We start from the raw sequence: 115,343 nt of genomic DNA, 5'->3' as shown, positions 1-115,343 counted from the left end.
CTCAGCGCCGTGCCGGCCGGGTCGACCCCGACCGTGGGCGCACCGCCCCAGCCGGCCGCCGAGGACCTGGCGACCGTCCGCCGCCGGGCGGTACGTCCCGACGCGCCGACCGCGCTGGCCCGCGCCGCCGCGGCCGACCGGGACGAACGCCGGCTGGCCCGACTGGTCCGCCGGGCCCTCTGGCCGGCCGGACCGGGCAGCATGCTGCGGCACCTGCTGCCGGTGGCCACCCCGGCCGAGCAGCGCAAGCTGCGCGCCCACTTCGTCGAGCACCTGCACCCGGAGGGGCCGTTGCCCACCCTGCGGATCGGCGCGCAGCCCTACGGACTGCTGCCGGTGGCGGCACTGCGCGGCTGGCAGCCGGCCAGCCCCGCCGAGGCACGCGCGGTCACCGTGCTGCGCAACCTCTGGCAGCAGGTCTGGCTGGCCACCCCGGCGCCCCGGATCCGGCCCGGGCTGGCCGACCCCGAGCAGACCATGGTGGAGATCCTGGCCACCGACGCCCGGGTGCTGGAGGTCCGGGCCCGCAGCATGCTCGGCAACGAGTACGTGAGCTGGCTGTGGCGCTTCGCCCGGCTCGACCTCGGCCCGGGCTGGCGGCAGCAGGTCGTCGAACCCGGCCGGGCGCTGCTGGCCGCGCTCGGCCTGGGCGGGCCGGTCGACCCCCGGTTGTCCCTGGCGGTCTTCGCCAAGGGCGCCTTCGCGCTGGGCACCCCGCTGGTGGCCGCACCCGGTCAGGACCGCGCCGCCCGGATCCGCGCCTACCTCGACGCGCTCGCCGCCGTGGGCCTGCGCGGCGACCAGATCCCGGCGGCACCCGCCTCGGCGGGGCCGGTGCCGCTGTTCCACCGGCTGCTGCGGGCAGCGCTGATCGCCGAACACTCGGCCGCCGCGGACCTGCTCGCCGGGGCTGCCGGGCTGCCGGCCGCCGCCGAGATCCCCGAGCCGGAACTGATCGACATCCGGCCGGGCGAGGTCACCCGGACGCTGCGCCGACGGCTGGCGGTCACCGTGCCCGGCACCGGCGGCAGGAGCGTGGGCGAGTACCTCGCCGCCGCGGCCGGGGACGACACCCGGCACCGGCTGGCAACCGCCGACCTGCGCGAACTACGCGACGCGCTGTCCGACCTGGCGACCGGGCTGGCCCCCACCGGAGACGACCCGGCCGCCCTCGACCCGGACGACCTGGACCGGTACGTCGCCGGGACGCTCGGGCTCACCGCCCACCGGCTGGACGCCTGGATCACCTCGCTGGCCAGCACCCGGCTGGACCGGCTGGCCGCCACCCGGCCGGCCGGGACGCCCGACGGGGTGCACGTCGGCGCGTACGGCTGGCTCACCGACCTGCACCCGGCGCCGCCGCCCACGCTGGTCGACCGCCCCGCACACGTGCCCGACACCGCCGCGCCCCCGCAGCTCGTGGCGGCCCCGGCCGGCGCCGGCCACGTACACGCCCCGTCGCCTGCGCAGGCGGTCACCGCCGCGGTGCTGCGCAGCGCGTGGCGCTCGCACGGCGGCGGCGACGACAACCCCGTCGCGGTCGACCTCTCCTCGCGCCGGGTCCGGCTGGCCGGGCAGCTCCTCGCCGGTATGCGCGACGGGCAGGCGCTGGGCGAACTGCTCGGCTACCGCTTCGAGCGCGGCCTGCATGATCACCCGGGCGGCCCGCTCGACCAGTACATCCCGCTGTTCCGCCGGCTGGCCCCGGTCCGCGCGCACCGGGTCGACCCGAACGGGGACGGCCCGCCGGACATCATCGGCACCGTCGCGTCCACCGCCGTGGCCGACGGGTTGGAGCTGCACCGGCTGCACCGGGCCGGCGCGCTCGCCACCGAGCTGGCGAAGCTGCCCGGCAGCGCCCGGATCGCCGTCGGTGAGGTGCTCGCGGAGCTGGCCGACCACGCCGACGCGGTGGCCGACGCCCTGCTCGCCGAGGGCGTGCACCAGCTCGCCGTGGGCGACATGGACCGCGCCGCCGCGGCGGTGGACGTCGCCTCCGGCGCGGCCGGCAGCCCGCCCGAGCTGCACTTCACCCGCACCCCGGCCAGCGGGGTGAGCGTCACCCACCGGGTCGCCGTGCTGTTCAACCTCGACGGCCGGTTCGCCGACCGGCGCTCGGACTGGCCGGCCGGCCAGTCCGCGCAGCCCCGGATCATCGGCGCCGCGGTCGACGCGCTGACCGCCGCGCTGCTGCCCCCCGCCAACCGGGTGTGCTGGCGGATGCGCTGGCACGCGCCGGACGGCGTCGTCGTCACCGACCACGTCGAGGGCAGCCTGGACCGCCTCCAGACGGCGGCGGTGGACCACCTCGCCGCGCCGCCGCATCCGGGGGCCCCGGCCGGCACCGACCTGGACCGACGGATCGAAATGGTCGCCTGGAGCCGCCTCGCGCCGTCCCAGGTGACCCCCGAGTGGCGGTTGGAGCTGGACTACGACCGGGCACCCGGCTGGCCGGCCTCCCGGGTCAGCCTGGCCGAGTTCCTCGCCGCGGTCGCGGCGCTGCGCGACCTGTTCGGCCGGGGCCGGCAACTGCTCGCCGCCGACCTGGGCACCGACTCCGACGCGCCGGCGCAGGTCGACGACGCCACCCGGAACCAGGCCACCGAGCTGTGGCAGATCGCCCTCGACACCGCCACCGGGCTGCGTGCCGCCGGCAGCCCGGACGACCCGGGCTGGAACGAGACCACCGTGCACACCCTGCTGCGGACGGCCGCCGGCTTCGGGATCGTCGGGGTGCTCCCGCCGCTGCCGGGGCCCGGCGCCGCCGCCACCGCGGCGGAGGCCGCCCGGTCCGCCGGGGACGAGCTGGCCCGCCGGGTCGCCGCGCACTGCCGGCTGGTGGCCGAGGCGCGCGGACGCACCCCGTGCCCGGTGGGCGGCTGCGTCTGCGACCCGGAGACCGACTTCGACGACCCGTCCGCGCCGCCGGCGGACCGGCGCGAGCTGCACGTTGCCCGGATCCGGGCGCTGCTCGGCGCCGACATGCCGGTGCTGTCGGCCAGCCGGGCCCCGGACCCGGCCGCGCTGACCACCGCGCTCGCCGCCAGCGACGCCCTCCAGGGCGGCTCGCCACACCCGGTACGGCGCTGGCTGGCCCGCTACGGCCGGGTCCGCCCGGCGGTGGGCCGGTTGCAGGAGGTGCTGACCTACGCCGACGCGCTCGGCGCGGGCGGGGTGGTGCGGGTGCCGGCGCGGGTCCGCGTCGCCCAGCTGCCGTACCAGGCCGGTGACCGGTGGGTGGGTGAGGCCGCGCCGCGGCCGGACAGCCAGCCGACCTCACTGGTCCTGGTCAGCCTCGGCGACCTCGACCTCACCCGGCCGGTGCACGGCCTGCTCGTCGACGAGTGGACCGAGGTGGTGCCGGCGGCCACGACGCGGACCGGGCTGACCTTCGAGTACGACGCGCCGGCCGCCGCCGCCGGCCAGGCGGTGCTGCTGGCGGTCAGCGCCGACGGTGCCGCGACCTGGCAGCCGGCGGGGCTCGCCCAGGCCGTCGAGGAGACCCTCGACCTGGCCGTCGCCCGGGTCACCGACCTCGACTCGCTCGGCGCCGGCGGGCAGTACCTGCCCGCGTTCTACCTGCCGACCAACGTCGCCGAGGCGGCGACCACCACCGACTTCGTACCGGACGCGGCACCCGTCGCACCGGGTGAGCAGGAGGGCCGATGAGCCACCTCGTGCACGACAACCAGGTGGCGCCGGGCGCCGGGCCGCCGGCCGCCGGCCCGAACGCGCCGCAGGACCCGCCGGCGTCGGTGACCACCTGGACCCGGCTGGAGCCGCGTACCCGGCGCGGCGACCTGAGCCCGGCGCTGGAGGCGCGCATCGCAGACCCGCTGTGGCTGCTCGCCCGGCAGTGGCAGCTCGGCGAGTTCACCGGCGAGGACGCCGGCTCGCCGGTGGTCGCCCGGGTGCACGCCGAGGTGACCCCGTTCACCCGGTACCGCCCGGGAGTCGCCTCGGGCAGCACCATCGGGCTGCCGTCCGGCATCCCGCTGGAGGCGCTCGTCGAGCGGGAAAGCGCGGCCACCGCCGACGACCTGCGCCTCTCGGCGGAGACCGGTCAGCAGTTCCTGCGGCTGCTGGCCGAGGCCGGCGCCGGTGAGCTGGGCCCGGCGCTCGCCGGCCGCTACCGGATCCCCGCGGCGCCTCCGGACGCCCCGTCGGCGGCCGACGCCGGCACGGTGGGCTACCTGCGAGTGGTCTCCGGTCGGGTGCCGCACGGCGACCTGCTGCTGCGCGCCTGCGCGGCCGGGACGGTCGAGGACGACCTGCCGGTGCCGCCGGCGCTGGCCGGCGCGCTGCGTGCCGCGATCACCGCCTGGCTGGCCTGGCTCGGGGTGCCGCCGCGCCCGCCCGGCCCGCCCGGGGGGTACCTGTTGCAGCTACCGGCGGTCATCGCGCCGGGGGTCGACCCCCGGCCGGACACGCCGCCGTGGCCACCGGCCGACTTCCACCCGCTGATCAGCGCGGCCGGGCTGGAGGGCACCGCCTGGCAGCGGGAGCGGATGGAGTACGAGTTCGCCGTCGGCGCCGCCGGATCGGCCGGTGAGCTGGTGCTCACCGCCCGGGAGTACGACGGTGACCGGCTGGACTGGTACCACTTCGACCACGCGCCGGTCGACACCCTGCAGGCGCAACCGGCCAGCCAGGAACTGGTCCGGATCACCCTGCCCACCCCGGTCGGCTACGCCGGGATGCCGGCCACCCGGTTCTGGGAGATGGAGGACTCCCGGATCAACCTGGGCCAGGTCGGGGCGGGTGCCGGGGACCTGGCCCGGATGTTCCTGCTCGAGTACGGCCTGGTCTACGCCAACGACCACTTCATCGTCCCGTTGGAGCTGCCGGTCGGCTCGGCCACCCGGATCCGGTCGCTGATCGTCACGGACACGTTCGGCACCCGGACCCTGGTGCCGGCCGCTCCCGACGGGCGGGGCTGGGCGTTGTTCCGGCCGTCCGGCGCCGTCACCGACGGGCCCGCCGACGTGCTCGTCCTGCCCGCGACGGCAGCCGCCACCCTGGACTCGGAGCCGGTCGAGGAGGTCCGGTTCGGCCGGGACGAGATGGCGAACCTGGTCTGGGCGATCGAGCGTACGGTGACCGGCGCGACCGGCCGGGCGATCGACCGGAGCGCGCAGGTCGCCCGGTCCGCCGTACCGGCCCGCCCGCCGGTGCCCGACCCGCCGCCGGTCGACCCGGCGACCGGCCGCCCCGTGGTCGTGCCCGAGCTGTCCTACGCCTTCGCCACCACCGTGCCGGAGAACTGGGTGCCGCTCGTGCCCACCCCGCTGGCCGGCGACCCGACCGCGGTGCGGCTGCGGCGGGTGCCGATCCAGCAGCCGACCCGCGACGGGCCGCCGGTCCCGGTGCTCGGGCACAGCCGGGTGCTCGACTGGCGGCCCGGCCCCGGCGGTGCCGGGGTGGTCGAACTGGCCGTGCCCGAGGAGGAGATCGGCCGCGCCGGGGTCCGGGTGCTGCGCCGGTGGCAGTTGGCCCGTGGCGTGGACGGTTCGGTGCACCTGTGGCTCGGCCGCTCCCGGCACGCCACCGGCGGTGACGTCTCCAGCGGCCTGCGCTACGACGCCGTGGAGCCCCGATGAGCCCTGCCGCCCAGCCCGTATCCACCGATCTCGAAACCGCGCGGAGAAACCGATGACGATCAACTGGAAGAACGACGTGCCGCTGCCGATGGCCCGGCCCCGGTACTACGACCACCAGTACCTGCGGGCCGCCGACCTGGCCCAGGCGGTGGACTACCTGCTGTCCCGCCAGCACCTCGCCGCCCGGCTGCGGCAGCCGGTCGGGGTGGTCAGCGGGCTGGAGCTCACCGCGACCGGGGGCGACGTCACGGTCACCGAGGGGGCGGCGGTCGACGCCGACGGGCTGCTCATCGTGGTGCCCGCCAGCCGCCGGGTGAGCCCGCCCGGCGACGGCACGTTCCACGTCACCCTGCGTTACCTGGAGACGCTGACCGACCGGCGTGACGAGGGCGGGGTGGCCGCCGAGACCCGGTGGACCGAGGAGGGTCGGGTGGAACTGACCAGTGCCCCGCCGGCCGACCCGGGGCGCGCGATCGTGCTCGGCCGGGTGGTCCGCAGCCAGGGCGTGGTGACCGTGCAGGCCACCGGTCGGCTGGTCGCCGGCCTGCGGGTGCCGGCCGGGGCGATCGTGCCGTCCGTCGGCAACTCGCCGCAGGCCGGCATCCAGTTCCCCGCCAACCCGGGGGGCGGGGTCGGCGACGAGGCGTTCATCCGCTACTGGGCGGCGGCCGGCGAGAACACCGTCCTGCGGATCGGCAACAACAACGACCCCGACGACGCGATCACCTTCCACCAGGCCGGCGCGGACCGGCTGCGGATCAGCCAGAGCATGCTGCACCTGGGCAGCCTCGACGGCACCGCCGTGCAGGCCGACCAGGTGGTTGGCAGCCTCGGCTTCTGGGGGCCCGGCGTCCAGCACGGGCAGCTCTCCTTCCGGGCCGGCCGTGGCTTCGAACTGGTCGACTCCAGCACGGTCACCCCCTCGTTGGGCTACCCGTTGCACAGCCGCGAGTACGCGGACCTGGAGGTGCGCGAACTGCGGGCCGCCCGGGTGCGCGGACGCGGCGGGCTGAACCTGCTCAGCGACGGCCAGGTGGCGGTCAGGGCCGGCGCCGGGCTGTTCGTGGTCAAGGAGGCCGGTTCCAGCGGGAACCTGACCGTGCAGGGGGCGCTCGGGGTGGGCGGGAACGTCAACCTACCCGCCTCGGGATATCTCGCCGGGGCCGGCCGGCTGCACCTGACCGGCCCGGAGCGGCTGTACCTGCTCAACACCCAGGGCGTGTACGTCGGGCACGGCGGCAGCTCCGAGCCGGACGCGGGCTGCCTGTGGGTGGAGAAGCGGGGCCTGTTCGGCGGTGACCTGCAGGTCAACGGCCGGCTCGGGGTGAAGACGAGCCCGAACTCGATTCCCGACTGGAGCGGCGGGGGCGTCAGCACCTTCGACCTGTTCGTCTCCGGGGCGATGTACGCCGGGCCGGCCGGCGGCCCGTACCCGATCTCGCTGGAGGCCGCCACCGGCAAGATCGTGGGCCGGACCAAGCAGTTCGTCATCGACCACCCGCTCGACGACCCGGCCGATCCGGACCGCCGGCTGCTGGTGCACGCCGCGCTGGAGGGCCCCGAGAACGGCGTCTACTACCGGGGCGAGGGTCGGCTCGTCGACGGGACCGCCACCGTCGACCTGCCCGAGTACTTCGAGGCGCTGACCCGGCTGGAGGGCCGCACCGTCCAACTCACCCCGGTCTTCGACGACGACGAGCCGGTGTCGCCGCTGGCGGCGTCCCGGGTCACCGCCGGCGAGTTCCGGGTCCGCACCGTCGACGGGTCGAAGGCGTCGCACGCCTTCTACTGGCAGGTCTCGGCGATCCGCGCGGACCTCGACCCGTTGGTGGCCGAGGTTCCCGCCGCCGCGCCGCACACCGTCCGGCCCGCCCCGGCCGCCACCGATCCGACGCCCGAGCAGGCGTCGGCGACCCCCACCGCCGCGTGACAACCCCACCGGCGATCAGCAGAGAGGAGCACGAGGTGGACGCGGTGATCGATCAGGTCGACGTCGATCGGACCCCGGAGGACGACGATCCGGGCAGCCGGATCGGGGAGGCGGTCGAGTACGACCTCTTCGCCGCCGAGGAGGAGCCGTCGCCGGAGCCACCCGGGCTCGTGGCGTACCACCTGGCGCCGACGCTGCGGCTGTTGCGCGACGAGATCGACCGGCGCTGGCCGCACCGGGACCGCGCCTCGGACGGCTGGATCGGCGACGCCGCCCACCAGGCCGGCACCTCCGACCACAACCCGGACGCGGACGACCGCTCGGTCAACGCGCTCGACGTCGACCGGGACGGCATCGACCCGCCGCTGGTGATCCGAAAGTGCATCGCGCACCCGTCCACCCAGTACGTGATCTTCAACCGGACGATCTGGAGCCGGACGCGGGGCTTCACCCCCGCCCGGTACACCGGCAGCAACCCGCACGACAAGCACCTGCACGTCAGCGTCGGCCACACCCCGTCGGCGGAGCGGAGCGACCGGAGCTGGGGGATCGTCACCGCGCCCGTGCCGAAGCTCGGCGACCGGGTGCTGCGGCGCGGCAGCCGGGGCAGCGACGTGCGCGAGTTGCAGACCGTCGCCGGCCGGCTGGGCGCCAAGCTGGCCGTCGACGGTGACTTCGGGGTCGCCACCGAGGCGTGGGTGCGTACCTTCCAGCAGGCCCGGAAGCTGGCGGTGGACGGCGTCGTCGGCCCGTGGACGGTCGCCGCGCTGCGCGAGGCCACCACGCCGCCCGCGCCGACGCCGACCGGGCGGGTGCCCGGCTCGCGCAGCCTGCGCCGGGGGACGAACGGCGACGACGTGGCCTTCGTCCAGCGGTTCGTGGGGGAGCGGCGGTGCGGCCGGGCGACCGGCGCCTTCGACGCGCGGACGGAGGCCGGCGTGCGCTGGTACCAGGGGATGCGCGGGATCACGGTCGACGGGGTCGTCGGCCCGCAGACCTGGCGGCAGATGCAGGTCAAGGTCGGCTACTGACCCTCGGACGGGTACGGCGGCCACCCGGGACCGCCGTACCCGTTCCCGCTGCCCCGGCAACGGTCACTTCCCCGTGCTTTCGTCGTTTGCCAGAACGGCAAATTTACTTGTCGGATCGGCGGGGCCCGCGGAACGGTTGGCCCAGACGAGCGGAGGGGACGCACATGGCGGACGAGACGTACGACGTGGTGGTGGTCGGTGGGGGCGCAGCCGGGCTGAGCGGGGCGCTGGCGCTGGCGCGGGCGCGACGGTCGGTGCTGGTGGTGGACGCCGGACAGCCGCGCAACGCGCCGGCCGGGCACGTGCACAACTACCTGGCCCGGGAAGGCACGCCGCCGGCCGATCTGGTGGCCGCCGGGCGTGCCGAGGTGACCCGGTACGGCGGCGAGGTCGTCGCCGGGCGGGTCGAGACCGCGTCGCGGGAGGGTGCCGGGTTCGTCGTGACGCTGGACGGCGGGCGCGGCGTGCGGGCGCGGCGGCTGCTGGTGACGACCGGGCTCGTCGACGAGCTGCCCGACGTGCCGGGGGTGGCCGAGCGGTGGGGGCGTGACGTGCTGCACTGCCCGTACTGCCACGGGTGGGAGGTCCGGGACCGGCGCCTCGGCGTCCTGGCCACCGGCCCGACGGCCGTGCACCAGGCGGACCTGTGGCGGCAGTGGAGCCCGCACGTGATGCTGCTGCTGCACGGCGCGACGCCCGGCGCCGAGGAGACCGAGCGGCTCGCGGCGCGCGGGATCACCGTCGTGGACGGCCCGGTCGCGGGGCTGGAGGTGGCTGGCGACACCCTGACCGGGGTACGGCTGGCCTCGGGCGAGGTGGTCGCGCTCGACGCGCTGGTCGTCGCGCCGCGGTTCACCGCCCGCGCGGGCGTGCTGGAGTCGCTCGGCCTGAAGCCGGCCGACGTGGAGCTCGGTGGTCAGGTGATCGGCAGCCAGGTCTCCGCCGACCCGACCGGGGCCACCGCCGTGCCCGGCGTGTGGGTGGCGGGCAACGTGGCCGACGTACGCGCCCAGGTGATCACGGCCGCCGCGGCGGGTCTGGCCGCCGGCGCGGCGATCAACGCGGACCTCGTCGCCGAGGAGACCCGTGACGCCGTGGCCGCCTACCGGCACCAGGCGGACACGATGTTCGAGGAGGCCGCCTGGGAGGAGCGTTACCGAGCCCGAGCGGCGGTGTGGAGCGGACGCCCGAACCCGCAGCTCGTCGCGGACGCCACCGGGCTGCCCCCGGGCCGGGCGCTCGACGTCGGCTGCGGCGAGGGCGCCGACGCCGTCTGGCTGGCCGAACGGGGCTGGCGGGTCACGGCGGTCGACATCTCCACCACCGCCCTGGAGCGGGCCGCCGCCCACGCCGCGGCCGTTGGTCCGCAGGTCGCCGGCCGCATCGAGTGGACACACGCGGACCTGCGTGACCAGCCGCCCGCCGAGGGCGCGTACGACCTGGTGTCGTCTCAGTTCATGCACCTGCCGGGCGAGGCGCGGCGGGAGCTGTTCGCCCGGCTGGCCGCCGCGGTGGCCCCCGGCGGAACCCTGCTGATCGTCGGGCACCACCCGCTCGACCTGCGTACCACCGCCCGCCGGATGCACTTCCCGGAGATGATGTTCACCGGTGAGGAGGTCGCGTCCTCGCTCGACCCGACCGCGTGGCAGGTGCTGGCCGCCGAGGCCCGACCACGCGTGGCGGTCGACCCCGAGGGGCGCGAGATCTCCATCCACGACGCCGTCCTGGTCGCGCGCCGCCGAGCCTGACCGGCCCCGACGGTCGATGGCCGAGCCGGTGCCCGTGGTCGCCGGTCCGCCGGTCGACCTGAGCCGGCGTGCCGGTCGGTGCCCGCAGCCGCCTCCCGACCCCGGGGGGTCTCCCACTGCGGGTGCGGGGAGGAGAATCGGTCTCGGCCCATCGGAAGGACCTCCACGCGCGTGGGGTGGGCCGGGTCCCTTCGGGTGGTGCGTGCCGGCTCCACGGCTCGACCCCCGCGCGTGGAGTCGAGTCGTGGGATCCGCAGGGAGGCGATCGGTATGTCGGGTGGGATGGTCGCGGCGGTGGCGATCGGCATACCCGTGCTCTTCGCCGCGGTGCTGCTGTCGATCATCAAGGTGCTGGGGCGCCGTGCGAGGGCGGGGTTGCGGGCGGGCCGGTACACGTCACGGCGGGGCAACTCGTCGGACAACAGCTCGTCGAGCATGGGCGGTGGCTGAGATCGGGGCGCTGCCGCCCTGTGGCTGGTCGGCGAACGGTCCTTCGGCCGGGCCGCACGGACGTTCCAGCCCGTCTTGACCGCCCGAAATAGCATCGAAGCTCGTGATGTCGCGAGGAGGGGTGTCGATGGGGCGGACGCTACGGGTGGGTATCCCGATTCTCCTGCTGGCCGCCGTCGGCTGGTACGCCTCGTACGTCACCACCATCCTCGTGTGGGAGGCGCGCAAACTGGTGCCCTGGCTGGTGGCGCCGGCCCTGGTGGCCCTGCTCGCCGGGGTGCCGTTCCTGGTGCGACTGCTCACCCACCGGCTCCGTCGCCGCCGGACCACGCCCGCGGCGGCCGGCGGGATCGTGGTCCTCGGCTGGCTGGGCGCCGCCGTCGGGCTGGCCCTGGGGGCGTTCTGGCTGGCCTACGGCGAGTACCTCCAGGACCGGGCGTACGTGACCACCATGCGGGTCGTGACCGATCCGGTCCCGGAGCTGACCGCACGCGCGCCGTACGTGGTCGGCGAGGCACAGGCCGCGCCCAACCTGGGTGACGTCACCGGCGAGATCACCGACGTCAGCTACCTGCCCGACTCCGACCGGTTCGCCGTCCTGGTCGAGCGGCGCGGCTGGTTGACCGGTTACGAGGTCGGCCTGGTGCAGGAGGTGCCGCTCGGCGGCAACAGCCGGGCGCAGCAGCGGTGCCAGTTCGACGTGTCGACCGCCGACGCGCGGATCGGCGGCTGGTTCACCCACAACCTGGGCCGGAAGATCTCCGCCGAGCGGCGCGGGGTCCGGTTCTCCGCCGACGACGCGTACGTCCACTGCCGGGGCGACACCCCGGTCGTGGTGGTGCCGCTGAAGCGCCAGACCGGAGTCCTGGTGGTGACCGAGCGGCCGGCCGGCGTGGCGCTGTACGACGGCCGGACCGGGAAGGTCACGATCACCGACGACACGACGAAGGTGCCCGGACCGTCCTATCCGATCAGCCTGGCCGCCGAGCAGCGGGAGGGCACCGCCGCCGTCGGCGGCTTCGCCGACTGGTGGTTCGAGCGCAGCGGCTGGGACGCCTCCGAGGACGGCGCGAACGAGGGAAACGAGTCGGAGTTCACCCTGCGCCACCGCGACGGCAGCGGAGGCAGCGCGTACGTCACCCCGCTAACCCCGCAGGGCGAGGCCAGTTCGGTGGTGGCGGTGTCGACGGTGCCGACCCGGCACGCCGGCGGCGGGCTCGCCCCGTTGACCGTGCACCGGCTCAGCCCGACCTGGTCGTCGCCCCAGGCGATCGTCGCCCTGATCAAGGCGGAGTACCGGGACGTCTGCTGCTGGAACGACGACGAGGTGTTCGAGGTGGTGCCGACCGGCGGCAGCACCTGGACCGCCACGCTCGGCAGCGCGCAGAGCATCCGGTACCGGGTGGAGGGGCGGGGTCAGGTCGACGGACGGGAGGCGACCTGCCTGAAGAACGCCGACGGTGTCCTGGTCCGGTGCGCGTACGCCGCCCCCGGCTCGCCGGAGGAGCAGGAACTGCAACGCCGGGAGCGGCAGAAGCAGCAGGAGGAGGCGGCGAACGGCAGCCCCGACCTGAAGGACCTGGCCACGTACACCGACGAGCGGTTGGCCGAGCTGAACCGACGGATCTCCGAGGAGGTCAACCGCCGCCTCAAGGAGCGGTAGCGGTGGTTCCCGGCCCGGCGGCACGGGCCGGGGCATTGATATTTTCATGCGTGCACATGTAGGAATACCTCTGCCGTGGTTGATCAACCGCGCTCGGGAGAGGAAGCACATGGGAGTCGCGAGGAGAAGTCTCATCCGTGGCGTGGCGGCCCTGACCGGCCTGTCCGCCGGTGGGCTCCTGGTGCCAGGTCGGGCCTACGCCGGCCCGGCGATCCACAACCCCTTCGGGGGGTACCCGATCACCAACGGGTGGCAGGATCACCTCAACCGGGGCTCCCGGGGCGGCATCGACTTCGGGATGCGCGTGGGCACACCACTGCCCGCGTGCGGGGCGGGCACGGTCACCAACACGCCGTTCAACGGCGGCGGCGGACACACGGTCACCATCAGTCATTCCGAGGGCTATCGCAGCCAGTATCTCCACCTGTCCCAGTTCGCACTGGCCAACGGGACGTACGTTCCGGCCGGTGCGGTCGTCGGGTTGTCCGGCGGCGCCGCGGGCGCACCCGGATCGGGCAGCTCGACCGGGCCGCACCTGCACTGGCACATGATCAACCCCGCCGGGGCCTATCTCAATCCGCTGGCCTACATCGCGCAGAACCCGCCAGCGGGCGCCGGCGGCCCGATGTTCCACCAGATCCGCGCCGCGAGCGGGGCCTGGACCGGATTCCAGCCGCTCAACGGCTACCAGACCCCCGCGCACGGCAGCGCCAAGGACATGGCGGTGGCCGGCCTCCCCGACGGCACGGCGCAGATGCTGATCGTCGGCCTGGACGATGGCGTCTACCACCGCATCCGCAACACCAACGGCACCTGGAGCGAGTTCCAGCCGCTCAACGGCGTCGGCACCACCGGCACCGCGCGGGGAAAGCGGGTGGCCATCGCCGGCCTGCCCGACGGCTCGGCCCAGGTCGTGATCGTCGGCGTCGACGACACGGTCTACCACCGCATCCGCTACGCCGACGGGAACTGGACCGCATTCGGCAGGCTCAACGGTTTCGGCACCCCGAGCCCGGCCGGTGCCAGGGACGTCGCCATCTCGGGGCAGCCCGACGGCACCGCGCAGGTGGTCATCGTCGGCATGGACAGCGGCATCTACCACCGGATCCGCAGCGCCGGCGGGACGTGGAGCGAGTTCCAGCCGCTCGACGGCAACGGCACCGGCACGACGGCGATCGGCAGCGCCGTGGCCGTCGCCGGCCTGCCCGACGGGTCGTCGCAGGTCGTCATCGCGGGCGTCAACGGCTACCTGCACCACCGCATCCGGTCCGCCAACGGCGCCTGGAGCCCGTTCCAGCCGCTCAACGGCAGCGGCACCAGCAGCCCGGCGGTGGCCAAGGACGTCACCGTCGCCGGGCTGCCCGACGGCACCTCGCAGGTGGTCATCGTCGGCGCGGACGACGCCATCTACCACCGGGTGCGTGGCGCCGGCGGTTCCTGGACAGCGTTCAACAGCCTGCCGGGCGTCGGAACCCCGACGCCGGCCAGGGGCAGCCGGGTCTCGCTCGCCGGCCTCCCCGACAACTCCACCCAGTTGGGGCTCGTGGGTCGATGACCAGGGGTCCGGTGCCGGACGCGTTCGCCGGTGCCGGGCGGCGGGCGGTCCGCGCTCGGGCACCCACGGCGTGCGGCGTTCCGCCGACCGAGCCCGTGGTCAGCGCCCCTTGCGCACGTGGCGGGTGATCTCGGCGCCCTCGGACAGGCTGAGCGGCCCGGCGCTCTCCAGCGGTGCGACGCCGAGCGCGACGGCCAGCGTGCGGCCGTGGACGTCGAGCACGGCCTCGCTGAGATCGGCGAGGTCGGCCACGGCTGCCCTGGCCCGGACCCAACCGGTCAACCCCACCGCCAGCGCGATCAGCAGCGCCGGCCACCACACGATTCCCAGCACGACGTACGGCAGCGCCCACGCGGTGGTGACCACCGTGGCGGCGAACTGGCCGTTGGCCGTGCCGAGATCGGCCCGCACGGTGTCGGGCAGCACGAGCCACAGGCGCGACCAGCCGAAACGCAGGTCCAGCCCGTACCGGTCGAGGGCGACCTGTTCCACCGTCGCGATCCGGTCGCCCATCCAGGTCGGTCGCGTCGGTGCGGCCAGGGCGAGCCGATTGACCCGGGCTGCCGCGTCGTCGATCTCGGCCTGCTGAGCGGGTGTCCGGCTGGCCGCCGGATACCCGTTCTGCAGTTTCCACCGGTTCGCCACCAACCGGTGCCAGCGGCTGCTCCGCGCGCCGGCCAGCCGCTTCCGTGCCCAGTGCAGCCCTGGCGGCCACAGCCCCAGCAGCCAGGCCCGGACCGGCGCGGCAAGTGCCTGCACGGTCAGTCCGACACCGCTGGCGGCGAGGAGCAGCCCGATCGCGACCAGCGCCTGGGCTGGCCCGGGGGCCCTCCCCAGGGTGGATCCGAGTTCGGTCGCCCCCGCCGCCAGCAGCGGCAGGTCGACGGCGTGCGACCAGCCGAGCCGGAGGCCGGCCCAGGCGGTGGCGACGAAGAGCAGACCGGGTACCGCGAGCAGCCCGACCCAGCGCTCCGCGAGCTGCTTGGCCAGTTCCCCGAAGAAGTTGTTCACCGGTCATCGCCTGCTCATCGGCAGGCCGGTGAGCAGGCATCGCGGTGCCGGCCCGGCCGGTACGGCGGCGAGCACCCGGTCACACGCGTGGTCGGGGCAGCCGAACGACTCCTCGTCGGCCCGTCCGGGGCCGGAGCCCGGTAGGCCGGCGCCCAGGTTACGCGAGGTTCCGGTGGCTCCCGCGCCCAGCAGCCGGGTGACCAGCCCGGCGACCGGTCGGCGTGCCCGGGCCTCGGTCTCGATGCTGGCGAGCAGCAGCCGTTGCTGCTCGGATCCCGCGGCGAAGTACGCCCGTAGCGCCGGCAGGTCGTCACAGAGTCCGGCCAACGTGCACCGCTCGACCAGCCTGACCCGCTCGTCATCCACGGCCGGGAATGTATCGGTAGGCGGCGCACCGCGCCAAAACCGGTGCACGGGACGCGGGTGTGTCCCTTGTGGCCGGTAGTGGTGACGCGGCTAGCATCACCTGGGTGGCCAGTGATCCCATCGCGGAATTTCCCGTGGACGACACGCGCCGGGTCGCCGTCATGCAGTGGGCGGTCGACGAGTCGGCCGTGGTGGGCGGCACCGTGCACCTCCAGGTCGGGACCGTCGCGGGCGGCGGATGGTACGTCCGGCACCGGGGGTTCGGCCTTCGCGAGTTCGGCGACCGGCATGCGGCCTGGCGGGCCGTCCGTGGGCTGATGGGCCACCACGACGGGCAATGGAAGCAGATCGACATCGATCATGCGCCCTTCTCGGCGGTGTGCCGGCCCGATGGTTCACGGGTGCTCTACGCCACCCACGAGGATTCGCTCTACGCGTGCTGGGGCCGCGAACGGGAGCGGATCTGGGGCGGGTTCCTCCGGGCGATCAACGAGGGCACCACGCTGCGCCGCACCGAGACGCATGCGCTTCTCGACGGCGCCATCGAGCTGGTGAGGTATCGGGACCCCTACCACGGGCGGGACCGCTATGCCGCGTCGACGGCCCGGGAGTCGGGGGTGGACTGGCTGGTCGTCGACCACGCCGATCAGGCGATGGCGGACGCCGACTACGAGGAGTCGGTCCGCGACAACGCAGACGAGGACCTCCCGTACCGGTCCAGCGACGTGCCCGACGCACCGGTCAGCCGCAGGTCCAAGCCGCCGGCGGGGCTCCACGTCCTGGATGACGGCGTCATTCTCGCCGCGGACGACCTCGACGAGTACAACAGCCTCTACGGCCTGCCGTACCGGTCCCGGTGGCCGGTAAGCACAGACCCCGCGCCGGTACCGCCGGGCGCGGTGGGCCCGATGACTGCCGAGCCCCGGGACTGGGGGCCGACCTCGACCGATGTCCGGGAGGTCACCCCCGCCGCGTGGCGGAACGAGGACTGGCCGTCGTCCGTGAACGCCCTGGCCCTGGCTGTGCTCCCCGACGGTCGGCAACTCCTCGCCGCCGGCCACGACGACGGCGCGACGCTGTGGAACGTCCGCACCGGCCGGCGAGTCGTCGACGTCTCCGGCCACAGCGAATGGGTCCTGTCGGTCGGGACGGCCGTGCTCTCCGACGGCACCTCGGTGCTGGCGACCGGAGGAAAGGACGGGCTGGCGCGAGCCTGGTCCACGAGGGACGGGTCACCCCTGGTGGAGATCGAGGCGCACCGTCGTCCCGTCAACGCGCTCTTCTGGGCCCTCCCGCAGGGGCGGGTGCCGCTGCTGGTCACCGGGGGCGACGACGCCACGATCCGGGTCTGGAACGTCGAGAACAGGGCGCTGCTGACGGAGCTGACGGTGGGGGAGCCAGGCGTCAATCTGGTGTGGTCGACAGCCGGCGCGCTGCTCGCCGACGGGCACCTGTGCGTGGTGGCGGGGGTGGACCCGCTGGGCGTCGCTCCGGCCCAGGTCTGGGATGCCACCACCGGGCGCCGGTTGCACGAGCTGACGATGGGTCACGACGGTTTTGGCCAGCACCGGCCGGCGGTCGCGGTGGCGACGCTGGCCGACCGGTCGTTCCGGGTGGCGGCCGTCGCCGGTGCCGAGGTGCGGGTCTGGGACGGGCACACCGGCCGGGAGATACGGACGTTGACCATGCCCGAGCCCGGCATCGGTGACGTCGCCCTCGCGGTGCTGCCCGACCTGCGGGTGGTCGTCGCGGCCACCGTCGGCCGACACACCAGGGCCTGGGAGGTCGAGTCGGGGGCACTGCTCGCCGGCCTGGACCACGGCGACACGAGGCCCAACCCGGCCGTCGACCTCGCCGTTGCGCCGGACGGTCGACTGCTGCTGGCGGTCGGCGGCGCGACCGTCCCACCCCGCGTCGTCCAACTGGACGTGCGCTGGTGACGGCGTACGCGGCATAGGGCACCCACGTGCTCATCGACGAACTCACCTGGCTGGTGGCCGACCGGGTCACCGGCTACCACCAGGGCAGTGGCCCGGAGCAGCTCTTCTCCGTCACTGCGGAACGGGACGCGACAGCCCTGTGGCGGCTGCTGCGGACGAACGACCCGGGGACCGCCTGCGCCGCCGTCGAGGCACGGGTCGCCACGGCGAGCCTCAGGCTGGGCTGGTTCCACTACCACCGCTGGCGTCATGCGCCGCAAGGCGGTGGTCACGTCGATCTGGCCCGGTCCCTGCTCTGCGTGGACGAGGTCGCGGACGACGTCCGGGCCGTCCCGGCGCAGCTGCGGCCGATGGTCGGCCGGTTCACCGAGCCCGGCGAGCAGGCGGACGCGGCGGTGACGTTGCTGGACGCGTCAGCCGTCGACCACGAACCGGCCCTGCTCGACGCGGCCATCCTCCTGCTGGAGCCCGCGGCCCGACGGATGCCACAGCGGGATCCGCGCCTCGCCGGCCTGCTGGCCCGGCTCTGCCTGGCGCTGCGCCGCCGCCACGAGCGCGACGGCTCCGCGAACGACCTCGACCAGGCCATCACCTGGGGCGAACAGGCGGCAGCGGTCGCACGCCGCGACGGTGGCCCACCCGCCGCGCTGGAAGCCGATCTCGCCCGGGCCTACCGGTGCCGGCACCGGTTGCGGGCGGAACCCGCCGATCTGCGTCAGGTCGTCGACCTGCTCACCGCGGCGACGGCCCGGGACGGCCGGGACGCCGCCCTGTTGACGGAGCTGAGCGCGGCCCACCGGCAACGCTACGGCCAGGACGACGAGCCGGCAGACATCGAACAGGCGGTGACCCTGGCGGAACGGGCCGCCGCGCTGTCGGGCGGTCGGGAGAGCACCCCGGTTCTGGTGAATCTCGCCGAGGCGTTGCTGTGCCGCTACGAGCGGTCCGGGAACCGGGCGGACCTGTGGCGGGCGGCCGACCTGGCCGAGCAGGTCGTGACCCAGGCACCGGACGACGATCCGCAGCGGGCCGTCCAGTTGGCGGACGCCGCCGCGATCCTGCTGAAGCGGTACGAGCGCAGTCACGAAGTGCTCGACCTACGGCGGGCCGTGGAACTCAACGAGGACGCGCTGGCGCTGCTGGAGGACGAGCATCCCCGCCGGCCCGACGTACTGCGTTGCCTCGCCGCGGCTCTGCACCAGCGCTACCGCCGTCTCGGCGCGGACACCGACCTGAACCGCGCCCTGACCCTCCTCGGGTGGGCCCTCGCCGCGATTCCGGCCGGCCGTCCCGAACGGGCGCAGGTCTCGATGGACCTCGTGGCCGTGCGGCTGACCCGTCACCTGGAGACGGGGGTGCTCGTCGAGTTGGCCGCGGCGATCGAGCTGGGCGAGCAGGTGACTGCCGGCGCGCCGGCCTGCCGGCCGGAATGGGCGTCCGTCCTGGGACAGGCATACCAGCTACGCAGCCGCGTCAGCCACGAGCTGGCCGATCTGGACCGGGCGGTCGACCTCGGCGAGCGGTCGATCGCCGCCACCGGTGACGACGACTTCGCCCTCGCCGCCCGGCAGGCCCGGACCGCGGCCGCCTACCTGAGCCGGCACGTCCAGCGGCCGGGCCGGGAGGACCTGGGACGGGCGATCGACCTCGGGGGCCGGGCGGTGGCCCGCACCCCGGACGACCACCTCGACCTGCCGGAGCGGCTGGCGGACCTCGCCGCGGCCCGGTTGACCCGCTACCGGTTCGCCCGGTCACCGGCGGATGTCGAGGCCGCCGTCGCCCTCGCCGAGCGGGCGCTGGCGGTCACGCCGAGCGGCCATCCGGGTCGGTCCCGGTTGGTGGCCCTGCTCTGTGCCGCCGGGGAGGAGCGCGCCGGTGGCGAGGGTCGCGGCCTGGACGGGGCGCGGCTCCGGGAACTGGCGGGGGAGGTACGCGAGGCGGCATCGGCCGCACCGGTCGACCGGGTGGCGGCCCACCACGCGGTCGGTGCCCTCGCCCAGACCGTCGGCGATCCACAGCTCGCCGTGCGGATGCTGGACGCGGCGGCGGCGTTCCTGCCGTCCGTCGCGCCCCGGGAGGCCGGGTGGGCGGACCAGCAGCATCGGCTCGGCGAACACTTCGGTCTGGTCGGGGCCGGGGTGGCCGCGCACTGCGTGATCGGCGACCCCGCCGGGGCGGTGGAGTTCGCCGAGCGCGGCCGGGGGGTCCTGCTGGCCGGTCAGGCGAGCACCCGCGTCGACCTCGACGGGCTCCGTCAGCAGGATCCACGGCTCGCCGCCAGGTTCCGATGGGTGTGCGAGCGGCTCAACACCCCGGGCTTCCCCGCCGGGGAGCGGAAGCGATGGTGGTCGGACTACGACGGCCTGCTGGCCGAGATCGGCGCCCTGCCCGGGCTGGACGGATTCCTGGCCGCGCCACGGCTGGTCGACCTGCGACCGGCTGTGGAGGGCGGGTACGGCGTACTGATCAACGCCAGCCGGCACCGCAGCGACGCCGTCATCGTGCCGGCGGACGCCGACCCGATCCTGGTGGAACTGCCCGACCTGCGGATGGTCGACGTGGTGGCCAGGGTCGACACGCTGCTGGCCGCCGTCACCGCCGCGCCGAGCCTGGCGTCCTCGCTGCGCAGGCGTCAGGTCGTGAGCGACGTGCTGGGCTGGCTGTGGGACGCCGCCGTCGCCCCGGTGGTGCGGGCCCTGCCGGACCGGCCGGCCGGTGGGCATCGGGTGTGGTGGTTGCCGACCGGCCTGCTGGGGCTGCTGCCGCTGCACGCCGCCGGGCGTCCCGGCCGGCCGGGCGCGCTCGACGCCCTCGTGTCGTCGTACGTGCCCTCCCTACGGACGCTGCGCGAGGCCCGCGCGCGTCCGCCCGCCGGGAGCCGACGCCCCCTCACCGTCGCGATGCAGCAGACGCCCGGGCAGGCCGAGCTGCCCGGTGCCCTGGACGAGGCGACGGTGCTGGGTGGGCCGACGTTGCTCAATGAGGACGCCACCACCGACCGGGTCCTCCACGCGATGACCGAGGCCACCTGGACGCACTTCGCCTGCCACGCTGTCGTCGAAGCGTCCTCCCAGGCCGACAGCGGACTGCTGCTGCACGATGCGACGCTCCGGCTTCCCGACATCGGCGCCCTGCGGTTGCCCCGGGCGGAGCTGGCCTACCTGTCCGCCTGCTCCACCGCGAACCACGGCAGCAGGTACGCCGACGAGGTGCTCCACCTCGCGTCCGCGTTCCATCTCGCCGGTTTCCGGCACGTGGTGGCGAGTCTGTGGCCGCTCGTCGACCAGGTGGCCGTCCAGGCGGCCCGCTCGTTCTACCGCAGGTTGCCCGACACCCCGACTGCGGACACCGCCGCGCACGCGCTGCGTCAGGTGACGCTCGAACTGCGCGACGAGCACCCGGACTCCCCGGAACTCTGGGCCCTGCTGGTGCACAGCGGCCCATAGTGCCCCGGGGCGGGACGCCGAAGCGTCCGGGCCAGCGCCAGCACGATCGGCGCGGCGGCCAGGGCCAGCAGGCCCCAGGGACAGCGGGCCGCCTCGACGGTGAAGGCCAGCGGCCGGTCGGGCGGTTCGATCCGGCCCTGCAGCTCGTGCCGGCCGACGGTGGCGATGTCCATCGGGACCCGGATCCGGTACTGCCGGGTCTGCCCGGCGGCGATCGTGCCGAGCGCCGGGGCGTCGACCACCCCGTGCACCCGCTCGGGGCGGCCGAACAGCAAACTGAACGGGGGGTCGACCACGTCGACGGGGCCGGTGTTGCGCAGGGTGAGGTCCACGGTCAGGTCACCGGGGAGGCCGAACCAGCCGGCAATCCCGGAGCCGTCGGCGGCGCGCAGGCTGACGACGACCAGCTCCGGGGTGCCGGCCGGGGCCGGGGCGGGGCGCGCGGTCACGCCGGTCAGCGGCAGGGCGACGGTGGCGCGGGCGGAGCCGGTGGGTGTGCGGGCCGTCAGCACGCAGGGGCAGGCGACCGGCGGGGCGGCGAGCACCACCGGCAGGGTCGCCGCCCCCGAGGGCGGTACGTGCCCGTCGCTGGCGTGGCTGGCCGCGCAGTCGAGCGCGCCGCGCCGGCCGGCGTTGCCGCAGACCTCGATCTGCACGGTGCCGGCCGGCCAGCCGCGCAGGGCCACCAGGACCTGCTGACCGGCCCGGAGCGTGCCGGCCGGAACAGTGATCCCCGGTACCGCCGACGGCGTGCCGGTCGACGCGGGCGCGGGGGTGGGCGCGGCGGCGGCCAGCGCCAGCAACGCGACGCCGATCGGCGTGAGCGGGGTCACGGCGTTCCGGTCGCGGGGCCGGTGGCGGGCCGGGCCGCTGCGGGCGGGCCGCAGGCCGGCAGACCCGGGTCCGTCCCCGTGGCCACGGCCGGTCCGCCGGCGGGGGAGGCCCGCGCGGCGGCGACGCGGCGGCGCCAGCGGGCGGCGAGCCAGCCGGCCAGCACGGCCAGACCGGCGAGCAGCAGCCACGGCGGGGCCCAGGTGGTCGCGGTGCGCAGCACCGGCGGCAGCGCGGTGTCCACGGTGGTCGGCGCGAGGTCCACCTCAGCGGTCAGCCGCAGCGCCGGCGGCACGCCGGTGACCCGCTCGGTGACGGTGAAGACCGCGCCGGGCAGCAGCTCGGGCAGGTCGACCGGGGCGGTGCGGGCCAGGCGCCAGCCGAGCGGACCGTCGAGGGTCACCGTGCCGGTGCCGCCGAGGCGTACGTTGCCGGTGTTGCGCAGCCGGTAGGTGACGACGGCGTCGCCCCCGTTGGCCGGGTTGACCGGGTTGTCGTAGCTGACGCGTACCGACTCGATCGTGGCGGCGGGGCGGAGGTCGCCGGCGACCCGGAGGTAGACCCGCGCGGCCAGCCGCTGGTCCACCCGGACCTGCTGCCCGTCGGCGGTGGTGCGGGCCTGGGCGATGGCGGCGATCACCCCGCCCGCGTGGTCGCCGGGGGTGGCGTTGGCGGGCACGCTCAGCCGGAACGGGAGGTCGGCCCGCTGGCCGGGCTGCACCGTCCAGCTCCGCCGGTCGAAGCTGATCCAGGAGCCGACGTCGGTGGCCGCCCGGTCCGCCGGCAGCAGGGCGAACGCGCCGTCGGCGGTGGTATACGCGTCGGTGCCGTACACCTGGAAGGTCAGCGGCCGGTTGCTGAGGTTGCTGACGCCGACGTGGTCGGTGAGGGTGCTGCCGGGGGTCAGGTCGTGGACGAAGTAGTTGCGTCCGGTCGGGCCCTTCGGCCCGGACGGCTGGACCGCCCACCGGGTGGCGGCGGGGCTGGGAGCCGGCGACGCCGGCCCGGCTCGGCCCGGCGCGGGCATGGTGCCAGCTGGCGACGGCGTGGGCGCGATGGCCGGCGCTGCGGCGGCGGCCGGTGGCGCGAGCGCCGCCGTGAGCAGCGCGGCGGCGAGTGCGGCGCCGGTCCGGGACAGGAGGGTGACGAGGGACATGCCGGGCTCCGGAGGGGTGGACGCGGTGGGCCGGACGGCCGGTGGGGCGGGACGGGGAAACGACCAGCCCCACCGGTGACTCGGTCCCGACCTAGGAGAGGGTCAGGGTGAGGGTCGTCGTGTAGTCGCCCGCCGCGGCGGACGCCGGCACGCCCAGGTTGAGCTGGGCGCCGCAGGCGAAGGTGCCGCCGCTGGCCCCGGTGGGCGAGGTGCACAGTGCCCGGGCCGCCCCGAGGCCGGCGCCCGGCGCCGCGACCGCGCCCGGCGTGACGGTGCCGACGGTGCCCCCGAGTGGGTCGTCGACCGTGACCGCGCTCGGCGTCCAGCCGAGGTTGTCCGCGGCGATGACTGCGCCGGTGGCGGAGGTGAAGTCGGACACCTCACCGACCAGGCTCCATCCGGCGTTGGTGCCCCGCAGGTCCGCCACAGTGGCGTCGTGCAGGGCACCGCTGGCCACCTGACCGTTGGTCACGGCCGGCAGCGCGACGGCGGAACCGGCCACGCTCAGGGTCAGCGGACCGCCCGTCACGGTGGCGGTGATCCGCTGCTGGGCGTCGTCGCCGCCGCCGGTACCGGCCCGGGTGAAGGTGACCGGGGCGAAGGTGTCCTGGCTGCGGTCGGTCGAGCCGTGTGCGGCGAAGGTGACCACGTAGCACTGCACCGCCAGGCAGTCGACCTGCTTGCCGGTGCTGTCGGTGTAGGCCGCGCTGATCGGCAACGTGGTGCGGAAGGTGCCGTCGGCGTTGAGCTTGTCCCGTGACTCGGTGGGCTGGTTCGTCGGGCTCACCCACTTGGTCACCTGGAACACGCCGGCGTTCAGCCAGTGCTGGTCGACCTTCGGACCGAACGAGACGTAGAAGCCGGCCCCCCGGTTGGCCGCCGGATCGAAGCCGGAGCCCTCGACCGTGATCGTCGCCCCGGCCGGGTCGAGCCCGCTGGACGGGGTGACCGACACCGCAGGACCCGCCGGCCCGGTGCCACCGGTGGTGGCGGTGAACGACACCGGGTCGAGCGCGTCGCCGGCGGCGTAGAAGCCGTTGAACGCCGAGGCGCCCGCGCTGGTCAGCGTCGCCGCGAGGCTGGTGCCGGTCACCGTGCCCGCGCCGCCGCCGGGGTTGCCGCCGTTCACGGCGAGGGTGGCGATGGTCGCCTGCCGCACCGAGACCGGTTCGGCTGCCGTCGTGACCAGGTCCACGTCCGCCTTCAGGGCGGCGGTGCCGCCGGAGACGTCGACGGTCGGGTTGGCCAGGGTGATTTTGAAGAAGTGCCCGGGGTACGAGAAGACCACGGTGCCGCCGTACCGGGCGCTGGTGGCGCCGGTGGCGGAGTCGTGGGTGCCCCCCGTCGACGGGAAGGTGAACGTCCCGTCGGCGTTGACGGTGGCCCCGTTGCTCACCGCGATCGGCGGGCTGCCGTTGCCGCCCGAGACGTAGGTGCGGAACGTCTGCTTGAAGCCCCAGGTCAGGCTGCCGCCGGTGATGTCGGCCTCGGCTGCCGAGGCGGGGCCGGCACCCGCGAGTGCGGCCGACAGGCCCAGGGTGGCGACCGCCGCCCAACGCATCGACCGCCGCCAGGCGTGACCGGCTCTGGATCGGACCATGCTGATTTCCTCTCTCGATCCGTTACGGACGGTGATTGAGGTTAGGCAACCCTAACTTCTGCCGCCATCCGCAATTGAGTCAAGATCCGAAACCGAACAACCCCTTGTGAGCAGCGGGTTCGTGACTTAGGTTAGGCAAACCTAATTTCGGGTCGGCCGCCGATGCCGTCCCCTGTCGCGTGAGGAGTCCGATGCGAGCACGGCGCCACGCCATCCTGGCCACCGCCCTGATCACTCTGGGTGTCGTCGCCGCTCCGGCTCCCGCGCAGGCGGGCACCGGCCGCGGCGCGGGCGGTCAGACGCTCACCGTCACCCCGAGCACCGGGCTGGGCAGCTCGGGCGCGACCGTGACCGTCTCCGGCCGTGGGTACGACGTCACCAAGGGCATCTACGTGGCGTTCTGTGTGGACAACGGGGCGGGCGCGGTGCCCAGCCCGTGCGGCGGGGGCGCCGACACCACCGGCGAGCTCGGGGCGTCCCACTGGATCTCGTCGAACCCGCCCTCCTACGGTGAGGGGCTGGCCGTGCCCTACGGCGCGGGCGGAACGTTCCGGGCCACCCTCCGGGTCACCCCCACCATCGGCGCCGTCGACTGCGCCACCCGCCGGTGCGCGGTCATCACCCGCGCCGACCACACCCGCGCCGCCGACCGGTCCCAGGACGTCCGGGTGCCGGTGACCTTCGCCCGCGCCGTCGCCTCCAAGCCGGCCACCCCGCGCCCGGCGCCGCCCGGCGCCGCAGCCCCGGGCCGGACCGCGTCGGGCGCCACCGGTGCCCCCACCGCCCCGCCGGCCACCGCGGCCGGTCGGACCGGTCCCGCCACCCCCGCCGGTGCCCCGGTGGCCGGAACTCCCGCCGCCGACGGCGCCCCCGGGGCAGGCGCCGGCGCGACCGAGCTGGCGGTCAGCCGGGTCAGCGCGGCCTCGGGTGTCGGCCGGGGGTGGACCCTCGCGCTGCTGCTCCTCGTGGTGGCGGCCACGGCGCTGCTGGTCCTGCGCCGGTGGCGCCGCCGGAAAGCGGCCCGGTGACCGCCCCCGCCGGCCGCCGCCGGACCGCCCCGACAGCCGCCCGCCGTCCCTGCCTGCCCGCTGTGCTGGCGCTGCTCGTCGGAGCCGTCGCCGCCTGCTCCACGCCCATCGCCGGCGTCGCTCCGGCGGACCCGACCGCCTGCGGGCCGGTCACCGCCACCATCGGCAGCACCGACGTCACCGCGCTGCGGCCCGCGCCGACGCCCGTCCTCCCGGCCACCGTCACCTCCGCCGACGGCGTCACCGCCACCGTCACCGACGCCGGCCGGATCCTGCCGGTGAACCTCTCCGGGTCGATCGCCGAGACCGTGTTCGCCCTCGGCCTCGGCGGCGACGTCATCGGGCGCGACACCTCGACCACCTTCCCGTCCGCCGCGCACCTGCCGGTGGTGACCCCGGCCGGGCACGACCTGTCCGCCGAGGCGGTGCTCGCCCTCAACCCGAGCGTGGTGCTCGCCGACGACACCATCGGGCCGCCGGAGGCGCTGCGCCAGCTCCGCGCCTCCGGCATCCCCGTCGTCATGGTCGAGGCCGAGCAGACCCTCGCCGCCGTACCGGGGCACATCCGCGCGGTGGCGGCGGCCCTCGGCGTCGCGGCGGCCGGCGAGCAGCTCGTGGCCCGTGTCGAGGGCGAGATCGCCGCCGCCCGCCGCGCCGCGCCGCAGCGCAGTGCCCCCCGGATCGCCTTCCTCTACCTGCGCGGCACCGCCGGTGTCTACCTGATCGGCGGCCGGGGAGCCGGCTCGGACGCGATGATCGAGGCGATCGGCGGGGTGGACGCCGGCAGCGCCGCCGGCCTGACCAAGTTCCGCCCGCTGACCAGCGAGGGCCTGATCAACGCGGCACCGGACGTGATCCTGGTGATGAGCGCCGGCCTCGCCTCCGTCGGTGGCGTCGAGGGCCTGCTGAAGCTCCCCGGGGTCGCGCAGACCCCGGCCGGCGCGGCCCGCCGGATCGTCGACATGGATGACGGGGTCCTGCTCACCTTCGGCACCCGATCCGGGCCGGCCGTGCAGGCCCTGGCCTCGGCCGTGTACTCCTGCGGAAAGCCGTCGTGACCGGCGTCGACACCACCGCCCGACGCCCGGCGGACCCCGTCGCGGGCCGCCGGGGCGGCCGCGGGCCGGCGCTCCTCGCCGGGCTCGGTGCCGCCCTGGTGCTGGTCGTCCTCGTCGCGGCGGGCCGGGGGCAGGTCCAGGTCTCCCCGGCCGAGGTGCTCGGCTCCGTCCTGCACCGGCTCGGCCTGGACATCGGCACCCCGCCGGCCAACCCCCAGGGCGAGAACGCGCTGTGGATCGTCCGCTTTCCCCGGGTGGTGCTGGCCGCCGTGGTCGGTGCCGCGCTCGGCTGCGCGGGCGCCGTCATGCAGGGCGTGTTCGGAAACCCGCTGGCCGAACCCGGCGTGATCGGGGTGTCCGCCGGGGCGGCGGTCGGGGCGGCCCTGGCCATCGTCACCGGCGTCACCGTCCTGGGCGGCTGGACGGTGCCCGCCGCCGCCTTCGCCGGCGGGCTGGCCACCACGTACGCCGTCTACCTGCTGGCCCGCTCCGGCGGCCGGACCGAGGTGGTGACCCTGGTGCTGACCGGCGTGGCGGTCAACGCGGTGGCCGGCGCGGTGATCGGCCTGCTCATGTTCGTCGGCGACGAGGCCGGGGTGCAGGCCATCGCCTTCTGGAACCTGGGCAGCCTCGCCCCGGCGAACTGGTCGGCGGTGGCCCTGGCCACGCCCTGCCTGGTGGTCGGGCTCGGCGTCGCGTGCGCCGACGCCCGCAGGCTCGACCTGCTCGCCCTCGGCGAGTCCGCCGCCCGGCACCTCGGGGTCGACGTCGAGCGGCTGCGGATCCGGATGATCGTGGTGACCGCGCTGCTCGGCGCGGCGGCCGTGGCCTTCACCGGCATCATCAGCTTCATCGGCCTGGTGGTGCCGCACCTGGTCCGCATGGTCGCCGGCCCGGGACACCGGGTGCTGCTGCCGGCCAGCGCGCTCGGCGGGGCGATCGTGGTGATCGCGGCCGACCTCGCCGCCCGCACCCTGGTCGACCACCAGGAACTCCCGCTCGGGGTGCTCACCGCGGTCGTCGGCGGGCCGGCGTTCTTCTGGCTGCTGCGCCGCACCCGGGGCCGGGCCGGAGGCTGGGGATGAGCCCGCTCGCGGGCGGGGCGACGCGCCGCTGGCCGCGCGGCCAGCGCCGCTGGTCGGCGCCCCGGGTGCCGGTCCCGGTGCCAGCCGGCGACCCCCGCGTCCAGGTAGCCGGCCTGCGCGTAACCCGCGCCGGGCGGCCGGTGCTCGACGGGGTCGACCTGCGGGTCCGTGCCGGGGAGGTGCACGCCCTGGTCGGGCCGAACGGCGCGGGCAAATCCACTCTGCTGGCCGCCGTCAGTGGCGATCTGCCGGCCGCAGCGGGCACCATCGAGATCGACAGGGTGCCGCTGGCCGGCTGGTCCCCGGTGGAGCTGGCGATGCGCCGGGCCGTGCTGCCCCAGCGCAGCACGCTGAGCTTTCCGTTCACGGTCGACGAGGTGGTGCGGATGGGACGGGCGCCCTGGGCGGGCAGGCCCGAACAGCGGCGGGACGACGAGATCGTCGCCGAAGCCCTGCGACGGTGCGACGTGGCCGGGTTCGCCGCCCGGCCATACCCGTCGCTGTCCGGCGGCGAGCAGGCGCGCGTCGCGCTGGCCCGGACGCTGGCGCAGCAGGCCGTCGTGCTGCTGCTCGACGAACCGACCGCCGCCCTCGACCTGCGCCACCAGGAGTTGGTCATGCGGATCGCCCGCGACCGGGCGCGAGCCGGCGACGCCGTGGTGGCCGTGCTGCACGACCTGGCCCTGGCCGGCGCGTACGCGGACACCGTTACCCTGCTCGCCGACGGCCGGGTGCGGGCCGTGGGCCCGCCGGCCGAGGTGTTCACCGCCCCGCTGCTCAGCGAGGTCTACCGGCACGATGTCGAGGTCGTGCCGCACCCGCGTACCCGACTGCCGCTGATCGTCCCCCGACGCCGGCCAGCGGTGCGACCCCCCGTCACCCTGGAGGAGAGATGACGATGACCAGCATCCCGTTCTCGGCGCAACTGCGTGCCACCGGCCGGGAGGCCCACCAGGCCGCCGAGTCCCAGCGGTACGTCACCGCCCTGGTGGCCGGCGACCTGGACCGCGCCGGCTACACCGCGATGGTGGTCCAGCACCACGTGATCTACGAGGCGCTGGAGCACGCCGCCGAGGCGATGCGCCACCACCCGCTCGCCGGCCCGTTCGTCGACGACGCGCTGACCCGGCTGCCCGCTCTCGCCGCGGACCTGGAGTTCCTGCTCGGGCCCGACTGGCGCGGACGGGTCGATCCGGACCCGGCGACCGTCTCCTACGCCGAGCGCATCGGCGAGGTCTGCGCCGGGTCGCCGGAACGGTTCATCGCCCACCACTACACCCGCTACCTCGGCGACCTCTCCGGCGGGCTGCACATCGGTCGGTCGCTCGCCCGGCACCACGGCCTGACGGGGGAGGCCGGCGCGGCGTTCTACCGGTTCGACCGGATCCCCGACCCCAGGGCGTACAAGGACGCCTACCGGGCCAGGCTGGACGCCCTCCCGTTCGACGAGGCGGGGCGGGCCACCCTGCTGGCGGAGGTGCTCGTGGCGTACCGGCACAACACCGAGGTCCTCGCCGGCCTGTCCCGGCTCGTGCCGGGTGACGGCGCGGAGGCGGCAGCGTGAGCGCCCCGTTCTCCCCGGAGGTGGTCGCCGCCGTCAGCCGGCACATGAACGACGACCACGGCGGGGACTCGCTGCTCATCTGTCGGGCGCTCGGCGGGCAGCCGGCTGCCACCCGGGCCCGGGTCACCGGGCTGGACGTCGACGGGATGGAGTTCGCCGTCACCGTGCACGACATCGAGGTTCCGGTGCGCGTCCCGTTCGCCCACCGGCTGACCGAACGGGTCCAGATCCGGCAGGAGGTGGTGCGGATGTACCAGGAGGCGTGCCAGCGGCTCGGGCTCCCGCCACGTCCGGCCGGCTGACCCCGCCGTGGCGGGCCACCTGGTCCGCCCGGTGGTTCCGCTGCCGGTGACGATGTTGAGGGTGCCGCCATCGGTGTCGGTGGCGGGAACGTCGACCACCACGGCGGCGCCGCCGTGGTGGTCGCGGCGACGGGTGGGCCGCTGGCCGGGGCCCCGGTGACGGCACCCGTGGCACGTGCCGCGCCGGCACGGCCGTGCCCTTACGGCACCGGCGGCGTCGGCGTCTCGGTCAACGGGTTCCTGCTCCCCGCCTGGCTGATGGGGGCGAGCAGCATCCCGGTGATGGCGTCGGACAGGAAGTCGCCCACCGAGTGCCAGCGCGGGTCCTGCCCGCCCCGTTCGGCGCGTGCCTCGACCTCCGAGCAGGCCGTCGCGACGATCAGGGCGATCAGGCTCGCCCGGGCGGTCACCACCCCCTGATCCAGGTGGGCGAGGCGGGACGCCACCGAACGGGCGATCAGGGTCGCGGTCGGGACGGACTCCGTGGACTCGCGCATCAGCGTGGCCGTGGCCGGGTCGTTGATGGCCTGGTTGAGGAAGCGGGCCCGCCAGCTCGGCCGGGGCAGTGCGGCCAGGGCGTCCATCGACGGCATCACGAGGCTCCGCACGTCGTCGAGGACCGAGTCGGAGCGGGCGAACATCGCCCGGCGGGGCTCCTCCAGCGCGATCCCGTGCCGCGTGACCAGCGCCCGCAGCAGGCCCTCGCGGCCGCCGAAGTAGTAGTGCACGGCCGAGTGGTTGGTGTTGCCGGCCTCCTCGGCCACCCTGCGGTCGGAGACCTGCGCTATGCCCGCCTCGGCGAACAGGCGTTCCGCCGCGTCGAGCAGCGCGGTCCGGGCCGCCTCTGAGCGGGCCATCGGGGGCACCTCCTCGCACGTCGGGGCGGGTGTGACGGACATCAAGGTACCCGACCGCGACTTTGTAAGCCACGTGACTTACATTTGTTCGGTGGGTCAGTACGCGTGACGAAATCCGCGACGGCCCTCGTCCCTTCGGTGCTCGTCCGACCACACCCCAGGAGCCACGCCTATGGAGTCCCCGCCGGACCCCTCGTCCACCACCGCCCCCGGAAAGGCTCCGGCCGCGGAGGACCGAAAGACCCGGATCGCGCGCTACATCGCACTCTTCGCCATGCCGTTCATCATGGTCACGATGATGTTCGCCACCTACATGGGCACCATGCACTCACCGCACCCGCGGGAGATGCCGGTGGCCGTCGTGGGAACGGGGCCCGGGGCGGAGGCGATCGTCAACGCGCTGAACTCCGCGCCGGGACAGGCCGTGGACGCGCGGCTGGTCCCGGCGGGCGGCGACGCGGTGGAACTGCTGAAGGACCGCGAGATCGCGGGCGCGCTGCAGGTTCCCGCCGAGGGGTCGGACCGGGCGACGATCTACACCGCGATGGCGGCCGGAGCCTCCCAGGCCACCACCGTCCAGCAGTTGCTCGCCCCGGTCGCCGTGGGGCAGAACTGGACGACGGCGGCCGAGGACGTCGTTCCCCTGCCGGAAGGCGACAGTTCGGGCACCGCGGTCCTGTTCGCCGCCATGGGCATGATGCTCGCCGGGTACGTGCCGCTGAGCATGCTGCTGATGGCGGTTCCCCACCTGCTGTCCGTGCGCCGGTTCCTGCCGCTGCTGGCCGGCTGGTCGGCGCTCACCAGCACCATCATCTGGTTGATCCTCGGGCCGATCGTGGGCGCCGTCGACGGTCACTACCTCCAGTTCCTCGGCGTCGGAATGCTGGCGACCGGGGCCGTCGGCCTCACCCAGTTGTTCCTCACCAAGCTGATGGGGCCGCTCGCGGTCATCATCGGCATGCTGCTCTACGTCGTACTCGGCATGCCGGCGTCGAACCTGGCGCTGTCGGTCGACGTGATGCCCGGATTCTTCTCGTTCCTGCACGGGGTGCTCCCGCTCCCGGCGGCGGGCGAGACGCTCCGCGCGCTCCTCTACTTCGACGGCCGTGGTGCCGGGGCGTACCTGCTGACGCTGGCCGCCTGGCTCGTCGGCGCGCTGCTGCTGGGTCTGCTCAAGGAGCGCACGGGCGGATCCACGATCCCCGGCGCCCCGGTGGTCAGCCACCCCGACGCGCCGCTGCCGGCGCTCGCCGGCGGCCCGCCGAGGTCCAAGCGGTTCCGTTACGTGGCGGTGGCGGCGTTCCCGCTCTCCATCCTGGTGATGGTGGTGGGGCTGATGAGTTTCTCCATGCACAAGCCGGAGGTCCATGACCTACCCGTCGTCGTGGTCGGCACCGTGACCGAGCAGGCCGAGCAGGTGGCCGCCGGCCTGGAGTCGAAACTGGGCGGGATGCTCGACATCCAGGTCGCCGCGTCGGTGACCGAGGCCACCGACCGCATTCTCGACCAGGACGTCGTGGCCGCCTACGTGCTGCCGCAGGCGCCCGGCGGCGAGGCGACGCTCTACACCTCCTCGGGCGCCGGAGTCAGCCAGCAGAGCGTGGCGAAGGCGATGTTCCAGCAGGTCGCCGCCCAACAGCAGAGTCCGTTGAAGCTGACCGACGTGGCACCGCTCACCGACACCGACACGATGGGCAGCAACAGCCTGTACATGGGCATGTCGTGGATCATGGCCGGGTTCCTGATGCTGGCCGTGCTGCGCGGCGGGGCACCGGAGCTGAAGCGGCTGCGCCAGTTCCTGCCTCTGCTCGGCGGCTGGTCGATCGGGATGGCCGTGTGGCTGTGGCTGCTCTTCGACGTCATCATCGGCGCGGTCGGTGGGCACGCCTGGGAGATGATCGGCTTCGGCGCCGTCACCATCTTCGCCGTGTCCCTGGTGACCGGGGTGTTCACCCGGACCTTCGGCCTCGCCGCGATCGTCCCGGTGATGGTGGTGATGATGCTGGCGGGTGTGCCCGCCTCCGGCGGTGGACTCTCGGTGTACATGGTGCCCGAGTTGTTCCGTGCCCTGCAGGACATCCTGCCGCTGCCGGCCGCAGTCGACACGGCCCGATCGCTGATCTACTTCGGCGGCGACGGAGTCGGCAGGAACCTCCTGGTCATCGGGATCTGGGGGGCGATCGGCCTCGTGCTGAACCTCGTCGTCGACCAGTGGCAGCGGCGCAGGGACGGCCGGGTCGGGACCGCCGGCCCGGACGGTCATCCGTCGGCCGCCGGGACGGCCGACGTCGGTGTCCGCTTCGGCGGCATCGGTGAGCTTGAGCAGGCCGCAACGCGCTGAGCCCGAGTCGGCCGGGCCGGCGCCGCCGCTCGATCCGTCGAGGCAGCCGCGGTGCCGGCCCGGCCGCGCGGCTGCACGTGCCCCGAGCGTGCGCCACGTCGGCGTTATCATCGCCCTTCCACATGGAGGGCTGATGTTCGCTCCGCTGCGGTACGCCGCGTTCCGTCACCTGGCTGCCGGCCGGCTGGTCAACACGCTGGGCAACGCGATGGCGCCCGTCGCGCTGGCCTTCGCCGTGCTCGATCTGACCGGCTCGGTGCGCGACCTGGGCCTGGTGGTCGGCGCCAGGTCGCTGATGAACGTGCTGTTCGTGCTCTTCGGCGGGGTGCTCGCCGACCGGATTCCGCGCCGGCTGGTGCTGGTCGGCTCCAATGTGCTCGGTGCGCTCACCCAGGCGGTGGTGGCCGCCCTGGTGCTGACCGGCACGGCGACGATCACGTTGCTGCTGGTGCTCGGCGCGGCCAACGGCGTCGTGAGCGCGCTGGCTCAGCCGGCGTCGGCCGCCGCGACGCCGCAGACCGTGCCACCGGAGCTGATCCAGCCGGCGAACGCGATCATCCGGCTCGGCATGAACGCCGGCATGATCGGCGGGGCGGCCCTCGGCGGCCTGCTGGTCGCCGCTACCGGGCCCGGCTGGGGCCTCGCCGTCGACGCGCTCACCTTCGCCCTCGCGGCGGTGGCCTTCGCCGGTGTCCGGGTGGCCGCCACCCCGTCGGCGAGCACCGGCACGGGCATCCTGGCCGACCTGCGGGAGGGCTGGAGCGAGTTCACCGCGCGGACCTGGGTCTGGGTGGTGGTGCTCGGCTTCATGGTCCTCAACGCGGCGCTGGCCGGCGGGGTGAACGTGCTCGGCCCGGCCATCGCCGACGAGACGATCGGGCGCGGTGCCTGGGGTGTGGTGTTGGCGGCGGAGACCGTCGGGATGGTCGTCGGTGGGCTGATCGCCCTACGGATCCGGGTGCGCCGGCTGCTGCTGCTCGGGGTGGCCTGCATGTTCGCCGAGTCGTTCCTGCTGTTGGGGCTGGCCCTGGCGCCGACCGTCGTCGTGCTGGTGGTGGCCGGGGTGGCGGTCGGGATCGCCGTCGAGCAGTTCGCGGTGGCCTGGGAGACCTCGATCGCGCAGCACATTCCCGCCGAGCGGCTGGCCCGGGTCTACTCGTACGACATGTTGGGGTCCTGGGTCGCCATTCCACTGGGTCAGGTGGCGGTGGGGCCGGTCGCCGGGGCGATCGGCACCCGCGAGACGCTGCTGATCCTCGCGGCGCTGGTGGTGGTTTCCGTCGTCGGTATGTTGGCCAGCCGGGACGTCCGCCGGCTGCGGACGGTGGCCCCCGTGCCCGTGTCCGACGCGGGGCCGGCCGGGCACGCCGACGGCGGACCGGGGGACCGGCCTGTCACCGCGCCCGCCGAACCGGCCGACCGCGCCTGACCCGGCTCGGGTGGCGCCGGCAACGACGCCGGAAGAGGCGCCCTGCCCCGCGTCCGGCGGGCGTCCCGCCGACCGCCGCCACCGGAAGCCGGCTCACGGCAGGCGGCGGGGGGACTGGCCGGGCGCACGATGATCCTCCGCCACGAGTGACTGCACCCGGCGGATGGTCGCGCCTGGTGTCATGATCACTTCCCGCCACCGCTCCAGCGTCCTGGTCAGGTCCCACACCGTGCTCCGAAGCTCCTGCAGTTCACGCTGGGATGCGGTCAGCTGGTCCCGGACGGTCAGCGCCTCGGCCTCCAGTTCGGCGACCCGGGCCCGCAGCGGCTGGACCAGGGCAAGCGCCGCATCGGTCAGTGCTCCGGCCGTCTCGGCCTTCAGCTTTCGCCGCTGCACGGTCACCGTGGCCAGCACGGCAAGCCCGCCGGCGCCCCCGAGCATCCCGAGCATGGAGATCATCAACTGCGCCCAGTACGGGGTGTCCGGGTTCGACGCGGCGATCATGTCTGCACCTTCGAGCACGGATCAGACTGCGGATGGTGCATCCGGATCAGCCAGCGCAGTGATCCCACGATCTCGGCCGAACGCAGCCACGATCCGAGCGCCACCGCCCCGACGAACGACGCGGCCACCACCGCCTGGTCTCCGGCGACCACCAGGACGGCGATCACGTACATCGCGGCGATCGCGCCCAGCGCCAGCACCGCGGAGAGCTCGATGCCGAGCCCGGTGCTGAGCTGCCCCGGCCAGAACATGCCGAGCAGGCCCGCGGCGCCGACCACGATCAGGCCGAACTCCCACAGGACCCTGACCGGGTCGGGCATAGCCACCTCCAGCGAGTGCGGCCGAATGCCACCAATGGCCATCAGGAGGCCACACACGGGCGTGGTGGCGAGGACCGCGAACTCGTACACCCGGTTGCTCGTCCGATCCCGCAAGCTCCCCATTGCGCACTCCCTTCCCCAGGTGCGGCCCCGTCGACGCACGGACAACCGATGAACTTCGAACGTGGCACCGCGCCGACGTTGCCGCCGCGGTGTCGGGACATGCCGCCGGGAAACGCCCGGCGGCCTGCCTGCGGTCCCAAGCCGCATGAATCAACCATATGCACAGGTCAGGCGCCCATTTGCGGCCTGGACGGGGGACTGGATCACCGCAGCGCTCAGGGGGATGCGTGTCAGAATATCGACAGTTGTTTGTGTTGTCCGCAGTGCCCACTTTCGCCCGTGTTTCCACTGGTGGGGTCGTCGGCGGCGCCGGCTGCCTCCGGGGCCGTCGGCCCCGGACTCGGCCGGTGCCGCTACACCGGGTCGCGCACCTCTGCCCGGTGGACCGCCGTCACCGCAGGACCGGTCGGAGGGCTGAGGACATCTGCCTCTGTGGATATAGTGTCCGTCCGGGGTGACCTCCACCGAGGTCCTCGATGGACACGCGTGCCACCCGGGGCCAGGAGGGACGGCAGTCATGGCGAGCGAGCCGCAGTCTCACCGCGGCGACGGCGGTGGGTTGCCGGCCGTGGGCCGCAGGGAACTGCTGCGGGGTACGGCGGTGGTGGCGGGTGGTGTGGTGCTCGGAGGTCTGTTCCAGCCGGCGCCCGCGCTGGCGGCACCGGTGATCTACAACCCGTTCAGCGGCTACCGGATCACCGACGGGTGGCAGGAGCACATCGACCGTGGTTCCGCCGGGGGAGTCGACTTCGCGATGTCGGTCGGCACGAATCTCCCCGCGTGCGGCGCTGGGACGATCTCGAACCTCCCGAACAATGGCACGGCCGGTCACACCGTGACCATCAACCACTCCGACGGGTACCGCAGCCAGTACCTGCACCTGTCCCAGTTCCTGCTGGCGAACGGGACCTCAGTGGCGTCGGGAGCCATCGTCGGCAGGTCCGGCGGCGCGGCCGGCGCTCCCGGCTCCGGCTCCTCGACCGGGCCGCACCTGCACTGGCACATGATCGACCCCGCGGGCCGCCGGATCAACCCGTTGACCTACGTCAGCCCCACCCCGCCGCTCGACCTGTGGAAGGACGACATGAGGCTGATCCAGTCCACCAACCGGGGCATCGCCCTGGTCGGTCCCGGCTACTTCCGCCAGCTCCGCAGCGACGAGGAGGTGCACGCCGCCGTCGCGCTGGTCGGCAACCCCCTGGTCGGCAACGACCGCCAGTTCGACCTGTGGCGCAGCATCGCCTTCGACGGTCAGGTCAAGGCCCCGTCGGCCTGACAGTCGCCCCGGCGAACCGCCCCGGGGAACCGCCCCGGGGAACCGCCCCGGGGAACCGCCCCGGGGAACCGCCCCGGGGAACCGCCCCGGGGAACCGCCCCGGGGAACCGCCCCGGGGAACCGCCCCGGGGAACCGCCCCGGGGAACCGCCCCGGCGGCGCCGGCAAGCTCTTCGACTGCCCGCCGCTGCGCGCGTCCCGGAGTCGGCACCGGCGGATGACGGCGCAGGCAGGGTGAGGAAGCGCTTCCCGGCCCCGCGCCGGTGGCGCACGCCCGCGCCGCCGGTCGTGCCGGGGCACTGGCGGTGGAGGCCGTCGCCGTCGTCCGCACCGTCGAGCTGGTGGCCCGAGGTCGCCTGCGACCGAGGTCGGCCCGCCCGTCGCTGCGCGTTGCCAGGGTGCCGGAATCCGGTTCGGGCTAATTGTCGGGCGTAATGGTCGGACCACTGGGCCGTGTGTCCTGTCATGAGGGGGACCGACGCTCCGCCGTTCGGCGGATCGCAGGGGCTGATGTCCCGGGTTCTGGCTGACCCGCGTCAACCGCCGCGACTCACCAAGTCCGTCCTGACCTGCGGGAACATTGGCGGATTGAGGTAACGGTCAGGTCACGAGGTATTCCGGATGCGTTCTTGCTCGGCTAGCGTCCGGTGAGGCATGAGGTCAGACCTCATGCCTCATACCTCTAACCCGACGAGGTGAGTTGACGAGTGCAGGAACCCGCCCCCCGCTATGCCGGATACCGGTCCTTCGACTACTTGACGCCGCAGGCCGACTACAAGGTCTTCGAACTCGCGCCGCAGCTCGGCCGGGTGCCCGAGCATGACCTCGGCCTGAGCGACGACCAGCGCGGCCGGGTCGCCCGGCTGCTCCACGAGCACATGGCCATCTCGCTGCACGAGCACCCGAAGATCCTGCCGGCCGACGTGTCGCAGCTGCGCGACTACAACCGCACCGGCCGCAACTCCTTCGGCTTCGAGGGCCTGGCCCGGTCCGGCATGACCGCGGTCTTCGACAACTTCATGAACGGCACCGGCTGCGTGACCAGTGAGCACGCCTGGAAGTGGGACGACGTCATCTACGACATCGGCCTGCGCTTCGCCGATGTCGCCAAGCAGGACCACGTGGTTGTGGCGACCACGCTGGAACAGATCTTCGAGGCCAAGCGCAACGGCCAGATCGCCCTGGTGGCGGGTCTGGAGGCGGCCACGATGATCGAGAACGAGCTGGACCGGATCGACATCCTCTACGGCTTCGGCGTCCGCCAGATGGGCATCGCCTACAGCCAGGCCAACATGCTCGGATCCGGGCTCTCCGAGGACCGCGACGGCGGGCTGACCCACTTCGGTCGGCGCGCGGTGGACCGGATGAACAAGCTCGGCATCGCCATCGACATCTCGCACTCCGGCGATCAGACCTCGCTGGACGTGATCGAGGCCAGTCGGGTCCCGGTGTTCATCACACACGCCGGCGCCCGCTCGGTCTGGAACACCCCTCGGATGAAGCCGGACGAGGTGATCCGGGCCTGCTCCGAGCGCGGTGGCGTGATCGGCATCGAGGCCGCTCCGCACACCACCCTCTCGGCGGACCACCCGCACCACTCGATCGAGTCGGTGATGGACCACTTCACGTACTGCGTGGAGCTGGTCGGCATCGACTACGTGGCGTTCGGCCCGGACACCAACTTCGGTGACCACGTCGGGCTGCACGACAGCTTCACCCAGCACCTGGCGATCGGGAAGGCCCACGGAGTGGTGGACCACCCCCGGGTCACGCACGTGAGCGGCATGGAGAACCCGGCGGAGTGCTTCAGCAACATCGTCGGGTGGTTGGTCACGCACGGTTACTCCGACGACGAGATCGCCAAGGTCATCGGCGGCAACATCATCCGGGTTCTTGAGGAGGTCTGGTGAAAAGCATGGTCAAGGGTCGGTGGCGGCTCGCCGTCGCGCTCGGCGTGGTGGCCACGCTCGGCGTTTCCGGCTGCGGCATCAACGAGGACAACGCGTCCTCCAGCAGCTCGACGGGCGATTCGGTGCTGCGGATCGGTACCACCACCGACGTGAGCAACTTCAATCCGTTGCAGTCGCTGAGCAAGACCGACTCGTGGATCCTCAACGCGATGTACCCGCACCTGCTGCGGATCGACGAGAACGCGAAGAAGGCACCGGAGCTGGCCAAGGAGTACCGCTACGAGGACGACGGCAAGACCGCCGTGTTCGTGCTGCGGGACGACTTCAAGTGGACCGACGGCAAGCCGGTGGTCGCGGAAGACGTCAAGTTCAGCGCCGAGATGATCATGAAGTACAAGCTCGGCAACGTCGCCGCGAAGCTGACCTGGGTCGAGTCGATCGAGGCGCCGGACGCGACCACGGTCAAGTTCAAGCTCTCCCAGCCGTACGCGCCGTTCGCCGAGGGTGTCGGGTTCTGGATGTCGGTCGTGCCGAAGCACGTCTTCGAGCCGGCGGGCGACCTGTCCAAGTTCCCCAACGACTCGAACTGGGTCGGCGCCGGGCCGTTCGTGCTGGACAGCATGACCAAGGGCCAGCGCTACGTCATGAAGCGCAACGAGAGCTACCCGCTCGCCCCGGGTGGCAAGGCCGCGGTCAGTCAGGTCGAGTACCGGGTCTACCCGGACGTGAACACGATGATGCTGGCGCTGCGCAACGGCGACATCGACCTGATGGGCACCCCGGTGCCGGTGTCGGCGGCGAAGACCTTCGAGGGTGACTCGAAGATCAAGATGGAGAAGGTCGGCGCGCTGGGCTTCGCGCACCTGACCTACAACATGAAGAACAAGTTCCTGGCCGACCAGGAGGTCCGGCAGGCGCTGTCGATGTCGGTCGACACCAAGTCGATCATCTCGGCCGTGCTCCAGGGCGACGCCCAGGAGATGGCCGGCCCGATCTCGCCGGTCTTCTCGGACTACGACAACTCCGAGGTCAAGCCGTACGCGTTCGACCCCGCCGGGGCGAAGGCCAAGCTGACCGCGGCCGGCTACAAGGACGCCAACAACGACGGGTTCTTCGACGAGCTGGCCTTCGGCGTGGCGTGCGACCAGTCCAACGCGAACATGACCCGAGTGGTGCAGCTCTTCCGGGAGAGCGCGGCCAAGGCCGGCATCAAGCTGAAGAACGAGTGCGTCGAGCGGAACACCTTCCTGTCCCGCACGAAGAGTGGCGAGTACGACATCGACGCCTCGCAGTGGGGCGTGTTCGACAACCCGATGGACCAGCTGCGCAGCACCTACCTGTCCAGCAACCCGGGTGGCATCAACTACAACCTGCTCGAGTCGGCCGAGATCGACAAGCTGATCAACGACGCGGCCGGCACCACCGACCCCGAGGCGTTCAAGACCAAGATCAAGAACCTCGACAAGGTCGTGCACGACCAGGCGTACCTGACCCCGCTGTACGTGGAGAACTTCCGCTTCGCCTACAACGCCAGCAAGTTCACCGGCTTCAACCCGTCGCCGTCGGACCTGCTCGGCATGGTCACCGCGTACTCGCTCGCCCAGGTCACCCCGGTCAAGTAACCGACAACCAGAGGGAAAGGAGGGGTCCCCCGTGGCGCGTTTCATGCTCAGCCGGGCATTGAAGGCCGTCCTGACCGTGTGGATTGCGATCACCTCGACGTTCTTCCTGCTCCGGATGCTGCCGGGGGACCCCACGGCCCTGATGGTCGAGGGGGACATGACGCCGGAGATGCAGGCGGCGCTGCTCAAGACGTACGGCCTGGACCGTCCGTTGTGGGAGCAGTACGTGTCGTACCTGCGTGAGCTGCTCCAGGGCAACCTGGGCATCTCGTTCCGGCAGATCCAGCCGGTCGCCGACATCATCGTCGACCGGCTGCCCTGGACGCTGCTGCTCGCCGGCAGCGCGTTCGTGATCACCATCGCCGTCGGCATTCCGATCGGCGTCTCCGCCGCCGTGCACCGGGGCCGGTGGCTGGACCGTACGCTGCAGGCGCTCGGCATCGGCGGGCACGCGCTCTTCGTGCCCAGCGTCGCCATGCTGCTGCTGGTCTTCCTCGGCGCCCAGCTCGGCTGGTTCCCGATCGGTGGGGCGATCGACCCGGACACCCGGGGCGCGGCGGCCTACCTGAGCCTGGCCCACCACCTGGTGCTGCCGGTGCTGTCGCTGGTGCTGGTGCAACTCGGCCCGTACGCGCTGACCCTGCGCACCAACATGATCGAGGTCCTCGGCGAGGACTACATCCGGGCCGCCCAGGCCCGGGGACTGTCGGCCCGGCGCCGGGTCTGGAAGCACGGCCTGCGCAACGCGATCCTGCCGGCGCTGACCCTGATGGGCCTGCAACTGGGCACCCTGGTCGGCGGCGCGGTGCTCACCGAGACGGTCTTCGCCTATCCCGGAGTCGGCCGGCTGATCTTCGAGGCGGTCGGGCAGCAGGACTACCCGGTGCTCCAGGGGGCGTTCATCATGCTCGCCGTCACGGTGGTGGCCGCCAACGCGCTGACCGACATGCTCTACGCCGTCCTCAACCCCCGGATCCGACTGTGACCGCCACCTTCGAAGGGAGAACGCCGTGAGCGCCCCCGTGCTGACCGAGCAGACGGTGCCGCCGGTCGCCCCGGTCCCCGTCAAGCGGTCCTGGTACGGCTACCTGCGCCAGCCCTCCGCGGCGCTGTCGGTACTCGTGCTGCTCGTGATGGTGGTGATGGCGGTCTTCGCGCCGCTGATCGCCGACGAGCCGGTCGGCGCCGGCTCGGACGTGCTCCAGTCGCCGTCCGGTGGGCACTGGTTCGGCACCGACGACCTCGGGCAGGACATCTTCGCCCAGGTGGTCTGGGGCACCCGGACCAGCCTGGTGATCGGCCTGGCCGCCTCGGTGATCGCGATCGTGCTGGGCACCGCGATCGGGCTGGCCTCGGCCTACTTCCGCCCGATCGACGCGGTCGCCACGGTGGTCACCGACGTGATGCTGGCGCTGCCCACCCTGCCGCTGATGATCATGCTGGCCGCGGTGGTCAGCCCCAGCGTCTGGACGTTGACCATGATCATCGGCTTCTTCGCCTGGCCCGAGGTGGCCCGGCTGATCCGGTCGCAGGGCCTGGTCGTCAGCGCGATGCCCTACATCGACGGGGCCCGGGTGCTCGGCGCCACCGGCTGGCGGATCGTCACCCGGGAGATCCTGCCCGCGGTCGTCTCGCTGGTGATCGTCAGCGTCCTGCTCACCGCCTCCCGGGCGGTCATCTCCGAGGCCGGGCTCAGCTTCCTCGGCCTCGGCGACCCGGACGCCTGGTCCTGGGGACGGATCCTGCTCAACGCCCAGCGCAGCGGCGTGATCGCCATCGCCTGGTGGCAGACGCTCTTCCCGTCCCTGGCGATCCTGCTGCTGGTGCTCTCGGCGACCGTCGCCGGCATGAGGTTCAACGACACCCGCGACCCCCGCCGCAACGGAGGCTGACCATGCGACTGCCCGACAGCTTCTACACCAGCGTCCGGACCCGGCTCGCCGAGGCGCTCGACGAGCGTGGCCTGGACGGCTTCCTGGCCACCTCACCGGCCGACGTCGCCTTCCTCAGCGGCTTCTTCTACATCGCCACCGAACGCCCCGTCTACCTCTGGATGCCGCGGGCGGGGGATCCGCTGCTGGTCATCCCCCGGCTCGACGAGGAGTACGCCGCCCAGCAGGGCGTCCAGGTGGCCACGGCCAGCTACTTCGAGTACCCGGGCGTGGTCACCGCCGAGCAGACCCTCGCCGCGGCGCTGTCCCGCCCCAACGGCCCGATCCGCCGGATCGGGGTGAGCGCCGGCATCACGGTCGGCGCGTTCCGGGCACTGTCCCTGGCCATCGCCGGGGCCACCCTGGAGACCACCGACGCGGTGTCCCGGCTGCGGCTGCGCAAGTTCCCCGAGGAGATCCCGTTCCACGAGGCCGCCGCGCGGATCTGCGACGAGATGCTCGGCGCGGGCCGGGCGCTGATCGAGGAGGCGCTGGTCGGCGGGGGGCCGCTGCCCCGCGAGGACGAGATCGCCCGGCACGTGATCGGGTACGGCACCGACCGGATGTACGCCCAGTACGACCTGGTCGTCTACACCACCAAGCTGGCCGGCGGGCTGGTCTACGCCGGCCCGAACTCCGCCCTGCCGCACGGCCTGCCGACCCGCCGGCGGCTCCAGCCGGGGGACACGCTGATCCTGTCCCTCGGCGCGGCGGTCGCCAGCCGGTTCGTGGAGAGCGAACGCACCTTCGTCATCGGTGAACCCACCGCCGAGCAGGCGCGCTACTACGAGGCCGACCGGGAGGCGCAGGAGGTCGGCACCGAGGCGATGATCGCCGGCCGGACCTGCGCCGAGGTCAACCGGATCTGCCTCGACGTGCTGCGCGGGCACGGGCTGGGCGACTACATCCGGCACCGGCAGGGGCACGGCATCGGGTTGCAGAACCACGAGGCGCCGTGGGTCGAGGACGGCGACGACACCGTGCTCGCCCCCGGCATGCTGCTCTCCAGCGAGCCGGGCGTCTACGTCCCCGGCCACGCCGGCTACCGCATCTCCGACACCGTCCTGGTGCGGGAGGCCGGCCCACGCCGGCTCACCAGCTACCCGCGTGACCTGGCATCCAACGTCATCGAGGGGGTCCGATGAAGATCAACGGCGCGGAACTTGTCGTAGAGGCGTTCGGCCCGACCGACGCACCGGCGATGATCGTGCACCACGGCGCGCCCGGCCTGGGGTCGCGCAACGAGCCGAAGCGCTCCTTCGGCCCGTTCGCCGACCGGATGCGGGTCATCGTCTTCGACGCCCGGGGGTCCGGCGAGTCGAGCGACGACGAGCCGTTCACCCACGAGCAGTGGGTGGCCGACGTGGACGCCATCCGGGAGCACTTCGGCTACGAGAAGATCGTGATGGCCGGCGGTTCGTACGGCGGGTTCATCGCCCTGGAGTACGCCGTCGCCCACCCGGACCGGGTCTCCGCGCTGGTGCTGCGGGACACCGCCGCGGACACCGCCCACGACCACCTCGCGGTCGAGCGGGCCCGCAACACCGACCGATCCGTGATCCCGGAGTGGGTCATCGAGCGGATCGGCACCGGCCGGTTCGCGAGCAACGAGCAGTTGCGGGAGTACTGGCGGGCGATCCTGCCGCTGTACGACCACCAGCACGACCCGGCCAAGGACGAGGCGAAGCTGGCCGCCACCCGGTTCCACTACCGGACCCACAACGCGGCCTTCGGGCAGAACATGCCCCACTACGACCTCAAGCCGAAGCTGCCCTCGATCACCTGCCCGACCCTGGTCACCGTGGGCCGGCACGACTGGCGTACCCCGGTGGCGGCCTCGCAGGTCATCGCGGACCTGGTCCCCGACGGCCGGCTGGTGGTCTTCGAGAAGTCCGGGCACTCGCCGCAGCTGGAGGAGCCCGAGCTGTTCCAGCGGGTGGTGCGCGACTTCCTCGCCGAAGCCGGGGTGCTGCGATGACCCTGTTGGAGATCGACGACCTGCGGGTCGCGTTCCCCGGCCCGACCGGGCCGATCAACGCGGTGAACGGGGTGACGCTCAGGGTCGATGCCGGGCAGACCCTGGCGATCCTCGGCGAGTCCGGCTCCGGCAAGAGCGTCACCGCGCAGGCGGTGATGGGCATCCTCGACACTCCGCCGGCCCGGATCAGCGGCGCGGTGCGGCTGCACGGCCGGGAGCTGCTGACCCTGCCGCGCAAGCAGCGCGACCGGGTCAGCGGCGAAGAGATCGGCATGGTCTTCCAGGACGCGATGGCCGCGCTCAACCCGGTCTTCACGGTCGGGCACCAGATCATGGAGGTGCTACGGGTCCGCCGCGGCATGTCCAGGGCCGACGCCCGCCGCCGGGCCGTCGAACTGGTCGACCGGGTCCGGATTCCGGCCGCCAAGGACCGGATCCGGGACTATCCGCACCAGTTCTCCGGCGGGATGCGGCAGCGCATCATGATCGCGCTGGCCATCTCCCTGGAACCGGACCTGCTGATCGCCGACGAGCCCACCACCGCCCTGGACGTGACCGTGCAGGCCCAGGTGATGGAGCTGCTCGCGGAGATCCAGCGGGACAGCGGGATGGGCCTGCTGCTGATCACCCACGACCTCGGGGTGGTGGCCGAGGTCGCCGACGACGTGGCGGTGATGTACGCCGGCCGGCTCGTCGAGCAGGGCACGGTCGAGCAGATCTTCGCCGGCCCCGCGCACCCGTACACCGAGGGGCTGCTCGCCTCGATGCCCCGGGTAGACCGGCGCGACGACGTCCTCTACGCGATCCCGGGCGCCCCGCCCAATCCGGCCCGGCTGCCCGCCGGCTGCCCGTTCCACCTGCGCTGTCCCCGGGCCACCGACGAGTGTCGGACGTCCCTGCCGCTGCTGGAGGTGCTGCCCGCCAACCGGGCCAGCGCCTGCCACCACCATGAGGAGGTGCTCAGTGCCACCCGCCGATGACGTGGTGCTGCGGGTCGAGAACCTGGTCAAGCACTTCCCGCTCAAGGGGCGGATACCGTTCACCTCCGGCGGCGTGGTCAAGGCCGTCGACGGAGTCTCCTTCGACCTGCGCCGGGGCGAGACGCTCGGCGTGGTGGGCGAGTCCGGCTGCGGCAAGACCACCCTGGCCCGGATGCTGGTCGGGCTGGAACACCCCACCTCCGGCGCGGTGCGCTTCGGCGAGTCGGTGGTGCACGCCGCCAAGGGGCGGGAACTGCGCGCCCTGCGTCGGCGGATCCAGATCGTGCTCCAGGACCCGTACACGTCGCTGAACCCCCGGCGCACCATCCGGGAGATCCTGCTCCAGCCCTTCGAGATCCACCCCGACGTGCTGGACCGGCGGCGCCGGCTCGACCGGATCCGGGACCTGCTGGACCTGGTCGGCCTCGACGCCGACCTGCACCTCGACCGCTACCCGCACCAGTTCTCCGGCGGGCAGCGCCAGCGCATCGGCATCGCCCGGGCGCTGGCCCTGCAGCCCGACGTGATCGTCTGCGACGAGCCGGTCTCCGCGCTGGACGTGTCGGTCCAGGCCCAGGTGGTCAACCTGCTGGAACGGCTCCAGGAGGAGCTGGGAGTGGCGTACGTCTTCATCGCCCACGACCTGTCCGTGGTGCGGCACATCTCCGACCGGGTGGCGGTGATGTACCTCGGCAAGCTGGTGGAGACCGGCCCCGAGGCGAGCCTGTACGACACGCCCCGGCACCCGTACACCAGCGCGTTGCTCTCGGCCGTGCCGGTGCCCGACCCGGCCGGACGCGGGCAACGGGAACGGGTCCTGCTGGCCGGTGACCCGCCCAGCCCGGTCAACCCGCCCTCGGGCTGCCGGTTCCGGACCCGCTGCTGGCAGGCGACCGAGACCTGCGCCACCACCGAACCGCCGTTGGCCGCCGGAGTGCACCCGGTTGCCTGCCACTACCCGCTGGCCGCGTAACCGACCGGCGACCGTCCCGAAGGAGAGAGTGTCTTGCTGCAAGAACCCGCCCCCCGGTACCGGGGGCACAGGTCCTACTCGTACCTGGAGCCGCACTCGGACTACCGGGTGTTCGAGCTGGCGCGGGAAGTCGGCCGGGTGCCGGAGCACGACCTCGGCCTGACCGACGCCCAGCGCGAGCGGGTGACCCGGCTGCTGACCGAGCACGTCGCGATCTCCCTGCACGAGCACCCGGTGGTCCTGCCCGAGGACGTCCGCGAGCTGCGCACGTACAACCGCACCGCGCGCCAGCGCACCGGCTACGAGGGGCTGGCCCGCTCCGGCCTGACCGCGGTGTTCGACAACTTCATGGCCGGGGCCTCCTGCGTGACCAGCGAGAACGGCTGGAAGTGGAACGACCTCATCTACGCCCTCGGGATGCGGATGAGTGACCTCTACAAGCAGGACCACGTCTTCCTGGCCACCTCGCTGGCCGACATCCACGCCGCCAAGCGGGACGGCCGGCTGGCGCTCGTCGCCGGCCTGGAGTGCGCCAGCCCGATCGAGAACGAGCTGGACCGGATCGACATCCTCTACGGCTTCGGCGTGCGCCAGCTCGGCATCGCCTACAGCCAGGCCAACATGCTCGGTGGTGGCCTCTCGGAGCGGCACGACGGCGGGCTGACCCACTTCGGTCGGCGCGCGGTGGACCGGATGAACAAGCTGGGCATCGCCATCGACATCTCGCACTCCGGCGACCAGACCTCGTTGGACGTGGTCGAGGCCAGCCGGGTGCCGGTGTTCATCACCCACGCCGGCGCCCGCTCGGTGTGGGACACCTCGCGGATGAAGCCGGACGAGGTGATCCGGGCCTGCGCCGAGCGCGGTGGCGTGATCGGCATCGAGGCGGCCCCGCACACCACCCTGTCGGCCGAGCACCCGCACCACTCGATCGAGTCGGTGATGGACCACTTCGCGTACTGCGTGGAGCTGGTCGGCATCGACCATGTCACGTTCGGCCCGGACACCATGTTCGGTGACCACGTGGGGGTGCACAACACCTACGCCGGCAACTACGCGCACGACGCCGGCAACCGGCCGGAGCACCCCCGGGTGGAGTACGTGTCCGGGGTGGAGAACCCGGGCGAGGCGTTCGGCAGCATCGTCGGGTGGCTGGTCACCCACGGTTACTCCGACGACGAGATCGCCAAGGTGATCGGCGGCAACACCGTCCGGGTGCTCGAACAGGTCTGGTAGCGCCCCGCCGGCCGATTCATCGGGCGGGCGCAGACGAACTAAACTCCGTAGGCCGCGGCCGGCGGCGGGGAGCGAAGAGGTGGAGCGGATGGTTCGGCGCGAGACCGCGCTACAGGCCGCGCACGGTCGGCTACGTGAGCTGATCGGCAGCGAGTTCCGATCGGGCGACAAGCTGCCCAACGAGCGGGAACTGGCCGACCGGTTGGAGGTCAGCCGGGCCACCGTGCGTGAGGCGCTGGGTCAACTCGCCGGCGAGGGGGTGGTGACCCGCACCTGGGGGATCGGCACCTTCGTGCACGACGGCGGCGAGCGGGTGCCCGTGTCGATCGGTGACGTGACCGCGCTGCGGGACCGGATCACCGCCTCGGGCCACCGGCCGACGCTTCAGGACGCGGCGGTCAGCCGGGCGAAGTGCCCGGCTGACTGCGCCCGGGTGCTCGGGTTGGAGCCGGGCTCGCCGGTGTGGCGGGTCGACCGGCTCTTCGCCGTGGACGGGGTCGCGGCGGCCTGGATCCGGGATCATCTGCCGCTGCGCTTCGCCGGCCGGGACCTCGACCCGTCCGGGCTGGTCAGCATCGACCTGGACATGTTCGAGTTCCTGGCCAGCGCGACCGGCATGCCGGTGCGGCGGGCGGAGATCGAACTCGCCGCCGTGCTCGCCGACGAGGAATCCACCGCCCGGCTGGGCGTGGCGCTCGGGCATCCGCTGGTCACCGCGACCCAGATCGGCTACGGGGTGGACGACGCGGCGCTCTTCCACGGCCACATCACGGTTCGCACCGACGTGCTGACCCTGCGCATCAGTCGGGGCGGGGAGCCCCAGCCCGCGTAGGTACCGCTGTCGCCCACTCCCGTGCGTCGTCCGCCGGGATCCGGCCGCAGCGGGGCCCACGTCAGGGTTCCCGTCGGCCTACCATGGCCGGGTGCGGATGCGGGTGCGGATCGCGTTGGGTCTGGCCGTGGCCGGCGTCCTCGCCGGCCCGGTCGCCGTGCTCGGCGTCCACGTCCTCCATCCCCGGGACGAGGACGGGTACCTGGCCTACCTCAAGCAGTACGGCGACCCGAGCAGCGACGCCCCGGTGCCGGTGCTGCCGCCCGCGGGCGACCTGATCGCCGAGGGCGACGCCGCCTGCTCCTGGATGCGTGAGCAACCGCACGCGCTCTGGCGGGCCGACTCGCAGTACCACTTCCACCCCGTCCTCGAACGCTATCTGCGGCACGTCGCCGACCGCCCGCTGAGCTGGGGCGACGCCGTCCCCAAGCACAGGTCGGTGACGGCCGCCGCGTGGGCGTACCTCTGTCCGGCCGATTGGGAGCTGCGTCAGCCCCGCCGCCGCCCTTTCGCGCCACCGTCGGACTGACCGGGCGGTCGGGGCCCGGCGTGGCATCCACGCCGGGCCCCGACAAACGGTTACCTGAAGCTGACAGTCGGCTCCAGCGTGACTTCGAACAGTCGGTCCCAGGGCAGGTCGATGCGGACGCTGTCCAGTGCGGACAGCTTGGCGGTGAAGGTTCGTGCGCCACGCCGGCCAAGAATGATCGGGTGGCCGGCGAAGTGCTCGGCGAAGTATCGCCGGGTGATCGGTTCGAGCCGTTCCCGTACCCAGCCGTCGAAGTAGGATTTCTGTTCCGCGGTGAGGCTCAGGGGGTTCCAGCCCTGGGCGCGGGCGTGCGCGTACGCCTCGGTCTGCACGATGTTCTTCCACGGGTCGTCCTTGACGAACCGGTAGAGCAGGTACGCCGCGTGCGCCCGGCCCGGCGCTGCCATCGCCGGCACGCCGAAGCCGGACGTCGAGCGGCGCAGGTATGCCCAACGCGCGGTGCCGTGCCCCAGCGCCAGCCCGAGCGCGTTGCCGCCGGTGTTCCAGCCGGAGTAGGACAGCAGCGCGGCCAGGTCGAGACCGGCTTCCATCCGCGCGACCAGTTCGTGGTCGGCCTTGTTGACGATCACGGGGTCTACGACGATGACCTGCGCGTCTGACGACACGAGCGCGTCGATCCGGGACACGAAGGCGTCGAGGTCGGCACCGCGCTTTGCAGCTGTCGCCGACGGTGTGTTGACCGCGAGCACGATGTCGGCCCTGCCATTGACCACGGTGCCGCCGACCGAGCGCACGTGTCGCCGGATGTTCTCGGCGAACGGGATACCCTCCAGCGCCGCGGTCCAGGTTTCGCCGGAGATGCCGGCGTACTCGATCCGGTAGGTGGGTGCCGTGCCGGCGGCGATCACCCGGGCTACCAGCAGAGCATCGACCTCGTCGGCACCAGGGAAGATCTCCACACGGTCGGTGACGCCGAGTTCGGCGGCGAGCTGTTCCAGCGCCACCCGTTCGGCACGAGCCAGGCCGACCGGCGCAGTGTCGTCCTCGGACAACACGAGGTGGCTGATGGTGCCGTCGGCCACCCACTCGACCATCAGGCGGTTGATCTCGTGATTGCGGGCGCGTGCGGCCAGGTAGTCCGCGACGATCCCGTCCGGGATTGCGGCGCGAGCCTTGTCCAGCTGCGTCCGCAGCTGCTCCTGACCCAGGTTCTCCACCTGGTCGTACAGCTTGGCCCAGGTGACCAGCGCGGTGATGTAGGCGTCGAGTGGTGTGCCGGTCGAGGTGAGGGCCAGTCGCTGGATGGTGTCGTGGACCTCGATCACAGCGTTGGGCTGCGCGGCACGCAGGGCCCTGATCGCGGCGACGTTGGCGCGCGCCTGTTCCGGCGTCGGGGTGGCCGTCCGCGAGGCGACCAGGCCGCCGTACGCGAGCATGCTCACCGATATCACGTAGGCGTCGACGTGGAGGGTGCCGAGCCAGTCGGCGATGGCGGCGCCGTCGCCGGGTACGAAGAACCGGCCGAGCAGCTCGGCCGGAGGCAGCTGCAGCGTCACTCCGGCGCTGGCCGCGGTCATCAATGAGCAGTACGTGTTGACGGGCCGGTCGTCCAGGGGCACCAGGGCGATTCGGGCGGCACTGGCCTGCTGCTTGCCGGTGGTGGCGCGGGCGGGCGCACCGAGGGCCACGGCGGCGAGACCGCCGACACCGGTGGCGAGGAGGGTACGTCTTCTCACAGGGCTTTCCTTTCCAGGGCGATGACCGTCCCGGCGAGGGTGGCCGGGAAGGGCCGTTGGGTGATCCACGGGAGCGAGGTGACGGCGTTGCCGATGACCAGCGCCCCGGGTCCGTGCTACTTGCTTCCTCTCGTTCTCGTGCGTCGAACGGCTGGCGTGGCCGTTCGGTTCGTCGGGCGGATCAGATCTGACGTGGACCGAGCGTCTGCCCTGGGACCATGGCGCAGGGCAGCAGTCGCTGGTGGTCGTCGCTGGTGCCGTGCAGAACGTCGACCAGCACCTCGACCGCCTGCCAGCCCATCTCGCGGCGGGGGATCCGCAGGCAGGTGAGGGCCGGTTCGAGCCTGCCCGGCCCGTCCTCCTCGCCGAGCCCGACCAGCGACAGGTCCTCTGGCACCCGCAGCCCACACGCCAGCGCTGCCCCGTGCAGGGCCACCGCGTCCGCCGGAAGCTCACAGAACACGGCGGTGACGCCGGCCGCGAGGAGCGCCGCGAGGAGGTCCGCCGGGTCCCGGCCGGCGCTGCGCTCGTGCAGCACATCCGGCACCACCGCCCGTAGCCCGCCGAGCCGGTCGACTGCGGACTCGACGCCCTCGCCCGAGCCGGCGTACGCGATTCGGCGGTGCCCCAACGCGACGGCACGACGGGCAAGCTCGCTGGTGGCGCCGGCGTAGTCGGCGCCGACGCATGGCACCCGGCCCGGCGCGGTCCCGTCGATGTCGACGTCGTCGCGCCGGCCGACCGAGACGAAGGCGTGCCCTTCCCGGACCAGCCGGGTCAGCTCCTCCCGCGGGGTCTCGCGTCCCAGCAGGACACAGCCGTCGGCCAGGCGGAGCCGGTTGTTCTCGTGGAAGATGCGTCGGGCGCCGTCGGTGACCGGCGCGCTGGTGAACAGCAGCAGGTCGCAGCCGAGGCTTTCGGCGCATGCCTCGATGCCCTGTAGGAACGGGTGGTAGAAGTCGGCGCTGCCGGCCGGGAAGACCAGCTCGTAGGTGAAGATTCCGAGGATCTGGTTGTGCTGCCGCAGCAGGCTGCGTGCCAGCGGGTCGGCGACGTAGCCCGTCTCCCGGATCACTTGGAGCACCCGCTCGCGCGTCGCCGGCGCGATGCGCGATGCCGCCTCGGAGTTGTTGGTCAGAACGAGCGACACGGTCGTCTGGCTCACTCCCGCACGGCGGGCAATGTCACGCTGAGTGATCCTTCCGCCGTGATTCGTCGGCGCTCCCGCCATGCCGGGTCCCATCGCTAATTCGTATTGCCGGGATGCACTTGGCGAGGAGTTTGCCGAGGTGGGCCGCAGTCCGTCAAGAGGTTGTGCGCCAGTAATTCGTATTGCTGACGCTCGGAGCGGAGGCTGTTGGCGCTCCGTCACCGTTCGACAACCCGGTGCTCGAGACTCGAAGCCTCGTCGCCGTGTGTGACGACAGTCGGTCTGGCACCGTCGGCATTACCTCCTGGGGCACAGCCGTGCCCGGTGGGGGCCGCGCAGATCCGGTCTCGATGGTCTGGCCGAAGTTCAACAACGTGTCCGCCGACAAGGTGCACGGTGAGGGCGCGACGCTGGGCGTCGGCGCGGGATTCAGCGTCGGCAGCTATCGGCAGGCGGCTGTCGCGGAAAACAGCGGCTACATCATGCGGGTACGCCGCGGCAAGTATCTCAACGGCATTGAGTGCCGCTGCTGACCGGCTCATCGGTCCTGACTGTTGCGGTGTCCACGCGAGGTGGACACCGCAACGGTCCGTCCGCCCACAAGCCGCCGGTGAGCTGCCGGTGCGGTGGGCGGCGGCCCGCACCACCGTCCCGTGGCCGCAATATAGCCGCATCTGAATGCAGCAATGTTAGGGTTTCGGAAGGCTGCTGAGTGGCAATCTCTCAACCCGCCGCCGAACGACGTTCTCGGGGGTGGGACGGCGAGGTCGGGCAGGATGGATGGGACGGTGTTCATGACCGCAGACGAGTGCGGCAGAGCGGTGCTGGTATTCACGTACAACAGCGCCGGTCTGTTCAACCCGTTACTCAGTATCGTGGGTGAGCTGAAGGCCCGAGGTGTCAAGAAGGTCTGGTTCGCGTCGACCGAGGACCGCCGGGCGGACGTCGAAGCGCTCTCCGGCCCGGGTGAGGTTACTTTCGTCTCGCTCGGCGAGGCCCTCCCGCAGTCGTCACCGGAGACCTGGGACGACACGACATATCAGGCCCTGACCAGCGGCGACCGGGCGGTCAGGTTCGTCCGGTACATCGACGTCTGCACCGATTACGACCACATACAGCGGCTCTACCTGCGCTGCCTGGAGGTCATCGACGACGTCGGGCCTGCGGTGGCCGTGGTGGACAGCCAGGCGAGTTGGGCGATGGACGCGGCGCAGACCCGGCAGGTGCCCTTCCTGGTGAGCATCTCGACGCCGCCGTCCAATTTCCTCCAGGAGATGTTGCCACCCCGCTATCCCGCCCCGTTCTCCGGGCTGCCGCAGCGGATGACGCCCCAGCAGCAGGCGGCCAACGCCAGCTTCCGGAGCAGGATGGTGCGGGCGTTCGTGGAGCCGGACCGGCTGCGGCGGAACATCGTCGCCATGGCCCGTCGCAAGGAAGCCGGTCTGCGTAATCCGGAGATGCGACCGGCGCACTATCTCGGGGATGCCGTGGCGCTCATGTCGTACACGGTCTTCGGCTTCGAGTACCCGTTCGAGACCGCTCCGGCGACCCTGCGGATGCTCGGTCCGGTGGTGCCCAGGGAGTTGCCGCCGGTCGAGCAGGACGACGGACTGAACCGCTGGCTGGACGACCATCCCTCAGTGGTCTACGTCGGGTTCGGTACCATCATGCGACCGTCCGAGGCGCAGGTGCGGGCGGTCGTCGAGGTCGCGGAGCGGCTCGGGCCGGAGCACGCCGTGCTCTGGAAGCTGTCCGCGGACCACCAGCGCCTCCTCCCGTCCGCGGCACGGTTGCCGGGCAACCTTCGGGTGGAGGAGTGGCTGCCCTCCCAGCTTCGGGTGCTGGCCCACCCGCACGTGCGGGTCTTCTTCAACCACGGTGCCGCCAACGCCATCCACGAGGCCATCTACTTCGCCACCCCACAGCTGATGATGCCGTTCTGGCTGGACTGTCCCGACGGCGCGGTGCGCGCGGTCGACAGCGGGTTCGCGCTGGCCGTCGAGCTGACCGACCCCCTGGACGTCGAGGACATCCTCGCCAAGCTCAGGAGACTGCTGAGCGAGGACTCGTTCCGGGAACGGGCGGAGCTGTTCAGCCAGCGGATGCGGCAGGCCGGTGGGGTCACCGTCGCCGCCGACCTCGTGCTGCGGCACCGCGACGAGGCGGCGGCCCACCGTACCGCCCCGGCGGCGGTCGGCTGAGCCTCGGCTCGTACCCGCACCGGAGCCGCCTCTCGGCGGCCGTCGGCTGTACATCGCCCGGTCCCGGTCACCCGGGGCTCGGGCGAGCACGCCCCTGCGGCAGCCGCGGAGGGTGGCATCGGGATGTCCCTTCCGCGGTCGGCGACTCGCGTCGGTCGCCGGTCAGTCCTCCCGGTAGGTGGCCAGGTCGAAGTCGGCGTAGCCGCCGTCGCCGCCGAGGTCCTGCACCCACAGGCCGAGGAACGCCCCGGTGAAACCCCAGGCCGCCGGCTCCCCGTCGATGATCAGCGCGGCGTGTTCGTCGGACAGGATCGTCGCGTCGAGGTCCACCGGTAGCTGCCGCCAGCCGGTGCCGAGGTCGTAGCAGAAGCGCACGGCGGGCCCGTCGAACACCGCCCGCAGCCCGACCCGGGCGACGCCGGTGGCATCGACCGTCAGCCCGGGGTACGGGGTGCGCCGCCCGCTGTCGGAGCTGAGCAGCTCCAGCACGGTCCGGCCGTCGTCGGCGCGGGTCAGGTAGAGGTGGTGCCAGTTGAGGGTGTTGTAGTAGGCGGTGATCCCGGCCAACTGGAGATGGTCGAGCGGGTCGAACTCGACCACGGTCTCCAGGGAGCACCGCGCCGCGCCGACGCGCCGCGCGACCAGGCTGGGGGTCTGCCGGCCCACCGGCGACTGCCCGCCGTGGATCCGCAGGTGGGACGGTCGGGTCCGCAGGTCCACCCAGTCCGCGGTGGCGGGCCGGCGCAACGTCGACCACCCCGGGTGGAGCTGCGCGGCGTCGAAGTGGTCGGTGGCGGGATCGGCCGGCCACGGGTGCGTGGGAAGGTCGGGCGCCGGGACCTCGTCCGCCGGCACGCCCCCGGGTACGCGGGGCCAGCCCTCCGGGGCCCACTCGACCCGCTGGATCGCGGTCTCCCGGCCCAGCACGCAGTTGCCCAGCGGGGTGTAGGGGCGACCGATCAGGTGGGCCAGGTACCAGTCGCCGTGCGGGGTGCGGACCAGGCTGCCGTGGCCGGCCTTCTGCAACCGCAGGTCGGGCCGGCCCACGGAGGTCAGCAGCGGCCCGGCCGGGTCCACCTCGTACGGCCCGAACAGCTCACGGGACCGGGCCACTGTGACCTGGTGCTCCCAGCTCGTGCCCCCCTCGGCGGTGACCAGCCAGTACCAGCCGTCGTGGCGGTACAGGTGCGGGCCCTCGGTGAGCCCGACCGAGGTGCCGGTGAACAGCAGGCGGGGCCGGCCGGCGAGGCGCCGCGCGGCCCGGTCGTAGCGCTGGATCTCGATGCCGGCGAAGCGGTCGCGCCCGGGTCGCCAGTCCGCGCTCATGCTCAGCAGCCAGCTGGAGCCGTCGTCGTCGTGGAACAGCGAGGCGTCGAAACCGCGCCCGTGCAGTGCCACCGGATCCGACCAGGGGCCCGCGATGTCGGGTGCGGTGACCAGGTAGTTCTGCGGGTCCCAGTAGCCGCTGGCGAAGCTGGCCACATCGCTGTACACGAGGAGGAACTCGCCGTCGTGGTGGGACAGGTCGGGCGCCCACACCCCGTTGGAGTCGCCGCAGCCGCGCAAATCGAGCAGGCGGCGCTCGGTGATGATCCCGCCCAGTGCCCGCCAGTGCACGAGGTCCCGGGAGTGGTGCACGCGGACCCCGGGATACCACTCGAACGTCGAGGTGGCCAGGTAGTAGTCGTTGTCGACCCGCAGGATCGACGGGTCCGGGTGGAACCCGGTGAGGACGGGGTTGCGGATCGACCGGGCAGCGGTCGCCACGTCAGCGGTCTCGGTCGACACGTCGGCTCCTCTGGTGTGGCTCTCGGCAAACTTCCGGATGCTCGACCCGGAATCTCGGTGGATGACGACCACGGTAGCCGTTTGTGTCGCCATAGGACAGACCCCTTGACCCGGGTAGAAGCTACGTCGTAGCGTGCCGGCCATCGATCGGTAATACCGACCGAAGCACCGAAAGTTCCGGAGATCCACCTTCGATACCCGCCGGCTGGATCGGCATCCGAGCACCTCGTGAGTCCCCGAAGGGATGGACCATGACCGCGCACCTCTCCCGCAGAACGCTGCTCGGCCTCGTCGGCGCCGGTGCCGGCGCCTATCTGCTCACCGGCTGCGGCGATGGGGAGTCCGGCGACCCGGACGCTCCGCAGGCCGTCAACTGGTGGCACATCCAGAACACCGAGCCGATGCTGCCGGTGTGGGCGGCGATGGCCCAGGAGTACCAGGGCGCACACCCCAACGTCACCGTCGAGGTCCAGCCGCTGGAGAACGAGGCGTTCAAGGCCAAGCTGACCACCGCCACCCAGGCCGGGTCCCCGCCCGACCTGTTCCAGTCCTGGGGCGGCGGCGTGCTCAAGCAGCAGGTGGACGCGGGCCTGGTCAAGGACCTCACCGACGACGTGCGGCCCTGGATCGGCGGCCTGCTGCCCGCCGCCGTGCAGCCGTTCACCGTCGACGGCAAGATCTACGGCGTCCCGTTCGACGTCGGCATGGTCGGCTTCTGGTACAACAAGGACCTCTTCGCCGCCGCGGGCGTCACCGCCGGACCCACCACCTGGGCCGGGGTCCTCGACGCGGTCCGCAGGCTCAAGGCCGCCGGGACCGTTCCGATCGCGCTGGCCGGCAAGGAGAAGTGGCCGGCCCACTACTACTGGGCGTACCTGGCGATGCGCATCGGCGGGCTCGGCGCCCTGCAACAGGCCGCCAAGGACAACAACTTCGACACCCCCGACTTCGTCGCCGCCGGCGACCGGCTCAAGGAACTGGTCGACCTGCAACCGTTCCAGAAGGGCTTCCTCGGCGCGGACTACAGCTCACCGGACGGGCAGGCCGCCACCATGGGCAACGGTCGCGCGGCCATGGAACTGATGGGCCAGTGGGCCCCGTCGGTGCAGGCCTCGGCCTCCACCGGCAAGAAGGGCCTCGGCGACAAACTCGGCTTCTTCCCGTTCCCCGCCGTCGACGGCGGCAAGGGCTCCGCCTCGGAGGCGTTCGGCGGCGGCAACGGCTTCGCCGTCGGTAAGGACGCCCCCGCCGCGGCCGTCGACTTCCTCAAGACCCTGCTCACCGCCGACAACCAGCGCAGGGCCGCCAGGACCGGCGCGGTGCTGCCGACGGTCAGGGACGCCACCGACGCCATCTCCGACCCCAACAACAAGGTCGTCGCGGCGAGCCTGGCCGGTGCCACCGGCTTCCAGCTCTACCTCGACCAGGCGTACCCGCCCGCAGTCGGCCAGCAGGTCAACGACAGCGTCGCCGAGCTGATCGCCGGCTCCAAGACGCCCGCGCAGATCGTCAAGGACATCACCACGGTGGCGAAGAGCCAGTAGGCATGGCCACCCCCCGCCGGCCGGGCCGCCGTGGCGTCCTCGCCGTCTTCCTGACCCCGTCCCTGGTGCTCTTCCTGCTGCTGGTCATTGCCCCGATCGTGGTGGCCAGCTACGCCAGCCTGTACAAGTGGAACGGCTTCGGACTGCCGGAGAACTACGTTGGGCTGGACAACTACACCCGCGCCCTCGGCGACCCGACCTTCCGCGGTGACCTGTGGCGCGGGCTCGTGCTGATCGTGCTGTCGCTGGTGGTCCAGCTGCCCGCCGCGCTGGGCCTGGCCATGCTCCTCAACCAGCCGTTGCGGGGTCGCGGCGTCTACCGGCTGGTCTTCTTCGCCCCGTACGTGCTCTCCGAGGTCACCACCGCGGTCCTGTTCACCCTGGTCTTCTCGCCCAACCGAGGGCTGGGCGAGGCGATCTCGCGGTGGCTGGGCGCCGACGCCGGGGCGGTCTTCGCCGACCCGGACACCGTGCTGGTCGCCGTCTTCATGGTCGTCTCCTGGAAGTACTTCGGCCTGTACATGATGCTCTTCCTGGCCGCCCGGCAGGGCATCCCCAAGGAACTGTCCGAGGCGGCCACCACCGACGGCGCCAGCTCCTGGCAGGCCTTCCGGCACGTCACCCTGCCCCTGCTCGGACCGACGATCCGGATCAGCGTGTTCCTGTCGGTCATCGGCACCATCCAGCTGTTCGACATGGTCTGGGTGCTCACCGGCGGCGGCCCGATCCACTCCTCGGAGACCATGGCGGTGACGATGTACCAGTACGGCTTCCGCCGGTTCGAGGTCGGCTACGCCAGCGCGATCAGCATCATCATGTTCGTCCTGAGTCTCGTCTTCGCCCTCTTCTACCAGCGCGTCGTCATGCGCCGTGACACCGAGGGCGCGCTCACCACGCAAGGAGTCCAGCGTTGACCGGCCCTGCGAACCCGGCCCTGCGGGCCCGCCGCCTCGTGCTGCATCTCGTCTGCGTCGCCGTCGGCGCGCTCATCGTCGTACCGGTCTGGTTCGGGGTGCTCGGCGGGTTCAAGGACAACGGGCAGCTCTCCACCAACCCGCTCGGCTGGCCCGACCCCTGGGTGACCGGGAACTACACCGGCATCCTCGCCTCCGGCGTGTTCTGGCGACAGCTCGGCAACAGCGTCCTCATCGCCGTGACCAGCGCCCTCGTCGTCGTCGGCGCGGCGGCGCTGGCCTCGTTCGTCTTCGCGCGCTTCGCCTTCCGGGGCCGGGAACTGCTGTTCACCCTGTTCGCGGTCGGGCTGATGTTCCCGTTCGCGGTGGCCATCCTGCCGCTGTTCGTCCTGCTGCGCGGCCTGGGCCTGCTGGACAACCCGCTCGGGGTGATCCTGCCCCAGGCCGCGTTCGGGCTGCCGGTCACCATCATCATCCTGCGCCAGTTCTTCCGCACCATCCCCGGCGAGGTCGAGGAGGCCGCGATCCTCGACGGGTGCACCCCCTTCGGGTTCTTCTGGCGGATCCTGCTGCCGATGGCCCGGCCCGCCCTGGCCACCGTGTCGGTGCTGGCCATCGTGACCAGTTGGAACAACTTCATGCTTCCGCTGGTCGTGTTCACCGACCAGAGCTGGTGGACCCTTCCCGTCGGGGTCCAGGCCTTCCAGGGCCAGTACGCCGACGACACCGCCCGGGTGCTCGCGTACGTGGTGCTGTCCATGCTGCCGGCGCTGGGTTTCTACGCCGTGGCCGAACGCCAGCTCATCGGCGGCCTGGCCGGCAGCGTGAAGGGGTGAGGCGCACCCGCTGCGGTAGCCTTCTGCGACCGTAGGCTCCCCGAGGCGAAAGGGCGGACCGTGGGCCCCGACAACAGCCGGAACGTCACCATCGCGATGATCGCGCGCCTGGCCGGCGTCTCCGTGCCCACCGTCTCCCGGGTCATCAACGGCCGCTCCGACGTCGCCCCCCAGACCCGGGAACGCGTCGAGGAACTGCTCACCCGGCACGGCTACCGCCGCCGTTCGCCGCGCCGGCGGCCCAGTACCGCCCTGATCGACCTGGTCTTCAACGACCTCGACAGCCCCTGGGCGGTGGAGATCATCCGAGGGGTGGAGGACGTCGCGCACAGCAGCGGAGCCGGCACCGTCGTCTCGGCCATCCACCGGCGCACCTCCTCGGCCAAGCAGTGGCTCGACAACATGCGTACCCGCTCGACCGAAGGGGTCATCTTCGTGACCTCGATGGTCGCGCCCCCGTTGCAGGCCGAGCTGCGCCGGCTCAACGTTCCGGTGGTCATCGTCGACCCCGCCGGGGTGGCTCCGCAGGAGGCGCCCACCATCGGCGCCACCAACTGGGCGGGCAGCCTCGGCGCCAACCAGTACCTGCTCGGCCTCGGTCACCGCCGCATCGGCTTCATCGCCGGCCCGCCGCAGCTGATGTGCAGCCGCGCGCGGATGGACGGCTACCGGGCGGCGCTCGACGCGGCCGGCGTCGCCGTCGACGACGCGCTGATCCGCCCCGGCAACTTCTACCACGAGTCCGGCTACTCGGCCGGCGCACAACTGCTGGCGCTGCCCGACCCGCCGACCGCCATCTTCGCCTCCAGCGACCAGATGGCGCTCGGCGTCTACGAGGCGGTCCGCAAACGTGGCCTACGGGTGCCCGACGACATCAGCGTGGTCGGCTTCGACGACCTGCCCGAGGTCCGGTGGTGCTCCCCGCCGCTGACCACGGTCCGCCAACCGCTGGCCGAGATGGGCATGCTGGCCGCGCGCACCGTGCTGCGGCTGGCTCAGGGCGAGAAGATCGAGAGCCCCCGCCTCGAACTCGCCACCGAACTCGTCGTACGCGACAGCACCGCACCACCCCGTCAGCGATGACGCCCGGCCAACCGACCAGCCCGCGCGCCCGCCGCAACCGACTCCTCCGCGTTGGCCTCGTGCTCGGCGCGGTCGGGGTCGTCGTCGCCGTCGCCGCGGTCGTCGTCCCGCTGCTGCTGCCGCCGGGCCCGCGCCCGTCCTTCCAGCTCCCCGTCGCGTGCGGCGAGACCTGGCAGCTCGGCACCTACCCGGGCCACGACGACTACGACGTCGACCTGTTCCCCACCGAGGGCGAGGCGTGGGGGCGGCCGGTGCTCGCGTCCGACGCCGGCACGGTCACCGAGGCGGGGATCAACGGGTCCCTCGGCGGGCGCACCCGTGCCGACCCGGACGGCCCGCGCGGCCGGGGCGGCGGCTACTGGGTGAAGATCGACCACGGCGGCAAGTGGGAGACGCAGTACCTCCACCTGCTCGAACCGCCGCTGGTCCGGGTCGGCCAGCGGGTCGCCCGGGGCGAGCAGATCGGGCGGGTCGGCAGCACCGGCAACTCCGGGGCGCCGCACCTGCACTACGAGCAGCACCGGGGCTGGCAGAAGGTGGAGACCCACTTCGACGGCTCACCGTCGGGCATCACCCACGACGACACCGAGTACACGGTCACGCGTACCAGCAACAACTGCGGCCCCGGGGCGCCGTAGCCGCTGACCGCCGGCCGCTCGGCGGTGTCGATCGTGGACCGCGCCCTCCGCGCCTTGCGGTTGGGCGCGGCGTGGTCAGCCGGTCCGGGACAGGGCGGCCGGTGGGCCGAACGCGACCGGGACGCCGGGGGAGTGGAGCACGCTCACCGGCGGACCGGCCGGCGCCGGCAGCCCGGCGGCGGTGACCAGCTCGTCGTCCAGGTGCAGCAGCTCGGCCCGGTGCAGCGGCCAGCGTGGATGCCAGTTCGGCAGGTGCAAAGTGCGGCCGTACGCCCGGGTGTGCAGCGCCCAGCGGGCGGTGACGAAGTGTTCCAGCGGGGTCGGATCGGCGATCGGCTCGCCCACCCGGACGACCATCCGGCTCGTCGTGCCGGCCGGGCCGGGCCAGCGACGCCGGCACCGGTAGGTGAGGAGGTCGCCGTCGCGGTCCAGCCACATCGACGACCACAGGTACGGCAGCCGTAGGGTCGCCCGGGCGACCAGCACCGGGACGAGCCGAGAGGCGTCGAGCGAGCGGAACACCACGGCCCGGCGGCCGGTGTCGTCGACCGAGTAGAGCCGCACGTTGGTCTCCCAGAAGGTGCCGAGGTACGGCACCCCCGGTCCCCGGCCGAGGCCCAGCCCGACCATCCGGAAGCCGATCAGCCCGACGTGGGCGACCCCGTCGAGGGTGTCCGGGCGGGTGCCGGGGGGCAGCAGCGGCGCGACGAGTTCCGGTTCGACCGCCCAGTGCAGGAAGGTGAGGTCCTCCCAGCGCTGCCGCAGGACCCTGCGGCGGAACGTTCGATCGGGGGCGGGATCGACCCGCTCGATGTCCACGCGCCCATCGTGGCGCCCGTCGGACCCGCCGGGCAACCGTCACTCGGCGAGACCCGTGGCGGCGCGGGTGCCGCAGGTGCGGGTGGGCTGCATCACCGGTGAGCGCCGGTCCGGTGGCCTGTCCGTGCCGTAACACGCCCGGTCCGTTTTGCTCGCGCGAACGGGGGTACCGCGCAGGAGCCTGCAAAACAGCCGCTCCACGGAGGTAACAGACTAAATGAGCAGCAATACCGCTAAGGCGGTCAAGGGTGTCGTGGAGGCAGCCACGGGAAAGGTGGCCGACATCCTGACCCCGGACGTGCCCGGCGCGCCGGGCAGCGCCCCACCGACCGCTGTGGAGCCGACGACGCCACACGACCCGCTGCCACCGAAGAAGGAGCAGGGGGCCCCGGAGACGCGCACCCCGACCGGCGCGAGAACCGGCGCGCCGTCGACCGCGAACGGACAGCAGGGCGCCTTCCTCACCACCTCGCAGGGGGCGCGGCTGCGCGACACGGACCACTCGCTGAAGGCCGGGCCGCGCGGCCCGGTGCTGCTCCAGGACCACCATCTGCGCGAGAAGATCACCCACTTCGACCACGAGCGCATCCCCGAGCGCGTCGTGCACGCCCGGGGGGCCGGGGCGCACGGCGTGTTCACCGCCTACGGCGCCGCCGAGGCGGTCACGAGGGCCGGCTTCCTCAAGAAGGGGCGGGAGACCGACGTCTTCGTCCGGTTCTCCACCGTCCTCGGCTCGCGCGGCTCGGCCGACACGGTCCGCGACACCCGCGGCTTCGCGACGAAGTTCTACACCGACGAGGGCACGTTCGACCTGGTCGCCAACAACATTCCGGTCTTCTTCATCCAGGACGCCATCAAGTTCCCCGACGTCATCCACGCCGGCAAGCCGCACCCCGACCGGGAGATCCCACAGGCCCAGAGCGCGCACGACACGTTCTGGGACTTCGTCTCCCTGCACACCGAGGCGCAGCACCACACGATGTGGAACATGTCCGACCGGGGCATCCCGCGCTCGTACCGGACGATGGAGGGCTTCGGCGTGCACTCCTTCCGGCTGGTCAACGAAGCCGGGGAGACCGTGCTGGCCAAGTTCCACTGGAAGCCCAAGCTGGGCGTGCACTCCCTGACCTGGGAGGAGGCGCAGCTGCTCGGCGGCATCGACCCGGACTTCCACCGCCGGGACCTGTACGACGCGATCGAGGCCGGCGCGTACCCGGAGTGGGAGCTCGGCATCCAGGTCTTCCCCGACACGCCGGAGGAGACGTTCGCCGGGATCGACCTGCTCGACCCGACCAAGATCGTGCCGGAGGAGCTCGCCCCGGTGCAGCCGATCGGGAAGCTGACGCTCAACCGCACGCCGACGAACTTCTTCGCCGAGACCGAGCAGGTCGCCTTCCACGTCGGCCATCTGCCGCCGGGGATCGACGTCACCAACGACCCGCTGCTGCAGGGCCGGCTGTTCTCGTACGTCGACACGCAGCTCACCCGGCTGGGCGGCCCGAACTTCTCGCAGATCCCGATCAACCGACCGCATGCCGCGGTCAACGACATGCTGCGCGACGGTTTCCACCAGCACGCCGTCCACGCCGGGGTGGCGCCGTACCGGCCGAACTCGCTCGACGGCGGCAACCCCTTCCCGGCCGGCGACGCCGAGCACGCGTTCGTCGACGTCCCGGTGACGGTGGCGGAGGCGCCCAAGGTGCGCGCGAACCCGGCCTCGTTCGACGACCACCACAGCCAGGCCCGCCTGTTCTGGCTGAGCATGTCGCCGGTCGAGAAGGAGCACATCATCCGCGCCTACACCTTCGAGCTGGGCAAGTGCTACCACCAGGCGATCAAGGAGCGTCAGCTCCAGAGCCTCGCCAACATCGACCCGGTGCTCTGCGCGCAGGTGGCCACCGGCCTGGGCCTCCCCGCGCCGGAGCCGACCGTGCCGCTCGCCGACGTCGCGCCGAGCCCCGCGCTGTCCCAGGTCGGCCGGCTGTGGCCGACCGACGGCCGCACGATCGGAATCGTCGTCGGCGCCGACAGCGACCTCGACGGCGTCGGCCAGGTGCGCCGCGAGGTGCTCGCCGCCGGCATGGTGCCGCTGCTGATCGCCCCGCACGGCGGCAAGGTCGGGGACCTGCCCGTGCAGCGGACCTTCGCCACCGGCCGGTCGGTCGAGTTCGACGCGCTGCTGCTGGCCGCGGCGCCGGCGCCGGCGCCGGACGCGCTCCCCGCCCGCGACGCCAAGGCGGGCGCGGCGGACTCCGCGTCCGTGGACCCGCGCGTGCTGCTCCTGGTCCAGGAGTGCTGGCGGCACGCCAAGGCCGTCGGCGCGTGGGGCGACGGCGTCCCGGTGCTGGACCAGGTGGGGGTGACGGGCACGCCGGGCGTGGTCACGGGTGGCTCGGGAACCGAGGTCTTCACCACCGTAAGGCAGTTGCTGGCCGCGCACCGGGTGTGGGAGCGGTTCCCCGCAGCCGTCGCCTGACAGGCCCGTCCGTTCGCAGACGAGGGGCCGTCCTCCGCATCGCCGGAGGGCGGCCCCTCTCCCGTCGCACGGCCCGCGCCGGGTGAGCCGGCCGCCGTCGCGCGCCGGTGTGATCAGGCCGCCGTCCCGGGCGGTCGGCCCGGCCACCCCACACGCCGGGCGGTGGGCGCGTCGGCCGTCTACCGTTGTTCTCCGGTCCGCGGTTCCGCGCGATTCGGGCGCGTCGTCGCGCGTCCGCGCTGCGGGCGGACGCATCGGTGGCGGGCTGCTCGCCGGCCCTCCGGTGGTGTCGGCGTGGCGAGTGGTGCGGATGACGCCCAACTACCCCCCGCATTGCCGGATTGTTACATCTTAGGGCCGGCCGAGCCTTGCGGTTGACCCTTCGCCGGAATACGTTGCCTCCAACAACAAAACCAGGTGAAGGTTCTTCCCCTTCCGGAGGTATCGATGATGTTGGCGAGGTGGTGCGAACGATGAGCGACGTACCCATCCTCCTGGAGATGCGCTCCATCACCAAGGAGTTCCCCGGAGTCAAGGCCCTCGCCGACGTCAACCTGGTGGTGCGCGCCGGCGAGATCCACGCCATCTGTGGCGAGAACGGCGCCGGCAAGTCCACGCTGATGAAGGTGCTCAGCGGGGTCTATCCGTACGGCACCTATGACGGCCAGATCATTTACCAGGGCGCGGAGACCCGCTTCTCCGACATCCGCGCGAGCGAGAGCGCGGGGATCGTGATCATCCACCAGGAGCTCGCGCTCATCCCGGGCATGTCGATCACCGAGAACATCTTCCTCGGCAACGAGCCGCGCAAGCGGGGCGCGATCGACTGGAAGGCCGCGAACCGGATGGCGCTGGACCTGATGGCCCGGGTCGGCCTGACGGAGAACCCGGACACCCTGATCAAGGACATCGGTGTCGGCAAGCAGCAACTCGTGGAGATCGCCAAGGCGTTCGCCAAGGACGTGAAGCTGCTCATCCTGGACGAGCCGACCGCCGCGCTGAACGAGGCCGACTCCCGGCACCTGCTGGACCTGCTGCGCGGCTTCCGCTCCCGGGGCATCACCTCGATCATGATCTCCCACAAGCTGAACGAGATCGAGGCGATCGCCGACCAGATCACCATCCTGCGGGACGGCCGGACGGTCGAGACCCTCGACGTCAAGGCCGACGGCGTCGACGAGGACCGGATCGTGCGGGGCATGGTCGGCCGCGAGCTCAGCAGCCGGTTCCCGGACCACACGCCGAAGATCGGCGAGGTCTTCTTCGAGGTCCGGAACTGGAACGTCCGGCACCCGATCTCCGCCGAGCGCAAGGTCTGCAAGAACGAGAGCTTCGTCGTACGGCGCGGCGAGATCGTCGGCTTCGCCGGGCTGATGGGCGCGGGCCGCACCGAGCTGGCCATGAGCGTCTTCGGCCGCTCCTACGGGGTGTACGAGTCGGGCACGATCATCAAGGACGGCAAGGAGATCGTGCTCAAGTCGGTGGCGGACGCGATCGCCCACGGGCTCGCGTACGTCAGCGAGGACCGCAAGGCGATCGGGCTGAACCTGCTCGACGACATCAAGACCTCGACGGTGGCTGCCAAGCTGTCCAAGATCTCGCGCCACGGCGTGCTCGACGAGGTCGCCCAGTACCAGGCCGCCGAGGCGTACCGCAAGGAGTTGCGGACCAAGGCCCCGACGGTCGACGAGGGCGTCTCCAAGCTCTCCGGCGGCAACCAGCAGAAGGTCGTCCTGGCGAAGTGGATGTTCACGGATCCGGACCTGCTGATCCTCGACGAACCGACCCGCGGCATCGACGTGGGCGCCAAGTACGAGATCTACGGCATCATCCAGCGGCTCGCCGACCAGGGGAAGGGCGTCGTCGTCATCTCCTCGGAACTGCCTGAGCTGATCGGGCTCTGCGACCGCATCTACACCGTGTTCGAAGGCGCCATCACGGGCGAGATCGCCCGGGCCGATGCGGACCCGGAGACCCTCATGAAGCAGATGACCTCGACGAAGAAGATGCAGACACGATGAGCCGGATCAAGGACCTTCAGAAGAACCTGTTCGGAGGCACGACCTCCAACGCCCGTCAGTTCGGGATGATCTTCACACTGGTCGCGATCGTCGTCCTTTTCCAGATCCTGACCGACGGCCTGACCCTGCGATCGGACAACCTGATCGCGCTGTTCCAGCAGAACTCGTACATCCTCATCCTGGCCATCGGCATGCTGATGGTGATCGTCGCCGGGCACATCGACCTGTCGGTCGGCTCGGTCGCCGCGATCGCCGGCATCCTGGTGGCCAAGTCGATGGCCGACTGGTCCCTGCCCTGGCCCGCCGCCATCGCGTTCGGCCTGGTGATCGGTGCGGTGATCGGCGCCTGGCAGGGCTTCTGGGTGGCCTACATCGGAGTGCCGGCGTTCATCGTCACCCTGGCGGGCATGCTGCTCTTCCGGGGTGGCAACCAGTTCATCGGCAACGCGAACACCATTCCGGTGCCCGAGGGCTTCCGGGTGATCGGCTCCGGGTTCCTGCCCGAGGTCGGCCCGAACACCGGCTACAACAACCTGACGCTGCTGCTGGGCCTGGCCGCGTGCGCGGCCGTGGTGTGGCGGGAGCTCCAGTCGCGCCGGACGCGCCGGGAGATGGACGCTGACGCGGCCCCGATGTGGATCTCGATCCTGCGGATGGCCGTGATGATCGGCGTGATCGTCTTCGCCTCGCTGCGCTTCGCCAGCGGTCGCGTCGGCACCAGCTTCCCGGTCTCCGGCATCATCCTGGTGGCCCTGGTGCTCGCGTACTCCTTCTACACCCGCAACACGGCGGGCGGGCGGCACATCTACGCGGTGGGCGGCAACTCCCGGGCCGCCGAGCTGTCCGGCGTCAAGCTCAAGCGGGTCAACTTCTTCGTCATGATGAACATGTCCGTGCTGGCGGCCCTGGCCGGCATGATCTTCGTGGCCCGTTCGGCGGCCTCCGGTCCGCAGGACGGCAACGGCTGGGAACTGGACGCGATCGCCGCGGTGTTCATCGGTGGCGCGGCAGTTGCCGGCGGCATCGGGACCATCAGCGGCTCGATCGTCGGTGGCCTGGTCATGGCCGTGCTCAACAACGGCCTGCAACTGATGGGCGTCGGCACCGACCGCGTCCAGATCATCAAGGGCCTGGTCCTGTTGCTGGCCGTCGCGATCGACGTCTACAACAAGAGCCAGGGACGGTTCTCCGTCATCGGCAGCCTCACGCGCCCGTTCCGCCGTGACGGCTCCGGCCCCCCCACCGCATCACCCAAGGTGGACGGAGATGCCGCCCCCGTCAAGGTGGCCGGCTGACGCCCACCGACCTCGTCTTCCCGTATCCCTCCGTAGAAGGGCATTACTGCTCATGCGCAACTTCCTCGGCAAGTCGGTGGCCATCGGTGCCATCGCAGCGCTGGCCCTCACCGCCTGCGGCTCCGGCCGCGACGAGGAGTCCGGCAGCTCCGGCGGCGACGCCAAGGGCTTCGCGGCCAACTCCCTGATCGGCGTGGCCCTGCCGGCCAAGACCTCGGAGAACTGGGTCCTCGCCGGTGACCTGTTCACCAACGGCCTCAAGGAGGCCGGGTTCACCAGCGACGTGCAGTACGCGGGCGCGTCGACCACGGTCGCCGACCAGCAGGCGCAGATCACCGCCATGGTCACCAAGGGCGCCAAGGTCATCGTCATCGGCGCGACCGACGCCGCGCAGCTGTCGACCCAGGTCGCCGCGGCGCACAAGGAGGGCGTGAAGGTCATCGCCTACGACCGGCTCATCACCAACAGCCCGGACCTCGACTACTACGTCGCGTTCGACAACTTCAAGGTCGGTCAGCTCCAGGGCCAGGCCCTGCTGGACGGCATGAAGGCCAAGAAGCCGAACGGCCCGTACAACATCGAGCTCTTCTCCGGCTCGCCGGACGACAACAACGCCGGTGTCTTCTTCAACGGCGCGATGGACGTGCTCAAGCCGGAGATCGACAAGGGCAACGTCGTCGTCGGCTCGAAGCAGGTCGACGTCAAGCAGACCGCCATCCAGGGCTGGAAGGCCGAGGGTGCGCAGGCCCGCATGGACCAGCTGCTGACCTCGACGTACGGCAGCAAGGAGCTGGACGGCGTCCTGTCCCCGAACGACACGCTCGGCCGCGCGATCATCACCTCGATCAAGGGTGCCAACAAGCCGATCCCGGTCGTCACCGGCCAGGACTCCGAGGTGGAGTCGGTCAAGTCCATCATGGCCGGCGAGCAGTACATGACGATCAACAAGGACACCCGGAACCTGGTCAAGCAGACCATCACCATGGTGAAGTCCCTGCAGGCCGGCGAGACGCCTGAGGTGAACGACACCAAGTCCTACAACAACGGCAGCAAGGTCGTCGACACGTACCTGCTCCCGCCGGTCGCCGTCACCAAGGCCAACGCGGCCGAGGCCTACGCGAACGACCCGAAGCTCGCGCCGCTCACCAAGTGAGCACCGCGAGGTAGCCAGCGGCGAAGGGTCCCGGAGTCCACGTCCGGGGCCCTTCGCCGTGACAGCGTCCACCAGCGACGCCGAGCCGACCCGGGGGAGGAGGCCCGACCGTGGCGACACCCACCCGGTCCGGGCAGGCGCGGGTCGGCCGCGACCCGGACCTTGCCGCGCCGGGGGCACCCGGCGTGACCCAGGAGGAGACCCGTCGGCGGAACCTCGGCGCCGTGCTGCGTCACGTCCACGTGCACGGCCCGACGTCCCGGGCCGAGCTGACCAGCCGGCTCGGCCTCAACCGCAGCACCATCGGGGCGCTCGCGGCCGACCTCGCCGCCGCCGGGCTGGTCACCGAGGAGGCGCCGACCACCGCCCGCCGGGCAGGGCGGCCGTCGCTGGTGGTGCGCCCCCGCTCGGAACAGGTGTACACGCACGCGTTGAGCGTCGAGGCGGACCGGCTACGCGCCGCCCGTATCGGCCTCGGCGGTCGCATCCTCGACCTGCGCGAGGTCGACAGGCCCGGCGGGATGTCGACCTTCGACGCGATCGGCCCGCTGGCCGGCCTGGTCCGCGACATGCAGCACGCCGTCACCAGCGACGCGCTGCTGGTGGGCGGCGCGGTCGCGGTGACCGACACGACCCGTGACCGCGACGGGAGGATCCGGATCGGCGGACCCGACGAGGCGCTGCGCGCCGCGTTCGAGGCCGGACTCGCCGCGGGCCCGGGTCTCGTCGCCGGGGACCTGGCCGACATCGCCGGCGTGGCCGAACACGTCCGGGGCGTGGCGGTGGGCGTCGACGACCTCGTCTACCTGCACGGCGATCTCGGGGTCAGCGCCGGCATCATCGTCGGCGGCCGGCTGGTGGCCGGCCACCGGGGGCATGGCGGCAAGGTCGGCCACATGGTGGTCAACCCGTACGGCCTGCCCTGTGGCTGCGGCTCACGCGGCTGCTGGGAGACCGAGATCGGTGGGGCGGCGCTGCTGCGGCATGCCGGCCGGGAGCCGGCCGGGCTCCCGGCGGTCGTCGAGGTCCTGCGCGCGGCGGCCGGTGGCGACCGCGCCGCCCAGGCGGCGGTGCGGCAGGTCGCCGACTGGCTCGGCTTCGGCGTGGCAAACCTCGCCAACGTGGTCAATCCGGGCGTCGTGGTGTTCGGCGGCTCGTTACGCGACATCTACGCCGTCGGGGCGGACACCGTCCGCCGTCGCCTGGACACCATGGTGCTGCCCGCCTTCCGCGAGCACCTGCGGCTGCGGGCGGCGACGCTCGGCCGCGACGCCGCCCTGATCGGCGCTGCCGAGATGGCCTTCGCCGAACTGCTGGCGGACCCGCTGAAGGTCGGGGCAGCGGGCCGGTCGGGGGCCGACCCCACACCGGCCTGACCGTCAGTCGGTGCCGGCTGCCCGGCCCGGGTTGCCAGTCGCGGGCGCCGCCTCGGCGAGCGCGATCCGGATCGTGTCGAGCAGCGGACCGTCCGGGTGCTCGATCCACTGCTGGAGCGCGACGCGCAGGGTGGCCAGGCAGGTCGCCGCCAGGACCCGCGACCGCAGGGCCACCTCCGGTCCGGTCAACCGGTGCGTCAGCTCGGCGGCCAGCTCCCGTTCGACCGTCGTGTACGCCGCCACCTGGTGGGCGAGCATGCCCGGGTGCCCGCGCACCCGTCGACGTTGGGCCAGCCAGGACGGCGTCAGGTCGCCGTGCACCTCGGTGGTGAAGCGCTCCGCCGCGCGACTGAGCACCGTCCACGGCTGCTCGTCGGCCGGCTGGTCCCGGATCAGTTCCAGCATCCGGCGCAGCCGCACGATGTCGCCGTGGAAGATCGCCTCCTCCTTGCTGGAGAAGTAGTTGGAGAACGTCCGCCGGGACACGTCCGCGGCGTCGGCGATCGCCTCGACGGTCACCCGGTCGAGGCCCTCCTCGGCGGCGAGGCGCAGGGCCGCCTCGTGCAGGGCGAGGCGGGTGGCCGCCTTCTTGCGTTCCCGTAGCCCGGTGGCCTCGTCCATGCGGTCAGGCTACGCGATGGTGACCTAGTTCTCAATGCGCAAACTTGCCTGGTGCGCAAGATTGCTGGATAGTTGCATGCGGCAACCATCGGGCATCGGGAGGACAAGCGTGGAAACCACCGCCCGTGAACTCGTGTTACGGATGTTCGGCCTGCTCAAGAGCGTGCGGATGATCAAGCAGCGGCGGGCCGACGACCGGCCGTCCGTGCCGATCGGCCTGGTCGGCATGCTCATCCAGATCGACCAGGCCGCCACCGGCTGCCATGCCAGGGAGTTGGCCTCCCGCACCGGGCTCGACCCGTCGACCGTCAGCCGCGCCGTCGCCTCGCTCGTCTCGCACGGCCTGGTCGAGCGGCGTACCGACCCGGCCGACCGGCGGGCCAGCTGGCTGGCCACCACCCCGAAGGGCCAGAGCGCCCTGGCCGACGCCCACGGCTGGTACGCCGAACTGATCGGGCGGGCGCTCGCCGACTGGACCCCCGGCGAGGTGGCGGCGCTGTGCGCCGCACTCGGCCGGTTCACCCGCGACCTCGATGTCGCCCTCGAAACCAACGACAACCTGGAGGACGCGCGATGAGCGCACCCACCACCACGGCGGCAGACGCGCCGATGACCCATCGGCAGACGCTGGAGGCACTCAGCGGACTGCTGCTGGTGCTCTTCGTCGCCATGCTGAGCGGCACCGTCGTCTCGACGGCGCTGCCGAAGATCATCGGGGCGTTGGACGGCTCGCAGATCCAGTACACCTGGGTGGTCACGGCCACCCTGCTCACCGCGACGGCCACCACCCCGATCTGGGGCAAGTTGGCCGACCTGTTCAACAAGAAGACCCTGGTGCAGGTAGCCATCGTCGTCTTCCTGGTCGGCTCGGTGGTCGCCGGCTTCGCGCAGAGCGCCGGCCAGCTCATCGCCGCCCGCGCGTTCCAGGGCATCGGCGTCGGCGGCCTGCAGGCCCTCGTCCAGGTCGCCATCGCGGCGATGATCCCGCCCCGCGAGCGCGGCCGGTACAACGGCTACCTCGGTGGCGTGATGGCCGTCGCGACGGTCGGCGGACCGTTGCTCGGCGGGCTCATCGTCGACACGTCCTGGCTCGGCTGGCGCTGGTGCTTCTTCGTCGGCGTGCCCGTCGCCGCGATCGCGCTGGTCCTGCTCCAGATGACCCTGCGGCTGCCCACCGTCCGGCGCGAGAACGTCAAGATCGACTACCTGGGCGCGAGCCTGATCGCCGCCGGCGTCAGCGTGCTGCTGATCTGGATCTCGTTCGTCGACAGCTCGTTCGCGTGGGTGTCCTGGCAGTCCGGCGCGATGGTCGGCGGCACCGTCCTCCTGCTGGGCCTGGCTGTCTGGGTCGAGTCGCGGGCGGCCGAGCCGGTCGTCCCGCTCAGCATCATCCGGCAACGCACCACGGCCCTCGCCATCCTCGGCAGCCTCGCGGTCGGCATGGCCATGTTCGGCGGCGCCGTCTTCCTCGGCCAGTACTTCCAGATCGGGCGCGGCTACAGCCCCACCGAGGCGGGCCTGCTCACCATCCCGATGATGGCCGGCGTCCTCGGCTCGTCCATCATCGCCGGCCGCATGATCACCAACTCCGGCAAGCTCAAGCCGTACATCGTCTTCGGGGCGGTCGTCCTCGTCATCGGGTTCGGCATGCTCGGCACCATCGACCACGAAACGTCGCTCGTCCTGGTCGGCGTGGCCATGTTCATCGTCGGCACCGGCGTCGGCATGACCATGCAGAACCTCGTCCTAGCCGTGCAGAACACCGTGGCGCTCAAGGACATCGGCGCGGCCAGCTCCACCGTCGCGTTCTTCCGTTCCCTCGGCGGCACCATCGGCGTCTCCGTGCTCGGCGCCGTCCTCGCCCGCCGGGTCAGCGACCAGGTCACCCACGACCTCACCGCCGCGGGGATCCCCGCATCCGGCAGTGGGGGCGGCAGCCTCAACCTCGAGGTCCTGCCCGAGCCCGTGGCGAACATCATCCGCGCGGCGTACGGCGACGCCACCGGGCACATCTTCCTCATCTCGGCCGCCATCGCCGTCGTCGGCATCATCGCGGCGCTCCTGCTCAAGCCCGTCAACCTGCGCACGAGCCTCGACCTGCCCGACCCGGTAAGGTCGGCGGCCGTCGGTGCCGACGCCGTCGACGGCGCGCCCGCCTCCGACCAGGTGAGCGTCGGCTCCGGCGGGACGAGGCGCCCACCCGCCGCAGGCGCCTGACGTACGACCCGGCGCCTGACGTACATACCCGAGGCCGCCACCGTCCGACGACGGTGGCGGCCCCGGCCTGTGTGGAGCGCCGGGGCGGGCGTACGCTGCCGATCCGCTTAGCGAGGGCCGTCACCCACGGCCGTGACCGAGTCGAGGGACCCGTGGAAACTGCCGAGGCCGCACCGGCTCCGCTCGCGGTGCCCGGCCGGCGGCGCGGCCCGCTGCACCGGGCGATGCGCGAGCTGACGCTCGTGGCCGTGCTGTTCCTGGCGTACAAGGTGGCTCGCGTCGCCGTGGTCGGCCGGGCGGCGACCGCGGTGGAGAACGGGGAGTTCATCTGGCGCCTGGAGCGGCTGCTCCGGCTGCCCAGCGAGGCCGCCCTCCAGCTCCCGCTGCTCGCGGGCGACCTGCCGGTGCGCCTGGCCAACAGCTACTACGCCTACGTGCACTTCCCGGCCACGGCGGCGTGCCTGGTGTGGCTGTACCTGCGCCGCCCCGCGCACTACCGCTGGACGCGCCGAGCGCTGGCCGGGCTGACCGCCGCCGCGCTGGCCCTGCACCTGCTCGTGCCGCTGGCTCCGCCCCGGCTGACCCCGCTGACCGGAATGGTCGACACCGGCAGCCGGTACGGGCCCGCCGTCTACGGCGCACCCGGCGCCGACGAGCTGAGCAACCAGTACGCCGCCATGCCATCCCTGCACGTCGGCTGGGCCGTCGCCGTAGCCGTCGCGCTCGTCGCGGCCACCGCCGGGCGGTGGCGCTGGCTGTGGCTGGCGCACCCGATCGCCACGGTGCTGGTCGTCGTCGGCACGGGCAACCACTACTGGCTGGACGGCGTCGTGGCCGCCGCCCTGCTCGCCCTGGTCCTGTTCCTGCTGCCCGGGCCTGTCCCCGCCCGCCGGCCCGCCGGCGGACCCCGGAGCGACCCCGCCGCTCCGGGCCGGACGGCGGGGCCGGCCCGGTGCCGGGCGGCGTCCCGTCGCGGTGCGCGGCGGCGAGTACGGGCGCGGTGAGGGCGTCGGCCGGGGAATTCGAGCCCAGTAACTTTCGTCACAGCCTGCAGTCGGCCCACCGGCGCCCGAGGCGAATGGTCCCACGGCGCGGATTCCCTTTGCCAGCGGGCGTCACCGGGTCCCCGGTGCCCCCCCGGCGGCACTGGGGACGGACACGGAACTGCTCAGCCCTGTCTGCGCAGAGTGACGGACTGCGGCCCATTCGGGCCGATGGTGGCCCGTCGCGGTAGCCGGTAGGTGCCCGGGCTTGTGCGGCTCACTACCCTGTTCATGTTCATCGTGCATGGGCACCCGTCGACAGCGATAAGGGCTTCAGATGACCCACAGTCAACCTCCGTACGGAGGGCAGCCGGACCCGAACGTCACTCCGTGGAGCGGGCCGCCGGCCCCACCGGCTCAGCCGGGTGGATACCCCGCCTACGGCCAGCCGCCGCCGCAGTTCGCCACCCCCGTGCCGCCGCCGCAGAAGTCGAACCGAGGGCTGGTCATCGGGCTGTCCGTGGGCGCCGCCGTGGTCGTCCTGCTCGCGCTGTGCGGCGCCGGCATCGGGCTCTTCCTCGTCAACGGGGACGACGATGACCCCAAGCCGATCGCGTCCGCGTCCACGCCCGCGAACCCCACCGCCGGCCCGCAGCCGAGCACGGACACCTCGGCGGAGCCGCAGCCGTCCGAGTCGCAGGAGCAGCCGAACAACAACAACGGGGTGACCGCCCGCTACTCCAGCGAGCTGTCCGCGGTCTGCGACGGCGGCCAGATCCTGAACGCGGCAGCGTACAACGGCCCGTCCGGCGCCAAGGCGTACGCCTTCTCGAACTCTCCTGACCGGCCGTCGTCCTGGTCGTCGAAGTCGGTGAGCTCGAACAAGCCGTACTACGCCAAGTCGGCCGACTTCCAGACGGTGTCCGTGGTCGGGTGCCTGAAGGTCGTGGACGGCAGCGAGGGCGCGCCCAAGGAGTGCAACTACAAGGACAGCGCGGGCAAGACCGTGAGCGTCTCCTACATCTCCTCGCGCTACACGCTGACGTTCTACGCGGCGAAGACCGGCGAGAAGATCGGCGACGGCGGCACCGTGAACGCCCCGGCCAACCGTTGCCCGAGCTTCATCTCGTACAACAAGGCCACCATGAAGTCCTACGCGGCGCCGGACAGCGGCAGCATCGAGGCGGCGCTGGACAAGTTCCTGTCCTGAGTCGGCCCACCGGACCGGGGAGGGGCGGGACACCGCCCCTCCCCGGTCCGGGCGACCAGCCCGGCACCCCGCTCGTCGGTGGCCCCGCCGCCGAATCGGCGCCGACCGCGTCCTGACCGGCGAGGGCGGGTCAGGCGGCGTCCGGCGGCAGGATGCGCAGGCGCTCCTGCACCGCGTCCAGCGCTGCCAGGCACCCCTGGCGGTCGTCGGCCACGACCGTGGCGTAGGCGACCCGGCCCACCATCGTGCCCTTCGGCGGCGGCGACAGTGTGGCGCCCGGCTCGGCCAGCACGACGAACCGGTCGACCGCGGGCGGCAGGCCGCCGTCGACGTGCACCGACCCGACGGCCGTGTCGTCGTGCTCCGGGTAGAAGAACCTGATCGCCGCGACCCGGGCCGCCGGCTGCACCGTGTGCGGCTGCCGGCCGCAGGCGATCGCCGCCGCCGCCAGCCCCGGGTCGGTTCCGCCGACGAGTAGCCCCAGGTACGGGATCAGGTCGCCGCCGACGCGCGCGTTGACTTCGATCACCCGGGGGCCGGCGGCGGTCAGCCGCAGCTCGGTGTGCGTCATGCCGTCGGTGAAGCCGAGCGCGGCGTGGGTGTCCCGCAGCACGGCGAGCAGCTCCGGATCGGTCAGCAACGGGTCGGCGCCGTCGACGAGGTGGCCGACCTCCTCGCAGTACGGCGCGAAGCCGAGCTGCTTGTGGCCCACGCAGATCGGCCGCACCTCGCCCCGGAACACCGCCGCGTCAACGCTGATCTCCGGCCCGTCGGCGTACTCCTCCCACAGGATCCCCCAGTCGTCGGCCGGGACCTCGGGCAGCGCGGCGTGGCCGGTGTCCGCGATCGCGAACCCGGTGGCCACCTCGGCCGGCGAGCGCACCACCGTGACCCCGATGCTGCCGCCCAGCGCGCGGGGCTTCAGCACGGCCGGGTAGCCGGTCGACCGGCCGGCGGCCAGCGCCGCGTCGACGTCGGCGACCGGCAGCGAGCGTGGCTGCGGCACGTTCCGGGCGGCCAGCGCCAGCCGGGTGCGGTGCTTGTCCCGGCAGCGGGCCACCACCTCGGGGTCGCCGCCGGGCAGCCCGAGCGCCTCGGCCACCCGCGAGGCGCCCAGGATCCGGGTCTCGTCCCAGCAGATCACCCCGTCGATGCGGTTCTCGGCCGACACAGCGTGGGCGGCGGCGGTCATGGCGTCCACGTCCAGGGTGTTCAGCAACGTCCAGCCGTGCAGGTACTCCCGTTCCCAGGCCGGTTCCCGGTCGCAGAACAGGTGCACCCGGTAGTCCTGGCTGATGCTGTTCAGCAGGTACTCCCGGAACCACTGTCCGCCGGGGGTCACCACCAGAAGCTGGGGTTTCATGCCGGTTCTCCTTCGTCGTGGCGGGGGCGGCGGCGAAGCCGAGGGCCACCGCGATGGCCCGACCGACGACAAGCAACCCGTGGCCGTCACGGCCGGCCGCATCAGTCGCACCGCCCACCCGGCTCGTCAGGGACTCGGGGGAGCACCAGACCGCAGGAGCACCGTTTACGGTAGCGGCTCAGGGGCGGCCTCGCTGTCCGCTGTCCGGCAGTCACCGACGCCCCGACGCGACCGCCGTCCCAGCGTGCTGCTGCAGGCCTGGCCGCGCGGAAACCGCGGCGTCTCCGGTCGCCCGTCCACTGTGGTGACCGGAGCCCGTCCGCGGGCGGGCGGCCGGAGCCTTGGCGGCGGTGGTCGGCCATTCCTCGGCGGGCCACCGGCGGTCGGGACAGCACCGGCCCCGGGTGGCTACGCTGACCCCAGCTCATCGAAGCTCGTCCGTGCGTCGGGAAGGTGGGACGTGGGGGAGACCGGTCGGGACGCGCTCGTGGTGTTCGTCGGCGAGCTCACGCGGCTCCGGACGCTCGCCGGGGGACCGTCGTTGAACACGCTGGTCGCGGTCGCAGCCGGGCTGGGGAGGCCGCTCGCCCGGTCCACCCTCAGCGACAAGCTCAACGCCAAGTCCCTGCCCGAGTGGGACTTCGTCGTCGCGTACGTCGGCGCCTGCCGCGCCCACGCCGAGCAGGTCGGCGCCCGGCTGCCGGCGGAGCTGACGGAACTCGCCCGGTGGGAGGACGCGCACTGGCGTCTGTTGCGGGCGGCCGACGCCGCACGGGCCGGCGACCGGCTCGGCGGCGCAGCCCGGGCCCAACTCGGCCGCCGGGCCCGGGCCGCGTCGCCGCCCGAGCCGGTCGGCCGGGACCGGGGGACGCCCGGGCAGTGGATGGTGCCCCGGCAACTGCCCGCGGCGGTGCCGCACTTCGTGGGGCGGGCGTCCCAGCTCGCCGCGCTGACCGCGCTGCTGGCCGACCCGGCCGCTGCCCCGGGCCCGGTGCTGATCTCCGCGATCGGCGGGACGGCGGGGGTCGGCAAGACCGCCCTCGCCGTGCACTGGGCACACCAGGTGGCCGACCGGTTTCCGGACGGGCAGCTCTACGTCAACCTGCGCGGGTTCGACCCCGACGGGAGGACGACGAGCCCGGCGGAGACGCTGGGCGGATTCCTGGAGGCGCTCGCGGTGCCGCCGGAGCGGATCCCGACCGGACTCGCCGCCCAGGCCGGGCTCTTCCGCAGCCTGCTGGCCGGCCGGCGGATGCTCGTGCTGCTGGACAACGCGCGCGACGCCGACCAGGTGCGACCACTGTTGCCCGGCTCGCCGGGCTGTCTGGTACTGGTGACCAGCCGGCACCGGATGCCGGGCCTCGTCGCCGTCCAGGGCGCCCACCCGCTCGCCCTGGACCTGCTGTCCGCAGCCGAGGCCCGCGAGTTGCTGTCCCGACGCCTCGGCGCGGCCCGGGTGGCCGACGAGCCGGACGCGGTGGACCGCATCGTCGGGGCGTCGGCGGGGCTGCCGCTGGCCCTGGCCGTCGTCGCCGCGCGGGCCGCCACCCAGCCGGAGTTCCCCCTCGCCCGGCTCGCCGACGAGTTGGACGACACGCGGGGCAGCCTCGACGGGTTCTCCGGCGGGGAGGCCGCCGCCGACGTGCGGTCGGTGCTGTCCTGGTCGTACCAGAGCCTGGAGCCGGCCGCGGCGGCGCTGTTCCGGCTGCTCGGGCTGCACCCCGGCCCGGACCTGTCCGTCGCGGCCGCCGCCAGCCTCGCGGCCACCACCGCCGCGCGGGTTCGGGAACCGCTGGCGACCTTGACCCGGGCGAACCTGCTCGCCGAGCCCACCCCGGGCCGGTACGCCCTGCACGACCTCCTCGCCGTGTACGCCGCCGAGCTGACCCGGACCACCGACCCCGAGCTCGTGCGGCGGGCCGCGCTGGGCCGGCTGCTCGACCACTACCTGCACACCGCCCACGCCGCGGATCTGCTGCTCTACCGGCACCGCGACCACATCGACCTGCCGGCGGCGGACCCCGGTGCGGCGCTGCCGGAGCTGCGCGACCGCGACGAGGCGTGGGCCTGGCTCACCGCCGAGCACCGGGTGCTGCTCGCCGCCGTCGCCCTCGCCGCAGGCAACGGCTTCGGGGCTCACGCCTGGCAACTCGCCTGGAGCGTCAACACCTACCTCGACCGGGTGGGGGCCTGGCAGGACCAGTCGACCGCTCAGCAGTTGGCGCTGCGCGCCGCCGTGCAGGCGGGCGACCGCAACGGCCAGGCCCGGGCGCACCGCAACCGCGCCGTGGCGTGCCTGCGGCTGGGCGCCCACGACGAGGCCCGTGCGCACCTGGAGCAGGCCCTCGACCTGCACGGTGCGCTCGGCGACCACGTCGGCAGCGCCCGGACCCAGCTCAACCTCGGCATCATGGCTGAACGGCAGGGCCACCACCGGCAGGCCCTCGGGCACGCGCAACGCGCCTTCGACCTGTTCGAGACCGCGGGTCACGCCTACGGTCAGGGCAACGCGCTCAACAACATCGGCTGGTACCACATCCAGCTCGGGGACCACCGGCGCGCGCTCGACTACTGCCGCCGGGCCCTCGCCCAGCAGCAGCGCGCCGGCAACCGCTACTGGGAGGCCCACGCCTGGGACAGCCTCGGCTACGCGCACCACCACCTCGGCCAGGCCGCGGAGGCCGTCGACTGCTACGAACGCGCGCTCGCGCTCTGGCGGGAGGCCGGCGAGCGCTACTTCGAGGCCACCACGCTGACGCACCTCGGCGACACCCGCCACGCCGCCGGGGCTTCCGGGGCTGCCCGCACCGCCTGGCGTCGGGCGGTCGACATCCTCGACCGGCTCGGTCACCCGGACGCCGACCAGGTCCGGGCCAGGCTGGCCCCCGACGCCCGGGGCGCTCCCTGAGCCCGCCCGCACCGGCCGCCGGGATCCTGCCCGACCCGGGCTGACCGGGCTGACCAGGCGCAGCGACTGGTGCCCCAGCCTGAACGATGACGCAAGCGCGGGCCGTCCGGCGGATTCCCGGACGCCGGACGCCGTGCGGGCTGATGCGGGCGCGGGTTTCCCCTGCTCAGCAGCCCGGGGAGCGGGCGGGCGCGTGGCCGGGAGGGGCGACTCGGGGCGCCGGACGGCCGGCTGCGGAGCTCCGCCGGATGGGTGTTCGCACAGATGGCTACCCGTTCAGCCGGTTTCTGGCGATGACCTCGCCCGGGCCGAGAACCTGTCCTCCCGGTACCCGGCGAACGGAGAGGACATCGTGATATCCACCCGCTTCCGGCGCCCCCGCGTCGTGGTGGCGGTCGCAGCCGCACTGGCTCTGACCGTCACCTCGACCGGGGCGCCACCCGCGCGGGCCGCGCAGGCCGCGGCGTCGCAGGTCGTCAGCTTCACCGTCGGCCAGGACGGGCGCCTCTACCTGGCGTCGGCGGCCGGCATCACCCCGTTCGGCGGCACGCCGGTCGCCCCGCCGGGGGCGGGCGTCGCCGCCGCCCAGCAGCCGGACGGCAACGTCGCCGCGTTCGTCATCGGCACCCAGGGCGGGCTCGTCGCCGCCGTCACCAGCTCGGCCACCTCCAACATCAGCGTGTACCGGGACGGGGCGGCCGGCCTCGCCCCGCCCGGGGCCAAGGTGAGCGCGGTGACCGACTCGGCCGGTTACCTGCACGTCTTCTTCGCTGGCACCGACGGGGCGATCTACAGCGCCTCCTACAACCGACTGGTGCGGCCCGGCGGCGGCCCCCAGCGGGTGTCCGCGCCCGGCCTCGCGCCGCCCGGGGCGGTCGTCGCCGCGACCCGGCAGTCCACCATGCCGGGAGTGGTCTTCGTCGGCGCCGACGGCGCGCTGACCTCGGTCTGGCGTACCTCCGCCGGCACCTGGGCGACGATCCCGGCCGGTCCGGCCGGCCTGGCGCCGCCCGGCGGCGGGGTCGCCGTGGCCGCCACGGCCGGCGTGAAGGCGTACGTCACCGGTCTGGACGGCCGGATCTGGCAGGTGGGCTTCGCCCTCGGCCCGCGCCCCGAGCCCTGGCAGCCGGTGGCGATCACCGGTGCCGGCGCGGCCCCGCCCGGCGCCCGCCTCGCGGCGGCACAGTTCACCGGCGGCCCGTCGAACGTGTTCTTCGCCGGCTCCGACGGCGCGGTCCGGGTGGTGACCAACATGGCCGGCGGGTGGCAGCAGTCGGTGACGACGGCGGCCGGTGCCGCCAAACCGGGCGGCCCGGTGGCGCTCGTGGCCGTCGACGACTACCTCTACTCGGCCTGGTGCGGCAACGACCTCTGGTGGTGGCTGTACTGGTGGTGGCGCCGGCCGCCGCCTCCGCCGCCGTGGTGGGGCGAGCCCTTGACGCTGCCGCTCACCCAGCCGATCCAGTACGGCGCCGAGGTCGCGATCACCCTCTACCGGTAGGCCGGCGGATCCCGCGACCCGGTCGCGGAACGGCTGCCGCCCGACGCCCGCCCGGGCCCGTCCACCGCCACCGCGCGGCCGGGCCCGGGCGGTGGCGTGTCCGTTCGGTCACCCGGCGAACATGAGCACCCCTACTCATCCGCCCGCCGGCGACGTTGGGCAAGCTCAACGCATGATCGCCCCCACGTCAGCGCCGCCTTCCGTCCGGGAACGAGTGGGCATCACCGCCGTCGGCACCAGCCTGCCCGACCATGTCGTGCCCACCGCCGAACTGCACCGCCGCATCGCCGAGGCCAGCGGCCTGCACCTGCCGGACGGGCTGCTGTCGCGGATCACCGGCATCTCCTCCCGCCGGATGGCCGGCGACGGGGAGTACGCCTCGACCCTGGCGGTCCGCGCCGCCCGACAGGCGCTCGCCGCCGCCGGCCGCGAACCGGAGGAGGTGGACCTGCTGCTGTTCGCCTCCGCCAGCCGGGACGTCGTCGAGCCGGCCACCGCACACATCGTGCAGGCGGAGCTGGGCGGCCGGGCGCACGCCCTCGACGTCACCAACGCCTGCAACAGCTTCCTCAACGGCATCGACCTGGCCCGGTCGGCCGTCCTCGCCGGCCGCGCCCGGCGCGCCCTGGTGGTGACCGGCGAGACACCGACCCGGGCGATGCGCTGGCAGCTCGCCGACCTCGACCAGGCCCGCAGCGCCTTCGCCGGCTACACGTTCGGCGACGCCGGGGCCGCCGTGCTGGTGGAACCGGTGGCCCGGGGCGGGATCGTCGACGTCGACACCGAGACCTGGTCCGAGCACTGGACGGTGGGCGGCATCCCCGGCGGCGGCTCCCGGCATCCCCGGGGCGACGAGCACACCTACTTCACCGGCGACGGGCGGGCGCTGCGCGACGTGTTCGAGAAGATCGGTACGGACATCCTGCACCGGGTCCGGCACCGCACCGGGCTGGACTGGGCCGACTACGCCCGGGTGCTGGTCCACCAGGTCACCCTGCCCTACCTGGACCGGTTCGTCGAGGTGACCGGCGTACCCCGGGACAAGCTGGAGATCACCGTGGCCGAGCTGGGCAACCTGGCCAGCGCCACGCTCGGCGTGCAGCTCGCCCGCGTCGACGCCGGGCTGCGCCCCGGCGACCGGGTGCTGTTCATCGGCCTCGGCGGCGGCGTCAGCGTGATGACCATGGTCTGGGAGAAGTCGTGACCGCGCTGTGGGTGGTCGTACCCGCCTACAACGAGGCCGCCCGGATCGGGGCCACCCTGGACGCGCTGTCCCGGCAGACCGACCTCGACTTCACCCTGCTGGTGGTGGACAACGCCTCCACCGACGGCACCGTCGAGGCGGTTCGCCGGTTCGCCGCCCGGTCGCCGGTGCCGACCCTGCTGGTCGAGGAGCAGCAGCGGGGCGTCGGCGCCGCCGTGGACACCGGCTTCCGGCACGCCATCGCGCACGGGGCGACGCTGCTGGCCCGTACCGACGCCGACTGCCTGCCCCGGCCCGGCTGGGTGGCGGCGGCCCGCCGCACGCTCACCGGCGGCGCGGCGATGGCCTGCGGCCGGATCGAGGCCCGCCGCGACGAGCACGGCCCGCTCGGCCGCGCGGTGTTCCGCGGCCTGGTCGCCGTCGCCGCCGCCTTCGGCCGGCTCCGGCCCGCCCACCGGGGGCCCGGCCACCTGGCCCCGTACCGGATGCACGCCGGCAACAACATGGCGATCACCCCGGCCGCCTACCTCGGCGCCGGCGGCATGCCGCGCCGCCCGTCGCCGACCGACCGGGAGTTCCTCAACCGGGTACGCCGCCACACCGGCGACATCGTCCACGACCGGAGCATGGTGGTGGAGAACTCGACCCGCCGGCTGCGGGCGTACGGCCTGCGCCGCACCGCCGCCTGGTACCTGGACCGGGGCAGCGGCCGGCTGTCCCCGGACCCCCGCTGACCGACACCCCAGCACCAGGAGAGCGAGTTTCCGATGCTCGACGAACTGGCCGCCGCGCTGCGCCGCCACCCTGACCGGCCAGCGGTGCTCACCACGGCCCGGTCCGGCCGGCCCCGCATCCGCGCCACCCGTGGCGAGCTGGCCGACCTCGCCGACGGGTACGCCGCAGCCCTGCACCACCACGGGCTGACCGCCGGGGACACCCTCGGCGTGGCGGTCCGCCCCGGCCCCCGGGCGCTGTCGATCCTGCTCGCCGCGCACCGGCTCGGGCTGCGGGCGGCGGTGCTCGACCCCAGCGCCGGCCCCGAGGTGCTCACCGCGCGGCTGGCCCTGGCCCGCCCCGCCCTCGTCGTCGCCGACGCGGCGGCGCAGGCGGTCGCAGGGTGGGCGCGACCGCTGGCCGGCCGGGCCCAGCTGGCCCTGCCCCGGCTGGCCGAGCTGGGCCCGGTGCGTACCGTGGGCCGTCGGCTGCCCGGCTGCGCCCCGGCACTGGGCCCCCGGTCGGGGCCGGTGCCCGACCGCACCGGGCAGGACGGCGACGCCGTCGTCATCTTCACCTCGGGCACGACCAGCAGCCCCCGGGCGGTGGTCCACCGGCGGGCCGGGCTGGACGCCGGGATGCGCGCCGTCGCAGACCTGGTCCGGCCGCTACCCGACGAACCGGTGCTCGGCGGCATGTTCTTCGTCCTGGTGCCCGCCCTGGCCAACGGCGCCCCCGTCGCCCTGCCGGCCCGGTCGCCCCGGGTGCTCGCCCGGCAGGTGGCCCGGCTGCGCCCGCAGGCCAGCTACCTCACCCCGCCCCAGCTGCGGGCGCTGCTGGCCCGGCGGCCCCGGCTGTCCGGCCGGTTCTACAGCGGCTCGGCGCCGGTGAGCGCCGCCCTGCTCGCCCGGCTCCGGCGGGCCGGCGCCGAGCAGGCGTGGGGGGTGTACGCGCTGACCGAACTCTTCCCGGCCGCCGCCGTCGAGGCCGGCGAGAAGGCCGCCTTCACCGGCGAGGGGGACCTCGTCGGGGCGCCGCTGCCGGGCGTGCGGACCCGGGTCGAGCCGGACGGGCGGCTGCTGCTCACCGGCCCCGGCCAGGCGCACCGCTACCTGGGTGAGGCCCCGCACGAGTGGGTGGACACCGGCGACGTCGCCCGGCTCGACGGCGGTCGGGTCGTCCTCGGCGGGCGGAGCAAGGACATGATCCTGCGCGGCGCGGAGAACATCTACCCCGGCCTGTACGAGCCGGCCCTGCACGTCCCCGGGGTCAACCTGGCGGTACTGGTCGGCGTGCCGGCCGGGGACGGCGACGAACGGCTCGTCGCCGTCGTCGAGCCCGAGCCGGGCGCCGACCCGGGCCGGCTGCGGGCCGCACTCGGCCCGGTCCTGGCCCGGATGGGTGCCGCCCGGCCCGACTCGCTGGTCTTCGCCCCGGTGCCGACCAAGGGCCGTTCCCGCAAGCCGGACCGGGCCGCCGCGGCCACCCTCGCCGCCGCTGCGACCGACCGGCGTGCCCCGGCGGGCGGACGACGCCGTGGCTGACCGGCGAGGGGGCGCCCGCGCCGGGCGCGTGCGCGAGCCCTGGTGGACGGTCGACGCCGTGGCTGACCGGCGCGTGGGCGAGCCCTGGTGGACGGTCGGCGCCGTGGCTGACGGGCCGGCCGACGCCCCCGCCCGGGACGCGCGGCGCCCTGCGCGGAGCCGGGGACGACGCCGGGACCGCCGGGTCTACCTGCGGCGGTACCCGGTGCTGTTCACCCTGCTCGCGGCCACCCGGCGCTGGCCGGCGGTGCGGCTGGGGCGGACGCTCGTGGTGCACGACCCGGACGGCTACCTCGACGCGCTCACCCGGACCCCCCTGGACCGGGCCGCCGCCGGCACCGTGGGCGGCACCGCCCACCGGCTCGGCACCGACGGGCTCCTGTTCGACCAGCAGGGCCCCGAGCACCGGCAGGCCCGCCGCGCCCTCACCGACGGCCTCGGCCCCGCCGGGGTGGCCCGGCTGCGTCCAATCTGGACGGCGGTGCTGCGGCGGCGGCTGGCCCCGCTGGGGGCAGGCGAACCGGTGGACCTGGTGCCCGTGGTCGCCGAGCTGGCCGGCGCCACCACGGCGGCGCTGCTCGGGGTGGACGCCGACCCGGTCGCGCTGGCCGAGGCGGCCCGCCATGCCGCCGCCACGACCGCCGCCGAGCAGCTCCCCGGCCCGCGCCCACCCGGGCGGGCCCGTGCCGCCCGCCGGGCCGTCGCCGACCTGGCCGAGCTGCTCGACCTGCCGCCGGAGCACGCCGGCCTGGCCGGCATGCTGGCGCTCGCCGCGGTCAACACCACCGTGTCCGGCATCCCGCGCGCGGTCGCCTGGTGCGCCGACGACCGGCTGTGGGACCGGGTCGACGCGGCCGGCAGCCGGGCCGTCCTGGTCGACGAGCTGCTGCGGGTCACCGCGCCGAGCCCGGTGCTGCCCCGGGTCGCCGCCGGGGCCGCGACCGTGGCCGGCTGCCCGGTCCGGGCCGGGGACCGGCTGCTGCTGGTCGCCCGGCACGCCGCCGGGGCGCACCGCGCCGGGCCGGACTGCGCCGCGCCGGCGCCGGCCCGGACCGCCCGGCTGGTCTTCGGCGCGGGCCAGCACTCCTGCCCGGGGGCCCGGCTGGCCCGCGCGCAGCTCGCCGACACCCTCGCCGCCCTGGCGCCGTACCGGCCGGTCGTGGTGCGGGCCCGCGCCGACGGGCGCGCGGCGCTGCCCGGCTGGGCGCGACTGGTGATCAGGGCCGGCCGGTGAACCGCACCGGGACCGACGATCACGGCGGGTTGGCGAATCTCGACGGCGCCGAGGTGGTGGTCACCGGCGCGAGCGGGTTCTGCGGGTCGGCCGTGGCGCGGGCCGCCGAGGCGGCCGGGGCCCGGGTGTGCTGCCTCGGCCGGCGACCCGGCCCGGTGGGCCGGCACGTGCCGTGGGACGCCGGCCGCGACGTGCCCGACCTCGCCGGGGCCGACCTGGTCATCCACCTCGCCGCGGCCGTCGGCGACCCGGTGCCCGGCCCGGCGGCCGAGCGCGCCTACCGGGCGGTCAACGTGGACGGCACGGCCCGGCTGCTCGCCGCCGCCGGGGGCCGCCCGCTGGTCTGGGTGAGCAGCGCCAGCGTCTACCGGCCGGGGGGAGCGACCCTGGTCACCGAGGACCACCCGGTCGACGGGCAGCTCTCCGCGTACGGGCGCACCAAGGCCGCCGGGGAGCGGCTCGCACTGGCGGCCGGGGCCGTCGTGCTGCGCCCCCGCGCCGTGTACGGGCCCGGCGACCCGCACCTGCTGCCCCGCCTGCTGCGGGCCCGCCGGGGCGGGTGGCTGCCCGTGCCCGGCCCCGACGTCCGGCTCAGCCTCACCGCCGTGCAGAATCTCGCCGACGCCTGTTTGGCGGCGACCGGCTGGCCTGCCGGCGCCTACAACATCGCCGACGACCGACCGTACTGGCGTGATGCCGTGCTGCGCGGGGTGCTCGCCGCGACGGGTGCCCCGGCCCGGCTCCTGCACCTGCCGGTGGGCCTGGCCGCCGGTGCGGCGGGCGCGGCGACCGCGTTGTCCCGGCTGACCTGCCGCGCGCCGGTGCTGACCCGGTACGCCGTCGACCAGCTCGCCCGGGCCATGGTGCTGGACATCAGCCGGGCGCGCGCGCAGGGCTACCGGCCAGCTCACCGCTTCGGCGACCACCTGGGCGTCCCGCTGCCGGTCCCGCCATCACGGGAGCCCCGTCCCGCGCACTGATCGCCGCCTCCCTACCGAACTCGCCCGAAGTTGTCCACCTCCCAGGAATTTCGTCCCGCCCATTAGGATGACCGGAGATCTTGGAAGGAAGTGGCCCCTGGAGGGGCCATTTCCTTCCAAGATCTCTCATGTGTCAGTCATGATCCGGCCTGGCGTCGGAAATGGCGCTCCTTGATGGTGTACGGGGTGAGGGCCCGGGGCCCTGGGGCCGCACCCGCCGGGGTGAGACCGTCGGCCCGGGACCGGCGGGTGCCGGGCCCGGGCCGACGGCGACGTCACAGGGTGGTGCAGACGACGCCGTTGAGGGTGAACGCGGTCGGCAGGACGTTCGGGCCGCCGTACGAGCCGACGAAGCCGGCGCTCGTGCTGCCCCCGCCGCCGGCGATCTGCCGGTTGTCGGCGGTGTTGGTGACCCGGACGGTCCGGCCCACCTGCTCCCAGTTCGCGCTCCAGCCGCTGTTCACCTGCTGCCAGGTGGTGGGCCAGGTCCAGGTGAGCGTCCAGCCGTTGATCGGGGCGGCCCCGTTGTTGACGATGTCGACGGCGCCGACGTAGCCGTTGCCCCAGTTCGAGGTGTCGGTCAGGCGGACACCGCACGAACTGGTGGCGGGGCTGCCGGTGGTGAAGGTGAGCGGCGGTGAGGACCAGGAGACCCGGCCGGCGGTGTCCCGGGTCAGCACGTTGACCGTGTACCTGCCGCCGGGGACGAGGTTGCCGACCGTGAGCGAGGTCGCCGAGGTCTCGCCGAGCTGCTCGCTGACCGCCCCGTTCTGCCGGTACACCTCGTACTTGGCGATCGGGCTGCGGCCCGGGGCGGCCGCGGGCCAGGAGATCGTCGCGGCCCGGTCGGTGACGGCGGCGGCGGTGGGCTGGCCCGGCGCGCCGGGCTGCCCGGTGACCGCGCCGGCCGGTCGCAGCACGAGCGTGGTCAGCGAGTACGGCGGCAGGACCCGGCTGGTCGCGCTGCCCGACTGGCCGGTGGCGATGGCGGTGGCGCCGTTGGTGTGGCTGTGCACCGTCGGCGCGGCGCCAGACGGGGTGAACCCGGCGTAGTCGATGGTGACCGGGTGCGCGTTGTCCGGGTCCTTGTTGACCAGCAGCACCGCGAGGTCCCCGTTGGCCCGGCGCGCGGCGTGCGCGGTGACCAGCGGCTCGTTGGTGCCGGCGCGGACGAACTGGTCGCCGGCCCGGGCGAACAGGTTCATCATGGACAGCCCGTGGTACGGCGCGAACGGCGTGTTCAGCGGCGGCTCGCAGACCGACCCGTCGGCGGTGCAGCCCCCGCTGGAGAGGATGCCGAAGTCGCCGTAGTCGGTGTGCCCCGCCACCTGCGAGACCGTGCCGATGCCGTTGTGCACGTTCCACCACTGCACCGTGAAGACGCCGTTCTCCAGCAGGTCGCTGTAGGCGTCGGCGAGGAACAGCGCGGCCGGCTGGGTGGTCCGGCCCGCGTCGACGTTCAGCTCGGTGAAGCTGATGCCGATGCGTCCCGGGTTCGGCCCGGCGTACCGGGCGATCTGCTGCCGCAGCAGGTGGGTCGCGTCGTCGATGTGGCCGGTGCGCTCCAGCGACTCGGCGGCGCTGCCGCCCGGGTACCAGTGCACGTCGACGAAGTCGATCTTCGGCCCGGCGAGCGAGAGGACGGTCCGGTTCCACGGGCCCGGGTCGCTGCCGGCGGTGATGCCGTCCGGCCAGTTCCCCGGCATGGTCAGCACCGCGCCGACCTTGATGGTGGGGTCGACCGCCTTCATCGCGTCGGCGTAGTCGACGACCAGCCGGGCGTACTGGGTGGCGCTCTTGTCGGGGTGGTCGTCGGCCTCCCAGGCCGACCCGTAGTGGCCGTTTCCGTAGTTCTCGTTGCCGACCGCCCAGTACTTCGCGCCGTAGCCCTTGGTGACGTTGGCGTACCGCACCCAGTCGGCGGCCTCGGCCGGCGTGCCGGTGCCGTAGTTCGCGATGATCATCGGCTGGGCGCCGACCCGCCGGGCCCCGGCCATGAACGTGTCGAAGTCGGTGTTGGGGGCGACGTACCCGCCGGGGGCGGTGTGGTTCTTCCAGTGGTAGATGTCGGCGTACGAGCCGCCCGGGTACCGCAGCATCTTCACGCCGGCGCCGCGCAACAGGTCCGACGTCTCGTCGGTGCCCAGGTTCTGGTCCCAGATGGCCTGGTTGACGCCCAGCGCGGTGTCCGGCACGGTCGCCAGTCCCGCCCGCGCGTTGACGGTGACGGCGACCGGGGTGGTGGTCGCCGCGCTGACGCTCGGCGGGCTGACCGTGGCCGACGCCGCCGCGACGAGCAGCAGGCTCGCGGCGAGGGCCGGCCAGCGGCGGCGGGCGGACCGGGCCGGGCGTGACGGTGGGGGCTGCGCGGGGCACCCGGGGCTGATCGGGTTCTGCATGGTGGAGTTTCCTTCGTGGGTACGACGGAGACTCGCCCGGGCCGGTGACGGGTGGTTCGCACCTGCGGGTGCGCCGGGGCGGCGGCGGGCGGACTCGTGGACGGACTGCCCGGTGGTCATCGCAGTTGCCGCCGTCCCCCGCAGGCCGTGCTGGCCCCCGGTTGCCCATCGGACGACTGTCAGCCCCGCGCGGCGACTAAATCGACGCATCAGAATCTCACGGCGGTCCCGGGTAGCTCAAGGCCGCCCCGGACGCTTTCGCCCCGGGCCGCTTCCCGTTCCCGACCCGGTCCGGCGTCGTACCCGGGATCGCCGGGTGGCCGGCCGGGTCAGGTGTTGACCGGGCGGCGGGCGACCAGGAGGACGTGGGTGACCGGCCAGTCCAGCGGCTGGCCGTCCGGGGTGGACAGGGCGGCGACCGGGTCGAGGCGATTGGTGGCGATCCAGTCGTTGCGGTACGGCCCGCTGGCGGGGCCGACCTCGAAGCCGACGTCGGCCAGCAGCGCCTTCCAGTCGGCGTACTCCAGGCCGCAGAACTGCTCCTGGGTCTCCGACAGCCAGTTGTCGGTGTAGTCCTTGCGGGTCAGGAAGTCCATCGCCGCGCCCAGCGTCAGTTCCACCACCGCCCCGGCCGGGTCCGCCACCGGCCGGTACGCGAACGGGAACCGCCAGTCGACCGCGAACTGATCCAGCCGGGCCCGCGTCGACAGCCCGGCGACGTGGGCCGCCGCCTCCGCCGGCGACAGGGACGCCAGGTCGGTGCGCGGCCGGGCCGGGTTGGTGCCGTCCGCCGTCGCCAGGCGCAGTCGCACCGTCCGGTCCTGGCCGTCCGGCCCGCACACGTCGCTGTTGATCCATACCCCGCCGGGCACGGTGTGGTCGTAGATGGCCTGCACGAACCGGCGCAGCGAGGCCATCCTGTCGCCGTACGACCAGATCTCGTGGGTCAGCGCGAAGGTCATCGTGGTGTCCACCGAGCGCGGCGCGAACACCGCCCCGCCGAGCACGTTGCGGCGGTAGAAGAAGACGTTGGGGTTGGTGAAGAAGCCCTGTGCCTTCTTGTGCACGCACTCCTCGAACAGGTGCCGGGCCACCTCGACGCCGATCAGGTCGCTCTCCCGCAGGGCCGGCTCCCGGTCGGCCAACTCCAGCACGGCGCCGGCGCCGCAGCCGATGTCGACGATCCGCCCCGGCCGGACGCGCTCGCGCACCGCCGCCCACTTGCGCTGCGCGGCGTCGGCGAACGCCTCGGCGTACGTCCGGTAGTCGCGGGTGGGGGTCAGGCCGCCCTCGTCGCCGACGACGGGGTCGTTGACCACCGCCCGCACCAGGTCGTCGAGGCGGTAGCGGGCGTACACGTCGATCGTCGCGGGGTGGGCGAGGTGACGCCACGACGGGTCGCCGTCGGCCAGCCGCAGGAGCACGTCCCACGGCCGGGCGGGTGCTGGCGCGACGTCGGCCTCCACCCCGGCGATGGGGAAGCCGAGCCGTTCGTACATCGCGGCCACCTCCGGGGTGGAGCAGGCGACCACCGTGTCCGCCGGAGTCAGCTCCAGGCCGGCGGTCGCCGCCACGTTCTTCAGGGTCACCTCGGCGAACCGGTCCGTCACGGCGGTGTCGAAGACCGGGACGACCACCGAGCGGAGCCCGGCGAGGACGCTGAACCGCTCGATCGCGGCCTCCCGGCGGTGGTAGGGGACCGGGTTGCGCCGGGTGTTCTCGTGGTTGGCCGAGGTGACCGCCCAGACCACGGTGGCCCCGTCGCCGTCGCCGTCGCCGGAGCCGGCGAGCTGGCGCAGGTACTCCGCCTGGAAGCGGGTCAACAGATGGTGGCGGCCGGGAAAGAGCAGGTAGCGCGGCATGTGATGTTCCTAGCCGATGCCGGTCGGGCACCTTCGCGCAGGGGCCGACCTGCCTGACCACTCGCGGGGAGGTGGGGCCGGCGTCGCGCGCCCAGCCCGCGTGCGGCGTCGCGTGCCCACCGGTCACCCGTGAGCGCGGCGAGCACCGCGCTCACGCCCGTGGGTAGACTCCGCGTCGCGGTCGGATCACCGTGTGCTGGTGTCGTGACGGGGCAAGGGACGGGGTGACCACCAGGTGAGGACTCTGCCCGCCGCCGCCGCCGACGCCGCGTCCACCGCCCTGATGGTCCTCGGCCCCGACGGCCGGTGCCTGTGGTCGAACGAGGCCGCGCGGCGGTTGGGCGTCCGGCCGGAGGACCTGCCGGTGACCCAGGTGGAGCCGGGCGGCCCGGCCGTCGAGGCCCCCTGGCCCGACGCCGCCGGCCCCGCCCGCTGGCTCCAGGTGCGCTGCCAGGGGATACACCACGAAGGGCAGTGCCTGCGACTGTACGAGGTGCGCGATGTCACCGCCGAGCGCCGGGAGCGCGAGCAGGGGCGCAACCACCGCTGGCGCCTGGCCCACATCGAGCAGCTCGCCAAGGTGGGCAGCTGGGAGTGGGACGTGCCGACCGGCGAGATCGTCTGGTCTGACGTGCTGCTGCAGATGGTCGGCTTCCCGCCGGGCACCGCGCTGGACTACCCGTCGTACCGGAAGCTGCTGCACCCCGACGACGTAGCCATGATCGAGCGGACCCTGCAGACCGCGCTGCGCACGGGGGCGCCGTTCTCGTTCACCCACCGGATGTACCTCGCGGACCGCGAGACGTTGCGCGTCTTCGAGTGCTACGGCGAGGTCTTCACCGACGGGGACGGCGCACCGGCGCGCGTCCTGGGCACCGCCCACGACATCACCGAGAGGCGCCGGGCCCAGGACGAGCTGGTCCGGCTGGCCGAGCACGACCCGCTGACCGACCTGCCGAACCGCCGGGCCCTGCTCGCCCGCCTCGACGACCTGCTGGTCCCGGGCGGCGACCCGTCCGGCGCGCTGCTGCTGATCGACATCGACAACTTCAAGGACATCAACGACGTGCACGGGCACGGCGTGGGAGACGACGTGCTGCGGGTGCTGGCCCGGCTGCTCGCCCACCACCTGCCGCCCGGCACGGTGCTGGGCCGGTTGGGTGGCGACGAGTTCGCGGTCGTGCTGCCCGACGCCTCGGCCTGCGACGCCCTCGCCGTCGCCGAGGGCCTGTGCAACGCAGCCGTGGGCACCCCGGTGCCGCTGACCGACGCCGGGCTGCGGGTCACCCTGAGCATCGGGGCCGCCTCGCTGCGGCCCGGCGACAGCCGGGACGTGGTGCTCGCCCACGCCGACCTCGCCCTGTACGAGGCGAAGAACGCCGGCCGCAACCGGGCCCGGCTGTACCTCCCGGAGCAGTACCGGCACGCGGTGCAGCGGGTCAACGTGGTGACCCGGGTCCGCAGCGCCCTCGACGAGCACCGGATGCAACTCGACGCCCAGCCGATCGTCGACCTGCTGACCGGCGAGGTGGTCAGCCACGAGTTGCTCATCCGGCTACGCGACGGCCGGCAGCCGCCGCTGCCCCCGGCCGACTTCCTGCCCACGGTGGAACGCGACGACCTGATCGGCGAGCTCGACCGGTGGGTGGTGGCCACCGCCACGTCGGCGCTGGCCGATCGGTGGGCCGCGGCGGCCGGGATGTGCTTCGACGTCAACATCTCCGCCCGCTCGATGGAGTCGCCGGGCTTCGGCGACTGGGTGGTGGGGCGGCTGCGCGCGGCCGGCGTCGAGGCTGGCCGACTGGGCCTGGAGGTGACCGAGACGGCGGCGATCACCAACGTGGCGGCGGTCCGCAACCTGGCCCGTACGCTGCGCAACGCCGGCTGCCGGTTGAGCCTGGACGACTTCGGCGCCGGGTTCGGGTCTTTCACCTACCTCAAGCACCTGCCGTTCAGCACCGTGAAGATCGCCGGTGACTTCGTCCACCAGGCCGACCGGGGCGGAGCCGACCCCGTCCTCATCGACGCGGTCGTCCGCGCCGCGCACGGGCTGGGCATGCACACGGTCGCCGAGTCGGTCGACCGTGAACCGCTGGTGCCCGCGCTGCGCCGGCTGGGTGTCGACGCCGGCCAGGGCTTCCACCTGGGACGCCCGGTCCCGTTGGACATCCTGCTCGGCTCGGTCCGCGACGAGGGACAGGCCCGCGCCCCGGCCGACGCCGTGGCACGACATTCGGACCGGACACGGGTCGCCCCGCCGGGACCTGACCGCGGCAGCCGGCGAGGGCGGCGTTGACGGCGGCGAACCCCGCACGCGATGGCGGTTCGCGGCGCGTACCCGCTGGTGGACCGGGTGGCCGGGCGTAGGCTGGCGGCCGTGGATCAAGAAGACCGGATCGCCCTTTTCCTCGACTACGAGAACCTCGCCCTGGGGGCCCGCGAACACCTCGGCGGCATGGCGTTCGACCTGCGTCCCATCGCCGACGCCCTCGCCGAGCGCGGTCGGGTGGTCGTGCGGCGGGCGTACGCCGACTGGTCGTACTTCGACGAGGACCGCCGGATGCTCACCCGGTCCCACGTCGAGCTGATCGAGATGCCCCAGCGGATGGGCGCGTCGCGCAAGAACGCCGCCGACATCAAGATGGCCGTCGACGCCGTCGAGTTGGCCTTCGAGCGCGCGTACGTCTCGACGTTCGTGATCTGCACCGGTGACAGCGACTTCACCCCGCTGGTGCACAAGCTGCGCGAGTTGAACAAGCGCGTCATCGGCGTGGGCGTGGAGAAGTCCACCTCGGCGCTGCTGCCGCCCGCGTGCGACGAGTTCCTCTACTACGACCGCCTCGAGGGCGTCGACGTCCCGCCGGCCCGGGCCAAGCGCAACCGCCCGGCGCGGCTGCCCAGCCCGGAGCCGCAGCCGGTGGAGCAGGAACCCGAGCCCCAGCCTGCGGTCGAGGAGCCCGTGCGCGACGTCGACACCCTCTCCGTCCTGGTGGCCCAGACGGTGGCCGGCCTCCAGGGCAGCTCCGGCGGCGAGGTGACCGCCTCGACGCTGAAGCGCACCCTGCTGCGCAAGGACCCGACCTTCAGCGAGTCCGACTACGGGTTCCGCACCTTCGGCGAGTTGCTGCGGCACCTCGCCGCGCAGCGGGTGATCGAGCTGGCGGAGGGCCCGGCCAAGGGCGACCCGGAGGTGTCCCTGCCCGAACACGGCGACCAGGAGGTGGCGTTCGCGCTGGTGCGCTCCGTGGTCCAGGACCTGGCCGGGGCCGACGGGGCGGTGGCCCTGTCCGGGCTGAAGAATCAGCTCCGCCGGGTCCGGCCCGACTTCAGCGAGAAGAAGCTCGGCTACCGAGGTTTCCTCCAGTTCTGCAAGGCGGCCGCCACCAGCGGGGCGGTCCGGCTGGAGTGGAACGCGGACGCGGACGACTACCTCCTCACCACGCCGACCACCTGACCGCGCCGCGCGAAAATGGGCCTGCACGCGGCGGAGTCGGTCGGTAGCGTGGGCGGGTGCCGCCGCAGATTCCCCACCCTGACCCCGGTGTCCCCGACACGAGAGGGCCGCTGAGCTACCTCTGGTGGCTGGTCCGCTGCCAGCCCTGGCGGGTGCTGCGCGGCAGCCTGTTCGGCACGGCCTGGATGATCGGGCTGTCGGTCCGGCCGTACCTGATCTCCCGCGCCGTCGACGACGGGCTGCGCGCCGGCGACGACGCCGCTCTGCTGCTCTGGGTCGCGGCGATCGTCCTCGCGGGCGTCCTCCTGGCCTGGCTCGGCATCATGCGGCACCGCACGATGACCTTCATCCGGGAGGACGCGACGGCCCGCTCGGCGGCGGTCCTGCTGCGCCAGCTCGCCCGGATCGGCGCGGTGCTGCCGCGCCGGCTCGCCGCCGGGGAGGTGGCCACCGTCGGCGGCTCCGACATCAGCCACACCTCGCAGGTGCTGACGCTGACCGGGCCGGGGGTGGGCGCGGTCGTCGCGTACGCGGTCATCGCCGTCGTGCTGTGGTCGGTGTCCCCGCTGCTCGCGGTGTGTGTGCTGCTGGGCGTGCCGGCGATCGCGCTCGTCGTCGGGCCGCTGCTGCGCCGCCTCGAACGGGCCGAGTCGGTCTACCGGCAGCAGCAGGGCGAGCTCACCACCCAGGCCGGCGACATCGTGGCCGGGCTGCGGGTCCTCGCCGGGGTCGGCGGCCGGGGCCTGTTCGCCCGCCGGTACGCCGCCGGTTCCCGGCGCCTGCTGGCCGAGGGCTACCGGGTCGGGGCCGTCAACAGCTGGATCGACGCGCTGACGGTCGCCATCCCGGGGCTGTTCCTCGCGGCCGTGGTGTGGCTCGCCGCCCGGATGGCGGTGACCGGCGACATCACCATCGGGCAGCTGGTCGCCGTCTACGGCTACGTGGCGACCCTCATCGTGCCGGTCTGGTTCCTGCTGGAGGGCAGCTACCAGCTGATCCGGGGCCGGGTCGCCGCCAGCCGGATCGTCGCCCTGCTCAACCTGCTCCCCGACGACGCCGGCGGCCCGCGCGAGCCGGCCGAGCCGCGCCAGCCGTGCAAGCCGGCCGAGCCGCGCCAGTTCGCCGAGCCGCGCCGGGCTGCTGAAGCGTGGCGGGCCGCCGAGCCGGCCGCCCGGCCCGAGGGTGGCCCACCGGCCACCGTGCCCACCGCCCGCCCGCCCGGGATCCCGGCCGCCCCGGGCCGGCCCGGTGACCTGCACGACCCGGCCACCGGGCTGACCGTCCCGGCCGGCCGGCTGGTCGGCGTCGCCGCCGCCGACCCCGGCGAGGCCGACGCGCTCGCCGACCGGCTCGGCCGGTACGTCCCCGGCGACGTCACCTGGGGCGGCGTGCCACTGGCCGCGATCCCGCTCGACGACGTGCGGGGCCGGATCCTGGTCGCCGACCACGACTCCTACCTCTTCGCCGGCACGCTGCGCGACATCCTGCGGGCCGGGCGGGCCGGCGACCAGGTCGGCAGGGTCGGCGACCGGGCTGGGCCGGCCGGCGACCGGGGCGGGGCAGCCGGGGACCGGGTCCGGCGGGCCGGCGGCGACGACCGGGTCGACGAACACCGGGCCCACGCCGCCACCGACGATGCGCGGCTGACGGCGGGCCTGCGGGCAGCGTCGGCCGAAGAGGTCGTCGACGCGCTGCCGGACGGCCTCGACACCCCGCTCGGCGCGCGCGCCCGCACGCTCTCCGGCGGCCAGCGGCAACGGGTCCGGCTGGCCCGGGCGCTGCTCGCCGAGCCGGAGGTGCTGATCCTGATCGACCCGACGTCCGCCGTGGACGCGCACACCGAGGCGCGGATCGCCGAGCGGCTGCGGGCTGCGCGGGCCGGCCGGACCACGATCCTGCTCACCACCTCGCCGCTGCTGCTCGGCCACGCCGACACTGTCGCCCACCTGCGCGCCGGCCGGATCGTCGCCACCGGCACCCACGCCGAGCTGCTCGACCGCGACCGTGGCTACCGGGCGCTGGTGGCCCGGGACGGCGACGCCGTCGACCTCGACCCGTCCGCCGGGGTCGAGGGGGCGCTGCGGTGAGCGGGCTGCCGGTGGCGGACCGGGCCGCCGTACGCCGGGCCACGGTGGACCTCGTCGGCCGGGACCGGCGGGCGGTCGCCGTCGTGCTGGCGCTGCACGTCGCCGCCACGGTCGCCGGGCTCGCCGCGCCGTGGCTGCTCGGCCGCATCGTGGACCAGGTCGGCGCGGGCACCGGCGTGGCCACCGTGGACCAGCTGGCGCTGGCGATCGTCGGCTGCGTGCTGGCGCAGGCGCTGATCTCCCGGTACGCCCAGTACGCCGGCCACCGGTTCGGGGAGCGGGCCGTCGCGCGGCTGCGCGAGGAGTTCGTCCGGCGGACCCTCGCCCTGCCCGTCTCCGTCGTCGAGCGGGTCGGCTCCGGCGACCTGGCGACCCGCAGCTCGGTCGACGTGTCGACCGTCGGGACCACCGTCCGCGACGTCGTGCCCACCATGGTCATCGCGTCGGCGCAGCTGGCGCTGCTGTTCGGGGCGATCTTCCTGTTGCACCCGCTGCTGGGCCTGGTCGCCCTGGCCGGGCTGCCGTCGATCTGGGCGGTGACCCGCTGGTACCTGCGCCGGGCCAGCCCCGCCTACCTCGCCGAGGGGGCCGCCACCGCCGAGCTGACCGAGACGCTGACCACCACCGCCGAGGGCGCCCGCACCGTGGAGGCGCTGCGGCTGGCCGATGAGCGGATCGGGCACGGCACAAACCGCATCGCCCGACTCTGGGGCACCCGGCGGGCGACCCTCGCGCTGCGGACGGTGTTCTTCACGGTGGTGGAGGCCAGCTATTCGCTGCCGGTCGCCGCGGTGCTGCTCGCCGGCGGTTACCTGCTGTTCCGGGGGACGGTGTCGCTGGGGGAGGTGATCGCCGCCGCGCTCTACCTGCAACAGGCCATCGACCCGCTGGACCGGATCCTGATGTGGACCGAGCAGGCGCAGCGCGGCATCGCGTCGTACGCCCGGGTGCTCGGCGTCGGCGAGGTGCCGCCGGAACCACCCGGCACGGTCGCCCCGCCGCCGGGGCAGCGGCTCGTCGCGCGCGGGGTCCGCTTCTCGTACGCCGACGGCCGCGACGTCCTGCACGGCATCGACCTGGAGGTACGCCCCGGCGAGCGGCTGGCCGTCGTCGGCCCGTCGGGGGCGGGGAAGTCCACCCTGGCCCGGCTGTTCGCCGGCATCGACGCCCCCCGCGAGGGAGAGGTGAGCATCGGCGGCTGCCGGGTCACCGACCTGGACCCGGCCGAGCGGCGTCGCCGGATCGCCCTGGTCACCCAGGAACACCACGTCTTCATCGGCTCGGTCCGCGACAACCTCGCCTTCGCCGCGCCCGACGCCTCCGACGAGCGGATGCGCTCCGCGCTGGTCGCCGTGGGCGCCGACTGGTACGCCGACCTGCCCGACGGCCTCGACACCCCGCTCGGCGACGGCGCCCGGCAACTCGGCGCGGCCGAGGCCCAGCAGCTCGCGCTGGCCCGGCTGGTGCTCGCCGACCCGCACACGCTGATCCTCGACGAGGCGACCGCCGCGATGGACCCGACCACCGCCCGGCGTACCGAGCGGGCCCTCGCGGCGGTGCTCGCGGGGCGGACCGTCATCGCGATCGCGCACCGGCTCAACACCGCGCACGACGCGGACCGGGTCGCGGTGCTGGAGGACGGCCGGATCACCGAGCTGGGCAGCCACGACGAGCTGGTCCGCGCCGAAGGGACGTACGCCGCCCTCTGGCGCTCCTGGCACCACTGACGGTCTGGCGGCGCCCCGCCGGGGGAGGTCCCTATAAGTTTCGTCAAGCGTCGATGGGCGGGGCGGAGCCGGTCGTCGTTGCGACGCCACCATTCCCCCTCCCGACGCCCCGGGGCGGCGTCAATGCTGGTGCCGCGACGCCGCACCACCACCTCGCGCCGAACGCCGCCCCGCCCCTGTCGCGCCGTGCGGTACCGCCCCGAATCTTGGACAGCTTCTGTCGACAGTGGACGATAACTGCCCAAGAATCGCGATTCATCGGACGCGGTTGCCCTGGGCGCGTTTGCGGTCGTCGTAGCGCGGCTCATGGGGCGGCGAACGCGGCGAGGAAGAACGCCCATTTGAGGTGCTTGCTGCCGCCGCGAGCGGGTGTTCGCCGCAGATGCTGCTGCCGGACCGGCGGGTGACCGGGGCAGCGGCTGTGAGCCTTCGAGTCGGCAGTCCGAAAGGCCGCCGAGTGGGGTGGCGCGCTGACGGAGCTGACGGCCGATTGGCTCGCCGGGCGTGCCGGGGCGCTACCAACGGCGGGCGGTCGAGGGCGTCCTACCCGATGGAATGGAGATCTTGCGGTGCGGTGGCGCGGGTGGACGGGGTGTCCTGGCTAGGCTTCCCGGTCCTGGAGGTCAGGTCGGTGGTCCCTGATCCACCGCTCCACGTCCTCGGCGAGCCAGATCCGTCCGACCGACAGGACGGCCGCCGGGTCGGGGAAGGTCTTCGAGTTGGTGATCTGGTAGGCGCGCGTCCGGGAGACGCCAAGCATCTCCTGTACTTCCTGGCTCGCCACCAGCCGAAGGTTCCCCACGCGGCCATGGTAAAGGCAAACGTCCTACGGGTTCTGCCCCGAGGTGTCGGCCACGAAGACGCCGATGCCCATGCGGCCGACCAGCTCGCCAAGCTCGATCATGGAGTCCAGGGCACGTCGGATAGTCATATGGCTTGTGTCGTACTCCTCGGCCAGGAGGCGCGCGGAGGGAAGTTTGCTCCCTGGCGGGTAGATGCCGGCCTTGATCTTCGCGCGCAGGTCATCTCTGATCTGTCGCCAGAGCGGCTGGGCGTACGGCATGAGGTCAGCAAAGCAGCCGCTTCGATGAACATGTAAAGCATCCCCATCCTATCTTTACAGGCTTTACAGGATTGGTAGGCTCCATGTCGGGCCAGCGAGGGAGGGAGTGGCATGGGTAGGTGGTGGAAGTGGTTCCTGCGGCCGGGGAAGGTCGTGGCCGGGCAGGTGGTGCCCGACGGGGACGTGCCGGGGCGCTGGCGGCGGGAGGCGGTCGAGGGTGTCGTACCCGATGAGGTGGAGACCTCGCGCTGCGACGGCGCGATCGTCTACGAGTGGCCCGAGCGGCGGCGGGCGGCCTGCGGGCCGAACCAGCGCGCGGAGCGGTACCGGGGGGAGCGCTGATGGCCGAGGACCTGGGGTCGACCGTGCCGCGCCGGCAGCTCGGGCGGGCGCTGCGGGACCTGCGCACCGAGGCATGCATGACGCTGGACGCCGTGGCCGAGGCGTTGCAGTGCAGCCGGCAGAAGGTGTGGCGGATCGAGAGCGGCAACGGCTCGGCGCGCGCCGTCGACGTGCGGGCCATGTGCGAGCTGTACCGGGCGCGGCCCGAGCTGACCGGCGCGCTGACCGGCCTGGCGGGGGAGACGCGGGAGAAGGGCTGGTGGCACGCGTACGGCGGCGCGGTCCCCGACTGGTTCGACCTGTACGCGGGCCTGGAGTCCGCCGCGTGCCGGCTCCGCGAGCACGCCGAGGCGCTGGTCCCCGCGCTGTTGCAGACCCGGGCGTACGCGTCGGCCGCCGGCCCGCACCGCCCCGGGACGACCGCCGACGAGCGGGAGCGCCTGATCGAGGTACGGCTGAAACGGCGGGCCCTGCTCCGGCGGCGGCTGCCCCGGCCGCCCCGGTTCGAGGCGGTGCTCGCCGAGGCGGCGCTGCTGCGGGTGGTGGGCGGTGCGGCGACGATGGCGGAACAGCTCGGGCACCTGGCGGAGGCGGGGAAGCTGCCGCACGTCTCGATCCGGGTCGTGCCGCTCTCCGCCGGCCTGCACGCCGGGGACGTGGCGGGATCGTTCGTGCTGCTCGACTTCCCGCTCGGCATGCGCGTCGAACCCGAACCGTCGGTCGTCTACCGCGAGTCGTTGACCGGGGCGCTCTACCTCGACCGGCCGGGGGAGCTGGCCGCGTACGAGAAGGTCTGGGCCGGCCTCGACGCGCTGGCCGTGGACGAGGAGGAGTCCCGGCGGCTGATCACCAAGATCACGGAGGAGGTCCACCACGGCTGAGCTGACCAGTGGGCGGCACCGGCCCGGTTCGGTCCCCTCGGCGGCGCTGAAGCAGATCGGCCGGGCTGGTGCGATCGTGCGGGTCGGTGGTCATCGTCTCCAGAACAGCAGGTGGGTGACTCCGCTGGGGCTCGGCACCGACTCAAGGTGGAAGCGGTCGAGAAGATCGGTGTGGCTCTCCCACAGCCGCTCGCCTCGACTGAAGTCGAGGGGCGCGACGACGATGTGCATCGTGTCGACCAGGTCGGCCTCGATGAACTCGCGGATCGTGGCAACCCCACCACCGAGGCGTACGTCCCGACCAGCGGCGGCCTCCTTCGCGCGCGCCAGCGCCTCGGCCGGGGACGCGTCGAGGAAGTGGAACGTGGTGTCAGCCAGGGTGAACGACGGGCGTTCGTGATGGGTGAGCACGAAGACCGACGTGTGGAACGGCGGGTTGTCCCCCCACCATCCCTGCCAGTCGTGGTTCTCCCAGGGGCCGCGCTGGGGGCCGAACTTGTTGCGACCCATGTTCTCCGCCCCGATGTTGTGGTCGTAGTCGCGTGTCAGGTAGTCGTCCAGGCCGCGGGTGCCGCCGGGTTCGGCGCGGTACATGAAGCTGGCGGTGGCGGTACGCCAGGAGAAAGGGCCTCGGGGTCGGCGTGGCCGAAGGGCCGCTCCAGGCTCTGCCCCTCCCCGGTGCCGAACCCGTCACGTGACACGGTGAAGCTCTGCACCCTCAACAGCTGCGGCATGTCTCCTGCTCAGGACCTGACGAGCAAATTCCGGTGGCAACTTACAACCGGTGGCAGACACTTCCGTGAACTGCTCACGAACTCGATCGAACTGGGGGCCAACGGAGCTGCCCCGTCTACGCTCCCGCTCCGTCGACAGCACAAACGGGGCAGCTCCATAGGGGCCGAAGGAGGGTATGCCGACCCCGCGAAGGACGGCCCGGCGAAGGCCGACCCGGCCAACGGCCGATGATGTCGGCAAGCGGGCGTGTTCCCCGGGGCCTCCGACGGCCCGGTGACCGACCGTGGCGTGTAGGTGCCAACGGTTGGTGAGAAGGAGGGGAGGGGGACGTGCTGGATCTCATCAGTGCAGCCAGAAGCCTGATTCAGACTACCGACGATGCTGACATCCGACGGGCTCCTGAGGCGGTGCGTGAGTTCATCGAACAGGTGACGTTCGCAACGGCCGACGATATTGTCGCAATGTTGCGAGAGGTGTTGTGGGATGACTGGATGGCATTGCCGCCATGGGCTCGCCATCTCTCATACCGCCTTGCTTGTCTCCAGCATCCCGGCGATCCGGAGCTATTGCGAGAGGCTGCGGCGGACCTTTTCTCATTCGGCCCGGACTGGGATGAATATGCGGATCGACTCAAAGATCAGGTGAACTGATTGTCGAACTGAGACCCGACGCCGGGGCGCCCTGATCAGCTGGACCGCAGCGCTTGACAGCAGCGTCAAGGGCAGTGAGCCATTCCGCGCAACGCGATGAGTACGGCCGGTCGCGGGTGGGGTTATCCCAGCACATCAGTAGTGTCGCCGGGAAGTAGTTCGACCTCGACCCGCACCATTTCACCCTGCCTCCGCGCGACGGCATGCCCGGATCGGTCAACTCCAACGACTCGCATCGCGATTGGCCCTCCGTCTCCCGTAAAATTGCGCCACCAGCTCTTCTGATCCGGTAGGGCGACGTCGATAATCACGCAATCCTCTGTGCGCCGGTACGCCACAGGGATGGAGAAACTTCGACCAGACCGGCGTCCCGTGTAGGTAATGACAGTCATCCGGTTCCCTGTCAGTCGACTGAAGGTGGGTGAAGACACCAGCGGATGTACGACGCTGTTGACCACTTTCGCCATCTTCTGCAGCAATGTCACGGATTGACTCCTCTTGTCAGGTCCATACGTCTGGCGGTCGGGGCGGAACTACGCCCAAAAACGGATTCTTCGGGTGAATTGCCACGTCTCTCATGTGCGTGGCTTACCCTAACACGATCATGAGGGGTGCCTCGACTTAGGCTGAGGCACCCCTCATCTTGGTAGGATCGAGCCCATGTTGGCCGCCGACCCGCAGTTGCCTTCCCGCCGGGACGCGCAGCGCAACCGTCATCTGCTCATTCAGCACGCTCGGGCCGCCTTCGCCGAGCAGGGAATGGACGCCCCGCTCGAACAGATCGCACGCAACGCTGGCCTGGCGATCGGAACCCTCTACCGGCATTTCCCAAGCCGCATCGACCTCTTGGTGGCGGCGTTCGAACCCAAGCTGCAGAAGTTCCTCGAGGACGCCGAAGCCGCACTTGTCATGGCCGACCCGTGGGACGGTTTCTGCGCCTTCCTCGACGCGTTGTGCTCCGCCCAGGCTGGCGACCGCGGCTTCAATGAATTCGTCTCACAGCGATTTCCGAGCGACGAGCGCACCGAGGCGTTGCACAACCGCCTCTGTCAGCTCGCCGAACGCATCCTTTGCCAGGCTCAGGTGGCGGGCGTCGTGCGTCCGGACATCACCAATACCGACATCATCGCGCTGTTCTGGGCGAGCAGTAAGATCACCGAGGCCACCCACCATATCGCGCCACAAACATGGAGGCGCCATCTGCACCTGGTGATTGATGGGTTCCGTGCCGACAATCGGCGTCAACTACCAGAGCCGCCGCTGAGCGCGGAGCAGCTCTATCGGGCCATGGCCCACCTGAACGAGTAGGCGTGAGTGTAATCACCCGGATGTGGGCTCAGGACGAGATCCCGAACTGGGACGCCGTCTACTACGCCGACGGCCACGCGTTCGAACTGGACGAGGACCCGTCCGTCCCTGTGGGACTGCGAATCGCTGAGGAGTTCGACACGGAGGAAGAACTACGCGAGGAGCCCGAGGCGACGACCTGGTTCGGCACTTTTCAGACGGTCGACCTCGACGCGGGTCAGGGCTACTTGTGCTGCGGTGAGTGCACACACCACGGGTCCGCCGGATGGTTCGCACGTCTGGACGCGGCAAGGCAGCTCGTCTGGGTTGTCCATCTGACCCTCGCCAACCCGTTCAACGAGATTGAGGTTGGCGGCGGGCAAGCCACGTTCCGGTCGACGAACGGTGTGACGGTCACTGTGGACATCCGAGAGCCAGAGTTCCGGTTCGTAGGTTCGTAGTGTCCACAGCGCCCTGTGGCCATGGCAGCGGTCGCCCGCCGTCGACCCTAGTCGAAGCAGCAGCCCGGCCCGCCACGTCAAGACGTCCTCGACGGCTCGTACGGGGGGCTGCCGTCTGCTCGGTTTGCCGGGTCGAAGGCAGACAGGATGGTCGACCGTCGCCACCGACGAAGCCGGCTGCGGTAGACGGATTCCGGCCATCCTCCAGCCGGAGCGCCCCGGTCCCTTTGCTCTGCTGCCGTCACCGCAACACCGGCACCGCGCATCCGCTTCGAGTCGAGGGGCCAGCACGGGCGGACGGCAGAAGGAGTCGGTCACGCTCCGCGAGCGTTGCGCGGGGGACAGCAGAGCAAAGGGGACCGAACAGGTATCACCCGCCGATCGGCGACGACGGTTACTGCCTCGCCTCCCGCCCTCGCTGAGAGGCTCACAGGCGGGTGGGGGAGCGGGCGCAGCGTGAGTCGCTCGGTCGGTATGGCACGTATTGGTGTGCAGCGGCATCCGCCTCCTGGCCCACCGTCCGGGCCTGGTCGGCGCAGGTCGAGGCGTTGTCAGCCGAGGTTGTGTTCCGCTGGGGTGGCGTTGAGGACCCAGGCGAGCGGCATGGTCGCCCGGACGGCATAGCGGTCGCCGTCCAGACGGTGCATGGCAAAGGTCTGCGCCGCATTCTGGTCGACCACCCAGTACTGCGGGATGTTGGCGGCGGCGTACTCGTTGCGCTTGGTCACCGTGTCCACGCCCTCGGAGCCGGGGAGGCGATCTCGACGGCAAGGAGCACGTCGGTCACAGGCAGCCAGACGGCGTCGGCCTGAGCCTTGCTCCAGACGACCAGGTCCGGGATGCGTCCACCGCCGCCGCCGTGCCGACCCGGAATGCGCATCCCGCCGGCCTGGGTGATGCGGTCCGCGGCCATCATCGCGGTGAGTTCGTCGAGCGTCACGGCCGAGGGCATGTACCCCGGACCGTACGCGGCCGCGGCGCTGGTCGACCGGGTACGCCAGTGGCTGGGTCAGGGCGTGCGGCCGAGCGAGATCGCGGTGTCCGCGCGGTTCAACACGTCGCTCAGCACCGTGCACGACGCGCTGGTCGCGGCCGACGTGCCGGCCGTGCGGGTGCGGGACCAGCCCGGCGCGGACGCCGACGGGTGCGCCTGGCCACCATGCACGCCATGAAGGGGCTGGAGTTCCGGTGCGTCGCGGTGGTGGGTGTGACGGCGAAGGCGGTGCCCGTTCGCGAAGGAGGTCACGCCGCCCGAGGTGGACCTGTTGCAGCACGAGGGCGACATGCTCAGGGAACGCTGCCTGCTCTTCGTCGCCAGCACCCGGGCCCGGGAGGCGCTGCACGTGTCGTGGAGCGGAACGCCCAGCCCGTTCCTGAACTGCGCGCCCGAAGCCCACTGAATTACGAGCGGGCCACCCTCAACGAGAGGCTCCCGGCCCGGTCCGTCCCGAGGGGACGGTGGTTGTGCCGGCCGGTTACCGTCGGCGACAACGTCGGCACCCGCGCGGAGGGCGGTGCGGGTGGTGGATCTCTCGATCGCTAGGGTTGGGACGTGTCTCTATGGATGGCCGCGATGTGGGGAATGGTCGGCAGCGCCGTCGCCGAGGCACTGAACCTCTACGGCATGATGCGCCCGACCACCGAGTCCAAGGGGCGGTGGCAGTGGCCGTGGCAGGACCGGCGGGACCGGCCGATCGTCGTCTTCGCCGTCCTGCTGCGGGCGGTGGCCGGCACCGGCCTGGCCGCCGCGGCCGGTGCGGGTGGCCTGGCGGAGACCGCGTTCGCCAGCTTCACCTTCGGGGTGGCCGCGCCGCTGGTGATCGCCAAGATGTTCGACCAGGTCCGGACGGTGGAGCCGCCGGCCGACCCGCCCGCCGCAGGCCCGGACGGTGAGCACGATGACGGCGCGTGACACCCGGTGGAACCGCCTGGTCGCCGCGCTGGCGGCCCGGCCGGCCGTCACCGCCACCACCGCCCCGGTGCCCCGGCGCACCAGGTTGGCCGCCGCGCTGGCGGCCCGGCCGGTCGTCGCCCCGAGCCGCCCGCAGGTGGTCGGGCCGGCAGATCAGCACACCGGCGACGGCAAGCTGACGGAACGGGTGAAGGAGATCCTGGCCGCCGTCCTCGGCGTCACCGCCGACCAGCTTCGGGTCGACGCCGACGGCGACGTGGGCATCCGCGCCGGCTCCGCCATGATCTTCGTACGCGCCCAGGACGACCCGCCCCTGGTGGACGTCTTCTCGCCGCTGCTCACCGGCGTCGAGCCGACGGAGACGCTGTACCAGCGGCTGTCCGACCTGACCAACGGGCTGGTCGTCGGCCGGGTCTACTGCACCGGCGGCACGGTCTGGGCGTCGATCCCCGTCTTCGGGCAGGACTTCGTCCCCACCCACCTGCTGCTGGCCGTACGCGCCATGATCGCGCTGGCCGACGACCTGGACGACCGGCTGCGCCACGAGTTCGGCGGCAGCCGGTTCTTCGGGTCGGAGGCCACCGGGCTGACCCCCGTGCCCGACCCCACCGGGTATCTGCGCGACCTCGCCGACTCCGGTGCCGCCGGCGCGATGGGCGCGGGCAGCGTCCTGGTCGACCTGCTGGCCGACCGGGGGCACACCGACGAGCTGCGGCTGCGCGCCGATCACGGCGACTGGCACGCCGCGGCCCGCCTGGCCGCTCTCTTCGCCGAGCGGGGGCAGGCCGACGAGGCCGAGCGGTACTGGCGGGTCGCAGCCGACCACGGTGACGTGCGGGCGTACGACGAACTGGCCGCCCTGTTGGCCGCCGCCGGTCGCCCGGACGAGGCGATCGACCTGCTCCGCAGGTCCGTCGACCAGGGCAGCCGGCGCTCCCTGCCGCTGCTGGTCACGCTGCTGACCGAGCACGGCCGGCTCGACGAGGGCATCGACCTGCTGCGCCGGTGGGCGGCCCGCAGCGACTCGTCTTCCGGTGAGCGTCCGAACGGTCACGAGGCGTAGTTGAGGGCTCCGACCAGGCACCGCGCGCCAGGATGGTCGCGGCAGCGACCGCGCGTTATTCTTGCCCGAGTTGCCGGAGAACGGAGTGAACGTGGCAGGTGACGACGACATCTCCGGGTGAGATCCCGGACCGGCCGCCGACAGGCGCGTGATCGCGCTGTCGCCGCGGCCATCTTGTCGTCCCTGTTTCCCGCCGAGCGCCCCGCTGTGTGTGCGCCCGGATCACGCGTTCTGAGGATCTCACCATGTCCAACGGTTACATCGTCTGCTCCGCCCTGTCCTTCGCCTGGCCGGACGAGACCCCGGTGTTCAGCGACCTCTCCTTCTCCGTGCCCGGTGGCCGCACCGGCCTGGTGGCGGCCAACGGCGCGGGAAAGAGCACGCTGCTGCGGCTGATCGCCGGGGAACTGCCCCCGACCACCGGATCCGTCACGGTGCGGGGCACGCTCGGCTACCTGCCCCAGCACCTGCCCTTCACCGGCGAGCAGAGCGTCGCCCAGCTCCTCGGCGTCGACCGGATCATCGCCGCGCTGCACGCCATCGAGGCCGGCGACGCGAGCGAGGAGCACTTCACGACAGTCGGCAACGACTGGGACGTCGAGGAGCGCACCCGTGCCGAGCTGGACCGGCTCGGCCTCGGCGATCTCGCCCTGGACCGGCTACTGGGCACCCTCAGCGGCGGGCAGGTGGTGTCCCTGGGCCTGGCCGCCCAGCTCCTCAAGCGTCCGGACGTGCTCCTGCTGGACGAGCCGACGAACAATCTCGACAGCGAGGGGCGGGATCGGCTGACCGCGGTGCTGCGCGCGTGGACCGGCTGCCTCCTGGTCGTCAGCCACGACCGGGCGCTGCTGGACGAGGTGGACCGCATCGCCGCCCTGGAGCACGGCGAGATCGAGTGGTACGGCGGCACGTATACCGACTACGAGCAGGCCGCGCGCGGCCGACGCGAGGCAGTCGAGCGTCAGGTGCGCAACGCCGAGCAGGACCTCAAGCGGCAGAAGCGTGACATGCAGCAGGCCCGCGAGCGCGCCGCCCGCCGGGCATCGAACGCGTCCCGCAACCTGCCCAACGCGGGCCTGGCCCGGATCGTCGCCGGCGGGCTGAAGCGTGATGCCCAGGTCTCGGCGGCCCGGTCGAACGAGACCCACGCGGACCGGGTCGGCGACGCCCAGGCCCGCCTGGACCAGGCCAGCCGCGCCGCCCGCCAGGACGACCGGATCGCGATCGAGCTGCCCGGCACCAACGTGCCGGCCGGGCGCACCGTTTTTCAGGGCGAACACCTGCGGGCCGGGTACGATGGCCGCCCGGTCTTCGCCGGCGAGGGCGTCGACCTGACCATCCGGGGCCCGGAACGCATCGCCCTGACCGGCTCCAACGGTGCGGGCAAGTCCACCCTGCTCCGGCTGATCAGCGGCGACCAGCCACCGGTGGCCGGCACCGCCGTCCGAGCCGACGGCCGCGTCGCGTACCTGTCCCAGCGGCTCGACCTGCTCGACTCCGACCGTACGGTCGCCGAGAACCTCGCCGCGTTCGCGCCCGCCCTGCCCGACGCCGACCGGATGAACCTGCTCGCCCGGTTCCTGTTCCGCGGTTCCCGCGTCCACCTGCCGGTGCGGGTGCTCTCCGGTGGTGAGCGGCTGCGGGCGACGCTCGCCTGCATCCTGTTCGCCGAACCCGCGCCCCAGCTACTGCTTCTCGACGAACCCACCAACAACCTGGATCTGGTCAGCGTCGGCCAGTTGGAAAACGCGCTTGTCGCGTACCAGGGCGCCTTCGTGGTGGTCAGCCACGACGAGCGTTTCCTGACCGAGATCGGGGTGACCCGCTGGCTGGGGCTGGCCGACGGGCGCCTGACCGAGACCGGCGCCCCCGAGGCCGGCTGACGGCACCCGCGCCACGGCCGGTCGGCCAGTACGGTTCCGGCCGGCCAGCGCAGGTCGGAACCGCCTCCGGCCAGTCCGCTCCGGAACACCCGGCCGCGCCGGGGCGTGCGCCGGATGTCCCGGGCGCGGCGTCAGCGCACGTGTGCGGCCGGGCGGTCCTGGTCCGCGGGCCTGTAAGTCCCCGGCCGGCGGCATGGACGGCGGGGTAGCGGGAAGAAGCGCTTCGCGAGTCAGTGACACGGGCCGGGGAGAGCAGTCGTATGAGTGGCATCCGGGGCCGGGGTTGACCGGACCCGGCGATGGGGACGAATCCGATGAGTCGGTCCTGCCCAGGCGGTTGGTGGTCCGGCTGTTGGTGGTGTTGACCGCCGCGTCCGGCTGCCTCGACGTGTTCTGTCTGACCCGACTCGGTGGCTTCTTCGCAAGCGTGATCACCGGCAACCTGGTGCAGTCCGGCCAGGCGATCGCCACGGCGGATGCCCGGGTGTTGGCGAGTGGGGCGGCGGCGGTGGGCGGTTACGCGCTCGGGGTGGCCGGCGCCACCCTGTACCTGCGGCGGGTCAGGCCGGGGTGGGGGCGCCGGACCGGGGCCCTCGCGGTGGCCGAGGCGGTGCTGCTGGTCGGCGTGGCGGGTGGCTGGGTGGGCACCGGAGCGCGTCCCGGGTACGCCGGCGGGCTGGCGCTGCTTCTCGCCGCCGCGGCGGCCAGCGGGATGCAGAGCGTGGTCACCATCAGCTCCGGGGTACGGGGCGCGTCGACGACGTACCTGACCGGCTCGCTGACCACCGTGGTCCGCAGCGTGGTGCTCGATCCGCACCGGTTCGCGGCGGGCGCGGGCGGGGTCAGCCGGCTGTTGGGACTGCTCGGCGGCGCGGTGCTGGGCGCGTGGACGTTGCGGGTGGCGCCGCTGTGGGCACCCGTTCTGGCGGCGGCACTCGTGGTCGGTGTGGTGCTGGTCGCCGCGGCGTCGGCGGGCGTAACCGCCCGGAGGAGGCACAGGTGAGGGCTGTCGTGCGGTACGACCGGTCGCGTCGGTACGCCAGGCCCCGGGCAGCAGGGGCAACCGGGCGGCGGTCGCGGTCGCGGATCACGGTCGAGCACCGCTGTCACCCTCCACCGCCCCGCCTGGGTCGGGCGGCCCTCGACCAGCTCGATCTCGCCGAGGAGCCGGAGTGCCTCGGCCACGTGGTGGGTCAGGTGGTATTCGCGGCTCAGCGCCAGCGACATCTCGGCTGCCTCCCGCGCGCCCGGGGCACCCCGTCTGAAGTGCAGCTGGGCCAGGGCCAGCAGGGTCAGCGTCGCGGTGTAGTCGTCCCGGTAGGTGCGGGAGATCGTCAGGGACTCGGTGAGCAACCGGTGGCTTTCGTCGAGTTTTCCCAGCTCGCGGTGGGCGATGCCGGAGAACTGCAGCGCGGTCGCCTCCCAGCGCGGATTGCCGAGCCTCCGGGCCCGGTCGAGAGCGGCGGCCGTGTGGGTGGCCGCCGTGTCGAACTGCTCCTGTTCGAAGGTGGACACCGCCAGCGCGAGGTGGGCCCGCGCCTCACCGCCGAGGTGATCCGACCGCGAGGCGAGGCGCAGCGCCCGATCGCCCATCGTGACGGCTTCCGGGTACGAGCCGGCCGCCGTCAACGCCCAGGAGCACATCACGGCCGCGTCCGAGCTGCCCTGATCGTGGCCGAGGGCACCGAACATCTCCAGCAGCCGGAACGAGTCGGCGTGCAACTGGGCCATCGCGGCGTCGTCGCTCTGGTTGGCGCTCCAGGTGGTGACGTCGATCAGGCCGCGGAGCATGACGGCCTCGCCGAGCAGGTTGCCGGCCTGCCGGCAGACCGCCATCACCTCGGTGTTGAGGCGGGTCCAGTCCGCGTACATGCCGCGCAGGTCGAAGTACTTCTCCAGCAGGCCCGCGAGGTCGAAGGCGAGGTCGTCCAGGCCGAGCCGGCAGGCCTGACGGGTGGCGGACAGCAGCGCGGCACGTTCGGCGTCGAGCCAGTCCAGGGGGTCGACGCCCAGCACGTGCTCCTCTGCCCAGCCGATCGACGGACGCGGCGCGGGGCTGGCGATGAGGGCGAAACACGGGCCCGGGATCGCCGGGACCATCCGCTCCGCGAGCGCGACCCAACCGCCGAGCCCACGCACGACTGCCCGGGCGATGGTCTCCTCCGACTCGTCCGCCGCGGCGGACTCGACCGCGAACAGCCGGACCAGGTCGTGGAAGCGGTAACGGACCTGGTCCGCCACGTCGGTGCCGGCGACGGTGAGGAGCTGAGCGTCGACCAGCGTCTCGACGTGCTCGGCGGCCTGTTCGAACGGGCAGTTCAACACCGTCGCGGCCAGCCAGGTGGGAAAGTCGGGGAGGTCGAAGTGGGCGAGCAGGCGAAAGAGCCGCCGGGGCTCCTCGTCCAGCTCGCGGTAGCTCAGCGCCAGCGACGCCCGTACGGCGAGGTCGCCGGTGGCCAGCCGGTCCAGCCGCCGACGTTCGTCGCCGAGCAGCGCCGCCAGGTGCGCCAGTCGCCAGGCCGGGCGGGCCGCCAGCCGGGCCCCCGCTATCCGTACGGCCAGTGGCAGTCCGCCGCAGTACTCGGCGATCTCGGTGGCCTGATCGAGGTGCCGCAGCACGCGCTCGCCGTCGGTGATCCGGGCGAGCAGCCGGATCGCCTCCGCCGGCGTGAACAGCTCCAGCCCGATGTTCCGGGCGCCCTCGACGCCGGTCAGCCGTAGCCGGCTGGTGACCACCACGGCGCACGTCGGGGCGCCGGGCAGGAGCGGGCGGATCTGCCGCTCGGAACTCGCGTTGTCCAGCACGACCAGCACCCGACGGGAGGCCAGGAGGGTGCGGTAGATCTCGGCGCGTTCGCTCTGACCGTCGGGGACGGCGCGGGGGTCGACCCCGAGGGCCCGCAGGAACCGGGCGAGCACGTCACCCGGGTCCAGCGGGGAACCCTCCGCGTCGCGCAGGTCGACCCAGAGCTGGCCGTCCGGGTACGCCCCGGCCAGCAGGTGCGCCACGTGCAGGGCGAGCGTCGTCTTGCCGACGCCGCCCATGCCGGAGACCGCCGCGACCACCTGGACGCCGGGGCCGCCCTCGTCGGCCTGGGGCCCGGTGAGCAGGTCCCGCAGGGTCTCCACCTGTGCGGCGCGACCGGTGAAGTCCGCGATGTCGGGTGGCAGCATGCCGGGCGCCGAACGGCCGGGACGGGCAGCCGTCGCCGGGGGCCCGTGCCCCGCCGCGGGCGGGCCCTGGCCGCCCGGCTGCCCGAAGCGGGCCACCAACGCGTCGCGGGCCGTCACCCATTCGGCCACGGCCCGATCGTCCAGCCCGCAGGCTCGGACGAATCCTTCGACGACCTCGCGCCTCGGGAGCGTGGACCGGCTCAGCACGGAGGCGAGTGTGCTCACCGCGAGATGGTCGCCCGACGCCCCCGCCTTGGCCGCCAACTGCCGGAAGGTCAGGTCGGACCAGAGCCTCAGCGCACGCAGCGCGGCGATGAACTCGGCCGGTGTGGTCGGCTGCTCGGGGCGCGGCGGATCGAGACTGAGCTGGGTCATGTCCACCCTCCGGCACGAGGCAGCAGTCGATGCCCATCGTAGTGCCGGCGGATGACCGTCCCGTGTCCCGAGCGAGCCGGCCGCCCGGTTTCCCGTCCGGATCGGACCGGACGGGAAACCGGGCGGTGGTCAGTACTCGCTGCGGTACTTCATGCTCCGACCGCCGGTCAGTCGCACGGCCGTGTAGTAGGTGTAGGCGGTCGACCGGCAGTTGGCACGTACCAGGATGTTGTAGCGGGGGCAGGTGTGGTCGCGCAGCAGGCTGTAGAAGACCGCGTCCACGGACGCCTTCTTGGACTTGTCCCACTGCTGCGTCTTGAGGTAGATGATCCCGTAGCCGTAGTCGTGCGCGTCACAGGCGCTGCGGAAGTCGAAGCCGGACGGTCGGTCGGGCGACGACGTGCAGTGGTCGTGGGTGACCCCGACGACGGCCTTCCGGGTCGGCGTCCGCTTCCACGACGGCTGGATCTTCCGCCCGCCGTACTCCATCGGCACCGGGCCGGCCCAGCAGCCGTTCTGGCCGAGGAGGTACTGCGTGGCGTATCTGCACTGCGCCGGTAGCGCCAGGGGCGCCGGGTCCTTCGTCGCGCCGGAGAGCTTTCCCGGTGCGGCGTACGTGAGGGTCCACGCCCCCTCCTGGGGCGTGTTCAGCCGGGTGATGTTGCCCTTCGTGTCGTAGGTGTACGCGGACACCAGTACCGGATCGCCGTCGACCTGGCGGACGTCGCGCACCTCCCGGAGCCGCTTGAGCTGGTCGTACGCGTAGCGCACCACGGTGACCGGGGTGGTGGCGCCGGCGGCGGTGCGGTCGATCTGTTTGAGCTGCCCGGCCACGTCGCCGAGCTGCGTGGCGGTGGCGGTGGTGCTGGTCGCGTAGCCGAAGGTCGCCGAGGCGCAGCCGGCCGCGTTCGGCACCGTGCAGTCGTCCTGCTCCGAGGCGGGTGCGGTGATCCGGCTGATCCGGCCATGTGCGTCGTACCCGATCAGAACCGCGCCGGTCGCGGCGTCGCCGATGCTGGTGATGAGCAGGTCCGTGCCGACCGTGCGCCAGACGTAGGTGAGGCCGTCGGGGCCGCCGCTCTGGGTGAAGCTGCCGTCCGCGTTCCGGACCACCGTGCCGCCGTCCTGGGCGACGTAGGTGCCGGGGCGCGCCGGGTCGGCCTCGAAGCGGAGCGACTGGGTGCCGATCGAGAGCTTGACCTGGAGGTAACCGTTCGCGCTGTAGTCCTTGAGCCGGTTGCCGAGCATGCCGCCGAGGGGTTCGAGGCGCCAGTTGGGGCCGAGCACGCTCTCGTTGGGGTTGGTGAGGTCGATCCGCTGCCCGGCGCTGTGGCTGCGTACGGTGAGCAGCCCGTCTTCGGTGACGTCCGAGCCGCGGGTGACCCACGATCCGGTCTCGGGCTCCGCGAGGCCCGGCCACTGGTCGGCCGGCGACGGGCCGGGATCGGCCGGGTCATCCCCCTCGCCGGGCGTGGTCGGGATCTCCGAGGTGACCGTCAGGGTCGGCGGAGGACCCAGCTCCTCGGTGTTCTCGGCGGAGGTGAAGACCCGGTAGTTGGCCGTCCTGGTCTCGCTCGGCGACTGGAGGACCAGGCCGTGGTTCTTCGCGGTTCCGGCGGCCCACTGGGCCACGATCCCGGTGATGTCCCAGGACATCCGCCCGCTGCCGCAGCTGCCCAGCTGCGAGCCCTCCCGGCTCAGCACGGCGTCGGTGGTGCTGCTGGTCGGCTGCGGTGTCCAGGTCTGCGCGGCCGGCTCCCAGAAGTCGGTGACCCGGCGGACCTGGATGCCCGCGCCGACCGTGGCGCCGCACCCGGGGGCGTCCACGTTGGTCAGGGTCAGCTCAGCCTTCGTGGGGACCTGAAGTCCGCGGGTGTCGAACGCCAGGTAGGTCCGGGCCTTCTCCCCGTCGGCCTCGGTGCCCGCCTTCAGGTACTCGCCGTCGACGTTGTTCCCGTCGAAGTTGCTGTTGACATCGGTGTCGCCGAGGAGTGGAAGCGCCACCGGCGGGTCGATGGCGGACGGTGCGGTCGCGGTGCGGCCGGCAGTGGACTTCGCCGGCCGCCGGATCGGGGTCCACGACCCGTCCGCCCCCTGTGCGCGGACGGGCCCGGTGGTGATCTCGGTGACCAGTTTGCCGTCCGGGGTCGCCCTGGTGATCGAGGTCGCGGTGGTCGCGGCCGGCACGATCACCGGCAGGCCCGTACGCCGCGCGTCGGTCGCCGCCGACCGCAGCGCTTCGGCGTGGACGCCGGACACCGTGCCGGCCGGCGACGCCGCTTCCGCGCTGCCGGGCGCGGCTGGTGCGGCGCCGGCCGGTCCGGCGGGCGTCCACGGCGTCACCAGGAGCGCCCCGAGGGCGACCAGTGCTCCGGTGGTCGTCGTCCGTGACCGTCGGGGTGGTGCGGTGGTCAGTCTTGTTCTCATCAGGATCCTTAAGGGACTGGGGGATTGGGCGGGGGATCAGCGGTTGCGCTCCCGGCAGGAATTGCTGTCGACCCGTTTGGACGCAGTTCTGCGCCGGGCGGCGGTGCGGCTATCCGTCGTGCTGGGAGAGCCCTGTTGGACATCGAAGCACGGGCAGGTAAGAAATCCCGTTGTCCGAGCGATCCGAGATCGTTCCGAACAGATCGGGACACGGCAGGACGTCCTGTGATGAGGCTGGCCGTCATCGTTCGAGGCTGTCTGGCTCTGTTCCGAATCACTTCCGAACGGCGGTTCTGATGCTAGAAAGGCAGCGCATCCGTTGTGTGGCCGAGCGGGTCGGGATCGCGCATTCGTATCGACGGCGACCCGGTGCGTCTGGTCGAGGCGCATGTCGTCGAGCGCAGATCGCTGACCGCACGCCGCAGCAGAGGCTGCGGCCCATCCCTGGAGGACCGATGAACATCGTGAGAAGGACCGTCACCACGGCTGTGGCTGTGACAGCCGCCGGCGCGGGCGTGATCATTCCGGCGACCGCCGCCCACGCCGCCGACACCAACCTGGGCATCGACGTCGGCAACATCGCGTACAACCAGCTCTACTCGGACAACGCCGAGGTGCTGGAACGCTTGTCCGAGAAGGGCGCGAACTGCAACTTCTACACCGGCTTCTGGGCCGACCCGAACAACGACCGGTACGACAACAACCCGGCCTCCACCTGTGGGAACTCCAGCAAGGGGTACGAGTACCGGGACGGGACGAAGTCCTGGGTGACGGTCAACTGGCGCGCCCGCGCGTGGTGCGCCGACTTCGCGAAGTTCGCCTTCTACTGGGGCACCGCGAAGTACACGGGCCTCAACGCGCTCGCCTCTAGCTTCAAGACCTACGGTGTGAACAACGGCACCTGGCACTCGAAGGGCAGCTACATCCCGCGCAAGGGCGACGCGGTGGTGTACGACTGGGAGGGCGACGGGGTCATCGACCACGTCGGCATCGTCACGTCGTTCTACGAGACCAACACCGACGGCACCTTCAACTCCATCGAAGGTAACCGCTCCAACAAGGTGCAGCACTTCCTCGGCACGTCGAACAAGGCGGCAGCCGTCGTCGGTTTCACCTCGCCGGTGCCGAAGTAGACAACGGAAGGGCACGCTCGTCCGGTGGCGGAGGCGCTGTTGCGATCAGGCGCCGAGCCCGCCGGGCGAGCGTGCCCTTGTCCGACCCAGCCCTACGCCGGGTTCAGGGGCCGTCTGGGTCAGTGTCCGAGCCGGTCGAGGATCCGGGCCGCCACGTCGAGGGTGTTCCCCTCCGGGCCGGCGAGGTAGCCCCCGATCGCCCCCCGCCAGGACTCCTCGTGCTCGACGACGCGGGCCCGCAGGACGCCGACGTCCGGCTCCACCCCCGCCGCCGTGGCCCGGGCCAACCAGTCCGCCCACAACTCCCAACGGGGCAGGTAGTAGTCCCGGATGAGGCCGGCCCAGTGCCGTCCGGAGTAGTCGTGCAGCCCACTCGACTGGTGTCCCCAGACGGAGATGAGACTGCGGGCGTCCCGCTCCATGACGTCGGCCTCGGCCGGCGAACCGCCCCACGCGCGGGCGTCGGCGATCCACTGGCCGACCCGCGACTCGGCGCGCGTGCCGGCGAGCTCGTCGAGGTCGAGCAGTTCCGTCCGGAACCGGGCGAAGTGGCTGAGGACGCCGTCTGCGTCGCGCTCGGCGAAGGCCGTCACGATGCCGCGGATATGGACCCGGCACCCTTGCGCCACCACGTGGCCGACCAGATCGACGACGTCCCGCTCGACCTGACCCCGAACCCCCGCTTCCGTCGCCCGGCCGAGCAGCAACCGCGCGGCCTCGGCGATCCGCGGCAGGCCGCCGAGCACCATCGGGT

General features: G+C 73.0%; 93 protein-coding genes and 2 pseudogenes (2 of these 95 only partly in view). 68 read left to right on the top strand and 27 right to left on the bottom strand.

Annotation, left to right across the window (positions count from 1 at the left end; all coding sequences use genetic code 11):
- Positions 1-203, bottom strand: partial view of a pentapeptide repeat-containing protein gene (locus tag OG559_RS29645; RefSeq protein WP_405117071.1) — the start only. The gene continues 463 nt to the left of window position 1, outside the view; 203 of the gene's 666 nt are visible here — the first part of the coding sequence; it begins with the start codon at positions 201-203; the stop codon falls past the left edge of the window.
- A 3,462-nt stretch (positions 204-3,665) separates the two neighbouring features.
- Here OG559_RS29645 and OG559_RS29640 point away from each other — a divergent pair.
- From OG559_RS29640 to OG559_RS29610, 7 genes are all read left to right on the top strand, one after another.
- On the top strand, positions 3,666-5,600 hold the full coding sequence (locus tag OG559_RS29640; protein ID WP_405109987.1) for a hypothetical protein: 1,935 nt from the start codon (positions 3,666-3,668) through the stop codon (positions 5,598-5,600).
- Between the two features lie 52 nt (positions 5,601-5,652).
- Positions 5,653-7,530 carry a hypothetical protein gene (locus OG559_RS29635; RefSeq protein ID WP_405109984.1) on the top strand — a complete coding sequence of 626 codons (1,878 nt, stop codon included), beginning with the start codon at positions 5,653-5,655 and terminating at the stop codon, positions 7,528-7,530.
- A gap of 35 nt (positions 7,531-7,565) precedes the next feature.
- A complete protein-coding gene (locus OG559_RS29630; protein ID WP_405109981.1) occupies positions 7,566-8,561 on the top strand; it encodes a peptidoglycan-binding protein in 996 nt (331 codons plus the stop codon).
- A 164-nt stretch (positions 8,562-8,725) separates the two neighbouring features.
- Entirely contained in the window at positions 8,726-10,309 is a 1,584-nt protein-coding gene (locus OG559_RS29625) for a methyltransferase domain-containing protein (RefSeq protein WP_405109978.1), read from the top strand.
- A gap of 270 nt (positions 10,310-10,579) precedes the next feature.
- Positions 10,580-10,759, top strand: coding sequence for a hypothetical protein (locus OG559_RS29620; protein ID WP_405109975.1), 180 nt, complete (start codon positions 10,580-10,582; stop codon positions 10,757-10,759).
- A gap of 103 nt (positions 10,760-10,862) precedes the next feature.
- Positions 10,863-12,422: a hypothetical protein gene (locus OG559_RS29615; RefSeq protein ID WP_405109973.1), complete on the top strand. Its 1,560-nt coding sequence runs from the start codon at positions 10,863-10,865 to the stop codon at positions 12,420-12,422.
- Positions 12,423-12,564: 142 nt separating this feature from the next.
- A complete protein-coding gene (locus OG559_RS29610; protein ID WP_405109970.1) occupies positions 12,565-13,977 on the top strand; it encodes a peptidoglycan DD-metalloendopeptidase family protein in 1,413 nt (470 codons plus the stop codon).
- A 99-nt stretch (positions 13,978-14,076) separates the two neighbouring features.
- On the opposite strand, the gene OG559_RS29605 is transcribed toward OG559_RS29610, so the two are convergent.
- Together OG559_RS29605 and OG559_RS29600 are read right to left on the bottom strand one after the other, a co-directional pair.
- On the bottom strand, positions 14,077-14,988 hold the full coding sequence (locus OG559_RS29605; protein WP_405109967.1) for a hypothetical protein: 912 nt from the start codon (positions 14,986-14,988) through the stop codon (positions 14,077-14,079).
- A 3-nt stretch (positions 14,989-14,991) separates the two neighbouring features.
- Positions 14,992-15,354 (bottom strand): hypothetical protein, encoded by a 363-nt coding sequence (locus OG559_RS29600; RefSeq protein WP_396672330.1) that lies wholly within the window; start codon positions 15,352-15,354, stop codon positions 14,992-14,994.
- Positions 15,355-15,458: 104 nt separating this feature from the next.
- Here OG559_RS29600 and OG559_RS29595 point away from each other — a divergent pair, with 104 nt between their 5' ends.
- On the top strand, positions 15,459-17,294 hold the full coding sequence (locus OG559_RS29595; RefSeq protein WP_405109964.1) for a WD40 repeat domain-containing protein: 1,836 nt from the start codon (positions 15,459-15,461) through the stop codon (positions 17,292-17,294).
- A gap of 26 nt (positions 17,295-17,320) precedes the next feature.
- Complete coding sequence (locus OG559_RS29590; RefSeq protein WP_405109961.1) at positions 17,321-20,740, top strand: CHAT domain-containing protein; 3,420 nt, start codon at positions 17,321-17,323, stop codon at positions 20,738-20,740.
- Here OG559_RS29590 and OG559_RS29585 read toward each other — a convergent pair.
- The 3 genes from OG559_RS29585 to OG559_RS29575 form a co-directional block, all read right to left on the bottom strand.
- Positions 20,662-21,573: a hypothetical protein gene (locus OG559_RS29585; RefSeq protein WP_405109958.1), complete on the bottom strand. Its 912-nt coding sequence runs from the start codon at positions 21,571-21,573 to the stop codon at positions 20,662-20,664. The genes OG559_RS29590 and OG559_RS29585 overlap by 79 nt on opposite strands.
- Positions 21,570-22,727 carry a WxL protein peptidoglycan domain-containing protein gene (locus OG559_RS29580; RefSeq protein ID WP_405109955.1) on the bottom strand — a complete coding sequence of 386 codons (1,158 nt, stop codon included), beginning with the start codon at positions 22,725-22,727 and terminating at the stop codon, positions 21,570-21,572. The genes OG559_RS29585 and OG559_RS29580 overlap by 4 nt, the downstream gene beginning before the upstream one ends.
- 91 nt (positions 22,728-22,818) lie before the next feature.
- Positions 22,819-24,327 carry an HtaA domain-containing protein gene (locus OG559_RS29575; protein ID WP_405109952.1) on the bottom strand — a complete coding sequence of 503 codons (1,509 nt, stop codon included), beginning with the start codon at positions 24,325-24,327 and terminating at the stop codon, positions 22,819-22,821.
- 191 nt (positions 24,328-24,518) lie between these two features.
- On the opposite strand from OG559_RS29575, the gene OG559_RS29570 reads away from it, so the two are divergent.
- Genes OG559_RS29570 through OG559_RS29545 form a run of 6 tightly spaced genes read left to right on the top strand, consistent with a single transcriptional unit; the run spans position 24,519 to position 29,364 of the window.
- Positions 24,519-25,355, top strand: a complete 837-nt coding sequence (locus OG559_RS29570; protein WP_405109949.1) for a hypothetical protein — start codon at positions 24,519-24,521, stop codon at positions 25,353-25,355.
- Positions 25,352-26,413 carry a hemin ABC transporter substrate-binding protein gene (locus OG559_RS29565; protein ID WP_405109946.1) on the top strand — a complete coding sequence of 354 codons (1,062 nt, stop codon included), beginning with the start codon at positions 25,352-25,354 and terminating at the stop codon, positions 26,411-26,413. Before OG559_RS29570 ends, OG559_RS29565 begins: the two co-directional genes overlap by 4 nt.
- Positions 26,410-27,498, top strand: coding sequence for a FecCD family ABC transporter permease (locus tag OG559_RS29560; protein ID WP_405109943.1), 1,089 nt, complete (start codon positions 26,410-26,412; stop codon positions 27,496-27,498). The genes OG559_RS29565 and OG559_RS29560 overlap by 4 nt, the downstream gene beginning before the upstream one ends.
- Positions 27,495-28,394, top strand: a complete 900-nt coding sequence (locus OG559_RS29555) for a heme ABC transporter ATP-binding protein (protein ID WP_405109940.1) — start codon at positions 27,495-27,497, stop codon at positions 28,392-28,394. The genes OG559_RS29560 and OG559_RS29555 overlap by 4 nt, the downstream gene beginning before the upstream one ends.
- 2 nt (positions 28,395-28,396) lie before the next feature.
- Positions 28,397-29,062 (top strand): heme oxygenase (biliverdin-producing), encoded by a 666-nt coding sequence (locus OG559_RS29550; protein WP_405109938.1) that lies wholly within the window; start codon positions 28,397-28,399, stop codon positions 29,060-29,062.
- Positions 29,059-29,364, top strand: a complete 306-nt coding sequence (locus tag OG559_RS29545; protein WP_396672341.1) for a DUF2470 domain-containing protein — start codon at positions 29,059-29,061, stop codon at positions 29,362-29,364. Before OG559_RS29550 ends, OG559_RS29545 begins: the two co-directional genes overlap by 4 nt.
- Before the next feature lie 200 nt (positions 29,365-29,564).
- Here the strand turns inward: OG559_RS29545 and OG559_RS29540 are convergent, their stop codons facing one another.
- On the bottom strand, positions 29,565-30,221 hold the full coding sequence (locus OG559_RS29540) for a TetR/AcrR family transcriptional regulator (RefSeq protein ID WP_405109935.1): 657 nt from the start codon (positions 30,219-30,221) through the stop codon (positions 29,565-29,567).
- A 172-nt stretch (positions 30,222-30,393) separates the two neighbouring features.
- Between OG559_RS29540 and OG559_RS29535 the strand changes: the two genes are divergently transcribed.
- Together OG559_RS29535 and OG559_RS29530 are read left to right on the top strand one after the other, a co-directional pair.
- Positions 30,394-32,562, top strand: a complete 2,169-nt coding sequence (locus OG559_RS29535; RefSeq protein WP_405109932.1) for an ABC transporter permease — start codon at positions 30,394-30,396, stop codon at positions 32,560-32,562.
- Between the two features lie 133 nt (positions 32,563-32,695).
- On the top strand, positions 32,696-33,991 hold the full coding sequence (locus OG559_RS29530) for an MFS transporter (RefSeq protein ID WP_405109929.1): 1,296 nt from the start codon (positions 32,696-32,698) through the stop codon (positions 33,989-33,991).
- Between the two features lie 93 nt (positions 33,992-34,084).
- Here OG559_RS29530 and OG559_RS29525 read toward each other — a convergent pair whose 3' ends face one another.
- Positions 34,085-34,495, bottom strand: coding sequence for a hypothetical protein (locus OG559_RS29525; protein ID WP_405109926.1), 411 nt, complete (start codon positions 34,493-34,495; stop codon positions 34,085-34,087).
- The gene (locus tag OG559_RS29520; RefSeq protein ID WP_405109923.1) at positions 34,492-34,938 is read right to left on the bottom strand and encodes a hypothetical protein; all 447 of its coding nucleotides are present in this window, start codon (positions 34,936-34,938) and stop codon (positions 34,492-34,494) included. Before OG559_RS29520 ends, OG559_RS29525 begins: the two co-directional genes overlap by 4 nt.
- Before the next feature lie 517 nt (positions 34,939-35,455).
- Here OG559_RS29520 and OG559_RS29515 point away from each other — a divergent pair.
- From OG559_RS29515 to OG559_RS29460, 12 genes are all read left to right on the top strand, one after another.
- Positions 35,456-36,214, top strand: a complete 759-nt coding sequence (locus tag OG559_RS29515) for a M23 family metallopeptidase (RefSeq protein ID WP_405109920.1) — start codon at positions 35,456-35,458, stop codon at positions 36,212-36,214.
- A gap of 706 nt (positions 36,215-36,920) precedes the next feature.
- On the top strand, positions 36,921-38,123 hold the full coding sequence (locus tag OG559_RS29510; protein ID WP_405109917.1) for a dipeptidase: 1,203 nt from the start codon (positions 36,921-36,923) through the stop codon (positions 38,121-38,123).
- A gap of 5 nt (positions 38,124-38,128) precedes the next feature.
- Entirely contained in the window at positions 38,129-39,745 is a 1,617-nt protein-coding gene (locus tag OG559_RS29505) for an ABC transporter substrate-binding protein (RefSeq protein WP_405117069.1), read from the top strand.
- A 31-nt stretch (positions 39,746-39,776) separates the two neighbouring features.
- Positions 39,777-40,730, top strand: coding sequence for an ABC transporter permease (locus tag OG559_RS29500; RefSeq protein WP_396672349.1), 954 nt, complete (start codon positions 39,777-39,779; stop codon positions 40,728-40,730).
- A 25-nt stretch (positions 40,731-40,755) separates the two neighbouring features.
- The gene (locus OG559_RS29495; RefSeq protein ID WP_405109914.1) at positions 40,756-41,637 is read left to right on the top strand and encodes an ABC transporter permease; all 882 of its coding nucleotides are present in this window, start codon (positions 40,756-40,758) and stop codon (positions 41,635-41,637) included.
- Positions 41,638-41,639: 2 nt separating this feature from the next.
- The gene (locus OG559_RS29490) at positions 41,640-42,821 is read left to right on the top strand and encodes a M24 family metallopeptidase (RefSeq protein ID WP_405109911.1); all 1,182 of its coding nucleotides are present in this window, start codon (positions 41,640-41,642) and stop codon (positions 42,819-42,821) included.
- A complete protein-coding gene (locus OG559_RS29485; protein ID WP_405109908.1) occupies positions 42,818-43,654 on the top strand; it encodes an alpha/beta fold hydrolase in 837 nt (278 codons plus the stop codon). Before OG559_RS29490 ends, OG559_RS29485 begins: the two co-directional genes overlap by 4 nt.
- Positions 43,651-44,634 (top strand): ABC transporter ATP-binding protein, encoded by a 984-nt coding sequence (locus OG559_RS29480; protein WP_405109906.1) that lies wholly within the window; start codon positions 43,651-43,653, stop codon positions 44,632-44,634. Before OG559_RS29485 ends, OG559_RS29480 begins: the two co-directional genes overlap by 4 nt.
- A complete protein-coding gene (locus OG559_RS29475) occupies positions 44,603-45,607 on the top strand; it encodes an ABC transporter ATP-binding protein (protein WP_405109903.1) in 1,005 nt (334 codons plus the stop codon). The genes OG559_RS29480 and OG559_RS29475 overlap by 32 nt, the downstream gene beginning before the upstream one ends.
- A gap of 33 nt (positions 45,608-45,640) precedes the next feature.
- Entirely contained in the window at positions 45,641-46,843 is a 1,203-nt protein-coding gene (locus tag OG559_RS29470) for a dipeptidase (protein ID WP_405109900.1), read from the top strand.
- 88 nt (positions 46,844-46,931) lie between these two features.
- Positions 46,932-47,675 carry a GntR family transcriptional regulator gene (locus OG559_RS29465; protein ID WP_405109897.1) on the top strand — a complete coding sequence of 248 codons (744 nt, stop codon included), beginning with the start codon at positions 46,932-46,934 and terminating at the stop codon, positions 47,673-47,675.
- Positions 47,676-47,772: 97 nt separating this feature from the next.
- Positions 47,773-48,204, top strand: coding sequence for a hypothetical protein (locus tag OG559_RS29460; RefSeq protein WP_405117067.1), 432 nt, complete (start codon positions 47,773-47,775; stop codon positions 48,202-48,204).
- A 50-nt stretch (positions 48,205-48,254) separates the two neighbouring features.
- On the opposite strand, the gene OG559_RS29455 is transcribed toward OG559_RS29460, so the two are convergent.
- A complete protein-coding gene (locus OG559_RS29455; RefSeq protein ID WP_405109894.1) occupies positions 48,255-49,901 on the bottom strand; it encodes a DUF4127 family protein in 1,647 nt (548 codons plus the stop codon).
- 181 nt (positions 49,902-50,082) lie between these two features.
- Positions 50,083-51,132: a LacI family DNA-binding transcriptional regulator gene (locus tag OG559_RS29450; protein WP_405117064.1), complete on the bottom strand. Its 1,050-nt coding sequence runs from the start codon at positions 51,130-51,132 to the stop codon at positions 50,083-50,085.
- A 101-nt stretch (positions 51,133-51,233) separates the two neighbouring features.
- On the opposite strand from OG559_RS29450, the gene OG559_RS29445 reads away from it, so the two are divergent.
- Both OG559_RS29445 and OG559_RS29440 read left to right on the top strand, forming a co-directional pair.
- Positions 51,234-51,584 carry a hypothetical protein gene (locus OG559_RS29445; RefSeq protein ID WP_405109891.1) on the top strand — a complete coding sequence of 117 codons (351 nt, stop codon included), beginning with the start codon at positions 51,234-51,236 and terminating at the stop codon, positions 51,582-51,584.
- A 261-nt stretch (positions 51,585-51,845) separates the two neighbouring features.
- The gene (locus tag OG559_RS29440) at positions 51,846-53,252 is read left to right on the top strand and encodes a glycosyltransferase (RefSeq protein WP_405117061.1); all 1,407 of its coding nucleotides are present in this window, start codon (positions 51,846-51,848) and stop codon (positions 53,250-53,252) included.
- Between the two features lie 162 nt (positions 53,253-53,414).
- On the opposite strand, the gene OG559_RS29435 is transcribed toward OG559_RS29440, so the two are convergent.
- Entirely contained in the window at positions 53,415-55,040 is a 1,626-nt protein-coding gene (locus tag OG559_RS29435) for a glycoside hydrolase family 43 protein (protein WP_405109889.1), read from the bottom strand.
- A gap of 251 nt (positions 55,041-55,291) precedes the next feature.
- Here OG559_RS29435 and OG559_RS29430 point away from each other — a divergent pair, with 251 nt between their 5' ends.
- The 5 genes from OG559_RS29430 to OG559_RS29410 all read left to right on the top strand — a co-directional run bounded on the left by OG559_RS29430 (position 55,292) and on the right by OG559_RS29410 (position 60,055).
- Positions 55,292-56,584 carry an extracellular solute-binding protein gene (locus OG559_RS29430; protein ID WP_405109886.1) on the top strand — a complete coding sequence of 431 codons (1,293 nt, stop codon included), beginning with the start codon at positions 55,292-55,294 and terminating at the stop codon, positions 56,582-56,584.
- Positions 56,585-56,586: 2 nt separating this feature from the next.
- Positions 56,587-57,498, top strand: coding sequence for a carbohydrate ABC transporter permease (locus tag OG559_RS29425; RefSeq protein ID WP_405109883.1), 912 nt, complete (start codon positions 56,587-56,589; stop codon positions 57,496-57,498).
- Positions 57,495-58,334: a carbohydrate ABC transporter permease gene (locus OG559_RS29420; RefSeq protein ID WP_405109880.1), complete on the top strand. Its 840-nt coding sequence runs from the start codon at positions 57,495-57,497 to the stop codon at positions 58,332-58,334. Before OG559_RS29425 ends, OG559_RS29420 begins: the two co-directional genes overlap by 4 nt.
- Before the next feature lie 96 nt (positions 58,335-58,430).
- Positions 58,431-59,417 (top strand): LacI family DNA-binding transcriptional regulator, encoded by a 987-nt coding sequence (locus OG559_RS29415; RefSeq protein ID WP_405117059.1) that lies wholly within the window; start codon positions 58,431-58,433, stop codon positions 59,415-59,417.
- The gene (locus OG559_RS29410) at positions 59,414-60,055 is read left to right on the top strand and encodes a M23 family metallopeptidase (protein WP_405109877.1); all 642 of its coding nucleotides are present in this window, start codon (positions 59,414-59,416) and stop codon (positions 60,053-60,055) included. Before OG559_RS29415 ends, OG559_RS29410 begins: the two co-directional genes overlap by 4 nt.
- 75 nt (positions 60,056-60,130) lie before the next feature.
- Here the strand turns inward: OG559_RS29410 and OG559_RS29405 are convergent, their stop codons facing one another.
- The gene (locus tag OG559_RS29405; protein WP_405109874.1) at positions 60,131-60,874 is read right to left on the bottom strand and encodes a YqjF family protein; all 744 of its coding nucleotides are present in this window, start codon (positions 60,872-60,874) and stop codon (positions 60,131-60,133) included.
- A gap of 217 nt (positions 60,875-61,091) precedes the next feature.
- Between OG559_RS29405 and OG559_RS29400 the strand changes: the two genes are divergently transcribed.
- The 5 genes from OG559_RS29400 (at position 61,092) to OG559_RS29380 (ending at position 69,195) form a co-directional block, all read left to right on the top strand.
- Positions 61,092-63,350 (top strand): catalase, encoded by a 2,259-nt coding sequence (locus tag OG559_RS29400; protein WP_405109871.1) that lies wholly within the window; start codon positions 61,092-61,094, stop codon positions 63,348-63,350.
- Positions 63,351-63,823: 473 nt separating this feature from the next.
- The gene (mmsA, locus tag OG559_RS29395) at positions 63,824-65,371 is read left to right on the top strand and encodes a multiple monosaccharide ABC transporter ATP-binding protein (protein ID WP_405109868.1); all 1,548 of its coding nucleotides are present in this window, start codon (positions 63,824-63,826) and stop codon (positions 65,369-65,371) included.
- Entirely contained in the window at positions 65,368-66,666 is a 1,299-nt protein-coding gene (mmsB, locus tag OG559_RS29390) for a multiple monosaccharide ABC transporter permease (protein ID WP_405109866.1), read from the top strand. Before mmsA ends, mmsB begins: the two co-directional genes overlap by 4 nt.
- 52 nt (positions 66,667-66,718) lie before the next feature.
- Positions 66,719-67,819, top strand: coding sequence for a substrate-binding domain-containing protein (locus OG559_RS29385; RefSeq protein WP_405109863.1), 1,101 nt, complete (start codon positions 66,719-66,721; stop codon positions 67,817-67,819).
- 110 nt (positions 67,820-67,929) lie between these two features.
- Complete coding sequence (locus OG559_RS29380; RefSeq protein ID WP_405109860.1) at positions 67,930-69,195, top strand: ROK family protein; 1,266 nt, start codon at positions 67,930-67,932, stop codon at positions 69,193-69,195.
- Positions 69,196-69,198: 3 nt separating this feature from the next.
- On the opposite strand, the gene OG559_RS29375 is transcribed toward OG559_RS29380, so the two are convergent.
- Positions 69,199-69,816 (bottom strand): TetR/AcrR family transcriptional regulator, encoded by a 618-nt coding sequence (locus OG559_RS29375; protein ID WP_405109857.1) that lies wholly within the window; start codon positions 69,814-69,816, stop codon positions 69,199-69,201.
- Between the two features lie 109 nt (positions 69,817-69,925).
- Here OG559_RS29375 and OG559_RS29370 point away from each other — a divergent pair, with 109 nt between their 5' ends.
- The 4 genes from OG559_RS29370 to OG559_RS29355 all read left to right on the top strand — a co-directional run bounded on the left by OG559_RS29370 (position 69,926) and on the right by OG559_RS29355 (position 74,226).
- Entirely contained in the window at positions 69,926-70,393 is a 468-nt protein-coding gene (locus OG559_RS29370; protein ID WP_405109854.1) for a MarR family winged helix-turn-helix transcriptional regulator, read from the top strand.
- Positions 70,390-72,033: an MDR family MFS transporter gene (locus OG559_RS29365; RefSeq protein WP_405109851.1), complete on the top strand. Its 1,644-nt coding sequence runs from the start codon at positions 70,390-70,392 to the stop codon at positions 72,031-72,033. The genes OG559_RS29370 and OG559_RS29365 overlap by 4 nt, the downstream gene beginning before the upstream one ends.
- Before the next feature lie 152 nt (positions 72,034-72,185).
- Entirely contained in the window at positions 72,186-73,037 is an 852-nt protein-coding gene (locus OG559_RS29360) for a phosphatase PAP2 family protein (RefSeq protein ID WP_405109848.1), read from the top strand.
- Between the two features lie 316 nt (positions 73,038-73,353).
- Complete coding sequence (locus tag OG559_RS29355; RefSeq protein WP_405109845.1) at positions 73,354-74,226, top strand: hypothetical protein; 873 nt, start codon at positions 73,354-73,356, stop codon at positions 74,224-74,226.
- 130 nt (positions 74,227-74,356) lie between these two features.
- Here OG559_RS29355 and OG559_RS29350 read toward each other — a convergent pair whose 3' ends face one another.
- Positions 74,357-75,589 (bottom strand): ATP-grasp domain-containing protein, encoded by a 1,233-nt coding sequence (locus OG559_RS29350; protein ID WP_405109842.1) that lies wholly within the window; start codon positions 75,587-75,589, stop codon positions 74,357-74,359.
- A gap of 460 nt (positions 75,590-76,049) precedes the next feature.
- On the opposite strand from OG559_RS29350, the gene OG559_RS29345 reads away from it, so the two are divergent.
- The 7 genes from OG559_RS29345 to OG559_RS29315 all read left to right on the top strand — a co-directional run bounded on the left by OG559_RS29345 (position 76,050) and on the right by OG559_RS29315 (position 85,674).
- On the top strand, positions 76,050-78,497 hold the full coding sequence (locus tag OG559_RS29345; RefSeq protein ID WP_405109839.1) for an ATP-binding protein: 2,448 nt from the start codon (positions 76,050-76,052) through the stop codon (positions 78,495-78,497).
- A gap of 352 nt (positions 78,498-78,849) precedes the next feature.
- Positions 78,850-79,998, top strand: a complete 1,149-nt coding sequence (locus tag OG559_RS29340; RefSeq protein ID WP_405109836.1) for a hypothetical protein — start codon at positions 78,850-78,852, stop codon at positions 79,996-79,998.
- 172 nt (positions 79,999-80,170) lie between these two features.
- Positions 80,171-81,202 (top strand): 3-oxoacyl-ACP synthase III family protein, encoded by a 1,032-nt coding sequence (locus tag OG559_RS29335; RefSeq protein ID WP_405109833.1) that lies wholly within the window; start codon positions 80,171-80,173, stop codon positions 81,200-81,202.
- On the top strand, positions 81,199-81,936 hold the full coding sequence (locus OG559_RS29330) for a glycosyltransferase family 2 protein (protein ID WP_405109830.1): 738 nt from the start codon (positions 81,199-81,201) through the stop codon (positions 81,934-81,936). Before OG559_RS29335 ends, OG559_RS29330 begins: the two co-directional genes overlap by 4 nt.
- Before the next feature lie 33 nt (positions 81,937-81,969).
- Positions 81,970-83,460 (top strand): class I adenylate-forming enzyme family protein, encoded by a 1,491-nt coding sequence (locus tag OG559_RS29325; RefSeq protein WP_405109828.1) that lies wholly within the window; start codon positions 81,970-81,972, stop codon positions 83,458-83,460.
- Between the two features lie 58 nt (positions 83,461-83,518).
- Positions 83,519-84,694, top strand: a complete 1,176-nt coding sequence (locus tag OG559_RS29320) for a cytochrome P450 (protein ID WP_405109825.1) — start codon at positions 83,519-83,521, stop codon at positions 84,692-84,694.
- Positions 84,691-85,674, top strand: a complete 984-nt coding sequence (locus OG559_RS29315; protein WP_405109822.1) for an NAD-dependent epimerase/dehydratase family protein — start codon at positions 84,691-84,693, stop codon at positions 85,672-85,674. Before OG559_RS29320 ends, OG559_RS29315 begins: the two co-directional genes overlap by 4 nt.
- A gap of 275 nt (positions 85,675-85,949) precedes the next feature.
- Here OG559_RS29315 and OG559_RS29310 read toward each other — a convergent pair whose 3' ends face one another.
- Positions 85,950-88,073, bottom strand: a complete 2,124-nt coding sequence (locus OG559_RS29310) for a cellulose binding domain-containing protein (RefSeq protein ID WP_405109819.1) — start codon at positions 88,071-88,073, stop codon at positions 85,950-85,952.
- A gap of 329 nt (positions 88,074-88,402) precedes the next feature.
- Positions 88,403-89,935: a class I SAM-dependent methyltransferase gene (locus tag OG559_RS29305; RefSeq protein WP_405109817.1), complete on the bottom strand. Its 1,533-nt coding sequence runs from the start codon at positions 89,933-89,935 to the stop codon at positions 88,403-88,405.
- Positions 89,936-90,170: 235 nt separating this feature from the next.
- Here OG559_RS29305 and OG559_RS29300 point away from each other — a divergent pair, with 235 nt between their 5' ends.
- From OG559_RS29300 to OG559_RS29285, 4 genes are all read left to right on the top strand, one after another.
- On the top strand, positions 90,171-92,231 hold the full coding sequence (locus OG559_RS29300) for a putative bifunctional diguanylate cyclase/phosphodiesterase (protein WP_405109814.1): 2,061 nt from the start codon (positions 90,171-90,173) through the stop codon (positions 92,229-92,231).
- Positions 92,232-92,312: 81 nt separating this feature from the next.
- Complete coding sequence (locus tag OG559_RS29295; protein WP_405109811.1) at positions 92,313-93,389, top strand: NYN domain-containing protein; 1,077 nt, start codon at positions 92,313-92,315, stop codon at positions 93,387-93,389.
- Positions 93,390-93,445: 56 nt separating this feature from the next.
- On the top strand, positions 93,446-95,476 hold the full coding sequence (locus OG559_RS29290) for an ABC transporter ATP-binding protein (protein ID WP_405109809.1): 2,031 nt from the start codon (positions 93,446-93,448) through the stop codon (positions 95,474-95,476).
- Positions 95,473-97,203 (top strand): ABC transporter ATP-binding protein, encoded by a 1,731-nt coding sequence (locus tag OG559_RS29285; RefSeq protein WP_405109806.1) that lies wholly within the window; start codon positions 95,473-95,475, stop codon positions 97,201-97,203. Before OG559_RS29290 ends, OG559_RS29285 begins: the two co-directional genes overlap by 4 nt.
- Before the next feature lie 264 nt (positions 97,204-97,467).
- Here OG559_RS29285 and OG559_RS29280 read toward each other — a convergent pair.
- The 3 genes and pseudogenes from OG559_RS29280 to OG559_RS29270 form a co-directional block, all read right to left on the bottom strand.
- Positions 97,468-97,617, bottom strand: a pseudogene (locus tag OG559_RS29280) (transposase); the annotation flags it as partial.
- A gap of 187 nt (positions 97,618-97,804) precedes the next feature.
- The gene (locus OG559_RS29275; protein ID WP_405109803.1) at positions 97,805-98,005 is read right to left on the bottom strand and encodes a helix-turn-helix transcriptional regulator; all 201 of its coding nucleotides are present in this window, start codon (positions 98,003-98,005) and stop codon (positions 97,805-97,807) included.
- Positions 98,006-98,029: 24 nt separating this feature from the next.
- Complete coding sequence (locus OG559_RS29270; protein WP_161684132.1) at positions 98,030-98,266, bottom strand: GntR family transcriptional regulator; 237 nt, start codon at positions 98,264-98,266, stop codon at positions 98,030-98,032.
- Between the two features lie 111 nt (positions 98,267-98,377).
- On the opposite strand from OG559_RS29270, the gene OG559_RS29265 reads away from it, so the two are divergent.
- Complete coding sequence (locus OG559_RS29265; RefSeq protein ID WP_405109799.1) at positions 98,378-98,608, top strand: hypothetical protein; 231 nt, start codon at positions 98,378-98,380, stop codon at positions 98,606-98,608.
- On the top strand, positions 98,608-99,489 hold the full coding sequence (locus OG559_RS29260; protein WP_405109796.1) for a helix-turn-helix domain-containing protein: 882 nt from the start codon (positions 98,608-98,610) through the stop codon (positions 99,487-99,489). The genes OG559_RS29265 and OG559_RS29260 overlap by 1 nt, the downstream gene beginning before the upstream one ends.
- A gap of 90 nt (positions 99,490-99,579) precedes the next feature.
- On the opposite strand, the gene OG559_RS29255 is transcribed toward OG559_RS29260, so the two are convergent.
- On the bottom strand, positions 99,580-100,083 hold the full coding sequence (locus OG559_RS29255; protein WP_405109793.1) for a dihydrofolate reductase family protein: 504 nt from the start codon (positions 100,081-100,083) through the stop codon (positions 99,580-99,582).
- A gap of 470 nt (positions 100,084-100,553) precedes the next feature.
- Here OG559_RS29255 and OG559_RS29250 point away from each other — a divergent pair, with 470 nt between their 5' ends.
- Entirely contained in the window at positions 100,554-100,874 is a 321-nt protein-coding gene (locus OG559_RS29250; RefSeq protein WP_405109790.1) for a hypothetical protein, read from the top strand.
- A gap of 122 nt (positions 100,875-100,996) precedes the next feature.
- On the opposite strand, the gene OG559_RS29245 is transcribed toward OG559_RS29250, so the two are convergent.
- Positions 100,997-101,359, bottom strand: coding sequence for a hypothetical protein (locus OG559_RS29245; protein ID WP_405109787.1), 363 nt, complete (start codon positions 101,357-101,359; stop codon positions 100,997-100,999).
- 175 nt (positions 101,360-101,534) lie between these two features.
- On the opposite strand from OG559_RS29245, the gene OG559_RS29240 reads away from it, so the two are divergent.
- Positions 101,535-102,182: a TetR/AcrR family transcriptional regulator gene (locus OG559_RS29240; protein ID WP_405109784.1), complete on the top strand. Its 648-nt coding sequence runs from the start codon at positions 101,535-101,537 to the stop codon at positions 102,180-102,182.
- A gap of 2 nt (positions 102,183-102,184) precedes the next feature.
- Complete coding sequence (locus tag OG559_RS29235) at positions 102,185-102,622, top strand: hypothetical protein (protein WP_405109781.1); 438 nt, start codon at positions 102,185-102,187, stop codon at positions 102,620-102,622.
- Between the two features lie 551 nt (positions 102,623-103,173).
- Here OG559_RS29235 and OG559_RS29230 read toward each other — a convergent pair.
- A complete protein-coding gene (locus tag OG559_RS29230) occupies positions 103,174-103,350 on the bottom strand; it encodes a hypothetical protein (protein WP_405109778.1) in 177 nt (58 codons plus the stop codon).
- Complete coding sequence (locus tag OG559_RS29225) at positions 103,347-103,574, bottom strand: hypothetical protein (protein ID WP_405109775.1); 228 nt, start codon at positions 103,572-103,574, stop codon at positions 103,347-103,349. The genes OG559_RS29230 and OG559_RS29225 overlap by 4 nt, the downstream gene beginning before the upstream one ends.
- Between OG559_RS29225 and OG559_RS29220 the strand changes: the two genes are divergently transcribed.
- From OG559_RS29220 to OG559_RS29195, 6 genes are all read left to right on the top strand, one after another.
- Entirely contained in the window at positions 103,573-103,794 is a 222-nt protein-coding gene (locus OG559_RS29220) for a hypothetical protein (RefSeq protein WP_405109772.1), read from the top strand. The genes OG559_RS29225 and OG559_RS29220 overlap by 2 nt on opposite strands.
- Positions 103,795-103,878: 84 nt before the next feature.
- Positions 103,879-104,022 carry a hypothetical protein gene (locus OG559_RS29215; RefSeq protein WP_405109769.1) on the top strand — a complete coding sequence of 48 codons (144 nt, stop codon included), beginning with the start codon at positions 103,879-103,881 and terminating at the stop codon, positions 104,020-104,022.
- Positions 104,023-104,174: 152 nt separating this feature from the next.
- The gene (locus OG559_RS29210; protein WP_405109767.1) at positions 104,175-104,534 is read left to right on the top strand and encodes a hypothetical protein; all 360 of its coding nucleotides are present in this window, start codon (positions 104,175-104,177) and stop codon (positions 104,532-104,534) included.
- Positions 104,521-105,597, top strand: a complete 1,077-nt coding sequence (locus OG559_RS29205; protein ID WP_405109765.1) for a T3SS (YopN, CesT) and YbjN peptide-binding chaperone 1 — start codon at positions 104,521-104,523, stop codon at positions 105,595-105,597. Before OG559_RS29210 ends, OG559_RS29205 begins: the two co-directional genes overlap by 14 nt.
- A gap of 245 nt (positions 105,598-105,842) precedes the next feature.
- A complete protein-coding gene (gene abc-f, locus OG559_RS29200; RefSeq protein WP_405109762.1) occupies positions 105,843-107,480 on the top strand; it encodes a ribosomal protection-like ABC-F family protein in 1,638 nt (545 codons plus the stop codon).
- 283 nt (positions 107,481-107,763) lie between these two features.
- Positions 107,764-108,483, top strand: coding sequence for a YoaK family protein (locus OG559_RS29195; protein WP_405117057.1), 720 nt, complete (start codon positions 107,764-107,766; stop codon positions 108,481-108,483).
- A 332-nt stretch (positions 108,484-108,815) separates the two neighbouring features.
- On the opposite strand, the pseudogene OG559_RS29190 reads toward OG559_RS29195, so the two are convergent.
- A pseudogene (locus OG559_RS29190) lies at positions 108,816-111,029 on the bottom strand (ATP-binding protein); the annotation flags it as partial.
- Between the two features lie 129 nt (positions 111,030-111,158).
- On the bottom strand, positions 111,159-113,456 hold the full coding sequence (locus OG559_RS29185; protein WP_405109759.1) for a phospholipase A2: 2,298 nt from the start codon (positions 113,454-113,456) through the stop codon (positions 111,159-111,161).
- Between the two features lie 488 nt (positions 113,457-113,944).
- Here OG559_RS29185 and OG559_RS29180 point away from each other — a divergent pair, with 488 nt between their 5' ends.
- Positions 113,945-114,589, top strand: coding sequence for a CHAP domain-containing protein (locus tag OG559_RS29180; protein ID WP_405109756.1), 645 nt, complete (start codon positions 113,945-113,947; stop codon positions 114,587-114,589).
- A gap of 119 nt (positions 114,590-114,708) precedes the next feature.
- On the opposite strand, the gene OG559_RS29175 is transcribed toward OG559_RS29180, so the two are convergent.
- A protein-coding gene (locus OG559_RS29175; protein WP_405109753.1) for an alpha-N-acetylglucosaminidase TIM-barrel domain-containing protein crosses the window boundary here: on the bottom strand, positions 114,709-115,343 show its 3' end. Its footprint extends 1,513 nt past the window's final position; the window shows 635 of its 2,148 coding nt (coding positions 1,514-2,148); the start codon falls outside the window, past its right edge; the stop codon is at positions 114,709-114,711.

Origin of the sequence: Micromonospora sp. NBC_01405, assembly GCF_045040155.1 — a bacterium.
Classification (GTDB): domain Bacteria; phylum Actinomycetota; class Actinomycetes; order Mycobacteriales; family Micromonosporaceae; genus Micromonospora.
Note: the sequence above shows the minus strand (reverse complement) of the source record. Positions and strands in the feature narration are given on the sequence as shown.

What these genes read in the sequence shown, in the direction of transcription:
- OG559_RS29475 (WP_405109903.1), top strand. Translation starts at nt 44,603, where the DNA reads ATGAGGAGGTGCTCAGTGCCACCCGCCGATGACGTGGTGCTGCGGGTC.
- OG559_RS29240 (WP_405109784.1), top strand. Translation starts at nt 101,535, where the DNA reads ATGTTGGCCGCCGACCCGCAGTTGCCTTCCCGCCGGGACGCGCAGCGC.
- OG559_RS29310 (WP_405109819.1), bottom strand. Translation starts at nt 88,073, where the DNA reads ATGCAGAACCCGATCAGCCCCGGGTGCCCCGCGCAGCCCCCACCGTCA.
- OG559_RS29205 (WP_405109765.1), top strand. Translation starts at nt 104,521, where the DNA reads ATGACGGCGCGTGACACCCGGTGGAACCGCCTGGTCGCCGCGCTGGCG.
- OG559_RS29540 (WP_405109935.1), bottom strand. Translation starts at nt 30,221, where the DNA reads ATGGCCCGCTCAGAGGCGGCCCGGACCGCGCTGCTCGACGCGGCGGAA.
- OG559_RS29460 (WP_405117067.1), top strand. Translation starts at nt 47,773, where the DNA reads ATGCGGGTGCGGATCGCGTTGGGTCTGGCCGTGGCCGGCGTCCTCGCC.
- OG559_RS29505 (WP_405117069.1), top strand. Translation starts at nt 38,129, where the DNA reads ATGGTCAAGGGTCGGTGGCGGCTCGCCGTCGCGCTCGGCGTGGTGGCC.
- OG559_RS29525 (WP_405109926.1), bottom strand. Translation starts at nt 34,495, where the DNA reads ATGATCGCCGCGTCGAACCCGGACACCCCGTACTGGGCGCAGTTGATG.
- mmsA (WP_405109868.1), top strand. Translation starts at nt 63,824, where the DNA reads ATGAGCGACGTACCCATCCTCCTGGAGATGCGCTCCATCACCAAGGAG.
- OG559_RS29550 (WP_405109938.1), top strand. Translation starts at nt 28,397, where the DNA reads ATGACCAGCATCCCGTTCTCGGCGCAACTGCGTGCCACCGGCCGGGAG.
- OG559_RS29365 (WP_405109851.1), top strand. Translation starts at nt 70,390, where the DNA reads ATGAGCGCACCCACCACCACGGCGGCAGACGCGCCGATGACCCATCGG.
- OG559_RS29255 (WP_405109793.1), bottom strand. Translation starts at nt 100,083, where the DNA reads ATGTACCGCGCCGAACCCGGCGGCACCCGCGGCCTGGACGACTACCTG.
- OG559_RS29515 (WP_405109920.1), top strand. Translation starts at nt 35,456, where the DNA reads ATGGCGAGCGAGCCGCAGTCTCACCGCGGCGACGGCGGTGGGTTGCCG.
- OG559_RS29430 (WP_405109886.1), top strand. Translation starts at nt 55,292, where the DNA reads ATGACCGCGCACCTCTCCCGCAGAACGCTGCTCGGCCTCGTCGGCGCC.
- OG559_RS29355 (WP_405109845.1), top strand. Translation starts at nt 73,354, where the DNA reads ATGACCCACAGTCAACCTCCGTACGGAGGGCAGCCGGACCCGAACGTC.
- OG559_RS29325 (WP_405109828.1), top strand. Translation starts at nt 81,970, where the DNA reads ATGCTCGACGAACTGGCCGCCGCGCTGCGCCGCCACCCTGACCGGCCA.
- OG559_RS29440 (WP_405117061.1), top strand. Translation starts at nt 51,846, where the DNA reads ATGACCGCAGACGAGTGCGGCAGAGCGGTGCTGGTATTCACGTACAAC.
- OG559_RS29580 (WP_405109955.1), bottom strand. Translation starts at nt 22,727, where the DNA reads ATGTCCCTCGTCACCCTCCTGTCCCGGACCGGCGCCGCACTCGCCGCC.
- OG559_RS29465 (WP_405109897.1), top strand. Translation starts at nt 46,932, where the DNA reads ATGGTTCGGCGCGAGACCGCGCTACAGGCCGCGCACGGTCGGCTACGT.
- OG559_RS29485 (WP_405109908.1), top strand. Translation starts at nt 42,818, where the DNA reads ATGAAGATCAACGGCGCGGAACTTGTCGTAGAGGCGTTCGGCCCGACC.
- OG559_RS29555 (WP_405109940.1), top strand. Translation starts at nt 27,495, where the DNA reads ATGAGCCCGCTCGCGGGCGGGGCGACGCGCCGCTGGCCGCGCGGCCAG.
- OG559_RS29225 (WP_405109775.1), bottom strand. Translation starts at nt 103,574, where the DNA reads ATGCCCTCGGCCGTGACGCTCGACGAACTCACCGCGATGATGGCCGCG.
- OG559_RS29640 (WP_405109987.1), top strand. Translation starts at nt 3,666, where the DNA reads ATGAGCCACCTCGTGCACGACAACCAGGTGGCGCCGGGCGCCGGGCCG.
- OG559_RS29535 (WP_405109932.1), top strand. Translation starts at nt 30,394, where the DNA reads ATGGAGTCCCCGCCGGACCCCTCGTCCACCACCGCCCCCGGAAAGGCT.
- OG559_RS29335 (WP_405109833.1), top strand. Translation starts at nt 80,171, where the DNA reads ATGATCGCCCCCACGTCAGCGCCGCCTTCCGTCCGGGAACGAGTGGGC.
- OG559_RS29620 (WP_405109975.1), top strand. Translation starts at nt 10,580, where the DNA reads ATGTCGGGTGGGATGGTCGCGGCGGTGGCGATCGGCATACCCGTGCTC.
- OG559_RS29375 (WP_405109857.1), bottom strand. Translation starts at nt 69,816, where the DNA reads ATGGACGAGGCCACCGGGCTACGGGAACGCAAGAAGGCGGCCACCCGC.
- OG559_RS29385 (WP_405109863.1), top strand. Translation starts at nt 66,719, where the DNA reads ATGCGCAACTTCCTCGGCAAGTCGGTGGCCATCGGTGCCATCGCAGCG.
- OG559_RS29520 (WP_405109923.1), bottom strand. Translation starts at nt 34,938, where the DNA reads ATGGGGAGCTTGCGGGATCGGACGAGCAACCGGGTGTACGAGTTCGCG.
- abc-f (WP_405109762.1), top strand. Translation starts at nt 105,843, where the DNA reads ATGTCCAACGGTTACATCGTCTGCTCCGCCCTGTCCTTCGCCTGGCCG.
- OG559_RS29220 (WP_405109772.1), top strand. Translation starts at nt 103,573, where the DNA reads ATGTACCCCGGACCGTACGCGGCCGCGGCGCTGGTCGACCGGGTACGC.
- OG559_RS29410 (WP_405109877.1), top strand. Translation starts at nt 59,414, where the DNA reads ATGACGCCCGGCCAACCGACCAGCCCGCGCGCCCGCCGCAACCGACTC.
- OG559_RS29265 (WP_405109799.1), top strand. Translation starts at nt 98,378, where the DNA reads ATGGGTAGGTGGTGGAAGTGGTTCCTGCGGCCGGGGAAGGTCGTGGCC.
- OG559_RS29530 (WP_405109929.1), top strand. Translation starts at nt 32,696, where the DNA reads ATGTTCGCTCCGCTGCGGTACGCCGCGTTCCGTCACCTGGCTGCCGGC.
- OG559_RS29635 (WP_405109984.1), top strand. Translation starts at nt 5,653, where the DNA reads ATGACGATCAACTGGAAGAACGACGTGCCGCTGCCGATGGCCCGGCCC.
- mmsB (WP_405109866.1), top strand. Translation starts at nt 65,368, where the DNA reads ATGAGCCGGATCAAGGACCTTCAGAAGAACCTGTTCGGAGGCACGACC.
- OG559_RS29260 (WP_405109796.1), top strand. Translation starts at nt 98,608, where the DNA reads ATGGCCGAGGACCTGGGGTCGACCGTGCCGCGCCGGCAGCTCGGGCGG.
- OG559_RS29425 (WP_405109883.1), top strand. Translation starts at nt 56,587, where the DNA reads ATGGCCACCCCCCGCCGGCCGGGCCGCCGTGGCGTCCTCGCCGTCTTC.
- OG559_RS29185 (WP_405109759.1), bottom strand. Translation starts at nt 113,456, where the DNA reads ATGAGAACAAGACTGACCACCGCACCACCCCGACGGTCACGGACGACG.
- OG559_RS29270 (WP_161684132.1), bottom strand. Translation starts at nt 98,266, where the DNA reads ATGCCGTACGCCCAGCCGCTCTGGCGACAGATCAGAGATGACCTGCGC.
- OG559_RS29625 (WP_405109978.1), top strand. Translation starts at nt 8,726, where the DNA reads ATGGCGGACGAGACGTACGACGTGGTGGTGGTCGGTGGGGGCGCAGCC.
- OG559_RS29350 (WP_405109842.1), bottom strand. Translation starts at nt 75,589, where the DNA reads ATGAAACCCCAGCTTCTGGTGGTGACCCCCGGCGGACAGTGGTTCCGG.
- OG559_RS29305 (WP_405109817.1), bottom strand. Translation starts at nt 89,935, where the DNA reads ATGCCGCGCTACCTGCTCTTTCCCGGCCGCCACCATCTGTTGACCCGC.
- OG559_RS29570 (WP_405109949.1), top strand. Translation starts at nt 24,519, where the DNA reads ATGCGAGCACGGCGCCACGCCATCCTGGCCACCGCCCTGATCACTCTG.
- OG559_RS29480 (WP_405109906.1), top strand. Translation starts at nt 43,651, where the DNA reads ATGACCCTGTTGGAGATCGACGACCTGCGGGTCGCGTTCCCCGGCCCG.
- OG559_RS29490 (WP_405109911.1), top strand. Translation starts at nt 41,640, where the DNA reads ATGCGACTGCCCGACAGCTTCTACACCAGCGTCCGGACCCGGCTCGCC.
- OG559_RS29450 (WP_405117064.1), bottom strand. Translation starts at nt 51,132, where the DNA reads ATGGCGGGAGCGCCGACGAATCACGGCGGAAGGATCACTCAGCGTGAC.
- OG559_RS29415 (WP_405117059.1), top strand. Translation starts at nt 58,431, where the DNA reads ATGATCGCGCGCCTGGCCGGCGTCTCCGTGCCCACCGTCTCCCGGGTC.
- OG559_RS29400 (WP_405109871.1), top strand. Translation starts at nt 61,092, where the DNA reads ATGAGCAGCAATACCGCTAAGGCGGTCAAGGGTGTCGTGGAGGCAGCC.
- OG559_RS29575 (WP_405109952.1), bottom strand. Translation starts at nt 24,327, where the DNA reads ATGGTCCGATCCAGAGCCGGTCACGCCTGGCGGCGGTCGATGCGTTGG.